We start from the raw sequence: 80,936 nt of genomic DNA on the forward strand, positions 1-80,936 counted from the left end.
CTATCGGGCCTTGAGCACCAGTCGAACCAGTTGCTCCTGTCAAACCTATTGGACCTTGAGCACCGGTTGCTCCAGTAACCCCACTGGGGCCTGTTAAACCTATCGGGCCTTGAGCACCAGTCGAACCAGTTGCTCCTGTCAAACCTATTGGACCTTGAGCACCGGTTGCTCCAGTAGCACCACTAGCTCCTGTCAAACCTATTGGACCTTGAGCACCGGTTGCTCCAGTAACCCCACTGGGGCCTGTTAAACCAATCGGGCCCTGCGGGCCAGTAGCTCCCGTAGTACCAGCAGGACCAATGGCCCCAGTTAAACCTATTGGGCCTTGTGGACCAGTAGCACCTGTTAAACCTATTGGGCCTTGAGGACCTATTGCCCCGGTCGATCCAGCGGGACCGGTAGCGCCTGTTAAACCAGTCGGGCCCTGTGGGCCAGCTGGCCCTGCGGATCCATTTATATTTGTCCAGCTATTTGTTGTAGGATTAAATACCCAGGCGCCGCTATCATTGGTTACAATCGTGGTTCCTGCTCCCGGACCACCAGGTTGCCCTGGGGTGCCTGGGACGCCAGTTTTACCTGGCTCAGCTTCAACAATAACGCCTCCGGAAACACCTTTGCAAAACACCCATTTGGTGCCGTCATTGTAGTAAACACCTGGTACAACATCATTACCAGAAGCTGTATTATAAACCATCATACCAATGACGTGGGCTGATAATGGAGATGGGTTTGTTGTTTGAACCAATGCAACCCTTGCTATTAAGAAGCCCTTATTATTGCTCTCCAATTCGAGCAACGCATCTTTATTGGGTAAATTTCCGTTCGATAATGTTCCATCCTTTACCTTTTGCTGCGCGGCCAAGGATAAAGCAAACAACATAAATAATGAGAATAGTTGTAGATGTTTTTTCATGCACTGTGATTAAGGTAGATTATTCCGACTTATCTGTAACAATTTGATAAATCAATTCAAATTCAAAAATTTGGGGAACTGCAAAATAAACTCCGGCGGACTAAAAATTTCGAGGGTTTCGACACATAGTAATATAATGACGACAGAAAGAATCTATGAATAGATAAGGCATAGATGATATTTAACAGCAACACGCAGCGTTTGGGAAAATATTTTTTCTAAATAAATCTGAAGTAAAAATTCAAGTTAAGATGGCATAAAATAACGTGTTTATTTTCAGTAGAATAATGACGAAACAATTTTGAGTAGCCTGAAAGTTGGCCAGTTTTAAAGATGATATCAAATTATGCGTAATAAATCGACTAATTACGGTATTGAATCGATAGATTGAATATTTAGATCGATGAGGCTTAAGTGTTTATTCTATTTCGTCTCCAACAAGGCAATTTAACTACGAAAAACAAAAACAATTTTATTGTATTGTAAAACAAACACTAAGGTTCTTTTACATTTAACTGACAGAATATTTATTTACATTTAAGGAATGATATTTGTCTTTATGACAGTTTTAAATAAGAAAATATTTTTGCAGTCAGGTGCGAATCAGGCGAATATTTAATATAATAACTCTTTTATGCTAATAAACTGTATTGTTGTGGATGATGATGAAACGGCAATGTCTCTAACTCGCGATTTTATTAATAAGACCCCATTTCTGAATCTTTTATCTTTCTACAATAACCCATTGAATGCACTGAGTGCACTGGGAAACGACGACCTTCAGCTTGTTTTTCTTGATGTTAATATGCCTGGTTTGAATGGTATTGAACTAGCTCAAATTATCAACGGCCAAAAAAAAACTCATAGGCCACACATAATTTTCATTTCTGGGTATGAACGATATGCAATTGATGGTTATAAAGTAAATGCAATTGATTATCTTCTAAAACCTGTTGATTATGAGGATTTTGCAAGGGCTGCGTTTAAGGCTAAAGTAATTATTGAGGACGCCAGCAAAAGGGTAAAGGATACGAACTACATTGCTGATGATTTTCTCTTTCTGAGAGTAGAATATGAATTGATTAAGGTTTACCTAAAAAACATACTCTATATTGAAGGATTTAAGGATTATGTTAAGATTTATTCAACTAATGTCAATGGATACATTAAATCGCTAATAACGATGAAAAACCTTGAAGAGAAATTGCCTCTACACTCTTTTATACGAATACATCGGTCATTTATCGTATCTCTAGACAAGATTGATTCCATCACCACCAATATGATAAGAATTGGTAAAACTACAATACCTATCAGCCCTCAATATAAAGAGAATTTCAAAAAGCACGTAGATCAATGGTTCTAATAATCGAGGCGTTTTTCTAAAATTCTTTTCGAATATTGATTATCCTTTGAAGTTGGGTGAATTTAGAGATTTTGTGAACACTATGTTTAATGCCTAAGTTGTTTTCCAACCGCGGGTTGAGCTTACCGAAAAATATCCTAAATATTTTATATTATTTTATCAGGGAATAAATAAGAGTCCTTACATTGGAGTAATAAGATTCGCAATTAGTCTGTTTCAAATAAGTGGTGAGTATTTAGGTGAGTAAGAGAAGAAACAGTGAAAATGAGAACACATTAATTGATAAAATTAATGAGGCAGGAAATAATTAAATGTTACATCTTATTTAGCTGAATATATTTCTTTGATTATTGCCAAAATAGTACATAAGTGTTCTAACCGGCTCCCTTTATCTCCGCAATATATTAAGGATAGGCTTTAGCATAATGCTAAGGCCATTTTTATTGCAGGAAAATTAAATGACTACTCATTGCAGGATAGTGTTTCAATATCGTGCTTTATATCTGCGGGTAGAAGGTCATTTACCACGAGTATTGAAACGTTGTGTAACCCTTGTAACACTACACAATCCTTAATTTTAAGTTTAGCTTTCTTAAAAAATGTTTTGTGCTTTTTCTCCAATTTTTTTAGGCAGTCAAGTACTAACTCTCTTTCACCCATCAGATCATAGTCGCTCATAATGATAGTTTTTAAATGCCTGAGGAAATATCGGGCCTTTATTGTTTTAAAAAAATGATAGAGGTCACGTTTTCGTAATAATTGTGTACCAATTAGCTTATATCTTAGGAGTTTTTGTTGTATGTGTTTGCAGTAAACTGATCTTTAGACCATATATTTAACTGCACTTTTGTTAATTACCAATGTTGTATGACTACGGCTATTTTCTCCGATCCTAATTTATTAGCAGAACTTAAAAAGTTTGCAAGGACAAAACATCTAAAACAAGGTGAAGTTTTAATTGTGCCTGGCGATAAAATATTTTTTGTGCCAATTGTGCAGAGGGGAGTTTTGAGGATCGTAAGGCAAGGCGAAGACGGGAGGGAGGTGTTCTTGTATCACTTATATCCCGGCCAAACATGTGCCATGGCTATGAACTGTTGCCAATCGCACAAAGAAAGCATGATCAAGGCCGTTGCAGAAGATGACACCGAGGTGTTGCAGATTCCCGTAAACATGCTTGAGGACTGGTTTAAATATCCTGAATGGAAAGCTTTTGTAAATAATACCTACGGCAATCGTTTCGCTGAGCTGATGGACGTGATCGACCTGATCGCGTTCCATAATATGGATAAACAAGTGCAGCATTATTTGCAGGAGAGAGCCAGGGCTACAAATTCAAAAACAATACAAGTTACTCATCAAGAAATAGCCGATGAGTTACATACTCATCGTGAGGCCGTAAGCAGGCTGCTTAGGAATATGGAGCAAAAGAAGATGCTAAGGCTTGGCAGGAACTCGATTGAGCTTTTAAACTTCTGACAATTTTTTTTTCATAACACTTTTCCTGAAAACTTAGCGGATTGAATGCGATCTGTTTACGCCGCCTATTATTTAAAATAATTCGGCTTATCCAACAAATGTTCCAGTCGCTGCCATTTTGTATAGCGAATTTTGAATCAAACAAAATGTTAAAAAATGAATACGATATCAGAATTATTAAAATCGGGGGCAAAGGTTGTAGACGTAAGAACCCCGGCTGAGTATACTGAAGGGCACTTTGAACACAGCATTAATATTCCGCTGAACGAGTTGTCAAACTATACAGATGAGCTTAAGAAGATGAAAGGTATTATTGTTTGTTGTGCATCAGGCATCAGAAGCAATAAAGCAGCTAATTTGATGAAGGTGCATGGGATTGATTGTCTGGATGGCGGCTCGTGGATGAATTTGAATTATTTGACGACCATTTAACTGATTGCAAAAATGTTTGATAAAATTAAAAAAATATTAGGTATTGGCCCTAAGGTCGATTTTGGTGAATTAATAGCTAATGGTGCCGTGATTGTCGATGTACGTTCGTCAGGTGAATATTCTTTCGGGCATTTGAACAAGTCGGTCAATATGCCGTTAGACACACTCAAAGTGAAACTGGGAAAACTAAAAAAAGATACCCCGGTAATTACTTGTTGTGCATCGGGGATGAGGAGTAGCATGGCGAAGAAGATTCTGCTGGCCAATGGATTTAAACAGGTGCACAATGGAGGCAGTTGGTTTAACTTAAAACGGTACGAAGAATGATCACATTAAAACAGCGATTATTCAGCAATTGGCATTTCATGCGCATTGCGAGACTTGTGCTTTCCGTTGTGCTTTTGGTGATGTCAGTACAGGATAAAGATCTTGCCATGGGAGGCTTGGGTTTATTCTTCCTGATTACCACGATAGCAGGGCTGGGCTGCTGTGGGCCTCAGGGATGTAGCACTCCCGAAAGAAATGCCGAACAAATGAAATAACAATAAATAACCCTTACAAGAAGATCAAAAATTAAAAAGAAATTGAAATGAATAATATAGAACACGAATATGTAGTGGAGGTGAATTGGAAAAATGACAGGCTGGGCGTGTTGTACTCACCTGAATTGACAGGTAAAGTAGACGTAGCTACACCGCCTCAATTTAATAAAGGCATTGAAAAGATATGGTCGCCTGAGCATTTGTTTACTGCAGCGGTAAATAGCTGTTTGATGACCACTTTCCTGGCAATTGCGGAAAACTCAAAACTGGAGTTTGAAAATTTTACCTCGAAGTCGCTTGGCAAGCTCGAAATGGTTGATGGGAAATATATGATGAGCGAAGTAACGCTGGTGCCGACACTAACAATAAGTAAGGAAGGCGATCGTGAAAGGGCGTTACGTGTGCTTCAAAAATCGGAAGCAGCATGTTTAATATCCAATTCTATTAAATCAGAAATTGTTTTTAAGCCCGAAATTGTAGTGAAATCAAGAGCAGCGGCCTGATTAACAAAATGATAGCTTGGGTAAAGTAGGAAGGGGGAGCTCACGGGTAAAAAGTATGCATAATGTGCGGTTGATTTTTTTTTAAAAATATTTGTGAACAAAATATTAAATCTTACTTTTGCAGCCCCGACGGGGTGTAGCGTAGCCCGGTATCGCGCCACATTTGGGATGTGGAGGCCGCAGGTTCGAATCCTGCCACCCCGACGAAAGCGATACCAAACAAGTATCAAAACCCTGTAAATGTCTCATTTACAGGGTTTTTTATTTTATTCAAATCCTTTTCAGTACATACTATTCCTTGCTTTATGCGAACAAAAAGGTGAACAGATTACGTTTTTTAGATTTGTTCACCAGAAAGGGTTTAACTATATGATGTTCAATTGGTTACATCATTTAAATTAGACTGAAAAAGACGCATTTAGATCACTTTTTTGCCTTTCCAGTTTTCCGGTGAACAGTTTTGGCTATAACAGTTCAAAACAATTTTTAATTAATCTAAAAATCTGGAAAGATGAGATCAACAAACACATTCGGAATTCACTTTGTGCTGATCAACCTCAAATATCACATCATCCCAATCAATGGTGGAGGCCTCTTTTTCATTAGCGGACTTTTGATGGCGTAACCAATCGCGAATATCATTATAAGTTGACCGGTAATCTTGAACGGTGCGCTCAAAGGGAATCCCGATTAACTTCATTGCGGCTATGTTGTCATCACTTAAATAGTACTTGGCTTTAAATTCCTCTAATGCTTCGGGATTCGTTATATCAATATGTTGCAAAGCCTTCAATCCAGCAAATTCGTCATAGTTTTGCATGGCCTTGATTTTGCTGATGCCTTTTAGTTCGGCGATTTGATCCACGGTCATGGCTCCAAGCGTGGATATCTTATCGTTGATGTGCCCGATCAATGTCTTGCATATCATGACCAGCGGAATAGCCTGGCCCCGGATCGCAGGATGATTGCGATGAGTTCAGCATTGCTTAACCCGGTAGGACCTATTTGCATAAATTTTGCTCTTGGGCGGTCAGCTGCTGACAGCTCGTTGATGTTTTTCAGGCGGATGTTCATGACTTAACAGCTGACTCCCAGGTTCCCGCTTGCGTGCCGGCCGAGGAGCATCGTGATTGCCTCTACGAAGAAGGGCAGCTGATCTTCAAATAGAATGATATGTCTTAACCGGAAGAGGCGGCAGAACTAGGGCGCTGATGAGGTGGAAATGGAGCAATTGAGTGTCCCGGATTACATCACCCGTATACAGGAGATCTTGTTGAACAACAGTCGGATTTTGGAAGGCTTATGCAGTGAAAAGAAAGCGGGCTGGATCAGGATGCGCGATCTTATCGGGAAGGGCTTCAACACGAAATTCATGATCAGCGTAGCGGAACCGACTGAATCAGGCGGGTGTATGATTTCTGTTTTGACTATGCCTATTGTGAGGAAGATGGGTTCGTTATTGTGATCTGTCGCAAGCGCGACGAAGTCACTTAGGATCCAAAGTATTCGCCGTCAAAGCAACGGTAGGTGATCGCTTCAGAAAGATGGATAAGCCTAATGTTAGCAGACTGGTCAAGGTCAGCAATGGTGCGCGCAATTTTTAGGATGCGGTCGTGAGACCGTGCGGAAAGACGTTGATTCTCCATGGCTTGCATCAACAGTTCTTGTTCTATCACATCTAACTTGCAATGTTTTTTCATTTGCTCGGCGGTCATGTTTGCGTTTATGGTGCCTCCGTTACAGGTATTTCTCCGCCAGTGCAGCCTGTTTTTCCCACAAAATGATCTGGTGCCTGGTGGTTTCGGTGACGCGTTCACCCTGACTATTTTTGCGGTAACTGTTCGTGGCCAGGTTCAGCTTTGCAAATTTTTTTTGGTTCCAGGTGAGTTTGATCTCAGGAGCGCCGCCCAAAAATTCCGTCAGGCGAACGCTGTTGTTTAGCGTATTCATTTTTCTCATGTTATATGCCGGCGAATTCCGGTGAAACAAAAGTGCGCAGGCGCTTTTCGAATTGACGTACAATAAACGAGTAAAAGCGTTTTTAAACGAGTACAACCATATCTTTGCCGCATGGAAATTTCAAAATCGGCCGGAGTGAAATGGGTGAGGGCAGAACATTTATGATGTTGTTGCCGGTTACTTATCAAAATAAAGAATTAGAGCTGGAGTTTGATATTCAGCGGGGCTATGTTACCCGGGTAGGTGTGAAAATTGGTGAAACGGTAGTGATTTTTGAACCGGATGAGGAAGGGAATTACCGGGCCTTGGTGACATTGGAGGAAATGGCAAAGGCAAAAGAACTCAGTATCGCCTTGTTGCAGGCGATCGCTTCGCAACTGGAAAAACTTTCAATAGGTTAGTATGATCACTTTTTATGACTTTAATGAATTGGATGAGGTGGGTAAAGCAGGGGCGGTTTTTACGAAGGAGTTGTTTGTGGACGATCGTGATGAAGGCGGATTGAAGGTGCAGCTTTACAGGTTAAATAACTTTTATGTAGAGGTGTTTTATGATGCAGAGGCAAATAAGATCACGCGTTATCACGCTTTTAAATCGGTAGGGCAACTGGCAAATTATCTGCGCCTGTAAAATATTTTGAGTTATCTACCACCTGGTAAGATAATCGTTCGTGTCTTCAATTTATGCCAGGAAAAAGAACTTCGGATGAACGTAAGTTTAAACTCATCAAGGCCGTCGGGGACACGCTGACGGAAAAGGGCTATGAGGCTTTCGGGTTAAATAAGATCGCTGCCAGTGCCGGTGTAAGCAAGCCGATGATCTATGAGTATTTTGGGAGCCTTAATCGTTTGTTGAAGGCTTATATCGCGGGAAAGGATTCCTGGATGCCTTATTTGGAAACTTTGCAGTTACCGGAGCATCCGACCAGTGAAGAATTAAAAAACTGTTTTATCACCATGTTGCAAGACCAGTTTCGTTTCTTCCACCAGGAAAAGGAGATGCGACGATTGGTGCATTGGCAGATCCGAAGTTATAATCCGCTGATGCGGGCGACTTGCGAGGCGAGGGAGCGGGAAGGTGCGCGCATATTGAAATTGGCAGATGATCATTTTCGGAAAAGCGGAATCAGTCTGAAGGCAGTGATGGCCATGTTAGTTGGTGGAATTTATCATAATGTGCTGCATGACACGGCAGGGTTGGGGACGATGGCAGGGATCGACCTCAAGAATGACAAGGACCTCGATATCATGCTTAAGACGATCGCACAAATCGTTGAATGGGCATTTAATGCAGCTGCAAAAGAAAATTAGATTTTTATTCGTTATCTACCAACTGGGTAGAAAACCATGTCGATATTTGAGTTACTAAGCAGCCATTCGGGCTGTGATGTGATAAAGTTTAGGATAAAATCCCCAAGCAGCGTGTGCAAGGGGATTTTTATTTCATAAGTTTATTTCTATTTGAACATTTCCGTCTGCGTATGACCGGGCGTCACATCTTTGAAGGGGTATTTCCCTTTAATGTGCCTGTTAAACCATATGCCTTTAACCATCGTTGCCCGCATTTCTTTATATACCTTCTCTGGTACGTTCAGGTATTGGTAAATCTTACCCGAATGATACTGGATCTCCAGCGTTTGCTGGTCAGCATCATATGCATAGCCGGCAATAACTGCGGAAGGCATATTATTTCCCTTTTGCCGCAATTTCTTCCGGGTGGTTTTTAAAATGAGCGCGTGCCCGCTTTAATCCGGTCGCGATCGCTTCACCTTCATTTCCGGTCGTCTTCAACACTTCGTTTGCGATCTCTACCGCTTTTTCGCGGAGGTATTGGGGTTGGTTTTTATAAGATGGCGGGTAATCGCCTTTTGGCCATGGCATAGCTGTATTTTTTAGGTTAAACTTCTGTTTGATTTAATTCGGAACCGCGCTGATCCGGCTGCTGCGGAAGTTCCTGCTGTTCATCCGGCGGCGCTTCCTGTGGTACCGGAGGCCCTTGCGGATCGTTCGGCTGCTGCACTTCCGGAGGGGACGGCTGGACCGGAGCTTCCTGTGGTTCGTTCGGTATGGTATCGTGTTGTTTGTCCATTATCAAATGTTATTTAAAGAACAACGAATAGAAACTTAACTGGTTTGAAATATGTTTATCGGCCATAATAAGAGATAAACAATTGTGTCGGTTGGCAGTTGTTCTAATATGGAAAATTACCCGATCACGGTCAGCAAAGACGAGGAGGTACATCATTTTGAAGTGGGTGAGTATGTTCATCATTTGGGTGATAAGTGTAAATACCGGGTTTTCGAAAATGGTAAATTCGTCGCCAGCTTCACCCCGGACGACCATCATTTTTTGCATATCTGCGAGAATCCCGCGAATATAGATGAAGAAATCCTGTACATGCTGGCCGACCAGATCGAAGCGCACCATCCGCAGGGCATCAATGATAATATTAGAAAATTAAAGCTATGAGAAGTATCTGGACGGGCTCTATTGGCTTCGGCCTGGTGAGCATTCCGATTAAACTATATTCAGCAGTGCAGGAAACGCGGCTTGACCTGGACATGCTGGACAGCCGTGACCATGCGCATATCAAGTTTCAGCGCGTGAATGAGAACACGAAAAAAGAGGTGCCTTACGACAAGATCGTCAAAGGCTACAAATATGATGATGATTATGTGATCATTGAAGATGCCGATTTTGAGGCTGCGGCACCTGAAAAGAGCAAGGTGATCGAGATCGAAAGCTTTGTGGAAGTCGCTTCGGTCAATCCTATGTATTACGAAACCTCGTATTACACGGAGCCTGCCACTAAAAAAAACAAAGCATACGCTTTATTATTAGCAGCCCTCAAAAAATCCGGCAAAGCGGGACTGGCCCGGTTTGTATTGCGAAGTACGGAAAGCCTGTGTATAGTGCATCCCGTCGATAAGGATATCGTAGTGACCCGTATCCGCTTCCAGCAGCAGTTACGCGACCAGGGCGAGCTCAAATTGGATGATGATGTTACCGTAAGCGATAAAGAATTGAAAATGGGTCTGGCGCTGATCGAGCAGTACGCCGAACCGCTGGACCTCTCCAAGTATAAAGACGAGTACCACACCGAGCTGATCAACATCATTGAACAAAAAGCTAAGGGAAAACGTCCGACTATAAAGAAACTGAAACCGAAAGCAGCCAAAGGCGATGATCTGTACGATCAGCTGATGAGCAGCTTAAATGTTAAAAAAGGGGCCTGAAAAACAACAAAAACATGAAAAATCTATTTGAAAGAGATCATTACAAAACGACCGTTTTGGCCGGCGCTATACTTAGCCTAGCTGCCGCGGGCGTTGCCTACCTGCTCCTTAGCGATAAGGGCACAAGCACCCGGGGGGGACTGAAGAAAAAGATCAGTTCAATTGCAAAAGATGCAGCTGTGAACGCAATAAGTAAGAAAACAAAAATCAAAAAGAAAGCCGTTAAGGCTGTAGCTGACCGTGTTGTAAAAACCGACTAATGGCAAAAATATTTATTACCGGATCTGCGGACGGCTTAGGCCAGATGGCCGCAAGGCAATTGATTAAAGAAGGGCACGAAGTCGTATTGCATGCCCGAAGTATGGCACGCGGGATACAGGCTATGAAGGCCTTACCTGGTGCAAAAGATGTGCTGATAGGCGATCTATCGGATATTGAAGAAACCAAAGCATTGGCGGAAAAGGCCAATGCACTTGGCATTTTTGATGCGGTGATACATAATGCGGGTGTTTACCAAACCGGGTCGATGCTGTTATTGCACGTCAATACTTTGGCGCCCTATGCCCTGACAGGCTTGATGGCGAAACCAAAACGGCTGATCTATCTGAGTTCAGGGATGCATTTATCCGGGCACCCGCAATGGACGGACAGCCCCTCGTATTCCGACACCAAATTGCATGTCTTAATGCTGGTCAAAGCGCTTGCCCGCAAATGGCCCGAAGTTTATGCCAATGCGGTAGATCCGGGCTGGGTGCCGACAAAGATGGGCGGCGCAGGTGCACCCGATGATCTGGAGCAGGGATACCGAACCCAGGTCTGGCTCGCAGTAAGCGATGACCCGGGTGCAATAGTCAGTGGGCAATACTTTCATCATGGCAAGCCCGCCCGTTTTAACCCGGCTGCAGACGACCCCGGCATGCAGGACAAGTTACTGACAGGGTGCGCACGCCTGACCGGTGTCTCCCTTTGATGCGTATCGCCGACCAACGCCATTTTGCAATTAGCCCATTGGTCCTAATAAAACTATTTGCCGTTATCCTGATTTATACCATTATGCCGCTTAGTACCCAAATTATTTATCTTTTTGTATTGGCCCTGCCCATAGCCTGCATCGCATGGACGGTCACCCATGAGGAAGTTTTTAAGGAGCCACGCGAATTTTGTGCGCGGCGATGCAGGGAGAGCAAGACGCTGGCCATCCGCAAATTCTTCTATTTATTTACCTGCGAGTATTGCTTCAGCCACTATGTAACGATCGGGTTGCTGGTGATTACCGGCTACAAGCTTTTATTCGATGATTGGAGGGGGTACCTTGTCAGCGGCTTTGCATTGGTGTTTGTGGCAAACGTTTATATGAGCTTGTATGCGCTTACCCGCATTGACCTTAAAAAAATAAAGTTGGAGGCCCTTGAAGCTGAAAAGAAAAATCGGCCTAAAACTGATGGACGGGTTTGAACGGTGAAATATGGTGCCGCGCTGCATCAAAAAGATTTTTTTAGTTTCATATCATGTTAAACAGGTACCAGGGTTGTTGCCGTATCATACAATCATGGCTTTTAATTTTTAATTTCGGTAATACAATATTAAAAAAATCACCCGAATGATCTTCAGTTTTTCCGCCACACCCGATTTTGATTTTCTAAACCATTTCGCCCGCCATATTGGTGCGCCCGTGGAAAACAATGTCCTGCGGATACCAGGAGCCTTGGGTAATGGGTATATCCGCAAAATGAACTTCGGGCCTGATTTTAAGATCACTCTTCATCACTATCAGCTCGTCGAAGACCTGGTCATTCGGCGGAACACGTCAGGCTTGGGAAACGAACTAATCACAGTGTTCTTTTATAGTAATGAGGATGGGCTCGAGATCGCGTTTAACAACGATCCGGAGGTTCGCTTCTCCGGGCGGGAAGAGGCGGCTATCCAAGTCACCTCTAATGACCTGAGCTCAACCATTCGTTTTCCCGCCGGGCACCAGGTAAATTACATCGTTATTGCCATTAAGCCGGCCTACCTGAAAGTGTTGCTGGCCGTGGATAAGCCGAATCCGACCTTACAAACCATTACCACCAGCGGCAGTTCGTTTCTCTTTTTTGAAAACATGACTGCAGAAACAAAATCGCTGCTGAAACAAATTGCGGCCGTGGATATGCAGGATGGATTGAGCCACTTTTACACGCAGATTAAGGTGCAGGAACTGCTGTACCTGCTTTTTCAGCAACTGGCCTTACGCCAGGGCAGTGCTCAATACCGCATGAATAGTGCTGATGTCGAGCGGCTGTTGTTTATCCGCAATGAAATCCTGAGTGACCTGAGCGTAACACCGGTACTGGGTGAACTCGCGCGACTGGCTGCTATGAGCGAAACCAAACTCAAGCAGCTTTTTAAACAGACCTTCGGCGATACCATCTACAATTATTACCAGCGTGCCCGAATGGAGGAAGCTGCTTTTATGCTGAAGCAAGGCAAGCATTCGGTTGCCGGGGTGGGTTATGAACTGGGCTTTAGCAATCTTAGCCATTTTAGCCGCCTTTTTGAAAAACATTACGGTTTTACTCCTAAACGTTTTTCTGCCCAGGTTAATTAAATATCCGGATTGGGGATATTTCTGTTCCCCCAGCGTGAGAATTTATTGGCATTTGTCACCACGTAATACCGGAAGTAACAGCGGAATAGATTTTGCCATTGCGGAAGGATCGCTTGCAATTAAAAAGTGTTGTTCATCTTGCCGGATTGAGCTGATTTTACGCCCTTTTGGGCTATTATCAGCATGCATTTAGCGCCAATTTTGCTTTGTAAATCAAACACACTGCAAAATGAAAAAGCTGTTCATGCCTTACATTAAAGGCTCGCTCCAATTGAAAAACCACGTGGTGATGGCGCCGATGACCCGCAGCCGCGCCATTAATAATGTGCCCAGCGCACTGATGGCCACTTATTATAAGCAGCGGTCAGGCGCAGGGCTGATCATTACCGAAGGCACTTCGCCCAGCCCTGAGGGTTTAGGTTATCCGCGTATACCCGGTATCTTTTCTCAAGAACAAGTGGACAGCTGGAAACTGGTAACAGATGCTGTTCATCAGGGCGGCTCAAAAATCTTTTTGCAAATTATGCATACCGGCCGGGTGGCTTATGTTGGAAACCTGCCGGCAGGTCACTATCCTGTTGGAATTTCTGATATTAAAGCTGCCGGAGAGATCTATACCGACACCGATGGCATGCAGGAATATTCGGTTCCCGCAGCGCTTGACACCGATGGGATAGCCAGAATTATCGACGACCATGTTAAAGCCGCAAAAAATGCTATAGCTGCCGGCTTTGACGGAATAGAGCTGCACGGCGCACATGGTTATCTGCTGGAGCAATCATTAAACCCCCACGTCAATAACCGCACTGATAATTACGGCGGATCAATCGAAAACCGCAGTCGCATGCTGCTGGAAATTGCGCAGGGGATTGCTGCTGCCATCGGCGTTGATAAGGTAGGTTTACGGATATCGCCCTACCTGACCTCTAATGACATGGCTGCTTATGATAACAATGAAGTGCACCAAACCTATGTTTACCTGGCAGAGAAAATGAACCACCTGGGTATTGCTTACCTGCATATCTCCAACAACCCGGGCATTCCGGTAAAGACCCACCAGGTTATCCGGGAAACTTTCAAAAATACCATCATTTACTGTAACGGCTTCACGTCGGAAACCGCCGAAGCCACACTTCAGGATGGCGCGGCAGACCTTGTAGCCTTTGGCAGAAGTTTTTTAGCCAACCCGGATTTTATCGGGCGGCTGAAAAAAAACGCGCCATTAAACGACCCGGACTATAATACCCTTTATACCCCCGGCGAAGCCGGCTATACGGACTATCCCATATTAAATCAATCGTCAATCACCATTTAAAACAATCTATATCATGAAAATTACAACAACAGGCTCATTAGGGAATGTGGCCAAACCATTAGTACAAAAACTGATTGCAACTGGTCATGAAGTAACCGTGATCAGCACTAAAGAAGACAAAAAAACCGAAATAGAAGCTTTGGGCGCAAAAGCGGCCATAGGTTCCATCACCGACCTGGAATTTTTAACGGAGGCGTTTACTGGCGTCGACGCGGTCTACACCATGATGCCACCATCAATGGGAGCAACAAACATGATCCAAAACATTGCTGCTGCAGGACAAGTGTATGTAAACGCGATAAAAGCGGCAAATGTCAACCGGGTGGTGTTGTTGAGCAGTGTGGGTGCCGATGCCACAGAAGGAACCGGTCCTGTCGGCGGTGTTCATCGCGTAGAGCAGATCTTTCACGATCAGTTAACGAACATCAACGTTACGGTAATACGCTCAGGCTTTTTCTATGTGAACTTTTTCCGGGATATCCCGTTGATCAAGAACAGGGGCATCTTCGGCAACAACTATAGTGGCGAGGACAGGTTGGCCTTAACCCATTCCGAAGACCTTTCTTCTGCAATCGCCGAAGAGCTTCAGGCTAATGGCAATGGTTTCGAGGTAAAATATATGGTCAGTGATATGGCGACCGGTAACGAATTGGCAGAGCTGTTCGGAAAAACAATCGGCAAACCAGACCTTACCTGGACAGAAATACCTGATGAGCAATTAAAACAAGGTATGCTTTCCGGCGGATTGCCCCCTGAATTAGCCGGGTTGATCACTGAACTTGGCCAGGGAGTAAAAGCCGGAATTGTGATGAAAGATTTTTTTGCTAAAGGCGGCGAGGCCAATGGAAAGACCAAATTAGTGCAATTTGCAGAAGAGTTTAAAAACAAGTACGCACAGGCTTAAAGCGACCAAACCGAGAGGCGCGTTTTGCCGCTTCCCGATAGTTTAGATCAACATCCCAGGAAATTCCGTGGTAAGTTAAGCCGTAATTGTCCCGGAATTGGCATTAGCCAAACCATTGTTTTATCCGGCCATATTTCCAGCGGTTCTAAACTTATCGACCGATTGCTTGTTGCCCAAGGGTGAAATTTAAAACACATCTATTTTATCATCAATCCGGCATCCTCCAAGGAAGAACCGCTGCTATCCTATATCAACCGCGTTTTTACAGGCAGCAAAACCGATTGGGAGGTGTCCCTGACGAAAAAGAATAACGGCGCAACGGAAATCGCCCGCTCACTTGTCGGCAAGACCGACCTGGTGGCGGTGTATGGCGGCGATGGTAGTGTCACTGCGGTAGCTGCAGCCCTGCATGGTTCCAGTTTACCGATCGCGATAATTCCGGGTGGTACGGCGAATGTCATGGCCAAAGAACTGACGGTGCCGCTGGATACCATGGAAGCACTGGAATTGCTCAGGGACGGAAACCACGAAATAAAAGCGGTGGATATGGGCACCGTCAATGGCAGACCCTTCCTTCTGCGGGTAAACCTGGGCATTATGGCGGATATGGTTACTGAAGCGGACCTCAATTTGAAAAACAAGTTCGGCCAGCTTGCTTATGACGTCACTGCGCTGCAAACAGCAATCGCGGCTAATCCGGTCAACTATGAGCTCCGCATCGACGGCCGCAACCTGGCGGTTACCGGAGTCGGCTTAAATTGTTAATCTTTTTTAAGTGGACCTAAATGCCTGTAGGTATTGATCAGCAGGCCAGTTGGTGTGCTTTTTGATTCCACGAACTCCAGTTGCCGGGCGTCTATGCTGTCGGCCAAAATGCGTTTGCCCCGTCCGAGGATCACCGGGTAGGTGATGAGCACAACTTCATCCACTAATCCTTTGTCAAGTAGTAATGAGGTCAAGGTGGAACTTCCAACAACAATGATCTCCGCGCCTTCAGAAGATTTGAGTTTTTGAATGGCTTCTACCGTGTTTTTATCCAATGCCTGGAACGGACCCCAGGTTAAATCCTCCGGGTTGTGCGTAACTACATATTTGATTGCGGCATTGATGGCATTGGCCATCGGGAAATCACCCGCATTGGGCCAGAAATTGCTGAAGATGTCGTAAGTGGTACGTCCCAGCAGCAGGTCAAAGCCGGGGCCGTACGCTTCGAAAAGTATGGCCGCGCCTTGCGGGCTGCGATAGGGGGTTGTCCAGGCGCCATATTCATAGGGGGCATCGTGTTCGATCACGCCATCAAGCGAGATATGTTCGAATATTCTGATTTTTCTCATTGGCATCTTGTTTTAATTACAATCCAAAGGTGGAGATAATAATCCCTGTTCGTGACCTGCAAAACCGACAATACGAGGGGCGGATTGCGACAACGGGCTTTTACCTCTCGATTTGGCCATAAACATATCCGGCCTGAATTTGTAGTTAGAGCGAGACTTTAATACATAATCTATGTCAACTAAGTTCCTCACATTTTCATTTTTAGGGATCGTCTTTGCTGTGCAAGCATTCGCCCAGACCGGCGAGCCGGTCGAAAAGAATAAGGCCAACAGTGATTATAAGCCGGCTTTTCCAGGGCAAACCCGTATTGGCAGCGTCAAAACCAGGACACCTTATAGGGCTACAGTTATCAATAGCAAGCTGAACGGCCCCTGGGGCATCCATGTACTGCCGGATGGCCGCCTGCTTATCAGCAGTAAACCGGGCAAGATGCAGATCCTGACTACAAAGGGCGAGATCGTGAAGACCATTAGCGGGTTCCCGAGGGTGCAGTTCGAGGGACAGGGCGGTTTGCTGGACGTTACCATCGATCCGCTCTTTTCGCAGAACCGCATGATATACTGGACGTATGCGCAGCCGGGCAATGACGGCGCTACATTAGCTGTAGCCAAAGGCAAACTGTCTGAGGACGAAACGAAACTGGAAAACGTCAAGGTGATTTGGGAAGCTGCACCGCGGTACAGAGGCGCCGGACAATTTGGTTCGCGTATCGTATTTGATAAGGAAGGCAACCTTTTTGTTACCTCGGGTGACCGGCAGTCCAACGATATCCGCGTGAAGGCGCAGGATCTCAGTGCGACTACGGGCAAGATCATCCACATTACCAAAGATGGCAAGCCGGTCGCTACAAATCCTTTCATCAATAAACCCAATGCCAAACCCGAAATATACGCTTACGGCTTTCGTAACCAGGACGGCCTGGCGATCAACCCCGCGACCGGCGGACTTTGGGAAGTGGAATTTGGGCCGCGTGGCGGCGACGAGGTCAACCTGATCAAACCGGGCGGCAATTACGGCTGGCCCTACGTAACCTACGGCATCGAATACGGCGGCCAGAAGGTCTACGACGGCATCCAGCAAAAAGAAGGGACCATTCAACCCGTTTATTATTGGGATCCGGTGATCTCGCCCGGCTGCATGATGTTCTATACCGGCAATATCGCTGAATGGAAAAACAATATGTTCATCGGCGCGCTGAGCGGGCAGCACATCGCCCGCCTGGTCATCAAAGATAATAAAGTAGTGGGAGAGGAGCGCCTGCTCGCCGATAAGAACGAGCGCTGGCGCTGCATCGCCACCGGCAAAGACGGCGCCGTCTACGCCGCGACCGATGGCGGCAAACTGTACCGTATCGCTGCACAATAAAGAAAAACATGAGCTGGACCTGTCCCAAATGTGACCGCGAGCTGCCCTGGGAGGACTACCGGCATTATTGCCAGAGGGTAGACCTCAACAGCCTGTTCGAAGGCAGATCCCCGGAACTCGAACTGCTATTCGATAAGTTACTTGCCGAAGTGTCTGACTGGCCCAAAGTACTGGTCGGCGTGACGCCGAATTGCATCGTCTTCACCCGGCGGGTCGGTTTCCTCATCATCCGGCCAATGAAAAAGTGGCTGGACATTAAATTCTATTCCAAGGAGGCCCATCCCGAAAAACCAGTGGTTAAAAGCGTAAAGACCAGTAAAAAATTCGCCAACCATATCCGCCTCACTTCGTTGGACGACCTCCGGCCCGCCTTGTTCCAATACATCCGTGAATCGTATGATCTGCATATTTAAATAATCATTTCCAAACCTTTCGGCCCTGCCAAAGTTGTTTAATAAAGCATGATCACGGATGAACAGATGAATAAGCAGGGAAAAGCTGATTGGAAATAGTTATGAAAACCACCGGACTCCAACGCTTCAAAGAAGCACAGGAACAAACTTACACGACAGCACTCAACGAGATCAGGGCCGGTCGAAAGCGCTCGCACTGGATGTGGTTCATTTTCCCGCAGATTGCAGGTTTGGGCCAAACCGAAATTTCAATCTATTATGCGATCAGGGATATCGGGGAAGCGACCGACTATTTAATGGATGAAACGCTCGGGTTAAGACTGAGCACGATCTGCAAAGCGCTTTTACAACTGGAAACAAATGACGCTACTCAGGTTTTTGGTACACCCGACGACCTGAAGCTCCGTTCCTCGATGACGCTGTTTAACGCCGTGCCGGCGACGTTTCCCGCTTTCGCCCAGGTGCTGGAAAAGTTTTTCGAAGGTAAAAAAGACCAGCGCACCCTGGACCTTTTAAAAGCTGCCCGGTAAGGAACTTAACCCATCAGGCAGGGGTTCGATCTTTCCTGACCAGGCGGTTCACCATCTCGATCAACTCCTGCACATCGAAGGGCTTATCCAAATAGGCGTCAGCACCATTTTCCCCGGCCAGTTCTCCGATACCGCTACTAGCGGAATACATAATCACTGGGATGTCTTTTGTCATTTCGTTCGACTTGATCGCCGCACAAATATCCGTTCCCGGCCCGAAGGGCAACATGAAATCCAGGATTACCAGGTCCGGATGTATGCCCCCGATCTCCCGGATCGTGATCTCTCTTTTCACTTTGATCACCGCATAGCCCTGCCCATGCAAAATCGTCTCCATCAGGTCCAGGGTATCCACATCATCCTCGACGATCAATATTTTCTTCATAGCTTATTAATTGGCGCATTAAAGGTATCTATTCTGACCCAACCGTGTGTGTAACATCTTGGTGAGGTGCGGCTTTATTGCGTTGAGATGATGCCTTTAATAGGTGGAGACAATTTGAAGACTTTGCTGCTATTTAAGCTGCTTAGCCTGTTGCTATTGATTTGATCCTGTCGATGGCGATACCTTAAGAGCGCAAATAGATCCAATGATGAAACTTTTGATGGAAAGGTCCGCCGCGTCATTGTCAAACGACGTATTTGAGAATAAGTTTTTTAACAACCTGACGCTGAACCTGAATTGAGGCAGGATATTATATCAATAAAAAATTACCTGATACGGCATACTAACTCATGCAGATTCGGGCGTCCTGGCCGCCTGGCCGTCTAAAAAGCCGTAAACCGTGGACAATAGGGATTCCAGGTCCAGCGGTTTATAGAGGATCCCGTCGCAGCCCCCGGGATTAACATGATCGGCGGGTGTAAAATAGGCTGAAAAAATGATCACTGGGATATGGCGGTATCCAGGCGAATCCTTCAATTGCCGGCACAGGTCGCCACCGTTGGTATCTGCCAGTTTGTAATCCAGCAGGATCAGGTCCGGCCGGAAATCGCAGACCGCGTCAAACAACCGGCTGCCCAGGGAGATATCCATGACCTCGAATTGCTCGTAAGCAAGGGCTTCTGTGACGACCTCGAGAATGGCCCGTTGGTCGTCTAAAATCAAGATGCGCTTCTTCACACGTTATGTGTTAACCTAAAATATCGTGTGCCGGGTAAGTGAGGGATGGAAGCTTAAACGATCCGCTGTATGGTAGGTGATGTGGAGTAATAACAAACAAAAGTGAAAATGTTTTGCGCCTGAGCTGAGTATCCGGCCGTTCCCCGCCTGCTATGATCCAGAATTATTTCCGGGTGACCAGGTTCAAACCGACAAGGACTTTCACCTTTTCGGAGAGATCGCCGACCAGTATGCGGACGGGGCCGGGGAGTTTTTTGATGAGTGTCGGGACGGCGATGATCTGTTCGCCTTCGGCCAGCTGCGGATTTTCCAGCAGGTCGATGATCTCTACGGTATATTGGTCTTTTAGTTCTTCCTGGCAGTATTCCTCCAGGTTTCGGACGGCCCTGACGGAATTTGGGGTTTTACCGGCGATGTACAGGCATAATTTATATTTTTCGGTTTCCATGTTATTAAGTAAGCATTGAGCGGCGCATATGTTTTGATAGGGGCTGATTTTAACGTCAGCACCGCATCAGAACCGTCTCTATCGTTTTTAACGCGCGGCAATACGCCTTTGGCCCAACCCGGGAGACTGCTTGCGGCTGAAGCGTTTGTGCGCGGCGGTCAGGTAGCCTGGGTTTTGATGTCGTCATAAAATTTGGCCATGGTGATAGGAATATAGGGTACCAGCCAGAGAAAACCGACACCCAGCGTGAGCAGGCATAAAAGGTTTGCGCTTTGATTTTCAGGCGCTTAACACGTGATTTGGAAAAAAAACGGGGTTCGATGTTTTGACCCAAAAACAATCGTTAACAAAGGCAACTGGAAAGCTGGAATACATATTAGTTTCTTTTGTCTGCTGGTGAATATCTATGACGGTAAGCGATATTTCTTCTCATTTGCCCCGCGGAGCGATGGCTGAGCCCCCTGACCCAATTAATTGCCGTTTTGCGTAAGTTTATTGTTCATCTATTTTGGCCATGATGATAGACATAGGTCTCAAAATGCAAAGGCGACTTATCGCATACCACCAGGTTGTCAGGCATATTGTCTTTCAAAAATTTTGATGGGCTAATGCCAAACATTTGTACCATCATTTTATGAAAGTGACTGCCGTCAGTAAAACCAGCATCAATTGCCGCTTCATTTACCGAATAACCTGCCATAATTTGATTCGTTGCATACCATATTTTGTTCCAAAGCATATACCGGTATAAAGAAACCCCTGTTACCTGTTTAAATAAATAACGCAGCCTGCTTTCGGACAGGCAAACTTTATCTGCTACCGATTTAATGGTAATATCTTCGGGGTGCGTGGTTGAGATAGTCTGTTCTGCCAATATTATTCGCTGGTCTGTTCGCACGTTCCCCATTTCTAATGACAGGCAAGCTAATACCTTATTAATCACACTTTCAAGTATCGATGGGTCAGGTATTAATAACGCCTGTTGTAGTTCTTTGGAGTTTACAAAATGAAAGACATTTAAATCCAAAGGCTGAACTTCATTTTTGACCAGGTATTTAGATTTGATTGACCGGGCAATCCTTGTTTCAGCATCCAGGTAAATTATTAATTGAACGCTCCCATTCGTGTCCAGTTGATGCAAAACATTTTCTTTTATAATCAAACTTTTACATGTCGCCCAGCTGCTGTTCTCTGTTTTAAACCGAAAGTCTTTTTGCGTATCCAGTATTAACTGGATGGTGTTGTGGCTATGAAACGATGTAAGGTGTGACGAATAAAAAAATGCGGCTACACCTTTCCACATATAAAAAGTTGATGTATATGGGCTTTTCCTGTGCTTCATCTTTTTATCCGATTAAAAATCAGTCATTATTTACAATTTTCCAACATTGCTGTGCTATAGCTTTGTCAAAAATTAAGAAAAAGGAAACCCGGGCATTTTATTTTTTAAACTCTCTTTGATTACACCGGTCAACAACAAAACCATGAAAATACTTACCATAACGCAAATGCTAATCGTTACCACTCCGCTGCTTATTTCTGTTCCGGGTAAAGCATTATCTTACCATCTTACTAACAGGGAGAATATACAGGTCGTTACGCATCCGGTCAAATCACAGTCATACCAAGTTGATACGCATGCCAGCAAAATTAGCTGGCTGGCAAAAAAAGTTACAGGGGCGCATCACGGGGGCATAGCGATCAGCAATGGCGAGCTTCATGTTAAAAATGATATGGCGATAGATGGGAGCCTGCATATTGATATCCGTTCCATTACTGATGCGGATCTTACTGATAAGGCTTCAAACGACAAGTTAATAACAACTTTAAAAGGCGAAACATTTTTTAATTCTGCCAAATACCCTGATGCAGCCTTTGTGAGCACATCGGTTGCACATGCCAGCGGCTCGCAGTATATTGTAAAAGGTAATCTTACTATCAAAGGGATCACCAATGAAGTGATTTTCCCGGCTACTATCATCATCAATAAGAAGAAGATAATCGCTACTGCAAAAATCTCCCTTGATCGCACAAAGTTTGATATAAAAATTCGCTCAAAAAGCTTTTTTGAGAACCTGGGCGACAAAGTGATCTATGATAATTTTGACCTCGACATCACCCTTTCAGCAAATGCAGAGTGAAAAAGCAACCCGCCAAACTAACTTGACCGCCCCGCTGATACCTGAGGGCTAATCACAATAAACTGCTTCAAACCAGTATCCCTATTGTAAACAAAATGTCTAAATCGAACCGTGGATTCAAAGCATAGCTGACATACTGCGCCAATTCATTTGTTGCTGCATTACCTTGAGGTAATTTTATAACATTTAAAGTATAGTTGGTACTGATAAATACCAGCCGGATATTTTGAACTTCATGACTCAAACCTTATTGGTCAACTAAACTTTCTTTGCCTTTGGAATCCCATTCTTTTTTCACATTCTCAAAGTCGCTCAGGAACTTTTTATTTTGAAAAAGCTTATTTACAAACTGCCTGGCCAATATTCTTGAACCTTCAACATCACTTGGGAAATGAACTTCGATGGTCTCCCGTGATTGAGACATGTCATAAGCATCTTTAATAAAAACATCCGTAAACTCCGGTGCCAGTTCCTGAAGGATGTTCGCGAGAATATAGGAATCCGTCGCCGTTCCGGTAGGGTAAGCGGGCGCATCTGCCTCTTCCAGATTCTTTAATTTGGGCTCCAGTATATAAGGCCGAAGCCGGGCATATTTATACTTTAACGACCAAATAAAATAATTGGCGTCGCGCCAGACATTGGCCAGCAGGTCAGCAGTTAACGGAAGTGTTTGCGGATTAAACCAGATACCGATAGAACGGCCTACATAAAAAAGATTTTTTCTATTTTGGTCATATGTCGAATCACCTTGGTGAATATTCAGGTTATAATAGATTCCTGACACATAGTGGCACCTTCTTATATCTTCTTCGGTTCGATTCTTTTCCATTTCAACCAGGTAGTTTAATTCTGCACGGGTCTGGGCTGAACTGTTGGCGGGCGGATCGGGAAGTTTGAAATCATCTGCAGAAACATTCACGAGATAGATGGGCTTGATACGGAGCCTTTTATCTATTGACGCTTGGGGAGTAATATATTTTTTCTTGTCAATTTCTTCGTTAGGAGATTTTGGTGCCGGGCTGAAAGATGCTAATTGCTTGTAATGCCCACGGGCTGGTGTTAGTGCGCGGCTATAATTACCCTTATGTTTCATTTGAACGGTTGTTTGCCCATAAGTGACGTTAAGCGATAACGTCATTCCCAGAAATAGAAATATGGTCAACCTTATGGCTGGTTTTGCTTTCAATTGATTTTCTCTCTTTTCCATTTGCTTGAATTTTGACCAAATCTAATGTGGCTTAAAAATTAAAAACTGTAAAAAATGACTGATTTTTGATTTCAAATCAAATTGTAAGTTTGTTGGTTGAGCCTGGCTTCAGGAGTAAATAAAAGCCACTTCGGGTCATGTTGAGTGACTTTTTGATTTTCTGATCTTCAATTAACCGTATTGCGCCTTGTAAGTTTGCAAATTGCCATTAACGATTACGATCCTCAGCGACGCTCAGTTATTGAAACTTTTACTCCTTCCTAATCAGGAAATAGATGTCTAGACCTGAAAACTATTCAGCCATAAACATGATTTGCAAGGAATCACCAATCTACCCCGCGCTACTTTTTTTGTAAAGAAAAGAAGCTAAAGAAACTATTGTAATTGGAAAGTTTTGGATAGTGTAAGACTTTTATTCCAGTCTCATTAGGGATTTCTTAATTTAAGATTCGCTTACCGCATGGGTTCGGTTTCTTTAGGGCTAATCGCTGTATGCAGCTGGCAAGTTGGCAGCCTGGTTAAGTGCCAAAAGCGCGGCATTATGATGCGAGTTCAATGAGGTCCCATAAATTGCCGTATAGATCTTTGAAAACTGCGACCGTGCCGTAACTTTCAACTTTTGGTTCGCGGACAAAAATGATCCCGTTTGCAATCATACTGTTATAATCGCGGTAAAAATCTTCTGTCTCCAGGAAAAAAAAAACCGGCCACCGCTTTGATTGCCAATCGCGTACGACAGCTGTTCGTTCGCCGCTTGCGCGAGTAACAGACAACACCCGGCAGAGCCTGGCGGTTGAATAAGTACACATCGCTTTGCATCTGATAACACGGTATCCTCTTTAACGGTAAACTTTAGCTTATTTACATAAAAGCCGATCGCTTCATCATAATTTTTAACTAAAAGCGTAATGTGAATAATGGATTGTTTCATCTTAAAGCTGCCGGGTTCCTCCAAAGCGGGGGCTTCGGCGCTATGGCTCCTGAGCCCGCCGCACCATTATGGCCGGCATGGGATGAAGAGGCCCTGCAGAAAAAGAATACTGAATTGCAGAATGAAACGCTACGCCTGCAGCGCAACCTGCGCGGCAAAGATGCAGATCTGGCCACAATGACCGAAAAAGCCGGCCGCGCATCGTTCTACCAAAAAGGATTTTATGCGGCGCTGCACTTATTGCCGCGCTGGCAGGCTGGGTCATTTGGCTGTTGACGCATCAGCGCCGGCCGTGATGAATAAAAATTTTTCAGACGCTCCTTATTTAATCGCGGGCCTTAATAAAAGGGAGCTGGCAGAACCCAATAATGCACCGCCAAATACATCGCTCGGATAATGGACGCCCAGGTACATACGCGAATATCCTACCGAACCGGCCCAAAGATAAGATGGACCGATTACGTACCATTTCGGATAGCACCTGGACAATGCGGTCGCCACCGCAAAACTTGTAGAAGTATGACCCGAAGGGAACGAGGTACTGCCCGCATTGTAAACTGCTACGATCTTCAAATTTTGGACAAATGGCCGGCGGCGCTTAAATATAGTTTTCATTAACAAGGTAACACCCAAAGTTATTGCTTCACTGCTCCCCACGTATAAGGCGTTCTGTCGCATCTGGCCGTCATGTCTCGCAATGCCGCCAATCAGAAGCGCTGCAGGGATACCATAGGAAACATACCCCAGTGAATTAGATAAAAACAGCATTCTTTTTGTTTCACCGTCATTGCGCTCCAAAGCAAGGTCGATTAAAAATTTATCATCAAACCGCTGAACGAAGTTATTGACCTGAGCTGCCTGTGCCTTTACCTGCGTAGTGGTTTTTGTTTGCTCCGGGGTTTTGGGTTGCTCTATAGTTTTTTCCTGGCCATATACAACCCCTGGAAAGAGTGCGGCAAATAGGATTTGTAAGACGAATAGGGCATTAGCCGACTTGCTGACCTTGTTAATTCTCATAACAATATCAGACTGTTGTATGATTCTCTCCTTAACATAAAGGTGGTTACGTTAACTTATCTTCGATTTAACAATAAAACGTATAAATTGTTAATTTTCATGCGTTAATAATCACCGGGGGAAAGCATTGCGCGCTGAACCGGAAACAAAAAATGAAAATGATGAGTGTAGATAATTCCTTCATTTAGGATTGTTTTCGTCAATGTGACGGTGTAATTGTTCGAGATCGGTTGCCTCTTTCATTCGCTCGAGTTCGGGATCCGATTTATCAATCCCCATCTTTTTTTGAATTTCATGCAGCAAGGTGAGTATTTTGGTGATTTCTGTTTCGGCCCTGACATTGATCTCAAATTCGACCTGCTCTCTTACTTTTTCAACCTTTCGCTGCCTGTTCTGGCTGATCAACACACAAATGGAGAGGATCACGGCAAAAATTGCCAATACGCTGTCCAACCCGCTAAAAGGATAAGGATCAAACGGCTGAACGACCGGCAGATAATTCAAGTTCCATAACAGATAAATAATCAGTGCCAATAGCGCGAGTGATAAAAAGGTCAGGCTTCCAAAAAAATCAGCGATAGCAATAGTTGTACGGTCAATCCGGCTTTGCTGAATTTCTAATGATGACCTGATTTCTACCTTTTTTACTCTCTTTGCCATACTCATTCCTTGATATGCAATAAATTGCACTACAACTCCTCGGGAGAAATGTTTCAATAAGGATCAAGTTTGGTGGTACAATTGGCAGATCGCATACAACATCCAGGACGATGTGCTACCTGACTTCGGAAACCATGGCTAAGCTATAAAACTTCCTTTATTCAACCTTAAGGCGGCGTTTCAGGCAATTCAAATTGCTGAGGGCATCTCCTGCAGTATTGTTAAAATAGGCGTAAACGGTCCTTCCTTCCTGTTGCCATTCCCTGATATAAGTGGCGTATTCATTCAGGAAGTCCTCACTGTAGCTTCCCTTGTAATTACCAGCAGGGCCATGGAAACGCAAGTAAACAAGTTTATCTGCCGTAACTTCCATTGGCGTAGGGGCTTGCCTCTTGTCTTGGATCACCATGGCTGCCTGGTAGGTTGCTAACAGTTCATAGACGAGATCTTGATGCCAGGATGCATCACGGAATTCAACGGCAACCGGCCAATTGAATGATTGTAGCGTCTCCAATAGTTCTTTCAGTTGCGACAATGCACTAACCCGGAGGCTTGGGGGGAATTGTACAAGCAAACATCCCTTTTTTTCTTCCATACCTGCTATGGCCGTCATAAACTTGGTTAATTCTTTGGGGTTAAACAGCAGATCTTTTTGGTGAGTAATTTCTTTCCAAAGCTTAAATGTAAAACGGAAATATGCAGGAACTTCCGTGGTCCATCTGGCAATGGTTTTTGCCTGCGGAAGTTTATAAAAAGAACTGTTGATCTCGATGCTGTTTTCGTGATTTGCATAATACCTGAGCCGTGATTTTTCCTGGTGTTCTTCGGGAAAGTCACGTTTGGGCATAGGTATTTTTATGCCGCTGGTACCGGCGTAAAACTCCCCCTTATTAGCCATGGTCGAGCATTTGACACACTGTGATGCCCCGGAAGTGGTATCTTCCTTCCCGCCAAACTCAGGTACCCTGATCGCTTCCATGATGTTACGATTTATAATCCCAACATTTTCCAGCCGCCTTGGTTTTGCTTTTTTAAATCATGCTCAGCGAAGAAAGCATTTAAAGAAATGTGCAAACAAGCGTCGCGGGAAGTAGTTCAATAGGTATGAAGACAGCATTGCAGCAACTGCCGCCGCAGGAAACCGGCGGCCATACAGATTTTGTACATGAGCAAAAATATGATACCCTTGAAACGGCGCACCGGGCTTTTCTCGCAGCAGCGGGCCGGTTATTGTCGGTGAATAACTGGCATGTATATGCGGGAGCAGGCTCGGCAATATTTACGCTGTGCAACAATGAAGGGCAGGAAGTTGATAGGATGGCAGAGGAGGGCCTTTTCTTCAGCATCGATCTTCCGGCCCCCGGGCCGGACGCGGGCAAGGGGTTGGAATGGGTGATGGTCGAACGGATAGCATCCGAAGGAGGTGATAGCAGAGCGGAGGAATATGTGCTGATGACAGTACGCCCTGTACCGGATCCGCGCAGAGCGGACCCTGAGGTGGCGCATTTTTACAAGGATGTTTCGACCAGTACATTCATCGTGCGGCGGGACGGGCTGCTGGTGAGTGCTGGCGCATACGGACGAAACGAAACGCCGAACAATGAGGGAGTAGATTTGCATGATAAGATCCGGAATACAGCCATTGCCCTGATGGCGCGCGTGGGATTGTCAGGGCCGCAATGGAAGAAGCTGGTGACAGGTCTGATTCAGTACCAGGAAAAATGATGATAAATTTCGAAACTACCATTTTTAAAGCTCAGTTATAAAAGAAATTTTATCGGTAAGCAAGGTGTTTCCTTTTAAGCGGTCTGGTCGAAAAGTCGTATGCCAAGAGAAATACTGGAAGTTAACCATCCGTCCGGCGCCAGCTCACTTGAGGTTCCGAGAAATTCGGTTGTCAATCGATTCCACTTAATGTAACTGCCTCACTTTTAATTTGCGCTTAACATCTTGAGCGTTGTTACCCGCTATCTCGACTGCCGATTTTAGTTTATCTTTGGATACATTAAATTCCCTTGCCCAAAAATCCAGCGTATAGGCATCTTCAATGTCGATTGAGCGTGTGTCCCGTCCTGCAGGTTTTATTTTTTTATTCATGCTGATTCATCAACAAATTCGTGCCGTGCAAGTTTTGATAATAACGCTAAAACTTGCTGCAGCAGATGAACGGAAATGTTCGGAGGCCTGTTATGACCAAATACAAAAATGCATACATAATGACTGCCCGCCGTTTTATATACAATGACAAATAATGGGAATGTCAAATAATATGGCAGGTACGCAAGGCTATATTCTTTAGATCAATTCTTTCATATGTTTATAATTTGCCTTTAAGGTATCCATGACCTCATCCATGCGGCCGTTTAAAACCATTTTCGACATGGAGAGCATCATGCCTTTCAACTGTTCAAACTCTACCTTCGGCGGCATAGCCAGGGCGTTCGGATCGGTAAACACATTCACTAATACCGGCCCCTTGTAGAGGAAAGCTTCTTTGATAACTTGCTCTGTTTCGTCGGGGTTTTTCACCGTCATGCCTTTCATCCCCATGGCCTGAGCTATCATGGCAAAGTCCGGATCATACAAATCCGTTTGCCAATCCGGTATACCGGCCACCTCCATTTCCAACTTGACCATGCCGAGCGATCTGTTATTAAAGACAATAATTTTTACAGGAAGTTTATACTGCGTAATGGTTGCAAGATCACCCAGTAACATGGACAATCCGCCATCACCGCAAAGCGCCACAACTTGCCTCCCCGGGCAAGCAAGGGCTGCGCCGATAGCTTGCGGCATAGCGTTGGCCATGGAGCCATGGTTAAAGGAGCCCAGCAACTCGCGGCAGCCCGTTGCCTGGATATAACGCGCTCCCCATACACACGACATGCCGGTATCAACCGTGAAGATAGCATCGTCCGCGGCTACCTGGTTAACCATATCGGCCACAAACTCCGGATGTATCTTCTCCTTTTGCCCACGGTCGCTGACATAGGTTTGCAACCGGCTTTTTACTTCATCATAGAATTTCAGCTGTGACCTTAAAAAAGTATCATCCGTTTTTTGAGCCAGCATCGGCAATAAAGCCCTCAAGGTGTCGCCCACCGAACCACATAGCCCGACATCAACCTTTGCCCGCCTGCCGATAAATTCCGGATGTGTGTCTAACTGAACGATCTTGCATTCAACCGGCATAAATTGCGTATAGGGGAAGTCCGTTCCCAGCAATAACAGCAATTCGCATTCATTCATGGCATGGAAAGCGGATGGTAAACCGAGCAATCCCGTCATCCCGACTTCATTCGGATTGTCATATTGTATGCTCATTTTTCCTCTGAATGAATAACCTACGGGTGCATGCAAACGTTGAGAAAGTGCGACCACCTCATCGTGCGCACCACTCGCCCCGATACCGCAGAAAATGGTGATCCGGTTATATTTTTCTAACAGAGCGGCCAGTATTTTCATATCGTCCTGAGAGGGCCTTACTTCTGGGACCGGACTATAATTTTGAGTTGAAGTCAGAATTTCCTCGGCATCCATTTTGGTCAGATCACCGGGCAATCCAATCACTGAAACGCCCTTTTTGATCAATGCATGTTGTATAGCGGCCTGCAGCATCCGGGGGAATTGCGCCGGGGTTGTAGCAATCTGGTTATAGCCGCTGCAGTCATCAAACAGTTTGACTGTATTGGTCTCCTGGAAAAATTCTGAGCCAAATTCCGTGGACATGCAGGTTGACGCGATCGCAATAACCGGGGCGCCGGAGCGATGGGCATCATATAAACCGTTAACCAGGTGAATGTGTCCGGGACCACTGCTGCCGGCGCAACAAGCCAAACCATTTAATTGGGCCTCGGCACCTGCTGCAAAGGCACCTGCCTCTTCATGCCGTACATGTATCCATTGTATCTGACCATTCCGCCTTACGGCATCGTTCACTTCGTTCAGGCTGTCACCCGTCACCGCGTAAATCCTGTTGATGCCAGCGTTTACCAGCATTTCCACCAATTGGTCCGCTACTTTCTTTGCCATATTTTATCTGTTATTAAGAATGAACAGTGGCTAAAATCAAATGTTTAGGATAATTAGAATAATAGGTTCAATGCAGGTTGTTTTGCCGTAGCCCCCAAGTTCAATCTTTTTCAATAGGTACTGCCTGTTTTGGTTCAGGGATGTGTATCACTTTTCATCTATCTCAAACGAACTAAGACAAATCGGACGGATGATGCAGATGGTCGTCAATCTTATGTACCAGCATTTCGAATATTTGCTGACTCAGGGGCTCGCCGTCTTCCTGCTCCCAAACCTCATACCTGGCCAGCTTGGCAATGACCACCCCGTCTTTTTCCGCAGCAAACCTTCCATCGTTTCCGGTGATCAGGTAAGCGTGTTCGAGACCTTCAATTACTTCGTTGAAATATAAAGGCTCTGATTTTATATTTTTATCATACATCTGCAGCAGATTTAGCTTTGCTTAGTCTAACACTTTGTCACACAGCTTGTTTTATCAGTTGTATCTTATTTTTTTATTATTTTGTTTTTAAAGATGGCCTTTGGCTTCCTGATTTTCGTTTCTGGTTGTCTTCGGCGGCATCGATGGAGTGCGTGCTGGTGATTTTATCTTCTTTTTCCGCAAGTGACGACAGGCGTGCATAGAATTTATGCAGATGGTCCAGTTCTTCTTCCGTCAGGTTTTCGATGTCCACAATGCGATTGCTGGCGCCCTCATGCGAGGCCAGCAGTTCATTCAGTTTGAGGTGGATTGCCTTGGAATCTTTGTTCTGTGTTTTCTGGATCAAAAAAACCATCAAAAAAGTAATGATGGTTGTTCCGGTATTAATAACCAATTGCCAGGTCTCTGAATAGTGAAATAAAGGTCCGGTGATGGCCCAGATAAGCACAACGGCGGCCGCAATGATAAAAGCTATGGAACTACCGGTCGCAGCCGTCGCCCAATTGGAGAACCGTTCAAAATAATTTATTTTCCTTTTCATGGCTATCAAGTTATAAAATGTCCTGTCTTCATTATTTCCAACTGATGTGGACTTCACTGTCGCCTGCCGGCATGAATTCCAGGTGGCCTTCCCTTGTCTTTCTGCCTTTTAAACCTTCCTTGTTACTATTAATCGTCACGGTGAAGTCTGGAAGCTCGCCTTTGCCGGTCCTGACCAGCATCAGTCTGCAATTAATTCTCGCATCACCAGCCAGTTTAAAACGGGCGGGGTTATGTTTTTCGGACGAGAAGCCGCAGGTCGGGTAATCCGAAAAGATCATAAATTCTTCACCTGGCACCCGCATATAGTGCCGGGGCAGAATCCCAAACGCATTGCCTGCGCCGTAAACCTCCTGTCCCACCTCGCCGGATCGTTCCCAGCCGTCATGCAGGTCCTCCAGCGCGATCCACAGGTTGGGATCAACCTCGCCCATCTTAACTTTTTCCGACAACATTTCTTTAGGCAGCATGGTGGGATAATAATAAACCGCCCGGTGTACCAGGAAACGTATGTATTCGGCCATTAGCAGCCGGAGCGATGGCAGGATGTCCTCACCCTCGGCCTGGTGCAGGTAATCGTGAAAGGCACAGAAAACTTCCTGTTCCTCGTATACCGCAGTGTAGGGCGCATCATTAAGAGGGAAAAGAGCAAAAAAAGACGGAAAGTTTTTTCCAAAACCATAGTTACAATCCCAAAGCCTGACATTTTTAAATATATTCGCCAGACATAGGTAGCTCAGCTCTTTATATATTTCCTTCCTGGTCACTTTAAACAAACGCAACAAAGTACCCGCCGAAAAGGCCGTATTGTTTGCCTGGTAAAACAATTCGAAACCGAGCCCCTTTAATTTCAGTGCCGACTTCTCCGCTTCTGCGAGATAGCGCTTTTTGCCGGTCAGTTTCCAAGCCTGCAGCATGACATGTGCATACAAACCCGGTACGTCTTTTTCGCCGCCTTTGCCCGGCTGCGTTTCGGCTTTGACAACTTCCAGCGTATCAACCTTGTAAAATACCGGCCAGGTATAATTAAAATGATGGGCGACTTTGATGGCATATTCCAGCGAATCCAGGAACAGTTGTTTTGCAACCCTGTCGCCTTTCAATGCCAGCCGCGACAGGTTAAGCAGCGGATGGTGTAAATACCAGGAGTCCATCACCAGCGGCCGCTTTTGTTCCTCTTCGCCTTCCATCTGGTCAGCTACTTTGGGGTGCCAGCGCATGATAGTGTCAAGGTCTTTATTATAAAAAGCGGGCAGACCCGCCTTGATCTTTTTCATGATCGGCAGCTCGTCATTGTTCCACTCCACATAATCCAGCAGGGGCAAAAGCACCGCTAATTGCACCATGATCTCCGGCGGCGTGGCATAATCACAGACATACGCGTTCAGATAATGGTTGCCACCTACCTGGTTCCAGCAACCGGGGCTATCCTGCAGGTCAAATAACCCTTTTTTTAGCACGTCGGGCCAGTCATGGTAATGTGTCGCGGGTTTGGGGAGCGCCAGGTAAACCGCGGCCATCATATCGAGATATTGACGTACCATGGCAGGCTCATCGGCCGGAGCTTCTTCTGAAAAAGCAATAAACGCTTCACTTAAGGTATATGGTTTCCCGGCTTCGAGTGCCTTGTTTTTTAGCGTTGGCGGCAGTGCAAAACCAATCTCCGGCCATTCGCCTCCAACAGTATCGCCTGCTGAGGTTTCGGTGTCCTGATTATAATCCGCCAGTGCCGTTAGATTTTGCAGGTATAATACCGAACCGGCTTTTGGCCGGGTAAAGTTCAAATAAAGCTGTCCGGTACGGGTTCCTACCTGCCTCACTTTGATCTCGCCTTCGGCTAATACATCACTGCCAGCCGCGCCAAGCGGTACAATGTCACGCGGCCAATAAGGAAACAACAACGGCGCGGACGCCTCCAATGTCGTAGTTAACCGGAGCACCGGATTGTCCCTGGAAGGCCATTGGACCATAATTTTATAATTGCCCATGAGTGATGTGATCAGAAAAGTAATCTTTTGGTCTTTATCCAAAATCTTCTTTAGTTCCAGATTGCCATTCGGCGAATATGCCATGCGGAAAGCTATCCGGCTGCCTTTGGGCCACGCTGCGACCATCCAGCAGGAGTCACCGAGAAAATAAACTTTGAAGGAGTAGCCCAAGGTCTCCTGTTCAAAAACTGGTTGGAGGCCGGGAGCGTTGAGCTGCTCATTAATATTCAGCAGCCAGGCTGAGGTTGCGTTCATGGTAAAATCAAGATTCGATAACTTTAATCACTCCGTGAACGCCGCGGGTGGCGCTTATAAGAATGTATGAAATTAACTGAATAGCATTCTTAATTGTTTGCTTTGATTTCTTATTTATTTATTTTTTTAATTAGAAACTTAAATCGGTGCTTTTGGTTCTATTAATACAGACACTAAAAAAAATGATTTATGTTTCATCACGTCAAAGACTTACAATTCAATGCCAGGGTTTCGCGCCCAGATCCGCGATTTGCCAATTTATTGCTAGAGCAATTCGGTGGCGAAAACGGCGAGCTGGCCGCCGCTATGCAATATTTTACCCAGGCATTCGGCGCAAAGGTTCCGCATCCTGACAAATATGATATGCTGATGGATATCGCGACTGAAGAATTTAGTCACCTGGAGATCGTTGGTGCAACTATACAAATGTTACTAAGGGGTGTGAATGGCGAGTTAAAGAACGCAGCTGACAGTTCGGAGATCATGGAGGTAATGAACGGTAAAGCCGCTAAAGAAAGTATCATTCATGGGGCTTTGACAGCCAACCCGCAATTTGTTATGATCACAGGCGGTGGTGTAACACCACGCAACAGCCAGGGTATTCCATGGTGCGCGTCTTATATCCACTCCAATGGTGACCTGACCGTAGACTTGCGAAGTAACCTGGCGTCAGAATCGCGCGCCAAACTTGTTTATGAGCATTTAATGAAATTTACGGATGATCCGTACATCCACGAAACGTTATCTTTCTTAATGACCCGCGAAGTGGCCCACTATAAAATGTTTGAAGCAGCGCTGAACAGTATCCCGAACAATTTCCCCCCTGGTGTTTTAGCTGCCGACCCTAGATTTACCCAGCAAGTATTTAACCTGTCTGACGGTGCCGTGCGCGGTCCCTGGAACGAAGGTGAAATGCCGGGTTTGGGTAAGGAATGGATCTTTATTGAAAGACCATTGGAACAGGTGCAGGAAAGTGAAGGACAAACCAAGCTCGCTGAGGATTTCGGTAAGGAGCTGAAGGCAAAAGAGAAACTGGATGAGCAGATGAGTGTCAAAAAAAGTGCGGAAGTGAAAAATGCCGAGCCCAGGGGCGTGGCGCAATGGAGCACTTACGAAACCATCGGAGTTTAAACGGCGATACGTGCAGAAAATTAGTTCCAGAGGTTGAAAAGTGAGGGTTGGGCCGCTTATTTATTAGGCGGTCCTTTTTTATTGCCTAATTTCTTTCTTTAACAAGGTCCTTGCGAGATGGCGAGTTATTGCTGCCCCTGAAAACAAATAAGCCCGGTCACCCAGGCCTATCTCAGGCTATACAATCACCATATTTATTTCATGCTTTTGTCGATCTTCCTGATCGCATCCAGGTGAGTTTGAACAATCGGCGCTGTCTTGGCGGCAAAGGCTTTCAACGTTGTATCGCTGCCATTCTTTGCTTCCCCATTCATCAGGTCCAGAGTTTTCTCATGGCCATCGATCATAGCGGAAACATAAGCTTTGTCGAAATCGGCCCCGGTTTTCTTATTCAGTTCATCTATTTTTTTAAGGTGTTCACTGTCAGGTTCAGCCGGTAGGGTGATGTTTTTTGCTTTGGCGATAGCCATCAACTCGTCGTTTGCTTTTCCATGATCGGCTACCATCATCTTGGCAAATTCCTTGATGGAGGAATTGCCGGTTTTTGTTAATGCGAGTTTGGCCAGCGCCACTTCGGTCATGCCGCCATTTGCAGCTGCAGTCGCAAATTTCGCATCATCGCTGTTTACTGCAATGCCGCCTGTATTCATTGCATTAGAGGTGGTATCTTTGGTTTTGTTTAAGCTGTCAGCTGACTCTTTCGCATCTTTATTCCCATGATTACATGCCTGGAAAACAAGGGTGCTCCCCACGATTGTTAATAGAAAGGTTAATTTCCTCATAAATATTGCGTTTTAAATGGTGATTTTTTTTTGCGGTATCTGCTATTAAATAGTCGATCGGCCGCGGATAACGCCCAAAACAATGGCAATAATCGCGATGACCAGTAAAATGTGGATTAAACCTCCTGCAGAGTAAACGAACGCGCCGAGTGCCCAACCTATAATCAGAAGGACTGCGACGATGTAAAGTATTGAATTCATGTTAATTGTTTTTAGTGGTTAATTAAACCTGTGATTTAAATAAATAAGCGTAAATCGCTGGTTTTGTTTTATTTTCTAAAATAAATCTGCTGCTTTTGATGCGTTTTTATCCTCAAAGTTTTGGCAAGGCAAGAGTGCTCGCGACATAAATTACCGTGGTTAGCGATAGTGAAGAAGCGAAGCTTACCCCGCAACTTATAATCGGGGCGTAAAAAATACCTAGTAGGGAATTATATTGAACATGCCGGTGAACAAGCCAGAAACCCTGAATTTATGTTAAGCTATTGACGATTCGCTTTGCAAACAGCTCAGCAATGGCGCAAAACCAATTACAATCTAAATCCCCTGAATTAACGCCGGTTTTGAAAAACGCCTTTTAAGGTCGCATAATCTGGCAGTTACATTTGATGTGTTCGATCTATTGCATCAAGATAGCTTCATACAACAAACGGTCACTCCACAATCAACCACCTATACGCTGTCAAATACATTAAGCCGTTATTTCCTGTTGGGTCTGAAATTAAATCTTCAAAAATGGATGGCACCCCGAAGCATAACGGGCAAAACATGGAAAGTCGGGGCGATGGGAGTTTTTATTAAGCAAATTGGTTTTATAATACATAGTATCAAGCTCTTACGGGAAAGATAAAACGGACGACATGGGTAACCTAATAGATAATATGGAAATCAGCAACCCGGCAGCCGGTCCGGGCAATAATTAGCAATGATTTATAATTAGTGCCAAAATAACACTTAATGTTTATTGGTTGCTACTGATTACTATGCCGAATTTAATTCCAGCCGGTTAATACCGAGTTGTAGGCAGCGGCACTCGCCGCCAATACCACAACCGTTAAACCAACCCCGCCCCACAGAATGTAATGGCCCGCGCTGTGCCGGTGATGTGTTTTGGCGTAGGCCGCCTGCCGGTATGCCATTACATAGACTGAATCATTCAGCAAGGCGCTGTTGCTTACGTTTGCCGGTACCGGCTTAAAATAGTCCGAACCGGAATTGCCGCGGTTTTTTCTGAATTTTTTAAAATCCGCAGCATTTAACCTGAAGTTTTTGGCATCCCCCTGAGCTATCCTCACCAGTGAATCGGCGGCCGTGGTTTGCGCTCCCGCAGCCAATGCCGTGATGCCTGCAAGCAAAACGGTAATACAGAACAGTTTGATCATCACGCAAATTAAACATTTTTACGAAATACTTCCCGGAAGAATAACCCGAGACTTTCCAGATCATAAAGCAGATAGGCCCTTAAATCCTTCTCTTGACTAATAAACTGCAATCTCATTGTTTTCGCTGCTCAGTGTCCCGAATGGATGATCCAGGAAATGCCTGATATATCCATCTCCTTTACGGGAGTTCAGCAATGGCCGGTGTTGCCGCAGGCTAAACAAGATGCGCCGGCTGTTGGGCATACCGTATAGATCAACCGGCACGAATCATCCATAGCGGCGTCCAAGAGTGCCGGAACATTGGAATATAATGGTTTCTTGGTCGAAGCCTTTATGGGCTTGACTTGCCAAACTTTGCCGATGCTCAGATAAACATCGTTAACGTGGAACCCGCAAGCCAGCGTTGAAATTGATTCTGCTGCCTGATAACGGCTAAATAATGCAAAAAACATAAGGTTGAACCCCGTGTTTTAACCCTTTAAATAGGGTGTATTAACTATCATATTTACAGTGTTTTAACTATATTATTTACAGTGTTTAAACCTCTTTTATTTAAGGCTTGTATCCTTAGATTAGCATAGATTTTCAATTATGAAAAATCGGTTCCTAGCACTTTTTATCTAAACCCTAACCAATAAGCAAAATCATCATGAAAAAGCAAAATGAAATGATTCCACAGAATCCAAATGGTAAAATTGTCGAATTTAAAACGGCACAGGACTGCTTAAAATATTTGGACAAGGCCGATCTGGACAGACTGAATAGTAGTTTGCCAGCCCATCAAAAAATAGAACAATTTTTGCCATTTTTTATGGAGGTTACCGAAATAGAAACATTTACTGTCGATAAGGATGTGGTTTTTTCAGACAATGCTCAGTTGATCAAGTGTACGAACCTGGTGTTTGATGGCGGAAGTATCACTTCGTATGTTGAATTGACGATCGAAGCCCAAACGACAATATTGAAAAAAACAAGTCCGAAAAACAACTATCAAATAAAAGTCCTGGGTTGGACCGGAAACGTAGGGCCGGCTGGTAAGTCGGGCCAAACAGGCCAAAATGGTACAGACGGGCAATCGAAAAGCTGTGAGAATGCCGATGGGGGAACTGGTGGCAAAGCAGGTCTGGCCGGCACCGATGCTGGCGACGGGCAAAACGGTTATGGCAGCCCGGCATCGAATTTTTCACTTGGAACTGTTAAGCTGGAAGGGACCGACCTTTTCACAGTAATGACCCAGGGGGGAATTGGTGGTAATGGCGGGACGGGTGGAGACGGCGGAACTGGAGGAGGGGGAGGTAATGGCGGAAATTCCTATAGCACAAGCTGCACCTGTTATACCAATGGGGGAGCCGGTGGCGACGGCGGCCCGGGCGGCATTGGCGGCCGGGGCGGGAATGCCGGAAATGGCAGCAATAATAATTCGGCGATGACCGTTACGGTGGCTACTGTGGCCGAAAAGGCATATATTTCTGCCCACGCTATCGCCGGAAGCGGAGGACAACCCGGTCCCGGCGGCAATGGTGGCACCGGCGGATCCGCTGGCAGCGGGGGCTCAGGCACAAAGCATGGAAACGACGGACCCGGCGGGGCAAGGGGCGCCACAGGTAATCCGGGAGCAAATGGCAACAGTGGTTCGAACGGGACCTTGCCACAAATCACCGTTGGCATTCCCCGTTAAACGTGACCGAGCCATGCCTTTGATATGAAATGTTATCCTGCAATTGGCGACGATCACGGTATGGAAACGTTGCCGGACCTAAATTTTGAAGTCGACTATATTCGTATCCCTACAGTAGAAGAGGCAAAACAGTTCTTTGGCCCCATATCTCCTGAAGAGCGCGCCTGGCGCGGTAAAATGTACTTTAACGAAATGCTTCAGACCCCACGGTCAAAATTGGGGCTCGGAGAACATGACAGGGCGGAGGCTTATATTTTTGGAGATGGAATTTTTCCTGAAAGAGATAAAGCCGCACATCAGAGCCATTTCCCCGTATCGGTAAAAGTGATAGCGATCAACGAATTGTTTCTTTCACCATTTCAGGTCATGGATTTGACTGCCCTGGCTGAAGAATTTCCATGGGATATTGGTGATTCGGAAATTTATTTACATCTGACAATTCAACGGCTAATTCTGGGCTGCCAGAGCAAATTGATCGTCAATGGTAACGTGTTAATCCTGTACTGCGCCGAAGCAGTTGCAAATGATCTGAACGGGGGCCAGGCCATTATTGAATTAGGGAGTTCAGATGCCGTTCAGGAAAGGAGTTTCTTCCGTCCTCGTCCGGTAAGTAATGTACCGGCCCATGGAGAAGATGGATCCAATGGAGCAGCTCTGGAAGGTGAGGCCACACCGCTCGGTCTGCGCATCCGTGAAGGCTGTGATTCGTACAAGGGGCAGGACGGCGGTGCGGGCAGCAAAGGAACTGTCGGCAATAAAGGGAGAAACGGTGCAATGCTTTTTTTATCCGATCTGCGGTTTGGCAAACTGACGGGTTTTGAAAAACAGAGCATCCTGCTGAAGGCCGGCGCTGGTGCCGGATTCCCGGGAACAGACGGCTGCGACGGCGGCAATGGCGGGAATGGCGGCCGTGGAACCGATGGCATGGCTACGACATTTGGTTTGGTCAGGGGCTACCCCGGCGGGCGCGGGGGCCGTGGAGGCGATGGCGGCAATGGCGGCAGGGGGGGAAACGGCGGACAGTGTTGTGACGTTTTTGTTTCCGTACCTCCACAGCATTCCATCGTATTTCAAAGCGAAACATCCCCGGCGCCCGGGGGTATTGGCGGCAAAGGCGGCAAAGGCGGACTGGGGGGGACGGCAGGACGCTATGGGAAATTTCAAGGCGATGGCGAGGACCTACTAGCAGCAAAAGGAGAAAATGGATCCAATGGCATTGCGGGTGCTGCTGGTAAAACAAGAGAAGCACCCAAAGTGCACATATATGAACGCTATTTAATTAAAAACAATCCTTAATTTATTTGTTATGACAAACGGTTTTTTTACAAAGCACGAAGTTTACGATATACTCGATAATTCAAATAATAAGCTTGGAATTGATATCGTAACTTATACGGTGTACAAAGTATTGGACACCCAAAATTTAAAGAATGCCGACGCCTATTCAGTTAGGGTGAAGCATCGGATCCTCGTTAGCGGGATAAATTGGGAGCCGGGTAAAAATTATCAGACCTCAGGCTTTATCAAATACCCTGTAATGATCAATGTCCAATCGGGGATCGTGGAAACTAGTCAGGCGGGAACTAAAATCGGCCTGAAAAGAATCTTCCCAAAAACGATCAATGCAACGGTTGAACAAAGCAGCAACTTTTCCACCGGTAACTCCAGCTCTCAAAGTAACCAGACCACCATGGGTTCCAGCTCTGCGAATGTGAATACGTTTGGCGTTGATATATCCGCGGGTTGGTTTGTCGATGGTCCTGTCGCTACGATAGGTGTGAATTACTCTCATAGCTGGGAAGATGGTACATCAAAATCATCAAGCGTAGCAGCTTCCAGTGCGACTAATCAGCAAAGTGCATCCGGCAACGAAATGAGCGTTAAAGATTGGTCCGCCTACTCATCGGTTCAGAATTTTAACAACACCAGCGATGATTTTATCGGTGAGTTTATTCAATGGAATTGGGGACAGACCTACCCCTGGAGCGTATTTGATTATAATGTAACGGGCTCTGGTTCTGATATCTTGCTGCCTGATAGCGTTGTCGCAAACTTGCTTTATCATGGCTCGTCCAACATTGCTGCCGAGAGCAATATACTGTTACCTCCAAGCGATCTGTCGCTCTTCGGGTTGGATTTTACAATGGCTTCGGAATGGCAAATAACGTTTCCCGATGCTTTAACCGCAATCGAGTCTTTGAAGTTCCAGCACCAGGTAAGCGTTCTGCAGGCTTCTCATTCAATGACCGTACCTTCTGGTGGAGGCAAGGCCACCCTGGTGGCTAATCTGACAACCGGCTTCAATAATGTTTTCGTGCAGCAAGAGCAAATATCTGTCGGAGACTATGCATTGGTTCCGTTATCTGATGCCCAGCGTAGCGGAATTGGCTTCCAGGGCAATCTTTTTGATATTGCTCCGGCCTCCCCCTCCACGATATTTAAGATACGTTCGAGGGGAAACGACCTCCTGGTTACGGGCACCGGGTTTTCCCCAGGTATGAGTGCCCTGTTCCCTGCCGGCTATAGCGGCCCGGGGGCATCATTGAAAGTCGCCTTTAAAGTAGCCGATTTGAATGCCCAGTATGATTTTGTTTTAAAACATTGGCAGGGAAAAAACAGCGGAGATATTGTTTTGACCTGTATGATCAATGGTAACAAAACGGTGATCAATGTCACAGAAAAGGAGGGTCAGGGTTCTTCCAATAATACCAGCCAGCTGGACCTCAGGAATCTGGACCTGAAATCAGCCAATTTTCACGATTACCTGTTGCCGGGATGGAATGAGATTTCGATCACTGTGGAGCCTGTCGTCAAAGCCATTGCTTCGGAATATGTGCTGCTGGCCCTGGCAATTGAAGGATAACTGATAAAAGCCTTACAAGAATAAACGTATGTGTCTGATTCGCAGCAAACGATCTAAAGCTGACAGTAAGGGCGGTCTGCCGCTTTTGAACCCGGATAAAAAGCCGGAACCAGGTGGCATGAAACGACTTCGGGACGAAAGCTCGGGGGATATGGGTCTTTCTCCCAAGACCGATAAAAAGCTGGCGTTAGACGCGGATGCTGCCCCTAAGGAATGGAGGCCCCGGTTAAAGCGTTCCAACAGCGTTGATCAATTAGGAAAACCATTGTCAATTGCAGATCGGAAAACGGCCAGCACTGCGCTAAAAAAAGCGGACATGAAGGACTTCGCCGTGGTGGCTGTTTATTCGCGTGAAGCCTTTGAAAATTTCGGGAAAAAATGGAAGCTGAAAATGGAGCCCGACACCCTGGATCTTGCTACTCCGGACTCAAAAAATGGGGTAACCGATATTGAAGTGAGGCAAATGCTTGGCAGGCAGTCAAAAACGCTGCTCGGAACCGATTTTCAGGCCCAGCCACGAGCCTTGCTCGAAAACAAAGCAAGCCCTCATGTAATTGCGGTAATTGAGGGTAAGCAAGAGCTGCCATCATTTTCTATTAAGGCCAAAGCAGGGGATAAGGTTGTAGACGTCGTTTATACCCGTACCGATTATTTCCAGGGAGAGAATGCATTAGGTCATAAGGATAATAAACAGAGCATGAGCTTCTATGTAAGGGAGGATATGAGAGACGTTTACAACATTTCTAAGGAGAAAGTTATGCATGGGGATGAAGAAATAACCACCGCCGGCGTGAATTTTAAAACCGAGAACGGCATTAAATACCGGACGCTTGTGGTTCATATACCCAATGAATTCCTCGGAAATAAGACAATGGAAGATGAGACGCATAGTAAGTTTCAAAAATACGCTGCGGACAAACGCGTGCAAGAAAAAGTTGTTGTTACGAGTTATTTAGGCGATACGAATTTTAAGTCACCTATGAGCACCTATTCGTCGCCATCGATGGGCGGCCATTTGTCAAGCGGCGGCACGTTGAACCCGAGAAGCAGCAGCGCAAAAAAACCAACCCATTTTATGCAGGATGTCCCATTAAGTGCAGGTGAAAAAGGTCACAGCTTATTGCAACCTTCGACGCTGAATTATGTGTTTATCAGTCCTGATGCCGATAATAGGGAGGCAACCGACCATCCGAGTATCATGCAATATGTTGCGCTCGACAGTGAATTAAAGGGCAGAAGTGCCTCAGGGCCCCTAAGGTTTTTGGATTTCGAATAGTCCAGAATGGCACATCTGAACCCCAAATGCTCCATGCCGCTGCCTTCGGTATTTTTCATGCCGCGAGCTACATGGTAGCCTGTGCAATAGCTTTCAGTGCATAGAAAAGACAATAAATCAGCAAGTGTTTGGAGTAAATATCTTGTAGTCGTTTTACTAAATTTGTTTTGCTCAAAAGGGTACGGTTACCGAACCAAACACCTGATTTGAGAAGCGTTGTTTTTATATTTTGAAGATCAAATAATTACAGAAAATAGTTGTTGCCCTGCCACCCCGACTGATACGAAATAGTTTTTATTATTCCGGCAAAGCCATAACCGGCGGAGAAAATCTTTCTCCGCCGGTCATTTGTATCTATATTATTTTAAGCACCAGTAGGGCTTTAATTATGCTAGACTACTTTGATCGGATTCTAAATTGTCTAAAGCTAAGTACTAATACGCAATTGAAAAGGCCGAGAAGTTCGCCTTTGTTTTATTGTCTGAAAATCATCAACCTTTAAATACCCCTTTAAGGGGTATTTATTGTTAACCCTTAAATCGTAAATTTATATCCTTGTAACTGGCAAATGCTGCTCAAATGAATACCCCCACCGGCAATGTATCCTACGTGTTTCCGACTGCCGAAATCAAAAGATATTTCTTTAATCTGACGTTGACATTATGTTTCATATGTTGTGCTTCTGATTTACATGCGCAGAAGTATGATTTCAGGCACTACGACCTGACCAACGGCCTGGCGCAATCGCAAGTTTTGGCAATCTGCCAGGATAAAGAAAAACAAATATGGCTCTCGACTTTAGGGGGTATCAATAGTTTTGATGGGAAAAAATTCAGCACTTATTCTATTGAAGACGGGCTTATGTCCAATTCTAATTTTGTTATCACCTGCGATCGGACGGGTAACATTTTGTGGGGCGGAAACTCCGGACTGACGGCCTTTACCAATAAAGGGATCGTAAATTATAAATTCAGAGATAAAATCAATGTCAGGACTATTTATAAACTGATAACTGACAAGAATAATGGCATATGGTCTGTAGCAGCTTCTAAGTTATTTAAATTGGTTGATAACCAGCTTGTTGTTCAGGATATTATCGCAAAGAAGGATTATGTGAGCTCATTGCAAACAGACAAACAAGGGAATTTATACGCCTCCCTATACCATTCCGGGATATATAAACTGGATAAGAGCGGCTGGAAGTTAATGATCAGAGTAAAAGATCAATATATTAAGGATTTTGTTTTTAGCGAGGGAATACCCGGAGCAGTCGTGTTTGTTTCAGATATGGGTTTATTTAAATGCGATAGCGCTCATATTGAAAGAATAAACTTCCCATCCTCTTTTTCTGAAACTAATGAGTTTACTTGCATAAGGCAGGACCATCATAAAAACCTGTGGATCGGAACAAATAAAGGCGCGTTCATGATCAGTGGCCAATCAGTCAAATATTTTAATGAGGATAACGGTTTTACCAACGAGCGGGTCTTTAGCATGTACTGTGATGAGGACGGTCGTATGTGGTTTGGTATAGATGGGGACGGGCTATACAGTTATGAAAATGATGATTTCATCATCTACGACAAAACACAGGGACTGAATAACGAAGCCGTGATGAGTCTGGCAAAAGACTCAAAAGGACAATTATACTGGGGCACCAATGGGGGCGGACTATGGTCGTTCACCAATCATAAGCTTAAACAGGAACTCGTTAAAGGTAAGGAATCATCTAAGCTGCGTGTGAATTGTTTGCTTAATGACAATAAAGACAATTTATGGGTAGGAACGGACAACCTGGGACTGTGGGTGAAGAAATATGGTAACCGGGATTATTCTCCAGTCTCGGTAAGCAATGGCCTGATATTTAATCACCTGGCCGAAGGTCGGTCAAATACTATCTGGATGGCAACGAGTTATGGTTGCTATTATCTTGAAGATGGACAGATGGTGCATGTGCCTTCGCTAAATCAGTATTCCTCTGCAGTATTGCCACAAGGTCCGGATTCTGTTTTTGTTGCCACATTAAATGGCGTTTTGTTAGTCAAAAACAAGCAATGGGATACTAAATTTGCATTGGATGCGGTGGCCGGTAAAAACATAATTACATTATATTCTCACGGGCCATTCATTTTATTGGGAACCAATGATTACGGGTTATATATCTGGAATACAAAAACCAATGCCATAAGTAATATTAATACAAAAAGTGGTTTATTATCCAACACGATCTACAGTATTGACATTATAAAAAATGCGTTATGGTTAGGAACCGGCAAGGGCATAAATAAGTTCAGGATCACCGATCATCGCCGGATGACGCTGACTAAGGAGAGTATTTTTAACCCAATAGTGGAGTGTAACCAGAATGCTATAATGCATACGGATACCAATATTTGGCTCGGCACAACGCGTGGCCTATTTGTATTCAAGACAAATAAGAATGAAAAAGATGTTCCTGTTCCTAATACAGTTATCCAAAGCGTTTGGCTGCCTGCAAAAATAAAGGACAGTATAAAGTACGCTTACCAACAAGGGTATAAACTGCCGGCAAATTTATCGCTGTCATCAGATAAAAGTCATATCGAGATAGAGTACCAGGCTATTGATTTTTCTGATGATCGTAATGTGCTGTATCAACATCAGCTGGAGGGCCTTGATAAAACTTACGGTAAAGCGGAACCCCGCGACTATGTGGAATATCCCAATTTACCGCCCGGGCAATATACTTTCAAAGTAAGAGCCGTTAATAGTGACGGTCTTTATAAAACTGCTGCTACTTTTTCATTTACTATAACACCGACATTTGTTCAAAGCGCGACTTTTAAAATATTGGTAATTGTTATTTTCCTATCGGCTGCTTATGGTATCTACCGTTATAAGATCTACCAAAATAACAGAAAGACCTTATATATTGAACAGTTAAAGCTCGAAGAACAAGCCTTTGTACGCAGGCAAACTGCGGAGGACTTTCACGACGATCTCGGAAATAAGCTCACCAGGATAAATCTTTTGTCGGAGCTTTTGGATAAAAAGATAACGAAAGATAAGGCCGACGAAAAGTTGCTGATACAGCATATCAGGAACAGTGTGGATGAGCTGTATTCGGGGACAAAGAATATTTTGTGGGCGCTAAATCCCGACAATGACAACCTTTATGATGTGTATGAACTGGTCATGAATTTTGGGAGAGAATTATTTAGCGGCTCCGATTTAGTGTACCAGGTTTCTGACAACGACCTGGCTTATAAAAGGATACGATTACCGTTGGGTATGGGCCGGAACATCATTTTGATCTGCAAAGAATTACTGCATAATATTTTACAACATGCCGGGGCAAAAACTGTAACACTTGCCATAGGGATAACGTCTTATAAACAGATTTGCATTACGATTTCCGATAATGGCCGTGGGTTCGATAAAGAGCACTTAGTACCAACAGGCAACGGACTTCGGAATATGCAAAACCGGGCTAAAAGGCTTAACGGGAAATTAGAGATCGAGTCTAATATCAACGTGGGCACTACCGGCCAGTTGACATTTCCAATTCCCGGATAAGATGCATGAACGTATACGCGTAGTTATTATTGAGGACGATAAGATTTTGCTTCAAACCTATAAGCAATTAATAGGGACGGAAGAGGGCGTAAACGTAGTTAACGGCTATACCTCTTTTGAACATGCTGAAAGGTATATCGCAAACGATCAGCCGGATGTTATTCTGATGGATATCCAATTACCCGGTATTAGTGGTATCGACGCGATCCCCCTTGTTAAGAAACAACTCCCCAGGACTCATGTGTTGATGTTGACAGTTTTTGAAAGCGAGGAGCAGATAATGCAGGCACTTGCCAACGGCGCATCGGGATACATTACTAAAGATTCTTCGTCGCAAAAAATAATTGATTCCCTATGGGAAGTGCGGGACGGTGGTGGTCCTATGAGTAAGAATATAGCCCGAATGGTGATCAGATCGTTCCAAAAAAATCAGGACTCACCGCTTTCTAAGCGCGAGACCGAAATCCTGCGAATGGTAGCTGACGGCAAAAAACGAAGCGAAATAGCGGAAGACCTATTTATAGAATTAGAGACCGTTAAAACCCATATCAAAAATATCTACGTCAAACTAGACGTGCACTCAAGGGCCAATGCCATTCAGGTTGCCCGAAAGAATAAGCTCATCTGAGCTTCTTTATAAAAACAAAAGTCAACTACCTCGCGTAATTGACTTCTGTAATTAACTATTAACTGACCAAATTTCTTAACGATAAGCGATCCGGTCACTACAAACATATATTAAAGTGCTCGTTGATGATGTGCGAAAATGTCCAAAGTGAACCATTCTATGCATTAATAACCAACTCGTTATAAAATCATGGGTTCTGTAGTCCCCACCAAACGTGCGTATAAATGGGAATAGTTCCCGGGTAATTCAAATTTGAGGTTAATTCCGTATTAGGATAAAGCATGCGCAATGGCATTTGTCCGGCGGCAATTGTAGTTGCTGCCGAAGGATTAAGTTTAGGATATCCTGTTCTCCTCCATTCGGTCCAGGCCTCAAAACCCTGGAAACCGCACATTGCATAATATTTCTGTGTAATAATGGCTTTAACCTTGGCGTTAACAGTGGCGGCAGCAGTTAGGGCCTGCAATCCGTCTGGCGCTGTAGCGATATAGGTTGTCGCGTCTCCCGCACCTGTAGCGTCAAAGCTAGCCTGTATCCCTTGTGTGTATAAACTGGCTGCATTACCAGCAGCCCACCCCCGTGCAACAGCCTCAGCCTGTAAAAAATAGCTTTCGGCGGCCGATAACAATTTAACCGGGGCTGTAGCAGAGGTAGGGTCATCTGCCTTGCCTCCAACTAACGGAGACGGCGTAGAAACTTTCTTATTGACATAGGACAGGTAGCTACCCTGCGGAATAGATACCAGAGAGTCGACGGGATTAACTTTATCGATAAACAGCGAATAAAACTTAGCCAAACGAGGATCATTATTTTGGGTAAAAGCATTTACAGCTGTTGAACTAGCCACCACGTTTTGAATTTTACCCAACGTTGGGCTGGCCGCTTCGTTATAAAATGGGTTCTCATTACCGCCTGTAGAGGTATAGGTAATCGATGCATCTTCCGTTAAGAATGTTGGATTGGTTTGATATAACGCGGCGATACCTGCTTTCGCGGTGTTTGGATCAATATTAGACAGCCGTAAATACGCTCTAAGCTCAAGGGTATTGGCAAAAGCTACCCACTTGGTCATATCACCCTGAAATATCATATCCTGCGTTCCGGGCGACACGGCGTTGGCATTCAATAAGGGCAATGCTTTTTTAATGTACATGAATATGCTATCATAAACTAATTGTTGAGCGTCATATTTAGGATTTTGATATACCGATGGTTGTAATGCCTGCGAAAGAGGCACATCTCCAAAAGCATCAGTTGCCAGCTGATAACTATAAGCTTTCATCAGATAGGCGATACCTTTAACATTTTCTAATCCTGCTTCATGGCTTTTTGTGATCAGGTCGGCATTTACCAATGCGACGCGGTATAAATTAAGCCAGGGGTTGTCAAAGTTGGTAGCTACCGGGGCATATTGATCAATAGACTTATATTGCGATGCAACTGGGCTTTGAGTCCAATATTGAGCCCACATATTGCCAAATACCTGGAAGGAATTTCCCACTACCTGGCTAATTGCTGCCTGTGTGGTAGGCAAAAGCAATGTAGGGTCGGCATGATCTGGGTTATTTGGATTTTGATTCACATCCAGGATCTTTTTACATCCCGAAAATCCAAATGCAGCAACAAGCACTATAAATAAGGCCCGTTTTAAATTTTTATATTTTCTTTTCATGATAAGAATTATTAGAATGAAGCTTTTAAAATGATACCATAGTTTCGAACTGATGGTGTTCCTGCAAAATCAAAACCTTGCTCGTTTCCGGCGCCACTTGAATTTACTTCCGGATCTACATAGGCATTGGATTTAGGTGTCCATAAAAACAGGTTGTTACCGAATACCCCAATGGTTAACGCACCAAACGGCAGACTTCTTAATTGTGTTTTATTAAAAGTATAAGATATACTGGCGCTGCGCAGCTTTACATAAGATGCGTCAACAATGTCCATACCTGGTGTGTTACTTATTACGCTTGTAAAATAATTATACACGGAGTAGGGCACAGTTGTATTTGGCACACTTTTGCCATTGGCATCCAGGTAAACCGAATTAGGGAACGGATTGCCGAATCGTGGGCCGCCGGTTTCAATTCCCGTCCCCACAAAATCTATAAGGGATTTAGTGTCGGAAAATAATACGCCGCCATGTTTAACATCGAATAATACATTTAAAGTAAAGCCTTTGTATTTTACGTTGGTCCCAAATGATGCTTGATATTTAGGCTGATATGAGCCTAAGTATTGGGCTGTTGTCGTAGGTATCGGTTGCCCTGTCGCTTGATTCACAATAGTTCTTCCTTGCGCATCTGTTTGGTTTGTTACCGCGTAAAATTCTCCATAAGGGTATCCCTTAGCTGCAACTATTCCCATGCCATTGAAACCTCCTATTACCACCTGCGAAACACCATTTGGCAGGGAAATCACATTACTTTTATTCTTGGTAAATGTTCCGAACAACTCCCAGGAAAAATCACTGGTTTTAATTGGAGTGCCGCGCATACTTAATTCCACGCCTTTATTCTGAATCTCTCCCGCATTTATCGTATTGAAGCCATATCCTGTTGAGTTAGGAATCGGAATGGATATGATTTGATTTTTCGAATCGTTAACGTAATAGCTGAAATCCATTGAAAGCCTGCTCTGTAAAAAAGCTAACTCTGTTCCAATTTCAAATGAGGTTGTCTGCTCGGGTTTAAGTGTTGCATTGCCAAGGACTCCTCCAACTTGCAATGCGGAAACATTGCCGAATGGAAATTTTGTATTGCCAAAAGATCCATTGATAGTGGTTGATCCATAAGTTGTCAGCAACTGGTACGGATTGGTATCACTACCTACCTGCGCTAAACTCGAACGCAGTTTACCGTAACTTAAGAAATTGGCAACGCTGGAATTTTTCAGCAATTCGCTGAATACAAACGAACCGCTAACGCTAGGATAAAAATAAGAGTAGTTATTTACAGGCAACGTTGAAGACCTGTCGTTTCTTAATGTGCCTTCTAAAAAGAGATAATCTTTAAACGAAAGGTTTAAATCAGCGTAAAAACCTACTAGTCTTTTTATTGAAATATTATCGGTAATTACGTTTACAGGTCCGTTACTATTATTAAGGTTGTACCAGCCGGGAACTACTAATCCGCCGCTGGTGTTGGTGCTTGTTAAGTTGGCGGTTGTAGATCGTTCCCTGTAATTATTACCCAACAATAGGGATGCGTTAAAGTCTTTACCAAACTTATGGGTCACGGTAACCATCAGATCGTGCACGACTTCGTTTACATTATATTGGTCTATTTCATAAGATCCATTATTTGTTTCCGAGAGCCACAGTCCGGCTCCTGATTCGTCAGCCGGCTCAAAATCATATTTGGGTGAAATTAGTTTTCTGCGGTCTGAGTACGAATCTACTCCTATGCGTTCTGCTATTGTTAACCAGTTAAGAGGCTTATAAGACAGATTAACATCGCCGGTAACACGGTTAACATTATCGAGATTGCTGAAATTTTGAAGTACCCAATAAGGATTTAAAACAAAGGCGCCATAAAAACCATAGGTATTAGTAACTGGATTATAACCATTGTATTTATTGTTCAGGTCTCCCATTTTATCGATAGGTATATCCCTTGGCGTTTGCATTAAAGCATTCCAAATACCGTTTGCATTCTGTCCATTGGAAGGCGTATTTGCCTGAATTTTATTGTAATTAAAATTAATACCAGCGGTAAAATTGTTTGCAAGCTTAGTTTTCCCGTTAAAATGCACCCCATATTTATCATAGGTATCGTGATTGCCAGGGTAGATACTATTGGAATTTAATGAGTTTAAGGATAAAAAGAAACTGCCGTTATCATTGCCCGATGCAATGCCGACATTATTATCAAGGGCAAAACCGGTTGAGAAGAAATCCTTTATATTGTTTGGCAGGGCCGAATACGGCTTCATTTGGTTAACGCCATCAATTTTCTGCCCCCACGGCTCTACTTGCCCGGTAAAAGGTGCTCCCCAACTAAAGTTATCGCTGGCGTCATCTATGCCTGTAACGTATCCGGCACTTGTAGCCGAACCTGACATATACCCCTGGCCATACTCATTTTGAAAAGTGGGTAATTTCAGTACTGACGAGAATGTGGCAGTAGAGTTAAGCGTTACCTCCAGTTTTTTTGCACGGTTTGCGCCCGATTTGGTAGTGATCATCAGCGCGCCATTGGATGCCCTTGAGCCATAAAGTGCCGCTGCGGCCGGGCCCTTTAGTACCGTTATAGATTCTATGTCATTTGGGTCGATATCATTGCCTCTGTTTCCGAAATCAACGGCTGTCAAACTGTTTGCGCCGCTTATAATACTTGAATTATCAATAGGGACACCATCAACAACCATTAACGCCTGGTTGTTACCAGTAATGGATGACCCGCCTCGAAGAACTATCCTGGTTGAGCTGCCCGGTGTATTTGAAGCCGACGTAATGTTTACACCGGCCACTCTGCCTGTCAATGAAGTAAGGACACTTGGATTTTCTCCTTGTGTTAACTCATTGTTGTTCACAGTGGGCGCGGAATATCCCAAAGTTCTTTTTTCCCTTCGTATGCCTTGAGAGGTTACAACAACCTCGCTGAGCCCCCTCGTTTCGGTGATAAGCACGACATTCAACACGCCCGATGCAGGAATGGATTGTTCTGTAGAAGTGAATCCAATGAAACTAAAAACAAGTATTGCATTTTGAGGAACTGTTATAGCGTACTGACCCGTTTTATCAGTTTGAGTTCCAATTTGGGTACCCTTTACCGTTACCGTTGCACCCGGAATTGGTAATCCATCTTCTTTCGAGGTTACTGTACCGGTAACCTTGCGATCTTGCGCATATGCTTTTGCTGCAAACAATAAAAGCAGAAGCAAACATTTTAGTATATTTTTTTTCATTTAGCCAATATTTTGAAATCTTAGATTTAATTATTCGATTTTGGACAGTCGCAAATGCCATAGGCATCCAGATATCCCATGAAGGGTTTTGTTAACCGTCCGATAGTAAAGCACGCAACTAACCATCTTCAAAGAATATTTTGGGCAGCCTGACTGATTCCCTGTTTCGTAAAAAAAGGAATAAGTCACAAACTGCATAGTTCAATCGGTCGCGTCGCATACGAATTATCAGTTAATTATACCCCATCATGTGAGAGCGTGATGAAGGGATTATAGATATTGCCTAAACCAATTGGGGGATACTTATGAAGGTGTGTTTTCACACTATCCATTAGTCAGGCTAATGCCTTGACTGCAATTTTAGTTATTGGCAGCCGGAGGGGATGTGCGGGAATCGCCACCCGATATGCGAAAACCGCCATTTTGATAATTTCAGCATATCAGGGTTAAAAAACGATTAACTCAGATGATGCAGATTGTCAAACGGGATTATTATAACTGCGCTCTTCTATCAATAAATATTGATTGCCGGACGGATCGTAAAACTCGGCGCCTAAACCCATCGGCAAATAGTGGGGTTCATTATGGAAGACAACGCCGGCCATTTTTAGGTTGTGGTAGTCGTTCAAACAATCATGCGTATTCACAATGATCCGACCTCTTCCAAATTCCTTGTCAGCGTCCATCAATATGACTATGAAAAGATCGGGGCTATTAGTTCTTATTAGTACACTTTCCTGGTCAGGCAAAAGGCTCTTCTTGCCGTAAAACTCAAAACCCATGTTTTCTACAAAGAAGGCTACCTGTTTTTCAATATCGTCGGTAAATACGGGTATGTATTTAATTTTCATAAATTATGGTGAAATGCTGAGGCTATTGGTTTGCTATGAGCAGCAATCAGAGAGAAGATCAGCCGGGCAAGAAAATTGCCCGCAACAATTTTAAATAATGTAAACAGAGCCCGATATGCGAAAATCACCATATTTGTGTGATTTTCGCATATCGGGAAGGCTATCTAGCTGATAACCTTTTAAAAGCTTAGTCTGTATTTCATCGGCGTTACTTGGAACCTGTCCTTAAAAAGCCGTATAAATGAACTGGGGCAATCGAACCCAACCATATTCACTATTTCATTTACAGGGTAGTCGGTGTTTTTTAGTAAGTCTTTGGCTCTTTGCAACCTGATCTGTACCAAAAATTGATGGGGCGTTTGATGAAAAGCCTGCCTGAACGTGCGCAGTAAATGGGTAACTGATAAGCATGCATATTCGGCAAGTTCGTCCAGACTGATATTCGTATTGTAATTGGAGTACAAATACTCTTTGGCCAGATTAAGCCTGCGGAGTATCTCGATTTTTGTGCTTTTGCTCAAAAAGTTAAGCCGCTGAGCCTTCTGAAATATCTCTTCATTAAATATCTGGAAATAGTTAATCAGGCAATGATGCAAATATTCGTTTATCAGCAACTCGTCTTGCAGGCCACGGCCGATATGATGTTTCAGGTGGTTTACATTAAAAAACAGATCGCCTTTGAAAGGATAGATCGTTTCGTCAAACTCATGTTCATACCGGTTGATGAACGGGTATGTATTTAAGTTCAGCAGAGTATCATCTTTAAGCCGCCAGCTATTTTTAAAATCCTGCAGAAATTTATCATCAAAGCTTATCCCGAAAGACTGTACCGGGATGGCGCTCTCTACTGTACTGGTATAATGCGTTCCCTTATTCAATATCAGGAACGAATCGGTATGAATGGAAAGCTGCCTCTTGCCAATGCTATATCGTTCGTTGCCGCTAAACACAAACCGGATACTGAAGTCAGAAGTGGTTTGTTGATTAAAATTATTGCGGGTACCGCTATAGATAACATTATTGTTCCTCAAGGTTCTTAAGTATTCCATTTCAGGTCAGGTCATTATAATTTCGCTCCTCAAGTAGTAAACAACGGTTACCGGATGGATCTGCAAATTCTGCCCTTAATCCCGTGGGGGTATATTGCGGTTCATTATAAAACTGAATTCCGGCCAATTTCAAGTGGTGATAGTCATTCAGGCAATCATCTGTACTGACTACGATATTGCATCTTCTGTTGCCGTAGCCGTAATCTTTTGCGATCAGCATGAAAATATCAGGACTTGTAGTTTGCATGACGACACACTCCCGGGAGGTGAGTAGGTTTTTCTTATCACATACTTCGAAACCGAGGTTGTCTGTGAAAAATTTTACCTGGCGTTCCAGGTCGTCGGTAAATATGGGTATGTATTTTATTTTCATAGTAAATTCACTGTAATAGTCGGTTATTGGTATCCGGTAACGCAGTATCAGCAGGTACGTATGTGTTAACCGGTAATGGTGAGAGATCAGTTAATACCAAAAGAATAACCAAAGATAACAAGGCAAAATGGGGGCCGTATACCCCCAATTGGGTGAATTTTCTATGAAATCCTATTATTTTACAGGGATAAAGAGTTTTTGGCGAAGAAAGTCACCCCGTTTTAAGGGGTGACTTGATTTGAAAGAGTTTAATTGATCCGTTAATTGTTTGCAATTACTTTCGGAGCGTCCATTCCAGGTTCTTTATCGTTAAATATTTTATAGACCTGGGCGATTTGCCACTCTTTATCATTTTTTTCGAGTACGAGGAAGTTTTGCTGTACACAATTGTCATAGCGAAAATCAACGCGCACCATAACCAGTGCGCTGCTTTTGGCAACTACTTCGTAGCTACATTCGCAATTTTGTTTAATGCCGCCTCCTTGTTTCATAGCATCAACAATATCTGGTTTAGTTTGAACAATGACTTTTTCTGCCCTTGGGATCTTAAACGTGGCGCCATCGTTCATTATTTTTCTCAATTTTTTATAGTCGCCGTTCATGTGGCTGGCGATATACTCCTTTACAACCTTATCGTAGTCGCTGGCGATTGGCCCGGAATATGCTGAAATGCTGAAGGCTGCCAATATCCCTATCAGACATGCCTTTAAAATTGTGATCTTCATTTTTTTAATCGTTTATTCAAATTTCAGCAGTGTACATCAGAGATAATGTGCTTATTAAACCATTAAATGTGCATGAATGACCATTTTAGATGGATTTGAAACTAAAGCCCGTAGTGTTTCCAGCGTCAAAATTCAGAAAATGCTTTCGAGAAGGTTAAATAGTTGTCGATAGAACTCTCATGTTTTTCGACAGGTGGTTCGTTTTTAGTCCGATTGGGACTACAGAATCCTCAGAAGATTAGGTGGTTACGATAAAAAGTGACTGCATTTTTTGTTTTTTACGTTAAAACAATGTTTAAGCAAAGCTAATTCCGATGCCCTGCCACCCTGGCGATGAAAACAAAAGCGCTGACGAAAGTCAGGCTCTTTCTTTTTTGTCTCCGTCTACTATGGATGCTACGACTTATTAAAAAAGCGTTCTTATATTTTATTGATAACTTAGTGTGTAATTATGTTATTGTGTAATTATGGATGCCATTTCAAGTTTTATTCTTAACGGGATGAGTCCGCAATTAATAGTGGCGGATATAAAACGTTCCATTAAATTCTATACTATAAAACTGGGCTTTTCACTTGAGTTTAATTATGAAGACTTCTATGCCGGTGTTTCTAAAGATGGCTATACCATTCATCTCAAGTTGGGCAAACCTTCGGCTGAGGAACGGAAAAATAGAAGAGACAATGAACACCTTGATCTGGTTTTCTCGGTAGATAATATTGAAGCTTTGTATAAGGAGATATCGGTCAACGCTATCGAAATCATACAGTCATTGAGAAGCATGCCTTATGGCAAGGAATTTTATATAGCTGACCCTGATGGTTATATCATTGGCTTCTTAGAATAAACGAAGCGAACGCTATATTTGCCCCGATTATGGCAGCATCTTTCGACGAAATCAATACCAAACTTGAAAAGTTAACCGAACTTAGCCGGGGCTATAAAGCATACCTGTATGATTGCGACGGCACGCTTGCCGATAATATGGGCGCACATAAGGAAACCTACATACAGGTTGCTGCCGGTAAAGGCCATAAGATTGAAGGAGATATTATTGATGAACTTGCCGGCTGGCCGGTGATTAAGGTGATTGAGGAGATCAATAAAAGGTATGACACCTCGTTCGATCCCCAGGAGTTTGTGGATCGGAAGTACAAACTATTCCTGGATCATTATATTGAAAACACGCTTCCGGTAGTCCATGTGGTAGAGCATCTGAAAACCCATGCGCAAAAAGTGAAAATCGGCGTTGTTTCGGGTAGCAAACGCGCGGCGGTTGATAAAACACTGAAAGTGCTTGGCATATACGATCTGGTTGAGGTAATGGTATGTGCTGGTGAAACAGAACATGGCAAACCTCATCCTGCCCCTTTTTTGAAGGCTGCGGAGTTGCTTCAAGTTAAGCCTGAAGAATGCTTTGTGTTTGAAGATGGCCAAGCAGGAACCGTTGCTGCCGAGGCGGCCGGAATGAAATGGGTGAGGGTGGACAAATTGTAATTTACTCTAATACGCTTCTGAAAGCATCCAGGTACTTTTCAATATAAAACTGCTTTGAGGCAGATGTATATTGCATGATAAATCTTGGATGCTCCAGCGCCATAATTTTTCCAAAGAATTTGTACTCATTATTCAGCTTTTTTAGGAATTTTTCGTTTTTACCCGTTCCAAAACAAAAACAGGTATCAGTTTTAATGCCTAAATCGATCTGCTTACGTATATTTTCCATCATGAAAGGAAAAACGGCATCAGTCAATTGTTTGCTGTCGTAATAATTATAATTGGTTTCCTTGCCTTTTTCATCTATTGATGTGAACCCAAGCGGGCAAGGCGAGTTGATATAAAAGTCTTTATAGAAAGCCTCAGGACCGCCGTAAGCGTCGATCATTTCATAAATAAATACGGACGACGGTTCATGCGATATTTTGCCTGTATATTGTATATGGCATTCGCTAACCAATCTTTTGGGATCCGTAAACGGAATGCCTGTTAAACCGCCGCCAAATCTGCCCGGGTTTATACCAAGTATAATATGCCTTTGATGGTTATCGTTATAATATTTATGGTAAAATGCTTCAACGATCCCCATCACATTGTCGTATTCCCTAAAAGGGTTCATGATGCGGATGCCGTTTGGCAGCGGACTGCCTGTATAGATTAATTCCCCATTGAATTGGATAACCCGATCAGCGAAATTCATGCGGTCAATTTACCAATTGCTTTTTAAATTGGTTTGGACTCAAACCGGTTTCCTTTTTGAATAACCTCGAAAAATAGGGCAGATTCTCAAAACCAAGCAGATAAGCAATTTCCGAAACGTTTTGATGTTCACCTTTTAAAAGGTTTTTTGCTTCGTTTACCAGGAAAATATGGATCAGCTCGATAGCAGTTTTTCCGGTTTCCTGTTTTAATAAGTCACTTAAATATCTGGCAGATAAATTCAATTGAGAAGCCATTGCATTTACGGTAGGCAGACCCTTGGTTTGCAACAAGCCTTTGCTGAAATAGGCAGATAGTGCATGGTTGAACTTGGAAACAGTTTTGCCTGATAATTCGGCACGGTTAATGAACTGGCGCTTATAAAACCGCTGTGAGTATTTCAATATCGAATCAAGATGGGTAAGCATAATATCACGACTATACTCGTCAGTATTGCTTTTGTATTCCGCCTCAATTTTGCTGTAAAGATCCCATATAATCTCTTCTTCTCGTGGCGAAAGATGCAATGCCTCGTTGGTTTCATAATCAAAGAAGCTATATTTCTGTATTTCGTCATGGAGTATGGAACCATTCAGGAAATCCTCATGAATAAGTATAAGAAATCCATCTTCCTCAAATTCAAGATTTTTAAACTCAACCACCTGGCGTGGTTTGATGAATATCATTGAGCCGTTTTCATGGTCATACTTTGTGCGTCCATATAAGATCACGCCGGAGATAATCTTCTTTAATCCGATGATGTAGAAATCGGTCGTAAATTCCCGATTACCCAAAGGGCAGGACACATTGCACCGGTGCAGGCCAATAAGGGGATGTTCAGGCGGAGCAAAACCGTTTGCCCGACTCATATCACTTAATGTTTTGTAGTGTTTCATAATGATCTGATAAAAACAAATCTACGCTGAATATCAGCGCAGATGTGTCAGTTAGAAAACATTATTTATTAATCATTAGTGTCCATGTGCCGCAGCAGCTACTTCATTCCATTGATCCCATTCGGCAAAACGGCCATCGTAAACCTGTTTAACCCATGGATAAGCTACTTTTCCAAGAAATAAGCGCAGCGGGGGATTTTCGCTATCTACCAGTTTTAACACAGCATCGGTAGTGGCCTCAGGTTTGCCAAAAATATCATCCGTTAGTCCTGCCTGGAAATCGGCTCTAACTTTATCATATTCTGGCATGCTTTCAGTATGGAAAGCTGATGCACCGGCCCAATCAGTGCTAAAACCATTTGGTTCTATCAGGCTTACTTTAATACCAAAGCCTTTGACCTCAGCTGCTAATGTTTCGCTTAAGCCCTCAACTGCAAATTTTGATGCATTATAAAGGCCTAATACAGGCAAAGCAACCAAGCCCAAAACGCTCGACAACTGAATAATATGTCCGTGACCTTGGTCGCGCATTACCGGTATTGCGGCTTGTGAAAGCCATAATAAGCCAAAGAAGTTAGTTTCTATCTGATCACGGGCTTCTTTTTCGCTGGTTTCCTCGATGCTGCCAAACAAACCGTAACCGGCATTGTTGATCAAGACGTCAATACTACCGAAATGATCTTTAGCCTTCTTGATGGCTGCAAAATCAGCTTTACGGTCATTTACATCCAGTTGTATAGGCAATATGTTATCGCCATATTGGTTTATTAAATCATTTAAGGTACTTAAGTCTCGTGCAGTAGCAACTACTTTGTCACCTCTTTTTAAAAATGCTTCTGCCCAGATTTTACCAAATCCACGTGAAGCGCCTGATATAAAAATTGTCTTTGCCATTGTTTTTATCTTTTATTTGATAAGCCAAAGTTAGATGGCTGATTGCAGACCGATTTATACAGAAGTAGGGAAGAATGATACATTTTTACATGACCACAAGTAGTTGATTAACAAAAATACTCTTGATATCTATTGCGTAACAATATTATAGCTTCTAATCTTATTATAATACGTTAACAGAATTGTTACCTGAATCAATATATGTTTTTGCCATTTTTGCAAAACACATCTGGCCTGTGATGGTATTAGTGATATTGTAACTAATCTTTTGATTATTATAATATTATTACTTATACCAATACATATTTTATGAGACAATATTCTATAAAGTAGCCAGTGGGTTTTTAATATGAAAGAGGTCATTTTCAACATGAGCCGTACCCGATTGCTATTATTTACTTTGCTTTTATCTTTTGCCGCGATTGTATCCAATGCGCAAAAGAATAAGCCCGCTACTATAACCCCGCCAGTAACCGTTCCGGATACAAGCAAAAACAGTTTATTAATGCCGGTTGTAGTTAGGGATAGCGCCGGTACCGGTGCGGAATCCTTAACACTAAGACAGTGTATAGATTATGCTATGCAGCATCAACCGGGCGTGAACAAAGCGTTGATCAATGTTGATATTGCGAGAACTACCAACGCTATCAATCTATCAGGATGGTTGCCACAGGTTAATGCCCAGGGGACGTTGAATCATTATATTCAAACCTCATCCAGCGGGTCATCCTCAGCTATAAGCAGCTCGGGTAGTTCGGTTAACCGGAATACATTTATCCCTGGAGTTTCAGTTTCACAAGCATTATTTAGTCCTAACCTGATGTATGCTGCAAGGAGTGCCAACCTATACATAAAACAGGCACAACAAGTTACCGATAGCACCAAGATATTCCTGGTTTCGGCAGTGAGCAAGTCATTTTATAATGTGCTTTTGACACTCGAACAGATCAACGTATTGAAGGAAGATACGGCACGTTTGGGCAAGAGTGTCCGGGATGCATACCATCAATATAAAGGTGGTATAGTAGATGAGACCGACTATGAAGAAGCTACGATCACCCTAAACAACTCAATGGCACAACTGAAACAAGCCAATGAGAATGTCGTACCCCAATATGCTATGCTGAAGCAGGTAATGGGTTATCCGCCCGAGAAGCAATTCAATGTAAGTTTCGATACCACCGAAATGGAACAAAATATCCATATAGATACTTTGCAGCAATTACAGTACGAAAAACGGATTGAGTATCAGCAGGTAAAAACTGCGCATGATTTGCAGGATGAGACTGTACATTATTATAAGTATTCATTCCTGCCTACGCTTTCGGCATTTTATAATTATAACCTGGCTTATGCGAATAATCAATTCTCAGATCTGTTCAATAAATCCTACCCAAATCAGCTGGTAGGCGTATCTTTTAGCATTCCGATTTTTACTGGGTTTTATCGCACTAACAACCTGAAAAAAGCTCGGTTGGAACAGAAGATAATCGATTGGAATACGGTTGATCTGAAATCGCAGATATACAAGGAATATGCCACTGCTTTGGGCAATTATAAGGGCAATTTCTATAACCTACAGTTATTGCAGAAGAATGTAAATATGGCTAAGCGAGTTTATTTTGTAGTGACTCTTCAATATAAACAGGGCATAGTTCCATACCTGAATGTGATCACCGCCGAATCGAATTTAATATCATCAGAAATAAGTTATTTAAATGCTTTGTTCCAGGTATTGTCTAATAAGATCGACCTTCAAAAAGCAATGGGAAATATTACATATTAATGCGTTACAACCAACCCCTCTCCATGAATAGAGTATTGTTAAATACGATTCTTATAAGCTGCCTTATTATGGGCGCTTGTAAAAAGAAACAACCTCCGCAAAACAATGTGGTGCCGGTTAATTTGTATAAGGTAAAGCAACAACAGGTTTTATATTACGATAAATATCCTTCAACCATCCAGGCTTTGAGCCAGGTAAATCTGTTGCCGCAGATAACCGGTGCTATTACCGCAATATATTTTAAGGAAGGTACCCATATAAGCAAAGGTGAGAAGTTGTATGAGATAGACAGGCGCATTTACGAAGCTGCTTATGATCAGGCAGTGGCTAATTTGAAAGTATCGCAAGGTAACCTGGTACAAGCACAACAAGACGCCGATCGTTACGAGTACCTGAATAAATACAATGCTGTTGCCAAGCAGCAGTATGATCATGCGATCATTTCACTGAATAATGCAAAAAACACGGTTAAGGCGTCTGAACAGGCCGTTAAGTCGGCAAAAACCAACCTGAATTATGCCATAGTATATGCGCCGTTTGATGGAACAATTGGCTTCAGTATGGTGAAGCTGGGTGATGTGGTGAATCCGGGAACAACAGTTTTAAATACCATATCAACGGACGATCCTATTGCTGTAGATTTTATTGTTAACGAAAAACAACTGCCACATTTTGAAGAATTACAGCTGGGGAAAAAGAACCTGCCTGACTCATTGTTTACCTTGTTGTTGGCTGATAACTCGCTTTATAACGGAGTTGGCAAAATATCGGTTATCGACCGTGCCGTTGACGCGCAGACCGGTTCGATCCGTGTGCGTTTGGTATTCCCGAACCCTAAAAAAATGCTGAGAGTTGGTATGAGTTGCGTGGTGCGTGTGCATAACCAGGATACACAACCACAGTTAGTATTACCAAACAAAGCAGTCGTAGAGCAGATGGGCGAGTACTTTGTATATGTTGCAAAAGACTCGGTCATCAACCCAACTCATTCAACTGCCGATACGGCAACTAAGCCTAAACTGATAGCTGCGCAGAAAAAAGTGCAGATAGGGCAGGTGATAGGGCCTAATATTGTGATCAAATCAGGTATTAATGAGGGCGATCGGGTAGTGGTAGATGGCGTACAGACACTACACGACGGATCGAAAATAACTACAGCTAATAAAGTAGCACCTTCGGCAGGGGGACGCCGCGGATAATGAACACAGCCTTCCGGGTTTAGAAGAAATAAGATATGATTGCTAATACCTTTATAAAAAGGCCCGTAACCGCGATAGTAATATCTATTGTTCTGGTAATTACCGGTACGGTATGTATTTTACTTCTGCCTATAGACCAATACCCTGATATTACCCCGCCTATAGTGCAGATAAACGGCCAGTTCACCGGTGCCGATGCACAGACTGTAGAACAGACAGTTGCTACGCCTATTGAGGAGCAGGTGAACGGTACGCCGGGTATGGAGTATATGCAAAGCAATAGCACAAATAATGGGCTAATGCAAATGAACGTCACGTTCAAAATAGGTACCAATATCGATGTTGCCGCCCTTGATGTACAGAACCGTTTGAGCATTGCTACACCATTGCTGCCATCAGTAGTAAGTCGTTTGGGTTTAACTGTTCGTGCGGTGAACCCGAGTATGTTGATGATGGTGGCGATATATGCACCGAAAGGGACGCACAATATTACCTTTCTTGATAACTACACCAATATATTTATACAAGATGCCTTGTCGCGTGTACCGGGTGTAGGTAATATCAGTCGTTTTACCGATGATTTCAGTATGCGTATCTGGATGAACCCGGAGAAGATGGCTTCTTATGGATTGACACCATCAGATGTAATAACTGCGCTTAATGCACAAAACGTGCAGGTGGCTGCAGGTACGGCGGGTGTGCCGCCACAATCCTCCAGCCAGACTTATGAGTTAGGCATATTGGTAAACGGTCGTTTGAGTAAGGTATCTGAGTTTGAAAATATCGTTGTAAAAACCCTTCCAAGCACAGGTGCTTTGGTTTACATGAAGGACGTGGCCAGGGTTGAGCTGGGAAAATTCACCTTCTCCAGCAACTCATTTGTTGATGGTAAAAGAGCATCTTACCTGCAAATTTACCAGGCGCCAGGCAGTAATGCTTTGGAAACTGCTAAAGGCATTTATGCCGAACTGGCTAAGTTGAGACAAACTTTCCCGGCCGATGTAGAATACAGTGTACCATTTGAGTCAGTTACGGTGGTAAAAGTCTCCATGAGCGATGTGGTGGGAACTTTATTAAAAACACTCGGCCTTGTAGCGGTTGTCGTGTTCCTGTTTCTGCAAAGCTTCCGGTCTACATTAATCCCAGTGTTGGCTATTCCTGTATCGATTTTCGGTACATTCTGCTTCTTTATCCCGTTAGGATTTACCATCAATACGCTTACCATGTTCGGCTTTGTGCTGGCCATTGGTATAGTAGTGGATGATGCCATCATTGTGGTGGAGGCGGTGCAGCATTATATCGACCATGATAAAATGTCGGCAAAAGAGGCAACTTATCAGGCTATGAAGGATATTTCTGCGCCAGTAGTAGCTATTGCGTTGATCCTGGCTGCGGTATTTGTACCGGTGGGCTTTATTCCTGGTATCGTGGGCCGTTTGTATCAGCAGTTTGCTATAACGATTGCAATATCGGTGATGATCTCGGCTTTCATTGCACTGTCCTTAACTCCTGCGCTTTGCTCTTTATTATTAAAACCAACAGACGAAAGCAAAAAGAATAAAGGCCTGAATAAATGGTTTACCAAATTCAATGCCTGGTTTGATAGAATTACGGACAGGTACACCGAAGGTGTAAAGAAAAGTATATCGGGTGCAAGGTATATCGTTATCCTGCTATTGGTGGTTTGTGTCGGGGCATATTTTATGTTTGAGCAGAAACCAACCGGATTTATCCCTTCGGAAGACGATGGCAACCTATATGTTACTTACCAGTTACCACCAGCATCGTCAACTGCGCAGTCTGTTGATGTAATGAAAAAACTGATGCAGGTGGTTTCTGCCACACCCGGAGTAGCTCATTATGCGGCATTATCTGGTTTAAACGTAGTTACAAATGCCAGCAACTCCAATAATGGTACTATTTATTGTCAATTAGCACCATGGGATGATCGTAGTTCATCGGATCAGCAAGTGCCTGGTATAATCAAAGTATTGCAAAAACGTATTGAGGATGCGGGCATACGCAATGCTAATGTGGAAGTAATCCAGCCTTCCCCCTTACCAGGTGTCGGGTCAACCGTTGGTTTCAGTATACAGATCGAGCAAAGAAGTACCACTGATAATTTGCAGCAGTTTGAGGATGTGGTAAATAAGTTTATTAATGAGGCGAATAAGAATCCGGCTATAACTAAAGCATTCAGCTTCTTTTCATCGCATACGCCAAACTATGCCCTGACGGTAGATCGTGAGAAATGTGAAAAGCTGGGCATTAATGTGTCGGATGTGTTTACTACTATACAGGCCTATATGGGCAGTTTGTATATCAATGACTTTACTACTTATAACCGCACTTTCCACGTAGTGGTTCAGGCGGATACAGCATATCGTACATTGATATCGGATATGAACAAATATTATGTGCGCAATTCAGCCGGGCAAATGGTGCCACTGGGCACAGTAATAAGTTATAAGCCGACTGAAGCATCGCCTTTGATATCACACTTTAACATATTCAGAACAGCAGAAATCGATGGCTCGGCTGCCGAAGGGCATAGTAATGCCGAGGCCCTTGATGCTTTAAAGGAAGTCGCTAAAAAAGTGCTGCCCGAGGGCTATACCTATGAGTTTTCGGGGATGAGCTATGAGGAAATAAAAGCAGGTTCGACAACGGTTTACATATTCCTGTTCTCAATAACCTTTGTATTCCTGTTCCTGGCAGCGTTGTACGAGAGCTGGTCAGTTCCGTTTTCGGTGTTACTGGCTGTGCCGGTGGGAGCGTTCGGAGCGATACTGGCCTTATTCCTGGTACCGGATCTGACGGATAACGTATACGCTCAAATCGGTTTGATCACACTGATCGGACTGGCTGCCAAAAATGCCATTCTGATTGTTGAATTTGCCAAGGTAAGGGTAGATTTAGGAGAAGAGCTGATCAAATCGACCTTAGAAGCGGTAAGATTACGCTTAAGGCCAATCATCATGACTTCGCTGGCATTTATACTCGGTGTGTTGCCGCTTGTCTTTGCGACAGGTGCCGGTGCTGTAGCCAGACGCACAATAGGTATGACCGTATTGGGTGGGATGGTTGCAGCGTCAACGCTGGCTATATTTATTGTACCGGTATTGTTTGTGCTGATCACCAGGGTATCTTATGGTAAAGAGAAACTAGCCTGGTTGCAGGAGCACAGGGAAAACCTCGTAGAAAAAGCCAAAAAGGTTGAGGCTCAAAATATAGACCCTGAATTGGAATATGAGATTCAAAAATCACGTGACCTGAGCAGAGCAGACTAAAGATGATTGCCAATACATTTATAAAGAGACCGGTAACTGCCATCGTGATATCCATCGTATTGGTAATATCAGGTGTTATCTGTATGCTTAATCTTGCCGTCGATCAATATCCGAATATCTCTCCTCCGAGTGTTTCTATCAATGGTTCATATACAGGTGCAGATGCAGAAACAGTGGAGCAGACTGTTACCATTCCGGTAGAGGAGCAGGTAAACGGTACGCCGGGCATGGAATACATGCAAAGTACGAATACCAATAGCGGTGGGGTAGGTATCCGGGTGACTTTTAATGTAGGTACCAATGTCCAGATCGCTGCACTCAATGTGCAGAATCGGGTAGGGATTGCCAAACCCATTCTACCTGCTGTAGTAAGTAAACTGGGGTTGACGGTACGAGCAAGTAACCCCGATCAGTTGATGCTGATCACCATATATTCACCTAAAAAAACACATAATATTACCTTCCTGGATAACTACACCAATACCTTTATACAAGATGCAATATTGCGCGTGCCCGGCGTAGGTGACGTCACTGCACGTACCGATGCTTTTAGTATGCGTATTTGGATGAATCCTGAAAGGATGGCATCCTATGGTATTACTACAGGGGATGTCACTGCTGCATTAAACGCACAAAATGTGTATGTAGCTGCCGGTTCTGTTGGTTCCCCGCCGCAAAACCCTTCGCAGGCATTTGAAAAAGGTATTTTGGTAAACGGAATGCTGAATAAAGCATCCGAGTATGAGAAAATTGTTGTAAAGACAATCCCTGCAACACATCAACTAGTTTACCTGAAAGATATTGCAAGGGTAGAACTGGGGAAGTTTACTTTCTCCAGTAATGCATTTACTGATGGCAACAGATGTTCTACCATCTCGGTTTATCAATCGCCGGGAAGCAACGCGTTACAAACGGCTGAGAATGTTTATGCTGAACTAGCCAGGCTTAAAAAGTCGTTTCCAAGTGATGTGGATTACATTGTGCCGTTTGAATCGGTAACAATCATTAAGGTATCCATGCAAGAGGTAATAGGGACACTATTAAAAGCGCTTGCTTTGGTGGCAATCGTAGTGTTCCTTTTCCTGCAAAACTGGCGTTCAACTATTATTCCCATTTGCGCCATACCGGTGTCCATAATGGGCACTTTCTGCTTCTTTATTCCCTTAGGGTTCACTATCAATACGCTTACCATGTTCGGCTTTGTGCTGGCCATTGGTATTGTGGTAGATGATGCCATCATCGTCGTCGAGGCTGTGCAGCATTATATTGACGAGCAACATATGTCGCCGAAAGAGGCTACCTATAATGCCATGAAAGAGATATCAGCTCCTGTCGTGGCAATTGCACTTATTTTGGCCTCTGTGTTCGTGCCAGTTGGTTTTATACCGGGCATCGTGGGGCGATTATACCAGCAGTTTGCTATAACTATAGCTATTTCGGTAATCATCTCGGCGTTTACTGCATTGTCGCTTACACCGGCTCTTTGTACCTTATTATTAAGACCAAGCCACATTGCCAAAGCATCATCCAATTGGCTGGATAAATTCTTCTATTACTTCAATACTGGCTTTGAAAAGCTGACACATAAATACTCCAACGGGGTGAAACGCAGTATTAAGAATGCACGGTATGTTGTGGTAATACTGGTATGTATTTGTGTGGGTACCTATTTGTTATTTAAGGCAAAACCATCGGGCTTTGTGCCATCTGAAGATGGCGGGCGGCTCTTTGTGACCTTTCAGTTACCAGATGCGTCAGCGACCACCCAATCGGTAAAGGTGATGGAGAAGCTAATGAAAATAGTAGGTTCTACGCCGGGTATTTTACATTACACGGCTGTATCGGGTTTTAATATTTTAAACGGTGGTGCCAATTCGAACGCCGGCTCCATGTTTTGTATGCTAAAACCCTGGGATGAGCGTACTACGCCGCAAACGCAGGTTCAGGGCATTACAGACAATATCAAAAAACGCATAGCTAAAGCTGGAATCAAAAATGCAAGTGTAGTAGTGATACAGCCGCCGCCAATAAGAGGTATTGGATTGGCCGCAGGCTTTAGTATGCAGATAGAGCAGGGCAACTCTACCGATGATATTCATCAATTTGAAAAAGCAGTGCAAAAATTTGTTGCCCAGGCTCACAAAATACCGGCCATTTCCACTGCATTTAGCTATTTTTCTGCACATACGCCAAGTTACGAGTTGACGGTAGATCGCGAAAAATGCGAGAAACTCGGTGTAAATATCTCTGATGTCTTTAGCACGATGCAGGCTTATATGGGTAGCCTTTTTGTTAATAATTTTACTTTATATAACCGCACATATCATGTTGTTGTGCAGGCTGATACAAATTACAGATCGCTGGTGTCAAGTATGGATAAGTATTATGTCCGCAACTCTGCAGGACAGATGTTGCCGTTAAGCACTTTAATCCATTATAAACCGACAATTGCACCACCACTGATATCACACTTTAATATATTTCGTTCTGCTGAAGTAGATGGTTCCATCCCCGAAGGATATAGTAGCGGGCAGTCTCTTGATGCCTTAAGAGCATTGGCCAAAACAGCTTTACCGCGCGGATACACATATGAGTTTTCAGGTTTAAGTTACGAAGAAATAAAGGCTGGATCGATTACTGTCTACATCTTCCTGTTTAGTATCATTTTCGTATTCCTTTTCCTTGCTGCATTGTATGAGTGCTGGTCGGTGCCATTTTCAGTGATGCTGGCTGTACCGATAAGCGCTTTTGGGGCAATAGTTGCACTTACTTGTTTACCTAGCATTACCAATAATGTCTATGCGCAAATCGGCTTAATTACTCTAATCGGTTTGTCGGCCAAAAATGCGATACTGATCGTAGAGTTTGCCAAAATACGCGTCGACCGTGGTGAAGAATTGCTCAAATCTACTATTGATGCAGTACGCCTGCGTTTAAGACCGATCATCATGACATCAATGGCATTTATCCTGGGGGTTTTGCCACTGGCGTTGGCAACTGGCGCAGGGGCAGCATCAAGAAATACGATAGGATGGACCGTATTAGGCGGAATGGTGGCATCATCAACTATATCGATATTTATAGTGCCGGTTCTTTTTGTGTTGTTTACCCGTTTCTCGTATGGAAAGAAACAATTACAATGGCTGAAAGACCACCATGAAGAATTGATGGAAAAAGCCAGGAAAGTGGAAGCGCAAAACATCGACCCGGAACTGGAATACGATATTGCCATGGCTCATGCCGAAAATAAAGCCAGCAGAGCTGAGCAGGAGAAAAATAAGGGAAAGGATAGTTAGTCTTTTGTCTTTGGTACTGGAATAATATCAATCAGCCAAATGCTCAATGCAGATATGATTACTGAAGGGAAAATCAACCCGAATAACTCAAAAAGATTGTGCGTATAAATATCTCCGCTGAATAACAAATAATAAAACAATACCGGAAAAGTCAATGGGAATGCAAATAAGAAAATTATTGCTTTTTTTTTATTTTCTGCAATATTCAAGTTGATAGCGATCAGGGTTGTTAATGCTATCGTGATGAAATAAGCTACTGAGAGGCTTAGCTGAAAATTGTACCTCTCGACAACATCCAAAGCGGTTTTTATGGGAGATATTGGTATAAAATCTTTGGTGATGATCCATAACAATACTGATATCGGAGTAGAGAACAAAAAGGTAAATAACCATACAGTCAATCCATAAATGACAGCATCTTTTATGGATTGTAACATTGGCCTTGTGGACTTAACGCCTGATGAATTAAAAGGGTACAGCCAAATAAACGAAATTGTACTAATAGCGTAAGCCAATGCTAAAAGGTGACCACCACCATAATTTTGCAAAGCACTTATAGTGTTTATCATTATAAGGGCGGCAAAGGTCATGATGAAAGTTGTGACGGATAAATTGCGCCTGATAAATGTCGGGTTGCCCGCCAATAATAAAGTTGCAAATAGCCCTAAAACCACCCAAACGGACATCAGAAATGCATACGGGACAGCGAAAGCTGTAATAATCCAGTCAGAGAAAGCGGGGAAATGAAAACCTGCAAATAGGAGGAGCAAAAGGATATAAATGACAGGAGTAAACAATAAACCGGAAAGCCAGACTTTGATAGTGTACCTAATTTCCTGCATTTAATGATATTTTCACGGCTAAGATAATGTTTTAGCTGTAATGGCGGGTTAGTTCAGGTTTTTGCGGTATTCGTTGGGTGTGATGCCTTCTACTCGCTTAAACAGTTTAAAAAAGTAGCTCAGGTTATTAATACCTACCGAATAACATGCCTGGCTGATCGTAACATTCATGTCTTTTAACAGTTTTTTGGCTGTTTTTATCCGTTCCTGGATGATAAAATCAACCGGACTTATACCAAATTCCCGCTTAAAGCACCTGAAGAATGTCGGTTTACTCATATAAGACAAGTCGCTGAGTTTATCAATAGTGATCTCTTCGTGGATATGAGCCTTAATATATTCTACTGCAAAGGCAAATCGATTGGTAGTGGTATGCTTACGATAATTCTCAAGTATCAGCGTCCGTGCCTGCGTTTGCATTAACCTGATGAACAATTCTTTCAGTGTAAAATCAGCTATGACATCTTTAGCCGAAATGTTTTCTGTACTTACGCTGAGTAGCCGGTCTACTGTAGTTTTTATTTCGAGGGTGTTTTTAAGGTGAAAGCATGAAGTATCTATTTTCCAGCTCCCATCTTTTTCAGTTTTCGGGAAGTTTTCGTTCAGCAGATTTAGTGTATCCTGTAACAGATCTGCATGGATTGCTAAAGCAATGCATTGTGTTGGATGCTGCGCATCTGCTTCAGGAAAATCAATTACCATTTCTTCGTGGCCGGGTACGATGACGCATTCCCCAGGTAGATAGTCAAATTCTTCCGAGCCAAAAAGGTGCATTACTTTTTTGCCCCGCAGCATTGTAGTGAGCACCATGTCATCAAACACCAGGTGGACTTTTTCCGATTGCTGCCGCGTCTCAAATACATTCAACTCGCAATGCTGCAAAGTATATACAGACCGGTTTTCGACCAATGTTTTTAGATCCTTCTCGGCCCTGAGGGGTAGCAATTTGGGTTTAAAATTGTGCTGCATCTAACTCTGTTTGGTCAATGATTTGGTTTAAACGCCTGAATGACAGGGAAAGTTGACTGTAATAAAGATAACAATAAACCGATAACTGCATATTAATATTTTATTACATAAAAGTGATAGGATAGTGCATAAACTGTATACCGACTGGGTTCTAATTTTATACTACCAATTTATTAAACACTATTATTTTTTATGGAAACCCAGTTAGCAGAACAACACCTTGTAGCAAGGCCGTCGTTTAAGGATCATTATGACAATTTTATCGGTGGCGAATGGCGAACCCCAATCAACGGACAATATTTTGATAGTATTTCACCGGTAGATGGGCGGGCATTTACAAAAGTGCCACGGTCAACTAAAGAAGACATTGAATTAGCGCTTGATGCAGCGCACGAAGCATTTAAAACATGGTCGCGTACCTCACCAACTGAACGAAGTACTGTCCTGTTAAAAATTGCAGCCATCATGGAAGAAAACCTGGATTACCTGGCTGCGGTAGAAACTATAGATAATGGTAAAGCCATTCGCGAAACTAAAGCAGCTGATTTGCCTTTGGCGATCGACCATTTCCGTTATTATGCCGGTGTTATCAGGAGTGAAGAAAGCACCGTAAGTGAGCTTGATGCCAATACCGTATCGTTAAATATTCACGAACCGATTGGCGTCGTCGGTCAGATCATTCCATGGAACTTCCCATTATTAATGGCAGCCTGGAAAGTGGCACCAGCTTTGGCCGCAGGTTGTACAGTAGTATTGAAACCCGCTGAGCAAACACCTGTTGGGATTTTAATATTGATGGATCTTATCAAAGATGTATTGCCAAAAGGCGTACTAAATGTAGTGACAGGCTTCGGTCCCGAAGCAGGTAAGCCGTTAGCAAGCTCGCCAAGAGTCGCTAAAGTGGCCTTCACCGGAGAAACTACTACCGGTCGTTTGATTATGCAATATGCGTCCGAAAATCTGAACCCGGTTACTATGGAGCTTGGCGGAAAATCGCCTAACATCTTTATGCCGAGCGTGATGGAAGCCGACGACGAGTTTTTTGATAAATGTTTGGAAGGTGCTGCCATGTTTGCCCTTAACCAGGGAGAAGTTTGTACCTGTCCGTCACGTATGCTGGTTCATGAATCTATTTATGACCGTTTTATTGAACGCGTAATTCAAAGAGTAGAAGCAATAAAGATGGGCCATCCGCTTAATCCCACAACCATGATGGGTGCGCAGGCATCGCAGGATCAATATGAAAAGATACTATCTTACATCGAAATAGGTAAAGAAGAGGGCTGCGAGGTATTAACCGGCGGGGCAAAAAAATATATTGATGGTTTGGCCGAAGGGTATTATATCCAACCAACTATTCTAAAGGGGCATAACAAGATGCGCGTGTTTCAGGAAGAAATATTTGGACCTGTGGTTTGTGTAACTACCTTTAAAACAACCGAGGAAGCTATAGAAATTGCCAATGACTCTCTTTATGGCTTGGGTGCCGGTGTTTGGACAAGGGACGCACATGAGTTGTATCAGTTGCCGCGTGCTATACAGGCGGGACGTGTTTGGGTGAATTGCTATCATGCATATCCGGCCCACGCACCATTTGGCGGATATAAGAAATCAGGTTTTGGCCGTGAAACACACAAGATGATGTTAAGCCATTATCGTCAAAACAAAAATATGCTGATTTCTTATGATAAAAATAAACTGGGTTTCTTTTAATAAATAAATCATCGTAGTTGGTGGGCACCACGGAATTTTCCGTGGTGCTTGGTTATTTTACATTATGAAATTAATACCAAGAGTACTGGTAACACCAGAAGCTGTAAAAATTATCAGGCAATTACGGGATCAGCATGGGGAGTTGATGTTTCATCAAAGTGGTGGTTGCTGTGATGGTTCGCAGCCCATGTGTTTTGAGAAAAACGAGTTTAAAGTAGGCGCCAACGATGTTTACCTCGGTGATATAGGCGGCTGTGGCTTTTTTATGAGCAATAGCCAGTTTGAGTATTGGAAACATACACAACTGACTATTGATATTGTACCCGGACGTGGATCAAGTTTTTCGCTTGAAATACCGTTAGGCTTGCGTTTTATTGTCCGTTCCAGGTTATTTAGAGAAGAAGAGTTGGAACACTTAAACCCTATATATTCGGGTGAAGAATACTTGGAAAACCATCAGGCATAAGTAATATCATCAAACACATCCTTCATTATCGGTTTAGATATAAAGGTGGTGACAAACGGATATAGTTTTGACCTGTTTATATCTGCAGGATTGACGGATGAGGTTACCACGTAAATCTTGATATTCTTTTGCAACGATTTATACAGTTCCTGAAACCTGTTGAGAAAGTCCCAGCCATCAAACATCGGCATGTAAAGGTCAACAAAAATATAATCCGGTAAGGATTGAGATTCCTGTTTCTTTTCTTCAAGGTAGTCTAATATAACTTCTCCGTCAAAGCAGTAAGTCGCTTTTTTTGATAGCTCAGTATTCTTGATGGTCATCTGAACTATTTTATGAAAAACAGGTTCATCATCAATAAGAACAAGCTTGTTCATAGGTTTTGGTTTTTAGTATAAATTAATAGGCAACAAGACTAATTAAAATAACTATGATGCTAATTTACCTAATTAATAATCAAGTAGTTAATTTGAAATATAACAATCTTGATACAATCGTTTCAGATTGCCGGTATATTAATTTTTGAAATTAACCCTGTCTTTTTTTAATTATTACTATAATTTTTACGGTTGTCAAACTAATTTCATGTTGACCGGATCCCAATGAATGATCTTATTCTGGAAATAGCTTTCATTACAGGCCAAGGCAGGAGCGGCCGCCCTGAAGCCGAATTCTGCGTCTTCAACCACTGGTTTTCCGTTACGCATTGAGTCGAAGAAATTATCAAAATGATCAAATGACGAATTATATCCTTCAGGCGACTGATAGGTTATTGTTTCGCCTTTTGGCGCTTGTTTGTCGGCGTCAGAGTATTTTTTGTTATACTCATCCGCAATAGCCTTTTGCATCGCTAAGGGATAAGTTTCATACGAGTCCCAGCCGCCATAGCCTGGAGCAACAGGCATCTTGTTTTTATGAATAGTAAAACCGTTATCGTCAGCAATATCAATTACGCCTTCGGAACCAATCATCCGCGTATAGCCCACTTCACCTTCACCACTGATGAAATTCACCTGTAATGATACCTGGAAGGAAGGATGTTCTTTTGTTTCGGGGTAATGAATAACTGCCGTCATCACATCGGGCACATTCCGGCCATCTTTCCAATAGGCAAGGTCAGCAACGGAAAATATTTTATCCGGTCCTTTAGAGTCAGTAATAAAATGGATACCTGATAACAGGTGCACAAACAAGTCGCCCGCAACGCCTGTTCCGTATTCCCTGTAATTTCTCCACCTAAAAAAACGGTTACTATCATAATTATATTTTTTCTGTTCTGTTGCCTGGAACCTGTCCCAATCAACGGTAGAAGGTGAAGCATCCAGTGGTATAGTATACTGCCATGCACCCAATGCACTTTGCCGATTAAAGGATGCTTGTATGGAGTTTAATTTACCGATGGCTCCTGCCTGATATAATTCTTTTGCTTTTTTAAATGCCAGGCTGCTCACTCTTTGGCTACCCACCTGGAACACCATTTTTGTTTCCTTTTGAACCTGTATCTCACCCAAGCCTTCGCTCAGATAATGTACCATTGGTTTTTCACTATAAACGGCCTTGCCTTTACGCATGGCATCTACGGCAATCCGGCTATGCCAGTTATCACTTGTCGCAATTATTACCGCATCAATATCTTTTCTTTCAAGAATCGCATGATGGTCATTAGTAGTAAAAATATTTGGCCCGAAAACCTCTTTTGCTCTTTCTAATCGCCCTTTGTACAGGTCGCAGCAGCCTACCAATTCTATGCCTTGAGAGTGCAGGGCAGCCTGGGTATCATTAAAGCCCATGATGCCCATACCAATAGTGGCAATACGTATTTTATCATTTGCTGAAATACGTTTCCCGGCCTGCAGGATTCTTTTTTCGTGTTCTTCCCTTGCGGCCAATGAAGTAAGGCCTGCTGAAGTAAGAATAATGGTACTGCCTAATTGCTTGATAAATTTTCTGCGGTCAGATGACATGGTGTTATACTGTTAAGTAAAAAATAATTGGTTATTGGTAAGCCTGGGGAAGGCTTATGCAATTGCAAGATAATAAAAGATGTATAAGCGTTACAGGTTAATCAAAAAATATAAATAGATGGGTTAAATCACTATTTTCATGGCACTAATTTAATCCTATGAACAGACGACATTTTGTAAAGTTATCCGCCTTAACATCCGCCAGTTTATTATTCAACCGGCTAACTTCTTTAGCTTCAGATAATTCATCTGTGATAAATCCTCCTGATGAAGTTTGGGCAAAATCAGGCGACCTATGGCACAAGCTTAATCACCAGCTTGCTTTGTCTTACAGTCATGGGCCAATCGTGGTAGTGATGAAGCAAGCTGGCAATGGATTGTCGATTGATGCACAATCACCGGGTAAGCCGTTAAACGCAATCAAGCTAAAATGGAAACATCACACCGCTAATAATACAAAGGTTCTGGGTGATCATTATGAGCGTTCGTACGGCGATCTGGCATGGAAAGATGTTAATGCAGCAAATAAAAATCCATGGTATGTGTTATTAAATGATGGTAAAGACACGGCTTGTTTTGGGGTTAAGACAGGTTGCAACGCTATTTGTTGGTGGTCGGTAGGTGCCGAAACACTGGAGTTGACCATGGATACGCAATCGGGTGGGGTTGGTGTGCAATTGGGTGACAGACAACTGCATGCCGCGGAGGTAATTGCGATGAAAAGCTCCGAAGGGGAATCTGCTTTTGCAAGCACGCAACGTTTTTGCCGGATGATGTGCCCAAAGCCACGTTTACCTAAACAACCTGTTTACGGTATCAACGACTGGTATTTTGCTTATGGGAATAACTCAGCGGAACTGATCAAACAAATAACGGCTTTGATGACTGATCTGGCACCGGATACCAATAACAGGCCATTTTCGGTGATTGACGCAGGATGGGCCACGTATTCTCCTTTGTTGCCGGGAGATGGGGGCTTTATGGATGATTTTTCCAAACCGAACGATAAGTTTAAAGATATGCATCAGATGGCTTTGGATATTGAAAAGCTGGGCATGCAGCCCGGTTTGTGGACAAGACCTCTTTGTGCCAGTTATAAGGATAAAGGCAGTTTGCTGCTACCAAAAATTCCCGGACGTGATGACCCCAAAGCGCCAATTTTAGATCCGACCATTGATGAGAATCTGGCCCGTATAAAACATAACATCGCTACTTATAAAAAATGGGATTATAAACTGGTAAAACATGACTACACCACCTATGATATTATGGGAACATGGGGGATGGGCATGAAAGACACGCTGACCATACCAGGCTGGCGATTTCAGGACAACAGGCGGACGACTGCGGAGATCATCAATAACCTTTATCATCTCATCCGCGAAACTGCCGGAGATATGTATATAATAGGATGCAATACTATGAGCCATTTATCAGCGGGTGTATTTGAGATGAACCGCATTGGCGATGATACCAGTGGCAAGGAATGGGACCGTACGCGTAAAATGGGCGTGAATACTTTAGGCTTCCGCATAGCGCAGCATAATGCCTTTTATGCAACAGACGGAGATTGTGTGGGTATAACAAAAGATATTGCCTGGAGCCGCAATAATCAATGGATGCAACTGTTAGCTGAAAGTGGAACGCCATTATTTATATCGCCACAACCGGATGCCTTAGGCCAGGAACAAAAAGCTTATATTAAAGAATGCTTTACAAAGGCAGCCAAAGTACAAACAACAGGAGAGCCATTGGATTGGATGACCAATCCGCAACCTGCAAAATGGAAACTTGACGAAAGGGATGTTACATTTGATTGGAGTTGATTAATGGACAAACAGCCTCACCGCAAAATCATCCACATTGATATGGATGCCTTTTACGCTTCCGTAGAACAAAGGGATAACCCGGAGCTCAAAGGCAAGGCTATTGCTGTAGGGGGCTCGCCGGAAGGCAGAGGAGGTGTGGTCGCTACGGCAAGTTATGAGGCGCGGAAGTTTGGAGTACGTTCGGCGATGCCGTCCAAGAAAGCGCTGCAGCTTTGTCCGCATATTATATTTATAAAGCCACGGTTTGCGGTATATAAGGAGGTTTCGCAAAAGATTAGGGAAATTTTCAGGCGATATACTGATCTGATCGAGCCATTGTCATTAGATGAGGCTTATCTGGATGTAACGCAGGATAAACAGAATATCGGTTCGGCGATAGATGTTGCCAAGTTAATTAAGCAGGCTATTAATGATGAGCTGCAACTGACCGCATCTGCCGGGGTATCTGTTAATAAGTTTGTAGCCAAAATAGCCTCGGATATGGATAAGCCGGATGGTTTAACTTTTATCGGACCATCCTCTATCGAGTCCTTTATGGAAAAACTCCCGGTAGAAAAATTCTTTGGTGTAGGCAAGGTTACCTCCGATAAGATGAAACGTATGGGCCTGTTTACGGGGGCTGACCTAAAGAAGCTGCCTGAAGATGATATGATAAAGCATTTTGGTAAAGCTGGCAGGTTTTATTATCAGATTGCCAGGGGAATTGACATTCGTGAAGTGCAGCCAAACCGTGAAACCAAGTCAATAGGAGCAGAGGACACTTTTGCCTATGATCTGACAGAGATCGATGAAATGAACGTTGAATTGGATAAGCTGGCTCAAACTGTTGCTAACCGGGTAGAAAGTTACCAGTTAAAAGGGCGAACCATCACTTTAAAAATAAAATACAGCGACTTCAGGCAAATAACCCGTAATTATTCAGTCACCAAACCCGTCAATGATTTTACAACTATCGCTGATGCTGCCAAAAAGTTACTCCTCGCTACCGAACCTGAAGGCAAAAGAATCAGGTTATTAGGTGTTACACTATCAAATTTTGGTGAGATAATTTCCAGGCATAAAGGCCCTGATAACCCGGAACAATTGGAGCTATTTTAGTGTAAAGCAAACATCCGAAGGAGGCAATTTTTACAAAAAAACATTAAATAAATAAGCTATTCGCGCTTTTTTATCTTTTATAAAACAAAGTTTTTTTTGGATTGTAACGAATCTTTTATATTTTCACCAGCATTATAACCGATAACAAACCAGCTTCTTGAAGAAATTAGTCGCAATATTGCTTTTGAGCATGCACCTGTTTTACCTGGGTGGATATATGCTGGCTTTTCAATACTTCATGAATCGGTCTGATGATCAGATAGTTGGTCAGTTATATAGTAACGGTGCTAATTCTTCCAAACTGATCAAATTGAAAATTCCGGTTCACATGCCGACTTTGGATGATTGGACCGATTATGCTAATATACAAGGGCAGGTACAGGTCAAAGATGCATACTATAACTATGTACGTCTGAAGATGACCAAGGATACATTGTACCTGATCTGTTTACCGAATACAGTTAAGGCAAACCTGGCAAAGGCAAATATCATTATGACCAAGAATCTTAACGATATTCCTTTAAGTAAAAAAGGCCCTAATAACTCCTCCACAAAAAAAGCTGAATCTGCTTCTTCATATGATCATTTTTACCAGATCGTGAAGTGTGATTATACTCCGTTGGCTGAATTGGTTAAAATAAACGTACGCTCAGAAGTATTTCATCTGAGTAATCCCTACATTGAATCCCCCGGCAAACCGCCGAATGCTTCCTGCTAAGCTACTTGCTTATTTCCCTCGTATTTGAGTTATCACTTATTGTGACGGGATTTATCATGGTTCATGCAAATGATCTCGTGCGAAAATCAATAAGTTTTTCCTGAAATTCTATCCGAGAGTTGATCTGAGTAGTCGCTTTTCACTTTGGTTCATTGCGTTTAACTGTAAACTTGACACGCAAATGGCCCTACATCACCTATTAACTTATTAACCATTAACTATTGATCAATAAACTCATGATGAAACATTTACTCACGCGTTATTACAAATGCATCGCCATTGTAGCCGTTTTTTGTGCTTCTATTCAGCAAGCATCGGCACAAATGGAGAACGACGGGATTATGATCCCTAAAAATTACATCTGTGCCGGGCCCATGTTCAGTACATCCAGTTGGACAAACTATTGGGAAGGCACCTATAAACGGAACAATGGAAACATTGGCAAGGTAACCACCAATATGTACTCTTTTATGGCTACATACGGTATTACCAATGACCTGATTGTAACTGCTGGAGTACCCTATATTACCAGTAAGGCTTCAGCCGGAACGCTGCACGAGCAAAAAGGCATACAGGATCTTTCTCTTAACCTGAAATGGAGAGCATACAGATTAAAAACGGATAAAGGCACTTTGTCATTATTTGCAAGTCTGACAGGATCGATTCCATTGTCCGACTACGAAGCCGACTTTCTTCCCCTGGCTTTAGGATCACATAGTAAGAATTTTACGGCCAGAGCGGTTATAGACTATAATTATGGCAAGGTGTTCTTCACAGGATCCGGTGCGTATATGACAAGAAGTAATATCACTATCGATCGGGGTTCATACTACACAACCGAGCTGATCTACAGCAACCAGGTAGAGCTGCCACAAATGTCTGATTATAACTTCAGAGCTGGTTATCGCAGCAAATATCTGATCGTTGAAGGTATTGCCGATATCAGCACTTCTTTAGGTGGTTTTGACATCCGCAAAAACGATATGCCGTTCCCAAGCAACCGCATGAATATGACCAGTGTTGGTGGAAACATAAGATACCGTTTGAAATCTTTTTACGGGCTTGAGTTTTCGGCAGGAGACGATTATGTGGTCAATGGCAGAAACGTAGGTCAAAGCAATATGATCCATGGCGGTATCACTTATATTTTCGGCCTGGCAAGGCAAAAAACGGTTCAGGATAAAGACAGCTTTAAAAATTAATGACGATGAAAAGAATTATACAAAATATAGCAACAGCCCTTTTAATTGCGATGATCGCTTCTTCGCTTTTATCATGCAGAAAAGAAGTTATCAGCAGGGTGAATCAGTATCCAGCCCTGGCACCAACTAATTTGGACCTGAATGCAGATACCTGGAGACCGGTATTGGTTACCGACCCGACTGTATTCACTGTTGCGGCACCAGATGCAACAACCTCCCCGGCTTACATAGCTGATCTGAACGAAATTAAAGGTTATCAGCGTAGTTTAACTGATGATCAGCGGGCTATCATAAAATACTGGAGCGCAGGTGCTGTTTTAAGATGGAACGAGATTATGCGCGACTTAGTGGCAAAACATAATGTTCCGCCATACCAAAATCCCGATGGAAGTTATCCGGCTCCGAGCTCCGCAAATCCGTTCAATTATCCCGAATTTCCGTTTTCAAACCCGCCATTTGCCGCACGTGCCTACGCATATTTAAGTGCTGCAGAATATGATGCATTAATTGTGGCCTATCATTATAAAAACCAATATAACAGGTCGGCACCATATAAAAATGATGTGACAATTCAGGCTTTGATACCTAAGTCGGATTTGCCATCATACCCAAGTGAAGATGCAGTGGTTGCAGGTGCAGCCGTGCAGATCATGAAGATGATGTTCCCGACTGAAATAAACTACATAGAACAAAAAGCAGAAGAAGAAAAACAATATCGCATTATGGCTGGTGCCAATACTCGTGGTGAACTAAATGCCGGAGAGGCATTAGGCATACAAGTTGCAAATGTATTTACTGCAAGGGCACGCACTGATAAAGCGGGAACAGCTGGTGGTAATAAAACAATTTGGGCAAATTTGGCAAGCAAAACTATCGCTAAAGGCGAAACCGCCTGGGTAAGTCTTGAAACTCCGAAAAGGCCGCCGATGTTGCCTTTATTTAATAAAGTAAGCCCTTTCCTCTTCGATACTCTGACCGTTGTGGCCTTAAGGCCAGGCCCGCCACATTCTACAGGTTCGCCGGAATTTGCAGCAGACCAGAAAGAGGTATTATATTATAGTCAGCATGCTACAAGAGAAAATGAAGCATTGGTTGCTTTTTGGGCAGATGGCGTGGCAACCTATACTCCGGCGGGTCACTGGAATGCCATTGCCGCTGATGAATTTGTAAAACAGCATTATAGCGAGGTGCGCTGGGCGAGGAATTTTGCTTTGTTGAATATGGCTGAGATGGACGCAGCTATTGTATGCTGGGATACTAAATATGCCTATTTCAATCCACGCCCTTCGCAGGTTAATAGCGTTGTGAAAACATTGACAGGTGTGCCAAACTTCCCGTCTTATACGTCGGGCCACTCCAACTTCAGTTCGGCTGCGGCAACTGTATTAACTTATTTGTTACCGGACAGAGGTACGAAATTTACGAATCTGGCACAGCAGGCATCACTTTCGAGACTTGTAGGAGGAATTCACACCCGCCAGGATATTGAAGTTGGCCAGGCAACCGGAAAAGCTGTTGGTCAGTATGCTGTTCAAAGAGGTCAATCAGACGGTGCGGGAATAGGTAATTAATACAATCAATAAGATGAAGTATCTGTTCAGAATATTCTTTGTTTTGCTGGTAGCAGTGAACATGGTTTCATGTCGCCACAAAGAAATCGGCCCGATCGATGATGCAGGGGTGTTGCATGAGAATGAGGACCAGCTGACGAATGTGATCATCTATGATGTGTTCACG

Annotated in this window: 84 protein-coding genes, 1 tRNA gene and 2 pseudogenes; 45 read left to right on the forward strand and 42 right to left on the reverse strand. The window is 43.6% G+C overall.

Annotated features, from left to right (window positions below; all coding sequences use genetic code 11):
- Positions 1–913, reverse strand: a pseudogene (locus Q3A68_RS20165) (hypothetical protein); the annotation flags it as partial.
- A gap of 655 nt (positions 914–1,568) precedes the next feature.
- Between Q3A68_RS20165 and Q3A68_RS20170 the strand changes: the two are divergent.
- The 7 genes from Q3A68_RS20170 (at position 1,569) to Q3A68_RS20200 (ending at position 5,439) form a co-directional block, all read left to right on the forward strand.
- Complete coding sequence (locus Q3A68_RS20170; protein WP_302902940.1) at positions 1,569–2,279, forward strand: LytR/AlgR family response regulator transcription factor; 711 nt, start codon at positions 1,569–1,571, stop codon at positions 2,277–2,279.
- Between the two features lie 867 nt (positions 2,280–3,146).
- Positions 3,147–3,758, forward strand: coding sequence for a Crp/Fnr family transcriptional regulator (locus Q3A68_RS20175; RefSeq protein WP_302902941.1), 612 nt, complete (start codon positions 3,147–3,149; stop codon positions 3,756–3,758).
- Positions 3,759–3,914: 156 nt separating this feature from the next.
- On the forward strand, positions 3,915–4,190 hold the full coding sequence (locus Q3A68_RS20180; protein WP_302902942.1) for a rhodanese-like domain-containing protein: 276 nt from the start codon (positions 3,915–3,917) through the stop codon (positions 4,188–4,190).
- A gap of 12 nt (positions 4,191–4,202) precedes the next feature.
- Positions 4,203–4,517 carry a rhodanese-like domain-containing protein gene (locus Q3A68_RS20185; RefSeq protein ID WP_302902943.1) on the forward strand — a complete coding sequence of 105 codons (315 nt, stop codon included), beginning with the start codon at positions 4,203–4,205 and terminating at the stop codon, positions 4,515–4,517.
- Positions 4,514–4,732, forward strand: a complete 219-nt coding sequence (locus tag Q3A68_RS20190) for a hypothetical protein (RefSeq protein WP_302902944.1) — start codon at positions 4,514–4,516, stop codon at positions 4,730–4,732. The genes Q3A68_RS20185 and Q3A68_RS20190 overlap by 4 nt, the downstream gene beginning before the upstream one ends.
- Before the next feature lie 47 nt (positions 4,733–4,779).
- A complete protein-coding gene (locus Q3A68_RS20195; protein ID WP_302902945.1) occupies positions 4,780–5,235 on the forward strand; it encodes an OsmC family protein in 456 nt (151 codons plus the stop codon).
- A 130-nt stretch (positions 5,236–5,365) separates the two neighbouring features.
- Positions 5,366–5,439 (forward strand) — tRNA-Pro (locus Q3A68_RS20200).
- 313 nt (positions 5,440–5,752) lie between these two features.
- Here the strand turns inward: Q3A68_RS20200 and Q3A68_RS20205 are convergent.
- A complete protein-coding gene (locus Q3A68_RS20205) occupies positions 5,753–6,163 on the reverse strand; it encodes a type I restriction endonuclease subunit R, EcoR124 family (RefSeq protein ID WP_302902946.1) in 411 nt (136 codons plus the stop codon).
- Complete coding sequence (locus Q3A68_RS20210) at positions 6,160–6,309, reverse strand: UPF0758 domain-containing protein (protein ID WP_302902947.1); 150 nt, start codon at positions 6,307–6,309, stop codon at positions 6,160–6,162. The genes Q3A68_RS20205 and Q3A68_RS20210 overlap by 4 nt, the downstream gene beginning before the upstream one ends.
- A gap of 148 nt (positions 6,310–6,457) precedes the next feature.
- Here Q3A68_RS20210 and Q3A68_RS20215 point away from each other — a divergent pair, with 148 nt between their 5' ends.
- Positions 6,458–6,700, forward strand: coding sequence for a hypothetical protein (locus tag Q3A68_RS20215; protein WP_302902948.1), 243 nt, complete (start codon positions 6,458–6,460; stop codon positions 6,698–6,700).
- Positions 6,701–6,725: 25 nt separating this feature from the next.
- Here Q3A68_RS20215 and Q3A68_RS20220 read toward each other — a convergent pair whose 3' ends face one another.
- Positions 6,726–6,950, reverse strand: a complete 225-nt coding sequence (locus Q3A68_RS20220; RefSeq protein ID WP_302902949.1) for a magnesium chelatase subunit ChlI family protein — start codon at positions 6,948–6,950, stop codon at positions 6,726–6,728.
- A gap of 22 nt (positions 6,951–6,972) precedes the next feature.
- Positions 6,973–7,185: a single-stranded DNA-binding protein gene (locus Q3A68_RS20225; protein ID WP_302902950.1), complete on the reverse strand. Its 213-nt coding sequence runs from the start codon at positions 7,183–7,185 to the stop codon at positions 6,973–6,975.
- Between the two features lie 149 nt (positions 7,186–7,334).
- On the opposite strand from Q3A68_RS20225, the gene Q3A68_RS20230 reads away from it, so the two are divergent.
- From Q3A68_RS20230 to Q3A68_RS20240, 3 genes are read left to right on the forward strand one after another with little or no spacing between them, the layout of a single operon-like run.
- The gene (locus tag Q3A68_RS20230) at positions 7,335–7,595 is read left to right on the forward strand and encodes a hypothetical protein (RefSeq protein ID WP_302902951.1); all 261 of its coding nucleotides are present in this window, start codon (positions 7,335–7,337) and stop codon (positions 7,593–7,595) included.
- 1 nt (position 7,596) lies between these two features.
- Positions 7,597–7,824 (forward strand): hypothetical protein, encoded by a 228-nt coding sequence (locus Q3A68_RS20235; protein ID WP_302902952.1) that lies wholly within the window; start codon positions 7,597–7,599, stop codon positions 7,822–7,824.
- A 53-nt stretch (positions 7,825–7,877) separates the two neighbouring features.
- On the forward strand, positions 7,878–8,504 hold the full coding sequence (locus Q3A68_RS20240) for a TetR/AcrR family transcriptional regulator (protein WP_302902953.1): 627 nt from the start codon (positions 7,878–7,880) through the stop codon (positions 8,502–8,504).
- 146 nt (positions 8,505–8,650) lie between these two features.
- Here the strand turns inward: Q3A68_RS20240 and Q3A68_RS20245 are convergent, their stop codons facing one another.
- From Q3A68_RS20245 to Q3A68_RS23245, 4 genes and pseudogenes are all read right to left on the reverse strand, one after another.
- Positions 8,651–8,878 carry a KTSC domain-containing protein gene (locus Q3A68_RS20245; protein WP_302902954.1) on the reverse strand — a complete coding sequence of 76 codons (228 nt, stop codon included), beginning with the start codon at positions 8,876–8,878 and terminating at the stop codon, positions 8,651–8,653.
- A gap of 1 nt (position 8,879) precedes the next feature.
- On the reverse strand, positions 8,880–9,074 hold the full coding sequence (locus tag Q3A68_RS20250; protein ID WP_302902955.1) for a DUF2188 domain-containing protein: 195 nt from the start codon (positions 9,072–9,074) through the stop codon (positions 8,880–8,882).
- A gap of 16 nt (positions 9,075–9,090) precedes the next feature.
- A complete protein-coding gene (locus tag Q3A68_RS20255) occupies positions 9,091–9,282 on the reverse strand; it encodes a hypothetical protein (protein WP_302902956.1) in 192 nt (63 codons plus the stop codon).
- A gap of 254 nt (positions 9,283–9,536) precedes the next feature.
- Positions 9,537–9,650: pseudogene (locus Q3A68_RS23245) on the reverse strand (hypothetical protein); the annotation flags it as partial.
- Between the two features lie 9 nt (positions 9,651–9,659).
- Between Q3A68_RS23245 and ku the strand changes: the two are divergent.
- The 8 genes from ku to Q3A68_RS20300 all read left to right on the forward strand — a co-directional run bounded on the left by ku (position 9,660) and on the right by Q3A68_RS20300 (position 16,001).
- On the forward strand, positions 9,660–10,430 hold the full coding sequence (gene ku / locus Q3A68_RS20265; RefSeq protein ID WP_302902958.1) for a non-homologous end joining protein Ku: 771 nt from the start codon (positions 9,660–9,662) through the stop codon (positions 10,428–10,430).
- Between the two features lie 14 nt (positions 10,431–10,444).
- A complete protein-coding gene (locus Q3A68_RS20270) occupies positions 10,445–10,690 on the forward strand; it encodes a hypothetical protein (protein WP_302902959.1) in 246 nt (81 codons plus the stop codon).
- Complete coding sequence (locus Q3A68_RS20275) at positions 10,690–11,400, forward strand: SDR family NAD(P)-dependent oxidoreductase (protein ID WP_302902960.1); 711 nt, start codon at positions 10,690–10,692, stop codon at positions 11,398–11,400. Before Q3A68_RS20270 ends, Q3A68_RS20275 begins: the two co-directional genes overlap by 1 nt.
- Positions 11,400–11,885 (forward strand): hypothetical protein, encoded by a 486-nt coding sequence (locus Q3A68_RS20280; RefSeq protein WP_302902961.1) that lies wholly within the window; start codon positions 11,400–11,402, stop codon positions 11,883–11,885. The genes Q3A68_RS20275 and Q3A68_RS20280 overlap by 1 nt, the downstream gene beginning before the upstream one ends.
- A gap of 145 nt (positions 11,886–12,030) precedes the next feature.
- Complete coding sequence (locus Q3A68_RS20285; protein ID WP_302902962.1) at positions 12,031–13,017, forward strand: helix-turn-helix transcriptional regulator; 987 nt, start codon at positions 12,031–12,033, stop codon at positions 13,015–13,017.
- A 229-nt stretch (positions 13,018–13,246) separates the two neighbouring features.
- Complete coding sequence (locus Q3A68_RS20290) at positions 13,247–14,332, forward strand: alkene reductase (RefSeq protein WP_302902963.1); 1,086 nt, start codon at positions 13,247–13,249, stop codon at positions 14,330–14,332.
- A gap of 13 nt (positions 14,333–14,345) precedes the next feature.
- Complete coding sequence (locus Q3A68_RS20295) at positions 14,346–15,236, forward strand: NmrA family NAD(P)-binding protein (protein WP_302902964.1); 891 nt, start codon at positions 14,346–14,348, stop codon at positions 15,234–15,236.
- A 204-nt stretch (positions 15,237–15,440) separates the two neighbouring features.
- Positions 15,441–16,001: a diacylglycerol/lipid kinase family protein gene (locus Q3A68_RS20300; RefSeq protein WP_302903022.1), complete on the forward strand. Its 561-nt coding sequence runs from the start codon at positions 15,441–15,443 to the stop codon at positions 15,999–16,001.
- Here the strand turns inward: Q3A68_RS20300 and Q3A68_RS20305 are convergent.
- Positions 15,998–16,570: a dihydrofolate reductase family protein gene (locus tag Q3A68_RS20305; protein ID WP_302902965.1), complete on the reverse strand. Its 573-nt coding sequence runs from the start codon at positions 16,568–16,570 to the stop codon at positions 15,998–16,000. The genes Q3A68_RS20300 and Q3A68_RS20305 overlap by 4 nt on opposite strands.
- Positions 16,571–16,742: 172 nt before the next feature.
- Between Q3A68_RS20305 and Q3A68_RS20310 the strand changes: the two genes are divergently transcribed.
- From Q3A68_RS20310 to Q3A68_RS20320, 3 genes are all read left to right on the forward strand, one after another.
- Positions 16,743–17,936: a PQQ-dependent sugar dehydrogenase gene (locus tag Q3A68_RS20310; RefSeq protein ID WP_302902966.1), complete on the forward strand. Its 1,194-nt coding sequence runs from the start codon at positions 16,743–16,745 to the stop codon at positions 17,934–17,936.
- 8 nt (positions 17,937–17,944) lie between these two features.
- Positions 17,945–18,349 carry a DUF5655 domain-containing protein gene (locus tag Q3A68_RS20315; RefSeq protein WP_302902967.1) on the forward strand — a complete coding sequence of 135 codons (405 nt, stop codon included), beginning with the start codon at positions 17,945–17,947 and terminating at the stop codon, positions 18,347–18,349.
- Positions 18,350–18,438: 89 nt separating this feature from the next.
- Positions 18,439–18,879 carry a DUF1810 domain-containing protein gene (locus tag Q3A68_RS20320; protein WP_302902968.1) on the forward strand — a complete coding sequence of 147 codons (441 nt, stop codon included), beginning with the start codon at positions 18,439–18,441 and terminating at the stop codon, positions 18,877–18,879.
- Between the two features lie 13 nt (positions 18,880–18,892).
- On the opposite strand, the gene Q3A68_RS20325 is transcribed toward Q3A68_RS20320, so the two are convergent.
- The 4 genes from Q3A68_RS20325 to Q3A68_RS20340 form a co-directional block, all read right to left on the reverse strand.
- On the reverse strand, positions 18,893–19,264 hold the full coding sequence (locus tag Q3A68_RS20325) for a response regulator transcription factor (protein ID WP_302902969.1): 372 nt from the start codon (positions 19,262–19,264) through the stop codon (positions 18,893–18,895).
- A 348-nt stretch (positions 19,265–19,612) separates the two neighbouring features.
- Positions 19,613–20,002, reverse strand: a complete 390-nt coding sequence (locus Q3A68_RS20330) for a response regulator (RefSeq protein WP_302902970.1) — start codon at positions 20,000–20,002, stop codon at positions 19,613–19,615.
- Between the two features lie 163 nt (positions 20,003–20,165).
- Positions 20,166–20,450: a circadian clock KaiB family protein gene (locus Q3A68_RS20335; protein WP_302902971.1), complete on the reverse strand. Its 285-nt coding sequence runs from the start codon at positions 20,448–20,450 to the stop codon at positions 20,166–20,168.
- 499 nt (positions 20,451–20,949) lie between these two features.
- A complete protein-coding gene (locus tag Q3A68_RS20340) occupies positions 20,950–21,792 on the reverse strand; it encodes a helix-turn-helix domain-containing protein (RefSeq protein ID WP_302902972.1) in 843 nt (280 codons plus the stop codon).
- A gap of 142 nt (positions 21,793–21,934) precedes the next feature.
- On the opposite strand from Q3A68_RS20340, the gene Q3A68_RS20345 reads away from it, so the two are divergent.
- Positions 21,935–22,591, forward strand: coding sequence for a YceI family protein (locus Q3A68_RS20345; RefSeq protein WP_302902973.1), 657 nt, complete (start codon positions 21,935–21,937; stop codon positions 22,589–22,591).
- A gap of 247 nt (positions 22,592–22,838) precedes the next feature.
- On the opposite strand, the gene Q3A68_RS20350 is transcribed toward Q3A68_RS20345, so the two are convergent.
- The 3 genes from Q3A68_RS20350 to Q3A68_RS23220 form a co-directional block, all read right to left on the reverse strand.
- Positions 22,839–23,798, reverse strand: a complete 960-nt coding sequence (locus Q3A68_RS20350; protein ID WP_302902974.1) for a phosphatase PAP2 family protein — start codon at positions 23,796–23,798, stop codon at positions 22,839–22,841.
- A gap of 539 nt (positions 23,799–24,337) precedes the next feature.
- Positions 24,338–24,454: a hypothetical protein gene (locus Q3A68_RS23215; RefSeq protein WP_368045692.1), complete on the reverse strand. Its 117-nt coding sequence runs from the start codon at positions 24,452–24,454 to the stop codon at positions 24,338–24,340.
- Positions 24,451–24,729 (reverse strand): VOC family protein, encoded by a 279-nt coding sequence (locus Q3A68_RS23220; protein ID WP_368045693.1) that lies wholly within the window; start codon positions 24,727–24,729, stop codon positions 24,451–24,453. The genes Q3A68_RS23215 and Q3A68_RS23220 overlap by 4 nt, the downstream gene beginning before the upstream one ends.
- Here Q3A68_RS23220 and Q3A68_RS20355 point away from each other — a divergent pair.
- Positions 24,709–25,005 (forward strand): hypothetical protein, encoded by a 297-nt coding sequence (locus Q3A68_RS20355; RefSeq protein ID WP_302902975.1) that lies wholly within the window; start codon positions 24,709–24,711, stop codon positions 25,003–25,005. The genes Q3A68_RS23220 and Q3A68_RS20355 overlap by 21 nt on opposite strands.
- A 45-nt stretch (positions 25,006–25,050) precedes the next feature.
- On the opposite strand, the gene Q3A68_RS20360 is transcribed toward Q3A68_RS20355, so the two are convergent.
- The 3 genes from Q3A68_RS20360 to Q3A68_RS20370 form a co-directional block, all read right to left on the reverse strand.
- Positions 25,051–25,746, reverse strand: a complete 696-nt coding sequence (locus Q3A68_RS20360; protein ID WP_302902976.1) for a phosphatase PAP2 family protein — start codon at positions 25,744–25,746, stop codon at positions 25,051–25,053.
- A gap of 180 nt (positions 25,747–25,926) precedes the next feature.
- Positions 25,927–26,406 (reverse strand): DUF1003 domain-containing protein, encoded by a 480-nt coding sequence (locus Q3A68_RS20365; RefSeq protein ID WP_302902977.1) that lies wholly within the window; start codon positions 26,404–26,406, stop codon positions 25,927–25,929.
- A 157-nt stretch (positions 26,407–26,563) separates the two neighbouring features.
- On the reverse strand, positions 26,564–27,385 hold the full coding sequence (locus Q3A68_RS20370) for a DUF72 domain-containing protein (protein WP_302902978.1): 822 nt from the start codon (positions 27,383–27,385) through the stop codon (positions 26,564–26,566).
- Between the two features lie 89 nt (positions 27,386–27,474).
- Here Q3A68_RS20370 and Q3A68_RS20375 point away from each other — a divergent pair, with 89 nt between their 5' ends.
- On the forward strand, positions 27,475–28,131 hold the full coding sequence (locus tag Q3A68_RS20375) for a hypothetical protein (RefSeq protein WP_302902979.1): 657 nt from the start codon (positions 27,475–27,477) through the stop codon (positions 28,129–28,131).
- 186 nt (positions 28,132–28,317) lie between these two features.
- Here Q3A68_RS20375 and Q3A68_RS20380 read toward each other — a convergent pair whose 3' ends face one another.
- The 5 genes from Q3A68_RS20380 to Q3A68_RS20400 form a co-directional block, all read right to left on the reverse strand.
- Positions 28,318–28,503, reverse strand: coding sequence for a DUF3606 domain-containing protein (locus tag Q3A68_RS20380; protein WP_302902980.1), 186 nt, complete (start codon positions 28,501–28,503; stop codon positions 28,318–28,320).
- Positions 28,504–28,701: 198 nt separating this feature from the next.
- Positions 28,702–30,438 carry a thiamine pyrophosphate-dependent enzyme gene (locus Q3A68_RS20385; RefSeq protein WP_302902981.1) on the reverse strand — a complete coding sequence of 579 codons (1,737 nt, stop codon included), beginning with the start codon at positions 30,436–30,438 and terminating at the stop codon, positions 28,702–28,704.
- Between the two features lie 172 nt (positions 30,439–30,610).
- Positions 30,611–30,859: a hypothetical protein gene (locus Q3A68_RS20390; protein WP_302902982.1), complete on the reverse strand. Its 249-nt coding sequence runs from the start codon at positions 30,857–30,859 to the stop codon at positions 30,611–30,613.
- A 76-nt stretch (positions 30,860–30,935) separates the two neighbouring features.
- Positions 30,936–31,400 (reverse strand): low affinity iron permease family protein, encoded by a 465-nt coding sequence (locus Q3A68_RS20395; protein WP_302902983.1) that lies wholly within the window; start codon positions 31,398–31,400, stop codon positions 30,936–30,938.
- 31 nt (positions 31,401–31,431) lie between these two features.
- Complete coding sequence (locus Q3A68_RS20400) at positions 31,432–33,642, reverse strand: hypothetical protein (protein ID WP_302902984.1); 2,211 nt, start codon at positions 33,640–33,642, stop codon at positions 31,432–31,434.
- 189 nt (positions 33,643–33,831) lie between these two features.
- On the opposite strand from Q3A68_RS20400, the gene Q3A68_RS20405 reads away from it, so the two are divergent.
- Positions 33,832–34,773 carry a manganese catalase family protein gene (locus Q3A68_RS20405; protein WP_302902985.1) on the forward strand — a complete coding sequence of 314 codons (942 nt, stop codon included), beginning with the start codon at positions 33,832–33,834 and terminating at the stop codon, positions 34,771–34,773.
- Between the two features lie 194 nt (positions 34,774–34,967).
- Here Q3A68_RS20405 and Q3A68_RS20410 read toward each other — a convergent pair whose 3' ends face one another.
- The 4 genes from Q3A68_RS20410 to Q3A68_RS20425 all read right to left on the reverse strand — a co-directional run bounded on the left by Q3A68_RS20410 (position 34,968) and on the right by Q3A68_RS20425 (position 37,180).
- Entirely contained in the window at positions 34,968–35,555 is a 588-nt protein-coding gene (locus tag Q3A68_RS20410) for a DUF4142 domain-containing protein (protein ID WP_302902986.1), read from the reverse strand.
- Between the two features lie 45 nt (positions 35,556–35,600).
- Positions 35,601–35,756, reverse strand: a complete 156-nt coding sequence (locus tag Q3A68_RS20415) for a lmo0937 family membrane protein (protein WP_302902987.1) — start codon at positions 35,754–35,756, stop codon at positions 35,601–35,603.
- Between the two features lie 791 nt (positions 35,757–36,547).
- Positions 36,548–36,937 (reverse strand): hypothetical protein, encoded by a 390-nt coding sequence (locus Q3A68_RS20420; RefSeq protein WP_302902988.1) that lies wholly within the window; start codon positions 36,935–36,937, stop codon positions 36,548–36,550.
- Positions 36,938–37,033: 96 nt separating this feature from the next.
- The gene (locus Q3A68_RS20425; protein WP_302902989.1) at positions 37,034–37,180 is read right to left on the reverse strand and encodes a hypothetical protein; all 147 of its coding nucleotides are present in this window, start codon (positions 37,178–37,180) and stop codon (positions 37,034–37,036) included.
- A 406-nt stretch (positions 37,181–37,586) separates the two neighbouring features.
- Between Q3A68_RS20425 and Q3A68_RS20430 the strand changes: the two genes are divergently transcribed.
- The 6 genes from Q3A68_RS20430 to Q3A68_RS20455 all read left to right on the forward strand — a co-directional run bounded on the left by Q3A68_RS20430 (position 37,587) and on the right by Q3A68_RS20455 (position 46,937).
- Positions 37,587–38,615 (forward strand): hypothetical protein, encoded by a 1,029-nt coding sequence (locus Q3A68_RS20430; protein ID WP_302902990.1) that lies wholly within the window; start codon positions 37,587–37,589, stop codon positions 38,613–38,615.
- A gap of 24 nt (positions 38,616–38,639) precedes the next feature.
- Positions 38,640–39,911: a hypothetical protein gene (locus Q3A68_RS20435; protein WP_302902991.1), complete on the forward strand. Its 1,272-nt coding sequence runs from the start codon at positions 38,640–38,642 to the stop codon at positions 39,909–39,911.
- Between the two features lie 10 nt (positions 39,912–39,921).
- Positions 39,922–41,478 (forward strand): hypothetical protein, encoded by a 1,557-nt coding sequence (locus Q3A68_RS20440; RefSeq protein ID WP_302902992.1) that lies wholly within the window; start codon positions 39,922–39,924, stop codon positions 41,476–41,478.
- A 28-nt stretch (positions 41,479–41,506) separates the two neighbouring features.
- Positions 41,507–42,754, forward strand: coding sequence for a hypothetical protein (locus Q3A68_RS20445; protein ID WP_302902993.1), 1,248 nt, complete (start codon positions 41,507–41,509; stop codon positions 42,752–42,754).
- Positions 42,755–43,333: 579 nt separating this feature from the next.
- Positions 43,334–46,309: a ligand-binding sensor domain-containing protein gene (locus tag Q3A68_RS20450; RefSeq protein WP_302902994.1), complete on the forward strand. Its 2,976-nt coding sequence runs from the start codon at positions 43,334–43,336 to the stop codon at positions 46,307–46,309.
- Between the two features lies 1 nt (position 46,310).
- Positions 46,311–46,937 (forward strand): response regulator transcription factor, encoded by a 627-nt coding sequence (locus tag Q3A68_RS20455; RefSeq protein WP_302902995.1) that lies wholly within the window; start codon positions 46,311–46,313, stop codon positions 46,935–46,937.
- Positions 46,938–47,124: 187 nt separating this feature from the next.
- On the opposite strand, the gene Q3A68_RS20460 is transcribed toward Q3A68_RS20455, so the two are convergent.
- The 6 genes from Q3A68_RS20460 to Q3A68_RS20485 all read right to left on the reverse strand — a co-directional run bounded on the left by Q3A68_RS20460 (position 47,125) and on the right by Q3A68_RS20485 (position 54,843).
- Positions 47,125–48,609 (reverse strand): SusD/RagB family nutrient-binding outer membrane lipoprotein, encoded by a 1,485-nt coding sequence (locus Q3A68_RS20460; RefSeq protein ID WP_302902996.1) that lies wholly within the window; start codon positions 48,607–48,609, stop codon positions 47,125–47,127.
- An 11-nt stretch (positions 48,610–48,620) separates the two neighbouring features.
- Positions 48,621–51,845: a SusC/RagA family TonB-linked outer membrane protein gene (locus Q3A68_RS20465; RefSeq protein WP_302902997.1), complete on the reverse strand. Its 3,225-nt coding sequence runs from the start codon at positions 51,843–51,845 to the stop codon at positions 48,621–48,623.
- Between the two features lie 479 nt (positions 51,846–52,324).
- Positions 52,325–52,696 (reverse strand): VOC family protein, encoded by a 372-nt coding sequence (locus Q3A68_RS20470; protein WP_302902998.1) that lies wholly within the window; start codon positions 52,694–52,696, stop codon positions 52,325–52,327.
- Between the two features lie 179 nt (positions 52,697–52,875).
- A complete protein-coding gene (locus tag Q3A68_RS20475) occupies positions 52,876–53,745 on the reverse strand; it encodes an AraC family transcriptional regulator (protein WP_302902999.1) in 870 nt (289 codons plus the stop codon).
- 1 nt (position 53,746) lies between these two features.
- Positions 53,747–54,118, reverse strand: a complete 372-nt coding sequence (locus Q3A68_RS20480) for a VOC family protein (protein WP_302903000.1) — start codon at positions 54,116–54,118, stop codon at positions 53,747–53,749.
- Between the two features lie 260 nt (positions 54,119–54,378).
- A complete protein-coding gene (locus tag Q3A68_RS20485) occupies positions 54,379–54,843 on the reverse strand; it encodes a nuclear transport factor 2 family protein (protein ID WP_302903001.1) in 465 nt (154 codons plus the stop codon).
- A 500-nt stretch (positions 54,844–55,343) separates the two neighbouring features.
- Here Q3A68_RS20485 and Q3A68_RS20490 point away from each other — a divergent pair, with 500 nt between their 5' ends.
- Positions 55,344–55,688 (forward strand): VOC family protein, encoded by a 345-nt coding sequence (locus Q3A68_RS20490; RefSeq protein ID WP_302903002.1) that lies wholly within the window; start codon positions 55,344–55,346, stop codon positions 55,686–55,688.
- A 29-nt stretch (positions 55,689–55,717) separates the two neighbouring features.
- Positions 55,718–56,338, forward strand: a complete 621-nt coding sequence (locus Q3A68_RS20495; protein ID WP_302903003.1) for an HAD family hydrolase — start codon at positions 55,718–55,720, stop codon at positions 56,336–56,338.
- A gap of 1 nt (position 56,339) precedes the next feature.
- On the opposite strand, the gene Q3A68_RS20500 is transcribed toward Q3A68_RS20495, so the two are convergent.
- From Q3A68_RS20500 to Q3A68_RS20510, 3 genes are all read right to left on the reverse strand, one after another.
- On the reverse strand, positions 56,340–57,038 hold the full coding sequence (locus Q3A68_RS20500) for a uracil-DNA glycosylase family protein (protein ID WP_302903004.1): 699 nt from the start codon (positions 57,036–57,038) through the stop codon (positions 56,340–56,342).
- A gap of 4 nt (positions 57,039–57,042) precedes the next feature.
- Positions 57,043–57,933: a helix-turn-helix domain-containing protein gene (locus tag Q3A68_RS20505; protein WP_302903005.1), complete on the reverse strand. Its 891-nt coding sequence runs from the start codon at positions 57,931–57,933 to the stop codon at positions 57,043–57,045.
- A gap of 75 nt (positions 57,934–58,008) precedes the next feature.
- Positions 58,009–58,827 carry an SDR family NAD(P)-dependent oxidoreductase gene (locus Q3A68_RS20510; RefSeq protein WP_302903006.1) on the reverse strand — a complete coding sequence of 273 codons (819 nt, stop codon included), beginning with the start codon at positions 58,825–58,827 and terminating at the stop codon, positions 58,009–58,011.
- A 349-nt stretch (positions 58,828–59,176) separates the two neighbouring features.
- Between Q3A68_RS20510 and Q3A68_RS20515 the strand changes: the two genes are divergently transcribed.
- Genes Q3A68_RS20515 through Q3A68_RS20530 form a run of 4 tightly spaced genes read left to right on the forward strand, consistent with a single transcriptional unit; the run spans position 59,177 to position 68,398 of the window.
- Positions 59,177–60,613 (forward strand): TolC family protein, encoded by a 1,437-nt coding sequence (locus Q3A68_RS20515; protein ID WP_302903007.1) that lies wholly within the window; start codon positions 59,177–59,179, stop codon positions 60,611–60,613.
- A gap of 23 nt (positions 60,614–60,636) precedes the next feature.
- Positions 60,637–61,812, forward strand: coding sequence for an efflux RND transporter periplasmic adaptor subunit (locus tag Q3A68_RS20520; protein WP_302903008.1), 1,176 nt, complete (start codon positions 60,637–60,639; stop codon positions 61,810–61,812).
- A 35-nt stretch (positions 61,813–61,847) separates the two neighbouring features.
- Positions 61,848–65,102 (forward strand): efflux RND transporter permease subunit, encoded by a 3,255-nt coding sequence (locus Q3A68_RS20525; protein WP_302903009.1) that lies wholly within the window; start codon positions 61,848–61,850, stop codon positions 65,100–65,102.
- Between the two features lie 2 nt (positions 65,103–65,104).
- Positions 65,105–68,398, forward strand: a complete 3,294-nt coding sequence (locus Q3A68_RS20530; protein ID WP_302903010.1) for an efflux RND transporter permease subunit — start codon at positions 65,105–65,107, stop codon at positions 68,396–68,398.
- Here Q3A68_RS20530 and Q3A68_RS20535 read toward each other — a convergent pair.
- Positions 68,395–69,240: a hypothetical protein gene (locus Q3A68_RS20535; protein ID WP_302903011.1), complete on the reverse strand. Its 846-nt coding sequence runs from the start codon at positions 69,238–69,240 to the stop codon at positions 68,395–68,397. The two genes, Q3A68_RS20530 and Q3A68_RS20535, sit on opposite strands and share 4 nt — an antisense overlap.
- Before the next feature lie 48 nt (positions 69,241–69,288).
- Entirely contained in the window at positions 69,289–70,209 is a 921-nt protein-coding gene (locus tag Q3A68_RS20540; RefSeq protein ID WP_302903012.1) for an AraC family transcriptional regulator, read from the reverse strand.
- Positions 70,210–70,401: 192 nt separating this feature from the next.
- On the opposite strand from Q3A68_RS20540, the gene Q3A68_RS20545 reads away from it, so the two are divergent.
- Together Q3A68_RS20545 and Q3A68_RS20550 are read left to right on the forward strand one after the other, a co-directional pair.
- Complete coding sequence (locus Q3A68_RS20545; protein ID WP_302903013.1) at positions 70,402–71,922, forward strand: aldehyde dehydrogenase family protein; 1,521 nt, start codon at positions 70,402–70,404, stop codon at positions 71,920–71,922.
- 64 nt (positions 71,923–71,986) lie between these two features.
- A complete protein-coding gene (locus Q3A68_RS20550) occupies positions 71,987–72,388 on the forward strand; it encodes a DUF779 domain-containing protein (protein ID WP_302903014.1) in 402 nt (133 codons plus the stop codon).
- On the opposite strand, the gene Q3A68_RS20555 is transcribed toward Q3A68_RS20550, so the two are convergent.
- Positions 72,379–72,765 (reverse strand): response regulator, encoded by a 387-nt coding sequence (locus tag Q3A68_RS20555; protein WP_302903015.1) that lies wholly within the window; start codon positions 72,763–72,765, stop codon positions 72,379–72,381. The genes Q3A68_RS20550 and Q3A68_RS20555 overlap by 10 nt on opposite strands.
- A gap of 195 nt (positions 72,766–72,960) precedes the next feature.
- Positions 72,961–74,352 (reverse strand): Gfo/Idh/MocA family protein, encoded by a 1,392-nt coding sequence (locus Q3A68_RS20560; RefSeq protein WP_302903016.1) that lies wholly within the window; start codon positions 74,350–74,352, stop codon positions 72,961–72,963.
- A gap of 158 nt (positions 74,353–74,510) precedes the next feature.
- Here Q3A68_RS20560 and Q3A68_RS20565 point away from each other — a divergent pair, with 158 nt between their 5' ends.
- The 5 genes from Q3A68_RS20565 (at position 74,511) to Q3A68_RS20585 (ending at position 80,770) form a co-directional block, all read left to right on the forward strand.
- Entirely contained in the window at positions 74,511–76,178 is a 1,668-nt protein-coding gene (locus Q3A68_RS20565) for an alpha-amylase family protein (RefSeq protein WP_302903017.1), read from the forward strand.
- A 3-nt stretch (positions 76,179–76,181) separates the two neighbouring features.
- A complete protein-coding gene (gene dinB, locus Q3A68_RS20570) occupies positions 76,182–77,279 on the forward strand; it encodes a DNA polymerase IV (RefSeq protein WP_302903018.1) in 1,098 nt (365 codons plus the stop codon).
- 157 nt (positions 77,280–77,436) lie between these two features.
- Positions 77,437–77,997 (forward strand): hypothetical protein, encoded by a 561-nt coding sequence (locus Q3A68_RS20575; RefSeq protein ID WP_302903019.1) that lies wholly within the window; start codon positions 77,437–77,439, stop codon positions 77,995–77,997.
- Between the two features lie 236 nt (positions 77,998–78,233).
- Entirely contained in the window at positions 78,234–79,199 is a 966-nt protein-coding gene (locus Q3A68_RS20580) for a hypothetical protein (protein WP_302903020.1), read from the forward strand.
- A gap of 5 nt (positions 79,200–79,204) precedes the next feature.
- Positions 79,205–80,770, forward strand: a complete 1,566-nt coding sequence (locus Q3A68_RS20585) for a vanadium-dependent haloperoxidase (protein WP_302903021.1) — start codon at positions 79,205–79,207, stop codon at positions 80,768–80,770.
- The last annotated feature ends 166 nt before the right edge of the window (positions 80,771–80,936 follow it).

The sequence above is a fragment of the Mucilaginibacter tolerans genome (assembly GCF_030519375.1).
GTDB lineage: Bacteria > Bacteroidota > Bacteroidia > Sphingobacteriales > Sphingobacteriaceae > Mucilaginibacter.

Coding starts and splice junctions, on each gene's coding strand:
- Q3A68_RS20210 (WP_302902947.1), bottom strand. CDS start 6,309: ATGAACATCCGCCTGAAAAACATCAACGAGCTGTCAGCAGCTGACCGC.
- Q3A68_RS20195 (WP_302902945.1), top strand. CDS start 4,780: ATGAATAATATAGAACACGAATATGTAGTGGAGGTGAATTGGAAAAAT.
- Q3A68_RS20230 (WP_302902951.1), top strand. CDS start 7,335: ATGGGTGAGGGCAGAACATTTATGATGTTGTTGCCGGTTACTTATCAA.
- Q3A68_RS20510 (WP_302903006.1), bottom strand. CDS start 58,827: ATGGCAAAGACAATTTTTATATCAGGCGCTTCACGTGGATTTGGTAAA.
- Q3A68_RS20305 (WP_302902965.1), bottom strand. CDS start 16,570: ATGAGAAAAATCAGAATATTCGAACATATCTCGCTTGATGGCGTGATC.
- Q3A68_RS20550 (WP_302903014.1), top strand. CDS start 71,987: ATGAAATTAATACCAAGAGTACTGGTAACACCAGAAGCTGTAAAAATT.
- Q3A68_RS20245 (WP_302902954.1), bottom strand. CDS start 8,878: ATGCCTTCCGCAGTTATTGCCGGCTATGCATATGATGCTGACCAGCAA.
- Q3A68_RS20360 (WP_302902976.1), bottom strand. CDS start 25,746: ATGAGAATTAACAAGGTCAGCAAGTCGGCTAATGCCCTATTCGTCTTA.
- Q3A68_RS20480 (WP_302903000.1), bottom strand. CDS start 54,118: ATGAAAATAAAATACATACCCATATTTACCGACGACCTGGAACGCCAG.
- Q3A68_RS20470 (WP_302902998.1), bottom strand. CDS start 52,696: ATGAAAATTAAATACATACCCGTATTTACCGACGATATTGAAAAACAG.
- Q3A68_RS20555 (WP_302903015.1), bottom strand. CDS start 72,765: ATGAACAAGCTTGTTCTTATTGATGATGAACCTGTTTTTCATAAAATA.
- Q3A68_RS23220 (WP_368045693.1), bottom strand. CDS start 24,729: ATGAAACAATCCATTATTCACATTACGCTTTTAGTTAAAAATTATGAT.
- Q3A68_RS20395 (WP_302902983.1), bottom strand. CDS start 31,400: ATGAAAAGGAAAATAAATTATTTTGAACGGTTCTCCAATTGGGCGACG.
- Q3A68_RS20185 (WP_302902943.1), top strand. CDS start 4,203: ATGTTTGATAAAATTAAAAAAATATTAGGTATTGGCCCTAAGGTCGAT.
- Q3A68_RS20370 (WP_302902978.1), bottom strand. CDS start 27,385: ATGGAAGCGATCAGGGTACCTGAGTTTGGCGGGAAGGAAGATACCACT.
- Q3A68_RS20585 (WP_302903021.1), top strand. CDS start 79,205: ATGAAAAGAATTATACAAAATATAGCAACAGCCCTTTTAATTGCGATG.
- Q3A68_RS20490 (WP_302903002.1), top strand. CDS start 55,344: ATGAGTCCGCAATTAATAGTGGCGGATATAAAACGTTCCATTAAATTC.
- Q3A68_RS20515 (WP_302903007.1), top strand. CDS start 59,177: ATGAAAGAGGTCATTTTCAACATGAGCCGTACCCGATTGCTATTATTT.
- Q3A68_RS20530 (WP_302903010.1), top strand. CDS start 65,105: ATGATTGCCAATACATTTATAAAGAGACCGGTAACTGCCATCGTGATA.
- Q3A68_RS20415 (WP_302902987.1), bottom strand. CDS start 35,756: ATGAATTCAATACTTTACATCGTCGCAGTCCTTCTGATTATAGGTTGG.
- Q3A68_RS20455 (WP_302902995.1), top strand. CDS start 46,311: ATGCATGAACGTATACGCGTAGTTATTATTGAGGACGATAAGATTTTG.
- Q3A68_RS20420 (WP_302902988.1), bottom strand. CDS start 36,937: ATGATCAAACTGTTCTGTATTACCGTTTTGCTTGCAGGCATCACGGCA.
- Q3A68_RS20495 (WP_302903003.1), top strand. CDS start 55,718: ATGGCAGCATCTTTCGACGAAATCAATACCAAACTTGAAAAGTTAACC.
- Q3A68_RS20365 (WP_302902977.1), bottom strand. CDS start 26,406: ATGGCAAAGAGAGTAAAAAAGGTAGAAATCAGGTCATCATTAGAAATT.
- Q3A68_RS20430 (WP_302902990.1), top strand. CDS start 37,587: ATGAAAAAGCAAAATGAAATGATTCCACAGAATCCAAATGGTAAAATT.
- Q3A68_RS20390 (WP_302902982.1), bottom strand. CDS start 30,859: ATGTATGATAAAAATATAAAATCAGAGCCTTTATATTTCAACGAAGTA.
- Q3A68_RS20440 (WP_302902992.1), top strand. CDS start 39,922: ATGACAAACGGTTTTTTTACAAAGCACGAAGTTTACGATATACTCGAT.
- Q3A68_RS20255 (WP_302902956.1), bottom strand. CDS start 9,282: ATGGACAAACAACACGATACCATACCGAACGAACCACAGGAAGCTCCG.
- Q3A68_RS20290 (WP_302902963.1), top strand. CDS start 13,247: ATGAAAAAGCTGTTCATGCCTTACATTAAAGGCTCGCTCCAATTGAAA.
- Q3A68_RS20520 (WP_302903008.1), top strand. CDS start 60,637: ATGAATAGAGTATTGTTAAATACGATTCTTATAAGCTGCCTTATTATG.
- Q3A68_RS20425 (WP_302902989.1), bottom strand. CDS start 37,180: ATGCCCAACAGCCGGCGCATCTTGTTTAGCCTGCGGCAACACCGGCCA.
- Q3A68_RS20250 (WP_302902955.1), bottom strand. CDS start 9,074: ATGCCATGGCCAAAAGGCGATTACCCGCCATCTTATAAAAACCAACCC.
- Q3A68_RS20475 (WP_302902999.1), bottom strand. CDS start 53,745: ATGGAATACTTAAGAACCTTGAGGAACAATAATGTTATCTATAGCGGT.
- ku (WP_302902958.1), top strand. CDS start 9,660: ATGAGAAGTATCTGGACGGGCTCTATTGGCTTCGGCCTGGTGAGCATT.
- Q3A68_RS20220 (WP_302902949.1), bottom strand. CDS start 6,950: ATGACCGCCGAGCAAATGAAAAAACATTGCAAGTTAGATGTGATAGAA.
- Q3A68_RS20400 (WP_302902984.1), bottom strand. CDS start 33,642: ATGAACGCAACCTCAGCCTGGCTGCTGAATATTAATGAGCAGCTCAAC.
- Q3A68_RS20285 (WP_302902962.1), top strand. CDS start 12,031: ATGATCTTCAGTTTTTCCGCCACACCCGATTTTGATTTTCTAAACCAT.
- Q3A68_RS20350 (WP_302902974.1), bottom strand. CDS start 23,798: ATGGAAAAGAGAGAAAATCAATTGAAAGCAAAACCAGCCATAAGGTTG.
- Q3A68_RS20315 (WP_302902967.1), top strand. CDS start 17,945: ATGAGCTGGACCTGTCCCAAATGTGACCGCGAGCTGCCCTGGGAGGAC.
- Q3A68_RS20205 (WP_302902946.1), bottom strand. CDS start 6,163: ATGATATGCAAGACATTGATCGGGCACATCAACGATAAGATATCCACG.
- Q3A68_RS20505 (WP_302903005.1), bottom strand. CDS start 57,933: ATGAAACACTACAAAACATTAAGTGATATGAGTCGGGCAAACGGTTTT.
- Q3A68_RS20345 (WP_302902973.1), top strand. CDS start 21,935: ATGAAAATACTTACCATAACGCAAATGCTAATCGTTACCACTCCGCTG.
- Q3A68_RS20340 (WP_302902972.1), bottom strand. CDS start 21,792: ATGAAGCACAGGAAAAGCCCATATACATCAACTTTTTATATGTGGAAA.
- Q3A68_RS20485 (WP_302903001.1), bottom strand. CDS start 54,843: ATGAAGATCACAATTTTAAAGGCATGTCTGATAGGGATATTGGCAGCC.
- Q3A68_RS20545 (WP_302903013.1), top strand. CDS start 70,402: ATGGAAACCCAGTTAGCAGAACAACACCTTGTAGCAAGGCCGTCGTTT.
- Q3A68_RS20225 (WP_302902950.1), bottom strand. CDS start 7,185: ATGAATACGCTAAACAACAGCGTTCGCCTGACGGAATTTTTGGGCGGC.
- Q3A68_RS20215 (WP_302902948.1), top strand. CDS start 6,458: ATGGAGCAATTGAGTGTCCCGGATTACATCACCCGTATACAGGAGATC.
- dinB (WP_302903018.1), top strand. CDS start 76,182: ATGGACAAACAGCCTCACCGCAAAATCATCCACATTGATATGGATGCC.
- Q3A68_RS20280 (WP_302902961.1), top strand. CDS start 11,400: ATGCGTATCGCCGACCAACGCCATTTTGCAATTAGCCCATTGGTCCTA.
- Q3A68_RS20270 (WP_302902959.1), top strand. CDS start 10,445: ATGAAAAATCTATTTGAAAGAGATCATTACAAAACGACCGTTTTGGCC.
- Q3A68_RS20445 (WP_302902993.1), top strand. CDS start 41,507: ATGTGTCTGATTCGCAGCAAACGATCTAAAGCTGACAGTAAGGGCGGT.
- Q3A68_RS20405 (WP_302902985.1), top strand. CDS start 33,832: ATGTTTCATCACGTCAAAGACTTACAATTCAATGCCAGGGTTTCGCGC.
- Q3A68_RS20180 (WP_302902942.1), top strand. CDS start 3,915: ATGAATACGATATCAGAATTATTAAAATCGGGGGCAAAGGTTGTAGAC.
- Q3A68_RS20410 (WP_302902986.1), bottom strand. CDS start 35,555: ATGAGGAAATTAACCTTTCTATTAACAATCGTGGGGAGCACCCTTGTT.
- Q3A68_RS20380 (WP_302902980.1), bottom strand. CDS start 28,503: ATGAATAAAAAAATAAAACCTGCAGGACGGGACACACGCTCAATCGAC.
- Q3A68_RS20310 (WP_302902966.1), top strand. CDS start 16,743: ATGTCAACTAAGTTCCTCACATTTTCATTTTTAGGGATCGTCTTTGCT.
- Q3A68_RS23215 (WP_368045692.1), bottom strand. CDS start 24,454: ATGATTGCAAACGGGATCATTTTTGTCCGCGAACCAAAAGTTGAAAGT.
- Q3A68_RS20465 (WP_302902997.1), bottom strand. CDS start 51,845: ATGAAAAAAAATATACTAAAATGTTTGCTTCTGCTTTTATTGTTTGCA.
- Q3A68_RS20450 (WP_302902994.1), top strand. CDS start 43,334: ATGAATACCCCCACCGGCAATGTATCCTACGTGTTTCCGACTGCCGAA.
- Q3A68_RS20540 (WP_302903012.1), bottom strand. CDS start 70,209: ATGCAGCACAATTTTAAACCCAAATTGCTACCCCTCAGGGCCGAGAAG.
- Q3A68_RS20295 (WP_302902964.1), top strand. CDS start 14,346: ATGAAAATTACAACAACAGGCTCATTAGGGAATGTGGCCAAACCATTA.
- Q3A68_RS20335 (WP_302902971.1), bottom strand. CDS start 20,450: ATGGAAACCGAAAAATATAAATTATGCCTGTACATCGCCGGTAAAACC.
- Q3A68_RS20325 (WP_302902969.1), bottom strand. CDS start 19,264: ATGAAGAAAATATTGATCGTCGAGGATGATGTGGATACCCTGGACCTG.
- Q3A68_RS20535 (WP_302903011.1), bottom strand. CDS start 69,240: ATGCAGGAAATTAGGTACACTATCAAAGTCTGGCTTTCCGGTTTATTG.
- Q3A68_RS20235 (WP_302902952.1), top strand. CDS start 7,597: ATGATCACTTTTTATGACTTTAATGAATTGGATGAGGTGGGTAAAGCA.
- Q3A68_RS20565 (WP_302903017.1), top strand. CDS start 74,511: ATGAACAGACGACATTTTGTAAAGTTATCCGCCTTAACATCCGCCAGT.
- Q3A68_RS20580 (WP_302903020.1), top strand. CDS start 78,234: ATGATGAAACATTTACTCACGCGTTATTACAAATGCATCGCCATTGTA.
- Q3A68_RS20435 (WP_302902991.1), top strand. CDS start 38,640: ATGAAATGTTATCCTGCAATTGGCGACGATCACGGTATGGAAACGTTG.
- Q3A68_RS20175 (WP_302902941.1), top strand. CDS start 3,147: ATGACTACGGCTATTTTCTCCGATCCTAATTTATTAGCAGAACTTAAA.
- Q3A68_RS20240 (WP_302902953.1), top strand. CDS start 7,878: ATGCCAGGAAAAAGAACTTCGGATGAACGTAAGTTTAAACTCATCAAG.
- Q3A68_RS20460 (WP_302902996.1), bottom strand. CDS start 48,609: ATGAAAAGAAAATATAAAAATTTAAAACGGGCCTTATTTATAGTGCTT.
- Q3A68_RS20275 (WP_302902960.1), top strand. CDS start 10,690: ATGGCAAAAATATTTATTACCGGATCTGCGGACGGCTTAGGCCAGATG.
- Q3A68_RS20525 (WP_302903009.1), top strand. CDS start 61,848: ATGATTGCTAATACCTTTATAAAAAGGCCCGTAACCGCGATAGTAATA.
- Q3A68_RS20500 (WP_302903004.1), bottom strand. CDS start 57,038: ATGAATTTCGCTGATCGGGTTATCCAATTCAATGGGGAATTAATCTAT.
- Q3A68_RS20385 (WP_302902981.1), bottom strand. CDS start 30,438: ATGGCAAAGAAAGTAGCGGACCAATTGGTGGAAATGCTGGTAAACGCT.
- Q3A68_RS20190 (WP_302902944.1), top strand. CDS start 4,514: ATGATCACATTAAAACAGCGATTATTCAGCAATTGGCATTTCATGCGC.
- Q3A68_RS20560 (WP_302903016.1), bottom strand. CDS start 74,352: ATGTCATCTGACCGCAGAAAATTTATCAAGCAATTAGGCAGTACCATT.